A 115,343-nucleotide genomic window follows, 5' to 3' on the forward strand; every position below is an offset into this window, starting at 1 on the left:
AACTAGAAATCGGAGAGCAGATAAAAATAGCAGGTGTAATCACACCAGATAATGCAACAGATAAGACATTGAAGTGGGAAACATCAGATCCAGAAGTGCTTAAAGTAGATGAAAATGGAACAGTAACTGCAATAAAAGAAGGAAAAGCATCTATTAAGGCAATTTCTCCTGATAATGTTGAGGCAGAACTAATATTCACAGTGAAAGAAAAGATAACAGAAGAAGAACCAAAAGAAGAAGAAGAAAAAAAGCCTGATGTTGAAACAAAGCCAGAAGATAACAACGGAAAAGGAAACTTACCCAATACAGGTGCAGCAGTCACTCCAGTAGCAACAGTAGCTTTAGCTATGGCCATGACAGCTCTCGGATTTGCTTTAAATAAAAAGAAAAATAAGAAATAAATTGTTTTAAATTGCGAATATAACTGCAAAGATAAATAAAATATGATTCATAAGACAAATGGCTACAAAAAGAAGCTATAGGCTCGTAAAAACTGTTAGATCAAGAGGAATAGTACCTAGTTTTGTGTAAAAACAAAACTAGGTACTGTTTTTTGTATGAACAGTTGTAAGTTTTAGAATAATACACTATACAAATTTAGGAGGAATTATTATTCCAAAGAAAATTGATACAAACTTTGATTACAATGAACAAATTAGGAAGTGTAAAACCATTGATTATGTTATGTGAAAAAATATGATTATTAGAGTCTTGTTAAAGATGTTCTTGAAAATATTTTAGAAGGAGAAATGGAACAGAAAAAGAATAACAGTTTATTATAATTTATGATATATAAGGTAATATTTTATAAAAGTTATTGATAAATAAAAATAATTGATGCTGGTAAGAGATTGGAGGAAAAAAATTACATATGAATATTTGACAAGTATATCATTAATTGATATATTATATTTAATGATATATCAATTAATGATATAAAACTGTGAAGAGGTAATTTATGGCGAGAAAAGATTCTATTGATATTGGCGAATTAACAGATACTGCTTTTTATATTTTAGCTAGTGTTATTGAGGAAAAGCACGGATATCTAATTATGAAAACTATTGAAAAGCTTACAGATGATAAAGTTATAATTGGACCAGCATCACTTTATACAACACTGAAAAAGCTTCTAGTAGCAGAGTTAGTGGAGTTAAATACTGACATAGCTGAAAATAAAAAAGTATATAAAATAACAAATAAAGGACGAGAGATGTTAATAAAAGAGATCGAACGTAAAAAGCAGATGATTAGATTTGCTCAAAATTTTTTAGGTTAGAAAAGGGGGATATTGATGAGAAGTAAATATGTAATGATTAGTGGACTTGCATTTAGTGAAGAAGATGATATGGAAAAACTAAAAAATTATGCAAGTCAAGGTTGGATATTAGAAGACATAGTAGGGGGATTTTTCTATAAACTAAGAAAAGATAAGCCTCAAAACATAGTATATAATCTAGATTATCAAACAGAGACAAATGAAGAATATTTCAATATATTTAAAGAAGCAGGATGGGAGCTTGTTGTTTCTATAGAAAATTATATGCACATTTTTTCAGCACAAGTTGGAACTAAACCAATTTATAGTGATTGTGAATCAGAAATAGATAAATATACAAGTATAAGAAATACAACAAGAAAAGGAACTCTATATTCTCTAATAATAGCTATAGCATTAATTGGTTTGCTAGTTGTTTCCTCAATTGTTATTAAACCTATATTCCCGATTATTATTGGATTATTAATAATTGATATATTTATATTTGTCTTTAATTTTATGCCTTATTTAGCATATAATTCAAGAATCAAGCAAATAAAAAAGTATGGTAAGTATAACAATAAAGTAATAGATAATAAAATTTCATGGAAATTATATGCAATTACAAGCGTTCTATGGTTAGCTATAGGGATATGGCATTTAATTGGTAAACTATATTTTTCTGCAGTATTTTATATAATTTTTGGTACTTTTTATATTTTTTCAAGTTCAAAGTATTATAAGAAATATAAAAAGTCTATACAAATAAAATAAATAGAAAAAACTCACTTATAGGTGTTACCTATATTGCCTAAAAATTTTATGTTTGGCAAGATGAACTTAAGTGACACTTCAAAACTTATTTTTTAATAATGGAACTTACATAGAGTGTAGCCTACTACTAAATATAAGTAGTGGGTTTCTATGAATATGATTTATAGCCTTAGGCATTAATATAACTTGCCTAGGGCTATTTTTTATACTATTTTATTTAACTTAAACAAAATAGTATAAGTAAAAAATTAATTGACAAAAAGATAAATGATAGTATAATAAGCCCATAAAGAAATATATGTAAATATAGTTAAAAAAAGTAAAAAAATAAAGACGAATGAATTGGGGAAAATTATCATCTTAAACTATATTTCTTAGTTAAAATTGAGTAATGATAGAAGTAGATGAGTACATATTAATATAAAATTATATGAAAAGTATTTAAAAGATATGTTAACTAAAGCAATAAGCAAAATAAATAGGGGGTAAATTTTAATGAAAAGAAATAAGTTAAAGGGAATAATAGGTATAGCATTAGCTGTAAGTTTGGGGTCTAATTCTTTAAGCTATGCAACAGTTAATACAACTGATGATTCAGAATATGCACAATTATTAAGTAGCATAAAGAAGGGAAATTTAATTGGAGAAGCAAGTAGTAATTCAAAAATTTCTACAGATATAGATTTAGAATCTGATGAAGTTATTTCAGTTATTATAGAGTTTGTAAGTGAACCATTAGCAGTAAATAATGAAACATCATTATTTAAGTTATCTGAATCAAAGGTAGAAAGAGATCATAGAGTATTTGAAACTTTTTTAGGTAATATGCCGCAAACTTATAGTGATACGCCAATGGAAATAAAAGAAGAGTATTACACTGTTTTTAATGGTGTAGCAATGAATATAAAATCTAGTGAATTGGAATCTTTAATAAAGTGTGAAGTCGTTAAGAAGATTCATAAAGATTATGAAGTTAGGTTAGAAACTGTAGATGATGAAGGTGTAGAAGATGAATCTATTTCTACTTCCAATGAATCTGAAGAGATTGAAGCTACTGAACCTGTAATAGAAGAAAGTGAATTAACAAATGAAATAGAAGTAGGGGAAAATGAAGTTGAGGAGGCAACTGAGTCGGAAGAAGAGAAGGCTGAGGAGGTAGAGGAAGTACTATCAAATGAAATATCACCTCTTATGATGGATTCAGTGCCATTTTTAGATATTGATGATTTACATGAAGATGGCATAAAAGGTGATGGCGTTAAGGTTGGCGTATTAGATACTGGTATAGATTATAATCATCCGGATTTAACGGGTGTATATAGTGGATTTACAGCAAATGATGGGGATGCTAATAATCAAGATATAGATTCTGTTAAAGGTTGGGACTTTATAGATAATGATGCAGATCCTATGGAAACAACTTATAGTGAGTGGAAGGATAGTGGGCAACAAGAGTTTGATTATTATGGAAATGCATATTATACATCTCATGGAACTCATGTTTCAGGAATTATAGCGGGTCAAGCAGCAAATACTGAGACTGATAATGCAGTGCTTGGAGTTGCTCCAAATGTTGAGCTTTATGGATACAGGGTTTTAGGTCCAAGAGGTTCAGGTGCCACTTCAGGAATAATAGCAGGTATTGAAAAAGCTGTTAATGATGGAATGGATGTAATAAATATGTCACTTGGTGATGCAGGGACTACAGATCCATTTAGTCCTATGGTAACAGCTGTTAATAATGCAACTTTAGCAGGTGTTGTAACAGTAATTGCAAATGGTAATTCAGGACCAAGTGCAGCAACATCTTCAGCTCCAGGAACAGCTCAATTACCAATTACTGTAGGAGCAACATCAGTAGATTATAAATGTGATACTTATGAAATAGCTTTAAATGGCTTAGAAATAAATTCACAAGTTATGGTTAAAAATTTAGAAATTCCATTTTCAACTTTTGAAAATACGGAGTATGAAGTGGTTTATTGTGGTTTAGGAAGTGAAGAAGAATTTAATGAAGTAGATGTAACAGGTAAGGTTGCTTTAATTGATAGAGGAACATCAACATTTGTTGAAAAATTACAAAATGCAGAAGCTGCAGGTGCTGCTTTTGTAATTATAGCAAATAATGTTACAGACTCGACTATGCCATACATTGGAGAAAGTACAAACTTAAATGCTCTAGCTTTATCACTAGAGGATGGAAAAGTTTTAAAAGAAAATTTAGATAAAAAGATTACAATAACAGCATCAGGTAGTTTTATTGTTGAAGGTGATAAATTAACTGATTTTAGTTCCGCAGGTCCAGTTAAGAGAACTTATGAAATAAGACCAGATGTTGTAGCACCAGGCTCACAAGTGTTCTCCACAGTTCCAGAATATATAAATGATAAAAATGAAGATGAGGATAATTATAATGTAGCTTATGAAAGAATGAGTGGAACATCAATGGCAACACCTCATGTAGCTGGTATAGCAGCTTTAATTCTTCAAGCTAATCCAGACTATACTCCAGAGGATGTAAAAGCGGCATTAATGAATACTTCCGAAAAGATTACTAAAGAAGATGGTAGTGACTATAGTGTTCATCAAATAGGTGCAGGAAGAGTTAATCCATATGAAGCAGTTTATGAAGAGGTTTCATTTAAAGCAGAATATGAGGTTATAGCGGGAGAAAAAAGTGAAAAGTATGATAATGTAACAGGTATGCTTTCTTATGGAAAAGTGTATAAGAGTGAAGATAATTCTAAGGATACAAAGAAGGTAATTCCAGTTACAGTTAGCAATAATTCAAGTGAAAGAAAAACGTATAATGTATCAGTTCATTACTCTAATAGTGATAGAGCGTTATCAGCAGAAGAAAATAATGTTAAATTAAATGTTTTAGATAAAATAACAGTTGATCCAGGAGAGAGTAAGAGTTTTGATGCAGAAATAATTTTACCTGGTATTGCAAGTAATGGAACTTACGAAGGATATATTTTATTTGAAGATATTTCTAGTAATGAAGATTATCAAATGCCATTTAGTGCAACATTATCAATAGAAGGATTTAGCGTATTAGATTATCCATCTATGTATGAAGGTATATCAAAGGGATTATCAGCATTTAATACATCATCTTTATTTAATAAGAGCGAGTATACTTATTTTGCCGGGAGTGATATTACAGTTACTATGGCTGTAAGTGAACCAGTATCAGTAATTCATACTTTTATTAAAGATAAGACTACAGGGGAATATGTTGGACATGCTGGCAGTCAAGATGGTAGCTGGATTCCAGAAGATGTTGAAGTATTAATTCCCAATATTATGCCAGGTGGATTAGTATCTAAAATAGTTAATGGAAATGTTACAGAAGAAAAGAGTGCAGTTCAAAATGGAATATATGATTTAGAAGTTGTAGTTGAAACTTATGAAGGAAAGATTTTTACAAAAACTATACCTATGGCAGTAATAAATGATACAAACTCTGATGAGCTTACTTTTAATTTTAATGAAGGAATAATAGAAGTAACTGATGATTTATATTCTTCAGAGGTTTGGTATGATGGGGAAGAGCATGAAGGTATTTGGATAAAAGCTAATGTATTTAATGAATATGTAGATAAAATGAAGAATGAATATGGTCTAGATTATTTAAAGCAAGAAGAATTAAATGGTTTATATGCAACTGGATACTATCCAAATGGTAAGAACATAGGAATGAGTGTTATGGCTAAGGAAAATGGAGATGTATTAATAGCTGGGGTAGAAAAAAGTGACTTGGAAGATGGTTTCTTTAAAGTTAAGTTAGAATATGCTAATGCTGCAACAGTAACAGATATGCCACATAATTTTATATTTGTGAATAAGGATACTCAATATTTATCATTAGATACAAATCTTGAAAGAGTTACTGAAAATGATAGCTTAGTTGCAAGTATTTCTTTAAATAATGCAAAGGATGTTACTGAAGGCACTTTCGTTATTGAAAATTATGGTAATGCAGATTTAGGTATAGAATCAGTAACTGCTACTAAGGAATTAGAAGCTATATTAAATGAAAATAAAGAGTCTATGGATATAAATTTTGAGGAAATTTCAACTGACAATGGAGGACAATCATTTGAAATATCATTTAAATTAGAGGGCGAAAATATTATTGGCTTAAATGATGGTATTAAATTATTTGATGTTAATTATAAGGTTAACAGTCTTGAGGGAATAGAAGAAGACTTAATAGATGATGAACAATTTAGATATATAAATTTAAGAGGTATTAGCGGAGAATTCAAAAATTCTAATAAAGATTTGGTTAATGTTCAAGTTGGTACTATGGATAAAAATTTATTAATTGAATCTACTGAAAGAACTTTAATTTATGGTACAACAGGAACTTATACTAGAGGTATGAAGGATGCTAAAGTTTATGCCGTTGATCCAGATGGAAATAAATATGAGCCAACTTACTTTAAGTTTGACGAAATGATTGAAAGAGGTCATTTATTTGCATTTAATGATCTTCCTATAATTGAAGGTAATTATCAAATAATACTAGAGACTCCAGGGGGATTTGATAGTATTGTCGATGTACCGGGAAGTAAATTGAATGAGGAAAGTGAGAGAATAGGAAATATATTTGCAATAACAAGCTATTCATTTACATCTTCAACTCCATTACAATCTAAATTAGGCGATGTTAATGAAGATGGAGCCATAGATATTATTGATGCTATTGAAGTTGCTAAGTTATATGTACCTACAGTTTTTGATAGTGATATGATTTCTAGTGAAGCTAGTGAAATTTCTGAAGAAAGAGTTGCTGCTGACTTAACTCAAGATGGAGTAGTTAACTATATGGATATGGGTGCAGTTATAGAAAACTATCTAATGAAGGATTATTTAAATGAAGATGCTAAGGAACCACAGGAAGTTTATAATGGAAATGATATTTATGATGTCCTTGAAGAATGTGGATATTTTGATGAACAGCCAGATCTTAATGTTACTTTAGAAGCTGATAAATATGAATTAAAGGCAGGAGAAGCATTAAGTCTTACAGCTACTCCACCAACAGAAGAAGTAGAGTTTGAATATGAATTTTCAGTAAGAGAGGAAAATGATGCTGAGTGGACAGTTATTCAAGAGAGAAGTGATAATAGAAGCACTTCTTGGACACCAGAAGAAGCTGGAAGCTACGCTGTTAAGGTTAGAATTTTCTATGATGAAATAAGCTATATATGGCAAGATAATAAGATAATTACTGTAAATCAAAATGATGTTGTTGATCCTGAAGAGCCAGGAAATCCAGGTGATGGAGATGATAACGGTAATAACAATAATGGTAATAACCCACAAAATCCAGATGATAATGATGGAAATAGTGGAAATGGTGATGGAAATAATCATGGAAGTGGAAGCGATGATGGAATAGATAAACCATCTATTGATATAAAACCAGATGATACAAATAAGCCAATAATAGGCAATGGAAAATTGCCTCAAACAGGAGGGGCTAATTCATTTATGACATTAGCATTTGGATTAGTTTCGACTATAGGTGGAGCCATGGTATTTAAAAAGAAAAAATAATTTAAATACTCAGAAGAGCTGATTTTTTGACTAGTTTAGGAGAATTAAAAAAATGAGTGATTTAGAATATGAATTTCTACCAGAAGTAAATATAGAAAAAATTTTGGAAAACGAAAATAGTAATTCTAGTGAAATAATAGGCGATTCACCATGTCCTTGCTGTGGATGTATTACAATACCAAATAAAGGAGATGCTATTGCTTATATATGTTCAGTATGTATGTGGGAGATTGATTTGTTTATTCACGATGATAATGAGTCAAGTGACTTAAATCATGGATTATCCCTAAAAGAGGCAAGAGAAAATTATCAGAAATTTGGTGCATCGGAAAAAAATCTAAAATAATATTGTAGAGAAGCAAAAGAAAATGAACAATCTTAATTATATAGAGGTGTAAACAAGAAAAGCTTAGTGTTGACGCACTAAGCTTTATTTTCTTCCTTTAGCAATGTAGCCACTACTTTATGCTAATACCATATAAATATTTTCCTTTATGATACGGAAAAATATACTATTTAAATTAATAGGAATTATTTGTATTATATAGACAAGAGGTGAGATAAAAGCAATCAGAAATATAGAATAAAGAATGAGGATTTTGAATTAATATCAAATTGTTAGTCAAACTTCGTGAAAACGTTATATAAGCGATTAGTATAAAAGGAGGAGATTGTAGTGACAAAGTTATCAGATAATTTTCTTTGGGGAGGGGCAGTAGCTGCTCATCAACTGGAAGGTGCTTATAGAGAAGGTGGCAAAGGAATAAGTGTAGCGGATGTAATGACAGCAGGAGCAAATGGGGTAGATCGTAAAATTACAGAAGGAATTTTAGAAGGAGAATATTATCCTAACCATGAAGCTATTGATTTCTATCATAAGTATAAAGAAGATATTGCACTTTTGGCAGAAATGGGATTTAAGTGCTTTAGAACATCAATCGCATGGACAAGGATTTTCCCAAATGGTGATGAGGAGAAGCCAAATGAAGAAGGATTAAAATTCTATGATGATCTATTTGATGAATGTTTAAAATATGGTATTGAACCAGTCATTACCTTATCACATTTTGAACTTCCTTATCATCTAGTAACAGAATATGGCGGTTTCCGTAATCGTAAGTTGATTGAATTCTTTGAAAGATTTGCTAGGACATGTTTTGAAAGATATAAAAATAAAGTTAAGTATTGGATGACTTTCAATGAAATAAATAATCAGGCAAATTATAAAACAGATTTTGCACCATTTACAAATTCAGGTATTTATTATAAAGAAGGAGAAGATCGTGAAGCAATTATGTATCAGGCTGCACATTATGAACTTGTGGCTAGTGCACGTGCAGTAAAAATTGGACATGAAATAAATCCAAATTTTAAAATAGGATGTATGATTGCAATGTGTCCTATTTATCCAGCAACATGTGCACCAAAAGATATTTTAATGGCTCAGAAAGCAATGCAAAAGCGCTATTATTTTACAGATGTTCATGTACATGGTGAATATCCAGAGCATATTAAAAAATACCTTTCTCGTAAAGGAATACATTTAGATTTTACTGAAGAGGATGCTAAGGAACTTAAAGAAGGGTGTGTTGATTATATAGGCTTCAGCTATTATATGTCATTTGCAGCAAAATATCATGAAGGAAATGAGTCATTTGAGTATGATGAAACAAGGGATTTAGTAAAAAATGAATATGTAAAGGCATCTGAATGGGGATGGCAGATTGATCCGGAAGGGCTTAGATATTCACTAAACTGGTTTACTGATATGTATCATTTACCATTATTTATTGTTGAAAATGGATTTGGTGCCATTGATGAACTAAGTGAAGATGGAGTAGTACATGATACTTATCGTATTGACTACTTAAAAGCTCATATAAAGGAAATGATAAAAGCTGTAGATGAAGATGGAGTTGAGCTTATGGGATATACTCCTTGGGGATGTATAGATTTAGTATCAGCAGGAACTGGTGAAATGAAAAAACGTTATGGATTTATCTATGTGGATAAAGATAATGAAGGAAATGGTACACTAAAAAGATTAAAAAAAGAATCATTTAACTGGTATAAAAAAGTTATTGAAACAAATGGTGAAATATTAGATTAAATTTTAGATTAAACACTAGAACATTAAAAATGTAAAAAAAGTGAATTAAACACTATTATATGATATAATTTTGAAAAATTGGAGTGATTAAAATGAAAAAAGTATTAATAATTTGTGCAGCAGGAATGTCATCATCATTAATGGCTAAAAAGGCAACAGAATTTTTAAAAGGTAAGGGACACGATATTATGGTTGATGCTGTGTCTGCAACAGAAGGAAATAAAATGATAGAATCAAGTGACTTCGATTTATTTTTAGTAAGCCCACAAACAAAGATGTATTATGCTAAATTTGCTGAGATTGGTAAAAAAGTTAACAAGCCAGTTGTAAGCATTCCACCACAAGCATATATTCCAATTCCAGTGGGAATAGAAAAGATGAGTAAGCTTATACTTGAAAATTTAAAATAAATTAATTATTTAAGGAGAGATGTTTAAGTGTTGAGCAATAAAGAAAAAGTAATTTTAGAATTTCTTATTAGTAATAGAGGTAGGATGACAACTAGTAGTGAAGTTGCTGATAAATTAAATTTATCAGATCGTACTATACGAAATTATATAAAAAGATTGCAAGATATATTACTAGAAAATGGTGCTGAAATTATTGCAAAACAAGGACAAGGTTATACACTTCAAGTGAATCATGAAGTTAACTTTGAAACATTTCTTCAAAAAAATAATACTGATTTAATAAAAAAAAATGATTTACATTTAGATGACTCAAAAGATAGACAATATTATATTTTAAATAAATTATTATTTGAAGATGCTTATGTGTTATTTGATGATTTATGTGACGAACTATTTGTAAGTCGTTCTACTTTATCAAATGATTTTTCAGAAATTAGAAATTCTCTAAAATCATATAATCTTTCTGTCATAAGTAAAGTGAAAAAAGGTGTATATGTTGAAGGAGACGAGCGTGACAAGCGTCATTTTATAATGGATTATTTCTTTGGAAACAGTTTTAGTATTTCTATAAACAAATATGTTGGAAATACATTATTTTTAAACGATATAAGCTTTGAAGAAATAACAATAATTGTATTAGATGAGTGTAGAGGAGCTGGACTAAGGCTATCAGATTACATAATACAGAATCTTGTTTTGCATATTGCCTTAGCAGTAAGGCGTATAAAGGATGGATTCCAATTATCCATGGGTGAAGCTGATAAATCTATAGAAGGCAGAAAAGAATTTTTAGTTGCAAAGCAAATTTTAAAGCGCATAACATGTTCTAATAATATACAATTTCCTAAGGAAGAGGCATATTATATAGCATTACATCTAAGAGTAAAATCTATTTCTAATGGTGAAGATGAAATTGCTGAGTTTGATAGCAAAAAGAATATATGTGATGAATTGGTTGATATTTTAGAATGCATTGAAAATGATACAGGATATTGTATAAGAAATGATCAGCAACTTATTAATGGGCTTATGGCACATTTTTATCCATTACTGATGAGGCTTGAACATGATGTTAAATTAGAGAATCCTTTACTTTATGAAATAAGAGAGAAGTATGGAGATATTCTTAAGCTTACAAAACACTATCTATCAACGATGTCTATTTTAAATGACTATAAAGTATCAGATAGTGAATGGGCATATATATGTCTGCATTTTATGGCTGCCATTGAAAGGTGCAAAGACAATAAAAAATTAAATGTATTGGTTATATGTGCTACAGGATATGGAAGCGGACAAATGCTTAAGATGAGGCTTAAAAAAGAATTTGGACAACATATAAATATTATAGATGTAATTGGGTATTATGAAATCACTGATGAAATACTTAAGGGAATTGATCTTATTATTTCTTCAATTGATTTGTATACTGTAGTTTTCAATGTTCCTGTTATTCATGTAAGCGTTTTTTTAAATGATAATGAAATTAGTAATATAAAAGACTTTATTGAAAAAAGAATATCTGTGGATAATAAGAATGATAAAAATAATAGTTCATTGATGATATCTGAGAAAAGGTTGTTGGTTGATAAGTTTTTTAAAGATGATTGCTTCCATATTGTAAAGGGATCAATTACAAAAGAAAAGGCTATAGAAGAATTAGTAGATTCTCTTCAAAAATATGAAGAGCCTGATTATTCTAAAATTATGATTAGACAGATAGCTCAGCGTGAATATATGAGTTCAGTTGTATTTAGCGATAAAATTGCTGTGCCACACCCAGCTAAATCAGTTGGAGAAAATGCACGTATTGCTGTAGCACTTATTCATGAAGGAGTATATTGGAATGATGAATTTCAAGATATAAAATTTATATTTTTATTATCACCATCAAAATTTGAGAATACAAATTTGAAGAATATTACACGAGCAATTGTTTCATTAACTGAAGATAATGATATACAAAAGCAGCTATTAAAAAGTAATAATTTTGATGAGTTTAAAGAGATATTTGCAGAATTAATCTAAAGTATGAAGGGAGTAATATTTATGAAAAAAGAAGATTTACAAGTAGTTGCATTTGAAATTATTTTACACAGTGGAGATGCAAGAAGCTTGGTGCATGAAGGATTTAAATTAATGCGTGAAGGTAAGTTTACTGAAGCAGAAAAAAAGATGGAAGATGCTAATACTAAGCTCCTTGAAGCTCATAAATGTCAAACAAGTTTATTACAGAGTTATGCTTCTGGAGAAGAAATAGTAATGGAAGTAATTATGGTTCATGCACAAGATCACTTAATGACTACAATGACATTGAGAGAAATGGCACTTGAATTTTTAGAAATGTATAAGCAAGTTAATCATTCCTTAAAATTTGGAGAAATCTGCAATGGATAGGTTAGAAAAAGAGAAGCTTGAAAAAAGAAGGCAGGAAATGAGTTTAAAGACAATGTATTTTAATAGGTTTTTATTAATTCGTTATATTACAGCAGGCTTCTTCTTTGTAAACTTATATTGGTTTTTTTCTCTTATTATGAGCAATACAATATGGGTTTTAGTACCAGGAGTAAATCTAGTGTTTATAACAATAGCTGCCTTTGAGCAATGTGCTATGGTTAGTTCACCTATTGATAATGCAAAGAAAACGATTCTTACATATAAGGAAATATTAATTGTAAATATATTACTTATAGCAGCTTTATTTACACCACTATTTAATGATTTATTTCCATTTTTAACAAAAAGTATAAAATCATATTGTTTAATTCTGGGGATTGTTATTATAGGAATAATTTTTTGTTCAATTTCCTTAAAGAGATTAGAAAAGATTAAAAATCGTACTGATAAACAATTTAATTATGTAAAAAAATATGAACAAGCGATTAAATAGGAAAAGGGGAGAATATGAATGGAAACAAATAAAGGTTTTGAGATTTTAGAAAAGTACTTAATGGGACCTATGGGTAAATTATCACAATTACGTCTTGTACGTGCAGTTATGGCTGCAGGTATGGCATGTATTCCATTTACAATTGTAGGATCAATGTTCTTAGTATTAAATATACTACCTCAAACATTAACTTTTTTAGAAGATATTTTTAATAATACATTCTTTCGTATAAGTGATTTATATATGCTTGCTAATAAAGCTACAATGGGAATTTTAGCACTTTATTTCTGTCTTATTATTGGATATGAATATACAAAGATTTTTAGAGAGGAAGAGGAGCTTAATCTTAATCCATTAAATGGCGCACTTCTTTCTATGTTTGCATTCTTTATGACTCTTCCAGAATTAATACTTAAAGATGGAAAGATAAGTTTAGTTAATGAAATTACTGACAGTACAAATATAATTAATGGATGGAATATTGGAAGTGATGGTGTGTCACGTTTAGGTACTACTGGTATATTTACTGCAATTATTATGTCTATTATAGCTGTTCAGATATATCGTTTATGTGTTAAACATAATTTAATTATAAAAATGCCAGATGCAGTTCCAGAAGGGGTATCTCGTTCATTCACTGCTTTAATACCAGCATTTCTTGTAGCACTTGCTGTAATTTTAATTAATGGTATATTCATTGTATTTGGTACTGATATTTTCAGAGTTATTGCAATACCATTCTCATTTGTAAGTAATTTAACTAACAGCTGGTTAGGAGTTGTAGTAATCTATTTCTTAATGTCAGCTTTATGGGTAGTAGGTATTCATGGAGCAAATATTATAGGAGCTTTCTTAACACCAATTGTTTTATCAAATATGCAACTTAATATACAAGGAGCTAATATTCCTTTTGCAGGTGAATTCCAAAATTCATTTGTTATCATGGGAGGTTCTGGTGCTACACTTGGACTTACAATATTCATAGCATTCTTAGCTAAATCAGAACAACTTAAAGTGTTAGGACGTGCAGGTGTTGTACCATCAATATTCAATATTAATGAACCAATGATATTTGGGCTTCCAATAATCTATAATCCATACCTTGCAATTCCATTTTTCTTAGCTCCAATGGTTTGTGCATCGACAGCTTATTGGGCTATTAAACTACAAATGGTAAGCCCAATGATAGCACAAGTTCCATGGCCATCACCAATTGGAATTGGAGCATTTATAGGTACTGCTGGAGATTATAGAGCACTATTATTATCATTAATAAATGGAGTTATTGCATTCTTGATTTATTTACCATTCATAAAAATGTATGATAATAAATTAGTTAAAGAAGAACAAGAAAATAAAGAATTAGTATTAGAATAAAAAATATTGAAACTATATGTTGATTTAAAATTTAGATAATAAATATGATGTAAAACGGACTGTATGATTAAAAGGTATTACTTTCATACAGTTTGTTTTCTGATTAAAGCTATCAGAATAATGTTTATTGATTTATTTTGAAAAAATTTTTTTAAGATAATGAGTAAAAAAGGATTCATATTAACAATATATTGGATTTTAAGTTAAATAATACTGAAATAAATTTGGAAAATAAAATGATGAGAATTGGAGATAAGTATATGATAGGAAGTATTGCTGCGTGTTTTACGACATTAGCATTTGTACCACAAGCAATAAAAGTGATTAAAACAAAGGATACTGCTGGAATTTCATTAGAAATGTATATTATGTCAGTTACAGGAGTATTATTGTGGGCCATTCATGGTCTTAGAATTCAAGATATGGCATTAATTGTAGCAAACAGTATTACCTTTGTTTTATCTTTGATTATTTTAGTATGTAAAATTAGATATAAATAATTTTTTATAAATTAAATAAAATGCAATTTATTACACAATACAGATGATTACTATCTGGAAATATATGATTACAAGAGTCGATAACAAGAGTTAAAGTGATATAAATAACACAAAATTAATGGAATTTTATAGAATTATATATAAAGTAGTTCATAAGTTATTTTACTCTTTAGGAAATTATAAAAATGTTACCCTGTGAACAACCTTTTATAATTTCCTTTCTTTAGTTCTGAAGTGCTTCTACTAATTTTGCAACGGAATAAGCAAAATTAGTAGAAGTACTTTTTTATTATAGATTTTTAAATTTTTATATTAATTCTATTTTTCTATTATTAAAGTAGACTCCCTTTAAACCTAATTCATCTATGAATTTTAAAGCAATATCGAAGTTCTTGTATATATTTAAGTGACTATGTGCATCTGATCCTAAAGTAACATATTTTCCACCTAAATCTTTATAAAGTTTGTATATATCTTTTAATGCTAGTTGAGCTTCAGGGATATGAAGTCTTGAGGTATTTAGTTCTAATACTTTGCCTTTATTCAATAATGTAGAAAATATTGCAGAAATAATATCTTTGTACTCTGAAACTAATATTTCTTTATTATCAAAAGAGCAGTATCTGCAAGGATAATCTATATGGGATAATGCATCATAATTATTATAAATCTCCACACATTTTAGCATATCTTCGAAATAATAATTGAAGTAATCTTTTTTATTGTAGCCTTGATGTGTATATTCTGCGTATATATCCAGGCCTCTTACTGCATGGATAGAACCTAACACGAAGTCAAAATCATAATTTGCTGCTATATTTTCATTTTCTATAAGTGTATTTTCTGTTAATCCTATTTCAATTCCTAGTTTAACTTTATTAGATCTATATTTTTCATATTCATTAAAATAACTTGGAATATTAAATTTAAACTCCTCTTTAACTGGGTAGTCTAAATCCATATGGTCAGTAATTATTATTCCTATATTTTTTTCTTTTCCAATAGTAATTGCATCTAATATATTCATTTTGCTATCACTAGAAAATTTTGAGTGCATATGGCTATCAAAAATCATCTTAATCCCTCCTTATAATTTTAAATTATAACATATATATGTTAAATTCTTACTATATAAAATATCTTGATTAATATCATTATTGAATATAAAATAAAGGTATTTAAAAAGTTGATAAGGCAGATAAAGCCTTGATTAATATTATTATTGAATATAGAATTAAATAAAAATATAGGGAAAAGGTGTGTTTATATGAAAAAATTATTTCAAGTACAAAATTTAGTATTCTATAAAGAAGATTTTTTAGATAATATAGATCAATATGAAGATGTTATTTCTATTATCCAAGAGCTTAGTCCTAAGTTAAAGTATGAAGAAATAGAAGTAGTTGAAGAAAATGATTGTTGTGAAGCTACTAATAAAAACTATATAATTGAAATTCAAGGATTCTTAAATGAAAATGATGATTTCTTTACAAGGGAAGAGGTTGAATTATTAAGTAAAGTAGGATCACAATCAAGCAAATTAGGATCACTAGGAATGCTAGATTTATTTGTTATCAGAGTATACAAATGTTTAAATTGTAATAAATGGATAATAGATATTTTAGAATAAAGGATGGAAAGGTATTGGAGAAATTAAAGAAGTTAGTAAGAGGTTTTAAGAAAAATTTTAAATTGTTAATAAAGGATATTAGTAATTTAACCTTTGAAAATTTAAAAGATTTTATAAAGAGAAGAAAATTATTAATTTTAGTAACTCTTGTATTAATATTTGCTATTATTGTCTTTGGTGTAGGCAAATATAAGTCTTCAAAAAATATAGTATTAAAGAATTTAGAAATTGCTTTAAAAGAAAATAAACCAGAGAAAATTTATAAAGAAATTAAATTAGATGGTAACAAAATAAGTAAAAATGAGTTTGAACCCTTAGCTGAATATTATTCAGAAAATACATCAAAAGTAGATAATATTATTAAAAATTTAAAATCTAATGGTGAAAGTGGATATTTTAGTTTAATTAATGATAAAATACTATTTTTTGACAATTATCATATTGAAATAAAACCAGTCGCTGTAGAAATAAATACTAATTTTGATGAAACTAAAGTTTATATAAATGGAATTAAATTTGAAGAAACTAATTTGAAAAGAAACTTAATTCCTGGGAAATACTTAATAAAGGGTGAATTAGATACTTTATATGGAGTAATTGAAGAAGAAAAAGAAGTATATATAATGGAAGATTTTGCTTATAACTTAAATATGCCTGCTATAAACATAAATTTGACTTCTAATTTTGAAGATGCAAAAGTTTTTATTAATGATGAAGATATTAATAAAAGCGTGAAGGATATACAAAAATATGGCCCTATACCCTTAAATAAGGAAATAAATATTCAGTTAGAAAGAGAATTTCCTTGGGGAACATTAAAAAGTGATAAGGTTACTATTGGTACTTTACCGAATATAAATATAGATATAAATATGGTTAATGACAATTTAATAGATGGGGTTAATAAATCTTGCAACAGTTTTTATACTAGTGTTTTCAATGCGTTAAATGATTCAGATTACTCTTTAATAGAGAATTCTAGAGATGATGCAAAAAGTAAAATTTATGACAGTATAAAAAGGGAAAGCTTATTTTTAAAGAATAATTATGAACTTAATGATTTAAATACTGAAATTAAAAGTAGCGAGTTTTATTATGAAGATGGTATTTATAAGGGAAATATAGTAATTAAATTAAACTACAATATAAGTAAAAAAATACTTCCATTTATAGATAATAATGTGGAGGAAATGTTCTTAACTCAAATTGAATTTGAAAATAATCAATGGATTATAGTTGATGTACAAAAGTTTACTTTAGAATAACTTTCGGGGGGATGGCTATGAATAGAATTTTAAAGGTAATAACACTAACTATTACGGTAGTTTTTTCAGCAAATATTATAGCCTTTGCAGAATCAAGTTCATCTTTACAAGATAAGATTAATCAAAATAAAAATGAAATTGATAATTTGGAAGATGAAAAAGACAAGGTTAATAGTGAAATAGATAATCAAAATAGCGAACTTCAAGGAATATTAGATAAAATTGATGAAAAAAGTAAGGAGCTAGAAGCAGCTAAGGAAGAAGTGAATTATTATCAGTCAAAGATTGATGAAGTTCAAGAAGAGATTGATATAATAAATAATAAAATAGTTAAATCTGAAAATGAGATTGCTAGTAAAGAAGAGTTAATTGCTGAAAAAGAAAAGGAGCAAATTAAACTAAAAGAAAACATAGATAGAAGGCTTGTGAGTTACTATAAAATGGATGTAGCAACTCAGTACATATATTTAATATTAAAAAGTGAAGATATTTTATCTTTATTTAATAATATACAAAGCGTTTTTAGAATAATTAATTTAGATAGAACATTAGCTCAGCAAGCAAAAGATTTACAAGCACAATTAGAAAGTGAAAAAAGTGAAATTGCTAAAGAGTTAGAAAATATAGAAAACAATAAAAAGGAAGTTGTATCAAGACAGGATGAATTAAAAGAAGCTCAAAAGGAATATTTAGCAAAGGAAGAATATCATCAAAGTCAAATGAATGAACTTCGTGAATTAGAATCCACAAAATCAGGATTAATTGCGTCGTTAACAGATAAACAACAGGAGTTAGCAGATCAAATTGGAGATTTAGTTTCATATAATCAAGATCTTCAGCAAGAGTTAGATAATATTTTTGCAAACATAAATAATAATAGTAATAATAATTCTGGAAGTAATGGAAACAATTCAGATTCTAGTGGTAATAATAATTCAGGTGATAATGGAAATAGTGGTGTTCCTGGGGATCCAAGTACTGAAACCTTTTTAAGACCGGGCTCAGGAGTTGTTACAGATAATTATGGACCAAGAATTAATCCTGTAACTGGAGAGGCAGGTTTCCATACAGGTATTGATTTAGGTGATCCATATGGTGCTCCAGTTGCAGCATCTAAAAGTGGAGTAGTAGTATATTCAGGATGGATTAGTGGATATGGTAATACAATAATTCTAGATCATGGTGGTGGAGTTCAAACTCTTTATGGTCATAATAGTGAATTAATTGTAGATGTTGGAGAAACAGTTTATAGAGGACAAACTATTGCTAAGGTTGGGTCAACTGGAATGAGTACAGGCCCTCATATTCATTGGGAAATAAGAATTAATGGACAACATATAGATCCATCACCATATGTATAAAATGAAAAATATAATACTAAGAATGTATATTTTTTGATAAAAAGGCCTAAGGGCCTTTTTGCTTATATAATTTTATGTGAGAATTAGATATTAAAATGGTCTAAATATAGATCAATAAAATAAAAAAATTATAATTATATGATAAAAAAATACTTCTTTATAAATTCCTCATATAAAAAAACCTGCACAAAATTTTTGCACAGGTTAAAGGGTTTTATGTTCATTTAAGAAAGGGAATAAATGAACATATGTGGGGTTTTATTAAAACTGTTAAAAATATTAACAGTAGTATGGGCTATTTACTTTAAATTTTATTATGTAAAATATATAATAAATGTAAATATATTATATTATAATTATATTATATTTGGTCAAAAAAACAAATAGTTTTTATAAAAAAAATCGAAGCTTATAATATTTTAATAGAATATATCAATTTATAGTATATAATAAAATTAAAAAAATTAAAAATAAATAAAATATATGGAGATTTACTCAAAATACAGTATATAATATAAATTGAGGTGATTTAAATGTTAAATATTAAGACTGAAGATTTATTGAAGGCTACGCCAGAATATGAATCATACGATAAAAATGAAGCAAAGCTAACAGTAGAAGAGCTAAGGGAGAATGGTCTTATAAAATGTGGGGGATGTTGTAGCACAAAGGGCGGTTCATGTGGCTGTGGAAGCAGAAAATAATAATTCAATGAACTTGTTTCAAGAAATATATTAGTTAATGCTTTTAATATATAATTATTAATATTTAGGAGGTAATTAGGTGTGAAAAAACCTAGCATATTCAGTAGAGACTATGAGAGACAGATGAAAAAAAGAAGAAGAAGAATAGCTCTAATATCAATTTTAGGGATTTTCTTTATTGGATTTTTATTTATGAAGATATCAATGAGTAGTATAAATATGGATACATTAAAAAATAAAGTGCAAAATTGGATTGATGAAGATAAAGTAATGCCTGAAGAAAATGCTACTGATATTGAAGAAGAAAATAACTCAGAAGAAGAAACACCTAAAGAACCAGAGGAACCAGAAAGTAAGACTATGGATTTATTAGTTAGAGATGGAGTTGTATTAAAGGCAGAATACGAAGAAGTTAATGGGGTAGTTAAGTTTAAGGGGATAGAAGATGCTCCAAGTAATATTTATTACACTTTAAATCCAGATAAAAACTTAGTATTAACTATTGATGAAAATCAAGATATGAAAATATTTAATGTTGATGCAAAAGAAGTGAATATAACAAAAGATAGCTATACAGCTCCAAATGGAGAGGCTTTTAATAAAACATCAGTTTTACAAACATATAATGGATACCTATGGAATGTAGAGGCTAAGTTTATTGATAATACTACTGTTGCATATATCAGTAATGTACCTTACTTTGGATATGATTTAAATAAGTACATTTGGGTAGTAAACTTAAATAATAATAGCCATACAACTTTATGGAATTCTAAGGGAAAAGAAATAAAAATTGGTGATATCAAAGAAAAAGGTTTAGAAGTTACTATAGATGGCAATGTTAAATATATAAACTCAGGTGGAGAGTTAATAAATTAAAGAAAAATAAATGAACAAATATTTGAAAGTAATTGATATTATATGGTATAATATCGTAGTTATATCAATTATGATAGTATCTTACTATTTTAGGAGGAAAGAATACGATGGAAGCTAAAATGGAAAAAATAGAGAAAAACCTTGTTAAGTTCGAAATAACAGTTGAAGCTGCTAAGTTTCAAGATGCTATAAAGAGAGCTTATGATAAAAATGTTAAAAACTTTAATGTGCCAGGATTTAGAAAAGGAAAAGTTCCTATGGCTATAGTTAAAAAGTATTATGGAGTAGGAGTATTAATGGAAGATGCAATTAACTTTGCAATAGAAGGTTCATATTCAAAGGCATTAGAAGAAAATAACATAACTCCAGTTGACTATCCACAAATAGACATAGTAACTGCAGAAGAAGGAAAAGATTTCGTTTATACTGCAGAAGTAACTGTTTATCCAGAAGTTGAATTAGGAGAATACAAGGGCTTAAAAGTTGAAAAGCCATCTTATGAAGTAACTGAAGAAGATGTAGAAGCAAAATTAAAAGAAATGCAAGAAAAGAATGCAAGAATTGAAACTAAGGAAGACGGAGAAGTAGCTACTGGTGATACAGCAGTTATTGACTTTAAAGGCTTTATTGATGATGTAGCTTTTGAAGGTGGAGAAGGTAAAGACTATTCACTTGAAATAGGTTCAGGTACTTTCATAGATAACTTTGAAGATCAATTAGTTGGCTCAAAAGCAGGAGATAAGGTAGAAGTTAATGTAACTTTCCCTGAAAACTATGGAAGAGAAGAATTAAACAATAAAAAAGCTAAATTCGAAGTTTTAGTTAAAGAAATTAAGGTTAAAGAATTACCAGAAATAGATGATGAATTTGCTAAAGAAACTTCTGAGTTTGATACATTAGCTGATTTAAAAGCTGATATAATTAAGAAGATGGAAGAAGCAAATGCAGATAGAGCTGAAAAAGAATATGAAGATGCTATAATAAAAGCTGTAGTTGAAAATGCTAAGGTAGAAGTACCAGCAGTTATGATTGAAAAAGAAATAGATACTATGGTTAAAAACTTAGAGCAAAGACTTCAATATCAAGGATTAAACTTAGAACAATACTTCCAATTCACTGGAACAGATGAAGCTAAGATGAGAGAATACATGAAGGAAAATGCTGAAGTAAAAGTTAAAACAGACTTAGTATTAGAAGCTGTTGAAAAAGCAGAAAACATAGATGTAACTGAAGAAGAGCTAAAAGAAAAAGCAACAGAAGTTGCAAAGATGTATTCAGCTGGTGAAGATGAAAAAATGGTAGATTTATTATTAAATAGCCAAAAGGCTGCTTTAACTGTTGATGTTAAAGTTTCAAAAACAATAAAATTATTAGTAGAAAATAATAAATAAGAGAAAAATGTAATTGCCAGAATTTAATTCTGGCAATTATTTCAAATAACCATTAACAAAATAAACAAAATTATATATAATTTAATATAATTAGTTTTTTAATAATATGGATATATTATAAAAGAAGGTAAATTATAGAGAAGGAGGGAATAGAAATGAGTTTAGTTCCTATGGTAGTAGAACAAACTAGTAGGGGAGAAAGATCTTACGATATTTTTTCAAGATTATTAAAAGATAGAATAATAATGCTAAGTGGAGAAATTAATGATACTGTATCTAACTTAGTAGTTGCACAGCTATTATTTTTAGAAAGTGAAGATCCAGATAAAGATATTTATTTATACATAAATAGTCCAGGAGGATCAATAACTTCAGGTATGGCTATTTATGATACAATGCAATATATTAAACCAGATGTTTCAACTATATGTATAGGTATGGCAGCATCAATGGGGTCATTCTTACTTTCATCTGGAGCAAAAGGAAAGAGATTTGCATTACCAAATAGTGAAATTATGATTCATCAGCCATTAGGTGGTTTCCAAGGCCAAGCAACTGATTTTGATATTCACGCTAAAAGAATATTAAAGATTAAAGAATCTTTAAATAAGATTTTAAGTGAAAATACTAATCAACCATTAGAAAAAATTAAGGCAGACGTTGAAAGAGATTACTTTATGTCAGCAGATGAAGCTATGAATTATGGGTTAGTAGATAAAGTAATTACTAAAAATGAAAAAGGTAGTGACGAAAAATAGTTCTATCTAAACCTAAGTGAGGTGAATTTATGGCTAAATATGATGAAAAGAAACAATTAAAATGCTCTTTTTGTGGCAAAAATCAAGAGCAAGTTAAAAGATTAATAGCTGGTCCAGGAGTATATATTTGTGATGAATGTATAGATCTTTGTTCAGAAATAATCGCAGATGAATTTGAAGATAGTATTGAATTAGACACAACAAGTGTACCTAAACCAAATGAAATAAAGAATTATTTAGATCAATATGTAATAGGTCAAGAAAAGGCTAAAAAGTCTTTATCTGTTGCAGTTTATAATCACTATAAAAGAATAAATTCAAATTTAGTAGATGATGAAATTGAGCTTCAAAAAAGTAATATCTTATTATTAGGTCCAACAGGATCAGGAAAAACTTTACTAGCTCAAACATTGGCTAAATTTTTGAATGTTCCTTTTGCCATTGCCGATGCTACAACATTAACTGAAGCTGGATATGTAGGTGAAGACGTAGAAAATATATTATTAAAGCTAATACAAAATGCTGATTATGATATAGAAAGAGCAGAAAAAGGAATTATTTATATAGATGAAATAGATAAGATTGCAAGAAAATCAGAGAATCCATCTATTACAAGAGATGTATCAGGAGAAGGAGTTCAACAAGCATTATTAAAGATACTTGAAGGAACTACTGCTTCAGTTCCACCACAAGGTGGAAGAAAGCATCCTCATCAAGAGTTCTTACAAATAAATACTTCAAATATATTATTTATTTGCGGTGGAGCCTTTGATGGAATAGATAAAATAATTGAAAAGAGAACTGAAAAGAGTTCTATTGGATTTGGAGCTAATATATCTTCTAAGCATACTAAAGACGTTGGTAAATTACTTCAAGATATAATGCCTGGAGATTTATTAAAATTTGGGCTTATACCTGAATTTGTAGGTAGATTACCAGTTGTTGTAACTTTAGAATCTTTAGATAGTGATGCATTAATAAATATACTAACTCAACCTAAAAATGCATTAGTGAAACAATATAGAAAATTATTTGAAATGGATAATGTTGAATTAAGTTTCACATCTGACTCTTTAAAGGCTATAGCAGATGAAGCTATAAAAAGAAAAACTGGCGCAAGAGGATTGAGATCTATAGTTGAGGAATTGATGACAGAAGTTATGTTTGATATTCCATCAGATGAAGCTATATCTAAAGTTATTATTAACGAAGATTGTATATCTGAAAAGAAGAATCCAGAAGTAGTTAGGCTGCCAGAAGGTGAAGTAAGACCACAATTAAAAGCTAAAAAAGTGAAAAAAAGAAAAGGCATTGAAACTGCTTAATATAGAAACATCTTATTGTTATTTTTAACTTTAAGATGTTTTTATTTTTTTTTATTTTAAAGATAAATCATGGAAATTTACCCTTTTTTTATAGAATATTTAATTTGCATTAAGTTAATAATATTTATATGACTAAAAAGAAGGGAGGACGCATTTACTTTAAAAAGTTAATGCAAAGGATATGACTGAAATATTAGTGATATTACAAATAATAACTATGTTACTCTTTATTTACTATATGGTTAATAACAATAAGGGGCATAACGCTAATAAGGTTGTGATTGAAAGAGAAAATATAAAGGAAATGGATAAGTTAAGAAAGATGAGAAGTGTTCAATTAACTCAACCATTAACTGAGAAAAGTAGACCAACTAGTTTTGATGAGATTATAGGTCAAGAGGAAGGAATTAAAGCTCTTAAGGCTGCTTTATGTGGTCCTAATCCACAACATGTTATAATATATGGACCTCCAGGGGTAGGGAAAACTGCAGCAGCAAGATTAGTTTTAGAAGAAGCTAAGAAGTCTAATAAATCACCTTTTAAACAAGATGCAAAATTTATAGAAATAGATGCAACTACTATTAGATTTGATGAAAGAGGGATTGCAGATCCTTTAATTGGTTCAGTTCATGATCCAATATATCAAGGGGCTGGATCCTTAGGAGTAGCGGGTATTCCTCAGCCAAAACCAGGAGCTGTAACAAAGGCTCATGGTGGGATTTTATTTATGGATGAAATAGGTGAATTACACCATATAGAATTAAATAAATTATTAAAGGTATTAGAAGATAGAAAAGTATTTTTAGATAGTGCATATTATAGCAGTGAAAATCCTAATATGCCTGATTATATAAGAGAAATTTTTGATAATGGATTACCAGCGGATTTTAGATTAATCGGAGCAACTACTAGAAGCCCGGAAGAAATAGTTCCGGCCATAAGATCCAGATGTGTTGAAATATTCTTTAGAGCTCTTCATACAGATGAAATTAAAATTATTGCTAAAAATGCTGCCTCTAAAGTTGGATTAAGTATAGATGAGGAATCTTTAAATTTGTTATCCCAATATTGTACTAATGGTAGAGATGTAGTTAATTTAGTTCAACTTTCATCTGGGGTTGCTATAAATGAAGATAGAACTGATATTGATATAGATGATATTCAATGGGTAATAGAAAATGGTAACTATACACAAATACCGGATAAAAAGATTAAAGAAAAGCCGGAAGTTGGATTAGTTAATGGATTGGCTGTCCATGGTGCTAATATAGGAATATTAATGGAAATAGAAGCAACAGCAAAACAAGTTAGTCATAGATCAGGTAACTTGAAAGTTACAGGAATTGTTGAAGAAGAAGAAATAAGTAGTAGTAATAGAAAAATTAAAAGAAAGAGTACAGCTTATTCATCAATTCAAAATGTATTTACAGTGTTGAACAATATATTTGATTTAGAGTGTGAAAATTATGATATACATATAAATATTCCTGGAGGAATGCCAGTAGATGGACCATCAGCAGGGGTAACTATTGCTACTGCTATATATAGTGCTATAAATAAATTGAAAATTAGTAATAAGGTAGCAATGACAGGTGAGATAAGCTTATTAGGAGAAGTAAAGGCAATTGGGGGAGTTAATGCTAAGATATCTGCAGCAAAAAAAGCAGGAGCTAATAAAGTTATAATACCTATTGAAAATTGGAAAGAAAGTTTTGCTAATTTAGAAGGTATTAAAGTTGTAGCAGTTAAAAATTTAAAAGAAGTAATAGATGAATCAATTTATAAAGAAAGTTTGGGAGAGAATATAGTAATAAATAATAATCTGGATATATTATCAGCAAAATCTGAGGAGTAACATTGAGAATCTGTTGTTATACAACAGATTTTTTCTATTTTCTTCAATAAATAAAAATTTTATTTGATTTTCATTGCTAAATTTTATCTATGTATTATAATATTAGTAAAAACTATGTATAATTAGTATATAATAATTATTATCTATTAATGAAATAAGCTTAAATATATGAGTCTAAAATAGATTGAAAAATAATAATTTTATGTGTATACTAATAAAGTTATACAATTAAAATAAGGAGGATGGGAATAATGAGTGAAAGTTTTATGACTCTGCCTTTAATTCCTTTAAGAGGAATTAGTATCTTTCCTAATATGATAATACACTTTGATGTAGGAAGAGAAAAATCTAGAGAGGCTATAGAGATAGCAATGGAAAATCAAACTGAGATTTTCTTATCAACTCAAAAGGATTATGAAATTGAAGAGCCTAAATTTGAAGATATATATGAAATTGGAACTATATGTACAATAAAGCAAATAATAAAGTTACCGAATGATGTTATAAGAGTATTAGTAGAAGGAATAGATAGAGGTAGATTAACAGGCTTAAATATTAAGGATGAATACTTAGAAGCAGAAGTAGAGAAAATAGAAGAAGCTTCTAATGATAAGTATGAAGATATAGAGGCATATGTAAAATTATTAAGGGAGAACTTTAGTAAATATATTAAGGCTTCTGGAAACATGAGAAATAATGTTGTTTCTATATTTGATACTATAGAGAATTATAGTGAGCTTACAGATGTAGTAGCTTCTTATGTAATTGTAGATGAAGAAAAGAAACAAGAAATTCTTCAAGAAATAGATTGTATTAAGAGAATCGAAAAACTGTTAGTAATTATGGAAAAGGAAATAGACATATTAAATGTTGAAAGAAAAATAGGAAAGAAGCTTAAGGAAAGTGTTGATAAATCACAAAGAGAATATTATATAAGAGAGCAAATCAGAGTCCTTCAAGAAGAAATCGGAGAAGACGATGAAGATAAGAGGGAAATTGCTAAATATGAGGAAAGAATAAAGAAAGCTAAGTTACCTAAATATGTTAGAGAAAAAGCTGATAGTGAGCTAAATAGATTAAGAGCTGCAGCAGGTCAAGGTTCAGAAAGTAATGTAATAAGAACTTACTTAGATTGGATATTAGATATTCCTTGGAGTAAATCAACAAAGGATAACTTTGATATAAAAGAAGCTGAAGAAATTCTAGATAAAGAACATTATGGATTAGAAGAAGTAAAAGAAAGAATTATTGAATACTTAGCAGTTAAACAATATACAAATAGCTTAAAGGGACCTATATTATGTTTAGTTGGTCCTCCTGGAGTAGGTAAAACTTCTATAGCTAAATCAATAGCACATGCAACAAATAGAAAATATACAAGAATGTCACTTGGTGGTGTTAGAGATGAAGCTGAAATAAGAGGACATAGAAAAACTTATGTTGGTGCTATTCCAGGAAGATTAGCATATGCATTAAAAGAAGCTAAGGTTAATAACCCACTTGTATTATTAGATGAAATAGATAAGCTTGGATATGATAATAGAGGAAATGTTGCTGATGCCCTTTTAGAAGTTTTAGATAGTGAACAAAATAATACATTTAGAGATCACTATTTAGAATTAGATATGGATTTATCTAAGGTTTTATTTATAACTACTGCAAATTCTTTAGATACAATACCTGCACCACTTCTAGATAGAATGGAAATAATAGAAGTATCAGGATACACTTATGAAGAAAAATATCATATTGCAAAGGGATATTTAATACCGAAATTATTAAAGGATCATAAGTTAGAAGAAGGTCAGTTTAAGATATCCGAAGCTGCTATTAAGGAAGTTATAAACTCTTACACAAGAGAAGCAGGAGTAAGAAGTTTAGAAAGAGTACTAGGGAAAATTATAAGAAAATCTATAACAGAAATGATTAAAAATAATAAAAAGTCTATTTCTATAAATGCGAATAGATTAGAAAAGTATTTAGGAAATAAAATTTTTACATTTGATGTTAAAGATAAAGAAGATAGAGTTGGTGTAGTTAAAGGAATGGCATGGACAGCTGCTGGTGGAGATACATTACCAGTTGAATCAGTAACTATGAAAGGTACTGGAAAGTTAACATTAACTGGTCAGCTTGGAGATGTGATGCAAGAATCTGCTAAGATAGCTTTCGGATTTGTAAGAGCAAATGCAAGTAAATATGGAATAAAAGAAGATTTTTATAAAAATACTGATATTCATATACACTTTCCTGAAGGAGCTATTAAAAAGGATGGACCTTCAGCTGGTGTTACAATAATAACTTCAATAGTCTCTGCATTAACTAATAAGAAAGTTAGAAGCAATGTTGCTATGACTGGAGAAGTTACATTAACTGGAAGGGTTTTAGCTATAGGAGGATTGAAAGAAAAGTCTATAGCAGCCTATAGAGCAGGAATTGATACTATTATAATTCCTAAGGAAAATGAAAAAGATATAAATAAGATACCTGATGTGGTTAAAAATAAGCTTAATATTATTGCAGTTGATCATGTTAATGAGGTATTAAATAAAGCTATAATTGGAGTTGATACTATTGTATAAAATTAAAAATTCGGATTTTGTTACATCTGCGGTTAAAAAAGATCAATATCCTACAACTGGGCTTTCAGAAATTGCTTTTGTAGGTCGTTCAAATGTTGGAAAAAGTTCTATTATTAATGCTTTAACTAATAGAAGAAAGTTAGCTAAAGTAAGTCAGACCCCTGGAAAAACTAGACTTATTAATTTTTTTGTAATTAATAATGATGAATTTTATTTAGTTGATTTACCTGGGTATGGATATGCAAAGGTATCTAAAACTGAAAAAGCTAGTTGGGGTAATACAATTGAAACTTATTTAAGTGGACGTAGTGAATTAAAAAGGGTAGTATTATTAGTAGATTCAAGACATAAACCAACTGCAGATGATATACAAATGCATGAATGGATTAAATTTTATGGATATGATGAGGTAATTATAGCTACAAAAAGTGATAAATTATCTAATAATGAATTAAGAAAAAGCGAGAAGATAATTAGAGATACTTTAAAATTAACTAAAGAAGATACATTATATTTCTTTTCTTCAGTGAATAAAAAAGGAAAAGATGAATTAATTGATAAGCTTTTTGCACCATTAGTTGAAAATGAATAGTATAAGGAGCTGTGTACTAAATAATTAGTACACAGCTCCTTTTTGATTAAAAATTTTATAATATTACAATAAAAAACAGTGGCAATTATTATTCGAGGGAATATCATATAGTATAAAACAAAAAAAACTAAAAATCCCAAGGAGGAGTAAGTTATGGAAATGAATGAAATTCTAAATGGTTTAAATTCATGTGGATGTAATGATGATATTGCACCTAACTGTCCACCTCAAACAATTGCACCATGTAATAACGGTGGATTTGGCTTTGGTGGAAGTTGGATTTGGATCTTATTAATCCTATTCTACAGCGGCGGATTCGGCGGCGGATTTGGTGGTAATAGAGGAAGAAAAATGTGTTGCTGTAAGAAGGAGCGTAAACGCGATTGCTGTTGTAAAGAAGTTGACTGTTGCGATGGATATGACGGAGGATATGGTGGAGGATTAGGTAATTGTACACCTTATCTATTCTTATTAGTAATTCTATTCCTTTGTAATGGTTCGAATTTTGGAAACTGTGGAAACTTTGGATGTGGAAATTTACTTGGCGGATTCTGCTAATATAAATTAGAAAGGAGAGAAGATCATGTCAAAGAAAAAACATTGCCGTGAAAAAAAATATGATAATTGCTGCTGCGAGCCAATGTGCTGCGAGCCGATGTGCTGTGAACCAGTAGGAAATTCTTGCTGTGGAACTGGAAATATATTTGGTGGATTAAATAGTTGCATTACACCAATTATATTCTTATTAATAGCATGTGGTTCTGGTTTATTGAATAGTAACTGCTCAGTTCTAATAATATTATTATTCTTACTATGTGGAGGTTGTTTCGGAAATATATTCGGCGGAGACGGCTACTAATAATAGTATAGAGGATGGAGGGCTATGCCCTCCAAAAAAATGCTCTAAATTATAAGCAAAAATAATTTTTTTACATATAATAAAGCAACAGAAATATAATGGGAGGAGCCTTAATGTCTAAAAGAAAGAGAAGGCGTAGGGATGAAAGAAGAAGTAGTGATACTTCTAATAACCTAGGGAATAACGTACCTTTTGGTATAAATCCAGCACAGCTTATGAGTCTATTAGGAGGCAATGTAGACTTTAATCAAATTGGAAATATGCTGTCATCTATGAAGATAGATGGCTTAGATTTAAATAATTTTAACTTAAATCAAGGAAATAACAATCAGCCTAATAGAAATGAGTTTAATTTTGGACCATTACAAGGAATGATGAATAATCTAGGATTAGGAAATATAAATATGCAAGATAGTAATAATGGAGTGTTTAATTCTGGAGATAATAATGCACATATTGAAAAAGAAAGTTTTGATGAAGAAGTTAATAGTGAAAATAAAGAGGATTTTATTGAAGAAGATTTTCTTGAAGATGATGAGAACATACAAATGTTAATAGCTATAAAAAGTATAGTTGATTATAAAAAAGCAACTTTTATAGATAAAGTTATTGAGGCATATAATAAAGGATATTTTAAATGAAAAATAAGTGTATAAAAAAAGATAGCAGAGTTAATACTATAACTGTACCGGAGAAGTATTCTCCTATAGCAAACGTAGAGTAATCTTCGTTTAAGCTAAAACCCCCCCATCCCCCTTTTAGGCCGCTAAAATAGCGGCCTTTCAAATTATAAAGAAAATAAGCTAGAAATTAATTAAACTCCTAGCTTGTTTATTATTTGCAGTTTTTGCATAATCCATAAAAGAAAATTCTATTTGATAAAACTCTGTAATCTGAGCACTCCTCAGCAGTATGATTAAGAGTAGAAAATGAAATATTTTCCAAATCAGAAACCTTACTACAGTTTATACACTGGATATGAGCATGTTCGTTCTGATTAGCATCATATCTGAAATTTCCTTCTCCAACATTAATCTCTTGAACTAATCCAACCTCTACTAAAGTTTTTAGAGCCTTATATACTGTAGCTAAACTCATAGTAGGATACTCAGGTTGAAGTGATTTATATATAATCTCTGCAGAAGGATGTTCTTCTGTACTCATTAAATACTTATAAACTGCTAATCTTTGAGGAGTAAGTTTTAATTTCTTTTCTCTGAAGATAGAAGTTATATTTTCCATAATGCACCATCCTTTTCTATTGTTATCACAATTATATAATAAATAGTGTTAAGTGTCAATATATATTTTATAGTAATTAATAGTAATAAATAATAAATATTAATTAGGAATGATTTTACTATACAATATATGTTTTACTTAAAATACTTGTAATATGATTTATCATATGATATTATACTTATATAAAAGTTGTTAATAAATTAACAAGTGGGAAAATTAAAATTAACTAAAATTATAATATCATAGATTTATGTAATAATATATAATAAAGATAGAATTTATTTTATTAAGGAGGAATTTATATGGGAAAATATAAAGTTGGAGATGAATTAATTGTAATTAGCGATCCTTCTGAAGAAAAGGTAAAGCTAAGAGAATTAACTAAATTAACAACAGATGGTGAATATGCTCAAATTTCTTGGGGATTAAAAATAGTTAATGTAGAATATGATAAGCCATATGTAACATTAACATATAGAAATGTAGATGGGGAATTAAACAAAGTATTTGCTGAATGTAGAGATATAGAAAACTTTGATCATGAAATGGTTTTAGAAAAAGCTTTACTTAAAGCATTTACTAATGAAATAATAAATATTTCAGTAGTTAAAAATAGCAGTCGTTGTAAAAGATAAAAGAGGACATAGTCCTCTTTTATCTTTTTTTACTAATATTCAAAATTTTGTTTGAAATAAATATTTAAAATTATTGTAAAAAATATGTCTAATGATTGAGAAAAGATACTAAATATACAAGAAATAAATATTTATTAAATACAAAAATAAATTAAGTCGATATTTGTCATACAAAAAGAAGTGGTTAATACTTTAAATTAACAATAATATGTAATATAATATAAGAAAATTTTGATTTCGTTTTCAACTATTGGGGTATGGAGGTAAGAGTATGGGTAAGTGTCCATTTTGGTCAACTAATAAAGAAAAGGTTAATTGTTATAGCGATTGTCCAATGCATACGATAAGCAATGAAAGTGGAATTTGTCCTTTTAAGGATTTTTCAATATCAGGAAATAATATATCTTTTAAAGAGAGTTTAAATGATGATTTGTTTTATTCTCAAGATAGATATTTAAATAGTGATGAGGATGATAGGGTTATAAATTATTAAAACATAAGAAAAAGGCTTTTAGGAATTAGTATTTAGGTTAATTCCTAAAAGCCTTTTTTACTCTTTAGAAAATTATAAAGATGTTAGCCTGTTAATAACTTTTTATAATTTCCATCCTTCAGTTTTGAAGTATTAAAATATCATAGCAAGGTGACTTGGAGCGAAGCGACGGAACCTAGATATGATATTTTAATACTTTTTTAGTACAAAACAATATATTGCTATTAATTTGGATTTTACCATGTTTTCAGCAATACAGTATTTCTTATTTTTATCTTATTACCTTATGAAGTAAGTTTTGCTTCAAGTTCCATAATTCTTGAGATAGATCTACATAGTAAGTATGTGGATTTTCAAATCTTAAAATTTCTGGCCACATTTTTAAGCTTTCATTATGAGAAAATTCTTTTATATCTAAAACTGAAGGACTTTCATAAACTTGCTTTCCTTTATCAAAGATCTTAACCATTAATTCTTTAACGTAATAATTTGTAACAGTCTTTCTCTTCCATGTTTCAATTGGATGGAAGATTTCAAGAGGTTTTGATTCATCTATAACCTCATGATTTAAGGCAATTAGATCTGCTACAGCATTATGTGTTTCATTATCATAAACTCTATAGATTTTCTTAAAACCTGGATTAGTTATTTTTTCAGTATTTTCACTGATTTTAATTTTAGGAACTATTTTATCGTTATTTTCAACTGCTACAAGTTTATATACTCCACCAAAAACTGGTTCAGATTTAGCTGTTATTAATCTTTCTCCAACTCCAAAGGAATCTATACAAGCACCTTGATTTAAAACATCTCTAATAATATGTTCATCTAACGAGTTAGAAATTATTATCTTACAGTCTGAATAGCCAGCTGCATCAAGAATTTTTCTACATTTTTTAGTTAAGTAAGTTATGTCTCCAGAATCTATTCTAACACCAGTAGGTCTTTTGCCAAGAGGTTTCAATATTTCATCAAATACCTTTATTGCATTTGGTAAGCCAGATTTTAGAACATTATAAGTATCTATAAGTAATGAACAGTTATCTGGATATACTTCTGCCCAAGCTTTAAAAGCTTCATATTCAGTATCAAATAATTGAACCCAGCTATGAGCCATGGTACCAACCGCAGGAACACTAAAATATTTATCAGCTATAGTACAAGCTGTGGAATCACATCCTCCTATTATAGATGCTCTTGCTCCATATATTGCACCGTCATAACCTTGAGCTCTACGAGAACCAAACTCCATTACAGTTCTTCCAGCAGCAGCTCTACATATTCTATTTGCTTTAGTTGCAATTAATGTTTGGTGATTTATTGTAAGTAAAATCATAGTTTCAATAAATTGAGCTTGAACAACAGGGCCTCTAACTATCACTAATGGTTGATTTGGAAATACGAAATTACCTTCTGGTATAGCCCAAACATCACATTCAAATTTAAAGTTTTTTAGATAATCTAAGAATTCTTCTGAAAAAATATTTTTATTTTTTAAATAATCTATATCTGAATTTGTAAAGTTTAAGTTGTTTAAATACTGAATTAATTGCTCAACACCTGCCATAATACAGTATCCACCACCATCAGGAACTCTTCTAAAATACATATCAAAGTATGCTATTTTATTTTGAATTTCCTTATTGAAATAACCATTTGCCATAGTTAATTCATAAAAGTCAACTAACATAGTAAGGTTACGTTCGTTAGTGACATCGAATCTAATTAAGTTTTCCATGTTTTTCTCCTCTTAAATAAATATCCTTATAAAAATCATAAAGGAATTGATTTATAAAATATATTTCTATTGTACCTCTATAAATAAATTATTACAATATAGTTATTTATAGTACAAAAAGTCAATAATACAAGATAAAGAGGAGAGACTATGAAAGTTAGTTTAGATAATTATCAAAAGGAAGCAGTATATATAAATGATAAAAATGTATTAGTGGTAGCAGCACCTGGATCTGGAAAAACTACTGTTATTATAAATAGAGTTAATTATTTAGTAACAGAACTAAATATTAAAATTGGCAATATAATTGTAATTACCTTTACTAGAGCTGCAGCAGATAATATGAGGAGTAGGTATAAAAATGTATTCAATAGAGAGAATGCTCCGTTTTTTGGAACATTCCATGGGTTGTTTTATAAAATTCTATTAAGAGAAGGATATAATATATCTATAATAGAAGGTGGAATAGCTCATAGAATTATTAAGGCAGTTTTAGCAAAGTATTCTGATGAAGTTAGTGAAGATAAAATAAAAGAAGTATTAAACAATATATCATTTTATAAAACATCATTGAAAGCTATAGAGGAGTTTAAGCCAACTTTATCTAAGGATATATTTATAGAGGCATATGAGAAGTATGAGGAATATAAGAGTAAAAATGGACTTTGGGATTTTGATGACTTATCAATTAAGGTAATCACTTTATTTAAAGAAAATAAATCAATTTTAAATAAGTATTTAAATTTATTTAAGTATGTGCTTGTAGATGAGTTTCAAGATTGTGATGAATTGCAAATTTCATTTTTGAAAATGATGAATGAAAATAATTCTTTATTTGCAGTTGGAGATGAAGATCAGTGTATTTATAGTTTTAGAGGATCTAAGCCTGAATATATGGTTACATTCCATAATATTTTTAGTGGAGGTAAGAAAATTTATTTATCTATAAATTATAGAAGTAATGAAAATATAGTAGAAGCTTCAAAGGAAGTTATTAAAAATAATTTAAATAGAAATTCTAAATTAATTAAAGCAAATAAAATTACTACTGGATTAATAAAGTTTTCATCTCCTCATGATGAAAGAATTCAAGGAGAAGAGATATCAAGTATAATTGAAAAATCTAAATATAACTTTACTGAAAATGCAGTTTTATATAGAACCAATATGGAAGCAAGAAGTATGATAGATACATTTACAAGAAGAAAAATCCCCTTTGTACTTTTAGATAAAGGCTATAATTTTTTTGAGCATTTTATTTGTAAGGATATGTTAGCCTATTTAAGGTTAGCTATAAATATAAAAGATAGGGAGAGTTTCTTACATATAATTAATAGGCCATTTAGGTATGTTAGTAAGAGTAATTTAGAGTATGTAAGAACTTATAGAGAGGATAAATGTCCTTTTGACATTTTAATTGATAAAAAAGACACTCCTCCATATCAAGCAAAAAAGATAGATGAACTAAGAAAGGATATTATTCATTTAAACAAGTTATCATTATCTTCTGCAATACAATATGTTATATCTGAATTAGGATATATAGACTATTTAAGAGAATATGCTGAAAGATATAATCAAAGTTTAGATGATCTTGAAGATATAGTTGAAGAGTTTAAAAGTGCAGCAGATGGACTAAGGACTATTATAGAATTACTTTCACATGTTGAAGAAGTTAAAGAAAAAATTAACGAGAGTAAAGATAAAAAAGAAGGAGTAATATTAAGTACTATTCATGGGGTTAAGGGTATGGAATTTAAAAATGTATTTTTAATAAATACCTGTGAAGAAACAATTCCACATAAATCATCTATAGATGAAAATATTGAAGAGGAAAGAAGATTGTTTTATGTTGGAATTACAAGGGCTATAGATAATTTATATATTTTTTCACCTAAAACTCAAAGAGGTAAATTTAAAGACACATCGAGATTTGTTTTAGAAGGTGGATTTAAAGAAATAGAAGTTAGTGAAGATTATGGAATTAAGGACGGTGATATTATAATTCATAAGGCATATGGTAGGGGAAAGGTTATTGAGATAAATAAAGATGTAATAAAATTAGATTTTGGAGATGGAATAAATAAAAGTTTTTCTTTAAGGGTTTTAATGGAAAATAATATTATTTCAATAGATAAGTAATTGTTCACTAATTTATTAATAGGCTGTATAATCTTATTATGGCAATAAAAGGAGAAATTTTGACAATATAATATATTACAGAATAGTTTCATATATATTTAGTATGAATCTGTTAAGTCAATATGAAAAAATTGAATAAAAAATCTTAGAAATTCTTAAGGGGGCAAAAATATGAATTTTAAGAATGAAGCAATAAGCATAAAAGATGAATTAATAAAAATAAGAAGAATCTTACATGAACATCCAGAGTTAGGTATGGAAGAATATGAAACTTCTAAATTTATAAAGAACTTTTTGAAAAATGAAGGTATTGAATTCAGAAAAGTGGCCAGCACGGGTGTATGTGGAATTATAAAAGGAACTAAAGAAAGTAAGGATATAGTTAATAAGACTATAGCTTTAAGAGGAGATATTGATGGACTACCCATCTTAGATAAAAAAGTTTGTGCTTATACTTCAAAAGTTGAAGGAAGAATGCATGCATGTGGACATGACGCTCATACTACAATTTTATTAGGGGCAGCTAAAATATTAAATAAAAATAAACATTTATTTAATGGAAATGTAAAACTACTATTTGAGCCAGCTGAAGAGACTATCGGTGGAGCTAGATTTATGATTGAAGATGGAGTTTTAGAAAATCCTAGAGTAGATTGTGTTTGTGGGCTTCATGTAGAGGAAACTTTAGAATGTGGAACTATTATGATAAAGGATGGAGTAGTAAATGCAGCATCAAATCCATTTACTATAAAAATCAAAGGATCAGGTGGACATGGAGCCTATCCCCATACTACTGTAGATCCTGTAGTTATAGCAAGTCATGTTGTGTTGGCTTTACAAACTATAGTAAGTAGAGAAATAAATACTTCTAATCCAGCTGTAGTAACAGTTGGAACTATTAATGGGGGAACAGCTCAAAATATAATACCAGAAGAGGTAATAATAAGTGGAATAATTAGAACTATGAGCAAAGAGGATAGAACTTTTGCAAAGGAAAGATTAACTGAAATAGTTGATGGAATATGCAAATCTTTTAGGGCAACTGCTGAAATAGAGATAGAGGAGTCTTATCCAAATCTTTATAATGATGATGATATGGTAGAATTATTTAAAACTGGAGCAGAAAAGATTCTAGAAAGTGATAATGTATTACTTCAGAAGAACCCTAAAATGGGAGTAGAAAGTTTTGCTTATTTTGCAAATGAAAGACCATCAGTATTTTATTTTTTAGGTTCAGGTAATAAGGAAAAAAATATTATTTACCCAGCTCATAGCAATTTGTTTGATATAGATGAGAATTGTTTACCGCTTGGAGTAGCAATGCAGTGTCAAATGGTATTTGAATATTTGACAAGAAGCTAAAATAATATTACTCTAGTAGAATGGGGAAAATAGTTTAGAATATAGAAACTAGGAGTGATTACTTTGAGAATAGAAATAGGAACAAATGAAGCGGGTCAAAGATTAGACAAATTTTTAAGAAAACTATTAAAGGATGTTCCTTTAAGTAAAATATTTAAAGCCTTAAGAAAAGGTGATGTAAGAGTTAATGGTAAAAAGCAAAAAGAAAATTATACACTTCAAGTAGATGATGTTGTTGAAATTAAATATATACAAAGTACTAAAGAAAAACCAGAGGAAAAATTCATTAAGGTAAATGCTAGAGGAATGAAGATAACTTATGAAGATGCTAATATATTAATAGTTGAAAAATGGCCTAATATTCTAGTGCATCCAGATGAAAAAGGAAAAGAACCAAGCTTAACTGATTATGTATTATCATATTTAAATGAGAAAGGTGATTATTTACCTGAAAATGAAGTAACTTTTACTCCAGCACCGTGTAATAGATTGGATAGAAATACTTCAGGAATAGTTATATTTGGTAAGAATTTTGAATCGTTAAGATGCGTAAATGAATTAATAAGAGAAGGCAATGTTGAGAAGTACTATAATACCTTAGTTAAGGGTAAAATTAAAGATGGGCTATATAAAGGATATATCCTTAAAAATGAAGAAGCTAATATTTCTAAAATATATGATGAAAAGATTCCAAATTCTAAGGAAATAGCAATGAAAGTTAAAACTTTAAAAACTAATGGAGCATATTCATTTTTAGAAATAGATTTAATTACAGGAAGAAGCCATCAAATAAGAGCTCATCTATCTCATTTAGGTACGCCTATAATTGGTGATAACAAATATGGAGATAAAAAACTAAATTCATTTTTTGCTAATAAGTTCGGATTAGATTGTCAATTCTTATATGCATATAAATTAATTTTTAGAGATACACAAGATAAATTAAGCTATTTAAATAATAAGACAATAACAGAAAGCTTACCACCAGTATTTAAAAAGATAAAAAATGATGTATTTAAGTTTAAAATATAATAAAAGGTGATTATTATGGAGCAAAAATCAGCCGGACGTGGTTTTTTAATATTATCAATAGCGGGTATTGCTGGTAAATTATTATCAGCAATATATGTTCCTTTATTAAAAGGTGTTTTAGGGCAAACAGGCTATGGAATATATGTAGCAGGTTATGATATATTTGTATTTTTAATTGCTGTAACAAGTTTAGGAGCACAACCTGCAGTAACTAAGGTTGTAACTGAGCTTAGAGCAATGGGGAATCACAAAGATGCCTTAAGAGCAATGAAACTAGCAATAAGATATTTAGCAGTTATAAGTATAGCAGTTTCAGGTATATTTATGGCTTTAGCATTTCCTTTTTCAAAGATAATTAATGCAGAGCAATCTGCATTAACTTTTATGTTCTTAGGCCCTGCGATAATCTTTGCAGCTATTTTGGCAGCTTATAGAGGATATATGCAAGGGGTTGAAGAAATGGAGTCCTTGGCTATTTCTCAAATAATTGAGCAATTAATAAATGTAGTTCTAAGCCTTGTTTTTGCAGCTTTATTAATTTGGGTTACGGGGAGTTTAGAATGGGGAAGTGCTGGAGGAACTGTAGGAACTTCTCTTGGAGCTATTATTGCAATTATATATATTATATATATATATAATAAGAAAGATTATGCAGAAGAGGCTGAAAGGAATCATGATCCAAGCAGAAAAAGAGTTTCTGATAAGAGGATAGTTAAAAAGATATTTATGTACGCTATTCCTATAACTTTAGTGGCAGCAGTTCAAAATTTTGCAGGTGTTATAGATAGCATAACTTTAGGAACAAGTCTAGCAACAGCAGGTTTTTCAAAAGTTGAGATAAATGATTTAAGGGCAGTTTTATCTTATTATAAAACTCTTGTATATGTACCTCTTGCTATTGTAACAGCTCTTGGAACATCAATATTTCCGAAGATTATACAGGCATTTGTTTATAAAAATAAAAAGGAATTAAAGCAACAAACTAGTTATTCCTTTAGAATGATGTATATAATAGTAATGCCAGCTACGTTTGGTTTAGCAATATTAAGTAAAGAAATATATAGATTTTTACTTGGTTCTTCTTCGGGATATAATTTACTTATGTATGGTTCTGCATTATTAATATTTATGTCAATAACGACTATACAAAATGTTATTTTACAAGGAATTAATAAGTTATATTTAATTATTGTATCAGCAAGTCTTGGACTGCTAGCGAAAATAATTATAAATCTTTTATTAGTTTCTATTCCAAGTATTAACATAATTGGGGCGGTAATTGCAACATTTGTATCATATATTATTCCAACAATAATAAATCATAGAAAAATAAAAGAATTCTTTAAAGTTAATATTCCAATAGTTAAGCAAGCAATTGTACCAACTATTTGTTCTTTATTAATGACTATAGTAATACTAGTTGCTAAATTTCCAATAATTAAGGTAGCAGAAGCTTTAGGTGGAGGAAGGGCTATAATTGCAATAGCAACTATATTATTAATTGCTATAGGAGGAGTTATTTATCTATATTCTATGATATACTTTGGAGGAATTAGAAGAAAAGACTTAGACTTAATATCACCTAAGGTATATAAGTTTTTACCAAGAAGTCTTAGAAAAGAATTGCTTTAGAAAAAAAGATATTACATAAATAATAAATAGTATTTTATATTGAAAATAGAGTCAATAAAGAAAAGAAATCTGACTATTAGTTAGATTTCTTTTCTTTTAGAAGGAAATAAATATTATATTATTAAATTAAGCTTTAGCTTAATTTATACCTTTAGTATAGGATTAAATACATACTATCTTACGGTGACTTGGAGCTTGCGACGGAACAAGTAAGATAATATGTATTTAATTAATCTTCTTCTATTCCAAAGAAGCTTAAGATTATAAATATAGAGAAGGTTATTAGTATTAAAGCGATATTTCTAATAGTTATAAAATTATTAAGGATATTGGTTGTAAGTCCCCTTAAAATCATAAATATTAATATTGAGAGCAATGTAAAAATAATTATATTGCTTTTTGATAAATTTAAATATATATGTTTTTGAACTTCTCTAAGATTTATAAATAAACTTATGCTAGAGCTTATGAATAAAGTTATTCCATATCCCATTATATTAACTCCTGGAATCCCAATGAATATATATAGACATACAATTTCTATTGCTGAGACTATTAAGGAGTTTCTAAGTATTATACTTTGTTTATTTAAACCGTTTAATATTCCAAACATAGTACTCGAGGTAAAGAAGATAGGAGCACTTAAGGATGCTATTTTAATATAGGCACCTAAATCATCTCTACTATAGAACATTTGTCCTAAAGATGTAGGAATCAAGTTACAAACTACTGTAGTAGCAAGCCCTAAGAGAAATGCTATTTTCATAACTTTTTTTATTCTTAGGGAGGCATTATAATAATCCCTTCTACTAATAGTTTCAGATAAATCTGGAACTATTAGAGAGTTTATAGACATAATAACTATCATAGGAAAAGTAACTATAGTTAATGCCATACCAGTAAACTTTCCAATCATACCTAAAGCAGTAGAAGCATCAAATCCAGCAGATGCTAATCTTCTTGGAACTAAAAGAGTTGAAGCTGTCCCAAATAAATTTCCTAAAAAACCATTTATACATAATGGTAAAGCTATAATTAAAACGTTAAATAGTAATTGTGAAGCTCTTTCGGGTTTATCTGCCGAAGAAGGAGTCTTCTTAGAAAGATTTTTGTAGTATATAAATAACAATATTAAACTTTGTAGTTCTCCAATAGCTAATGATAAGTATGCTAATGTTACAAGAGCTGTAATAGAATTAGCTTTAAAAAAGATAATTAATAATGTTATTGTAATTATACGCATAGCTTTTTCTAAAATATCTATAAAGGATGGGACAACTATTTTTGAAACTCCGAAAAAGTATCCTTTTAAAATATTTGATAAAGCTATAAATACCATTGCTGGGCAAGTTATTCTAATAGCATTAACAGTTCTCATATCATGGATACCATATTTACTTATGTAAGGAGCTAAAAAAAATACCATTATTCCTATGGCAATAGACCATATTACATTAAAGCTAGCAACTGATTTTATTGTCTTACTTATATTATTATATTGTCTTTTGACTTTATATATAGCTGAAACTTTAGAAATAGCAGCTATTATTCCAGCAGTCATCAAACATATAAAAAGATTATAAATAGGCATTACTAAGCCATATAGACCAATTCCAACAGGCCCTATAAGTTTTGATAAGTAAATTGAGAAAATAAATCCTAATATTCCAGTGGTTATATTAGATGCTGTTAGCAGGACAGAATTTTTCAGAAAGCTATCTTCTTTCAAATTTTTCACCCCCAATCAATACACTTATATCTATTCTAAAATGTAAATAAATATGATTAATAAGAAATTTAAATATAAATATAAAAAGTATTAATAAATTTATAGTTAAGTAAATATAAATGTAATATAACTTATGTAATATGGAGGTAAGGTGAGATGGGAAAAACTATAGTATTAAATTTATCAGATGTGAAATTAAAAGGGAATATACTAGATGTTGGTGAAAGCTTTGGTGTTATTTATAATATATCAAAAGAAATAATGGACGAAATATCAGTTGACTATGTAAATGGAGATAATAATGATATTTTGAAAGAGGGAGAATATGATACTTGTACAATGTTTTTCTGCCTAAGCAGAATGTGGAACTCCTCAAGCAGATTAAAATTAATTGAAGAGGTAAGTAAATATATTAAAACTGGGGGAGAATTATTTATATGGGATATAAATAAAGAAGTAAGAGATATGATAAATAATAAAATAGTGGCAGTGTTGCCATCAGGAAATTTAAAAGAGTTTGAATTTAAGAATTTAAACCCAATAATAAAATCAAATATGGAAGAAAATGAAAAACTCCTTGAAAAATATTATAAAATAGAAGAAACTAAGTTATGGGAGGATATTCACTTCATTAGGGGAAGAAAAATATAAGTTTAAGTTTGAAGGGAGAAAATACTTATGAAAATTTTACTTACAGCTATAAACTCTAAATTTGTACATAGCAATTTAGCTGTTAGATATTTAAAAGCATTTACAAAGGATATGAATTATGAATGCAAAATTAGAGAGTTTTCCATAAATGATAGAGAGGAAAAGATATTAGAGGAGATAATTATGGAAAGGCCTAATGTGGTAGCCTTTTCTACTTATATTTGGAATATTGAAATGATTAAAAGGCTTTCGAATTTAATTAAGCTAGTAGATGAAGACATAGAAATCCTTTATGGAGGACCTGAGGTTTCTTATGATAGCCAAAATATACTTAAGGAGCTTAATGGAGAATATATCATAGAGGGTGAAGGAGAAAAGACTTATAGAGAGTTCGTAGAATATAAATTAGGCGAAAGAAATATTAATTCTATTAGGGGATTATATTATAAATCTAATGAAGATATAGCTTTTAATGGGAAAAGACCATTAATGAATATGAATGAAATAGTATTTCCTTATGAGAAAGATGAAAATTTAGATAATAAAATTGTATATTATGAAGCTTCAAGAGGATGTCCATTCAATTGTAAGTATTGTCTATCATCAACTATTCATGGAGTTAGGTTTCTTGAGGTTGAAAGGGTAAAGAGAGAATTAAAGTATTTCATAGATAAAGAAGTTAGACTTGTTAAATTTGTAGATAGAACTTTCAATTGTAATCATAAGTTTACAATGGCTATATGGGAGTTTTTAATTAATCAGGATACTAATACTCAATTTCATTTTGAAATATCTGCAGATATATTAAAGTCAGCAGAACTGGAATTATTAAGGAAAGCACCAAAGGATAGATTTCAATTTGAAGTTGGAGTTCAAACTACAAATGATGATGTTTTAAATAGAATAAATAGATTTGTAAATTTTAGTGATATAAAAGAAAAAGTAGATGAACTTCTTCAAATAAGAAATATAAAACAACATTTAGACCTTATAGCAGGACTTCCGGGAGAAGACTATAATTCTTTTAAAAAATCATTTAATGATGTGTATAGCATAGAGCCTGAAGAAATACAGTTAGGATTTTTAAAGTTACTAAGAGGATCATCAATGAGAGAAGAAGCTGAGGATTATGGAATGAAGTATTCTCCATATCCACCATACGAAATTTTAAAAACTAATGATATAAGTTATGACGAACTTTTAAAGTTAAAAAAAGTTGAAGAAATGGTTGATAAGTATTATAACTCTCAAAAGTTTAGTAACATAATAAAATATTTAGTAAATAAGTTTGAAACACCATTTGATTTTTATTATGAATTAGGAGCTTACTTTGAGAAAAAGGGATACTTTAATAGGAATATAGGAAATAATGAGTACTATAAAGTATTTTTAGATTTTAATATGGAAATATTAAAAGAAGATAATTTTATTTTAAAAGAAATTTTAAAATTTGATTATTTAAGATTCAATAAGAAAAGAGGAATGCCTGATTTTATTAATAGAAATATAGATAAAGAGGAGGAAGAAAAAATAAAAGAAAGGTTAAGAGATAAGTATTCATTTAGAGAGTATTATTTAGAGTCTTTTAATATAAATATTAATGAATTTACTAAGAATTCATTAATAATTAAGGAAAAGGATTATTATTTATTTGGATACGGTGGTGATATAAAGCATATTAATATTGAGCTGGAACAATATTAACAAAGTGTAAATTAAATAAAAAAAGTGTTAAGAAAACAATTATAAGCGATAAAAGTTAATAGTTGTTTAATTAAAGGAATGATAAATCTATTGAAAAAAACAGTAGATTGTGTATAATAGAATATAATATGAAGTAATTAATACTATATAAAGTATTAATTACTATAATTTTAATTAATATAATAAAGGTGGTGAGATTTTGGCATTAGAAGCAATAAAGGACATTAAAAAAGCTGAAGATGAAGCTGAAAACTTAATTCAAGAAGCTACAATTAAATCAAAGGAAATAATTAAGAATGCAAACATTGAAGCTGAAAAAGAATATAATGAAATTTTAAAATCAGCTGATTTAAGAAAAGAGGAAATACTTAAAAAGGCAGTAGAAGAAGGGAATTTTGAAGCAGCACCGATATTAGAAAAAGGTGAAAAGGAAGTACAAGAAATAAAAAATGTTTCTGATGATAAAAAAAATAATGCTATTAATTTAATCGTTGAGAGGATAGTGAAGATTCATGGCAATAGTTAAGATGAAGAAGTTCACTCTGCTTACCTTTGAATCTAAGAAGCAAAAAATCTTAAAGAGAATTCAAGGATTATCTAGCGTTGAGTTTATTAACTTACAAGATGATGATTTTCTTAAAAAATATGAAGATTTAAAGCAATTATATAAGGATGATGCTAATTTAGAAAGTTCTAAATATGAAGAAGACTTATCAAAAGCTAAATTTGGAGTAGAATTTTTAAATAAATATGTTCCAACAAAGTCTGGATTAAAAGCATTACGAGAAGAAAAATTAGCTTTAACTTTAGATGAATTAGAGGAAAAAGTTAAGTCTTTTAACTGGACAGCTAGTTATGATAAGGCAAAGGAAAAAGAAGAGCAATTAGCTAAGTTAGATTCACAAGTAACAAAGTTGCAAGCTGAAATAGATATTTTAACACCTTGGCAAAATTTAGATGTACCTTTTAGTGAACTTAAGACATTAAAGAATACATCTTATTATTTAGGAACTATAGCTAAGTCATATGAAGATATGTTAATTCAGGAATTATCAAATGCGTATATTGAAATCATATCAAGAGGAACCAATGATATTAATATACTAATTTTAGCTAATAAGGAATATGATGAAAGTATTTCTGAAACTCTTAGAAGCATAGGATTTAGCGCTTTTAAAACTGAACATAAAGATGTCGCATTAAAATTAATTCTAGACTTTAAACACCAAATAGAAGAAACTAAATCTAAAAAGTTTTTTGTTAAAGAAGAAATTTCAAATTTTGAAGAGGACTTAAGAAAATTAGAATTAGCTTATGATTACTTTGCGAGTAAAGTTGAAAGAAATAAGGCATCTAAAAATTTTTTAAAGACTAAGAATGTTTGTGCTATTCAAGGGTGGATAGCGGATGCTGATAGTGATGAACTTAAAACAATTTGTGATAATCTTCTTAATGATGATTATTATATGGAGTTTGAAGATGTAAAGGAAGAGGAGATTGATGATGTACCTATAAAATTAAAAAATGGAGAGTTAGTTTCTGCATTTGAAAGTGTTACAGGTATGTATAGTTATCCAAAATATAATGAAATAGATCCAACACCACTTCTTACACCATTTTATCTAATATTCTTTGGTATGATGGTTGCAGATGCAGGATATGGTTTATTAGTATTAATAGGCTCATTTTTAGCTCTAAAATTCTTAAAGTTAAGTGACAGTATGAAGGATTTCACTAAATTTTTCTTCTATTTAAGTTTTCCAACAATATTCTTTGGGTTGATTTACGGATCATTCTTTGGTGATTTAGTAATATTACCAACTCAATTAATAGATACTAATAAAGATGTTATGACAATAGTTGCTTTATCATTAGCTCTAGGAGTTATTCAAATATTCTTTGGATTATTTATAAAGGTATATAGCTTAGCGAAAATAGGCAAAGGGAAAGATGCTTTATTAGATGCAGGTTCTTGGATAATAACTTTATTATCAATTGGTGGAATTGTCGCAGTTAACTTCTTAAACCTACCAAATTTCTTAGGTAAAATATTTATGGTAACTATGATAATTGGAATGATACTTGTAGTTATTGGAGGAGGAAGAGCTGAAAAGTCATTTGGAGCTAAGGCAGGTCAAGGGTTATATTCTTTATATGGTATAACTGGATATGTAGGAGACTTAGTTTCTTATACAAGACTTATGGCTTTAGGATTAGCTGGTGGTTCTATTGCTGGTGCATTAAATCTATTAATAAATACTCTACCAGGAGTGGCAGCAATAATAGTAGGACCAGTATTATTTATACTATTCCACATATTCAATTTAGGATTATCTTTACTTGGAGCATATGTTCATACAGCAAGACTTCAATATGTAGAATATTTTGGTAAATTTTATGATGGTGGTGGAAAACCATTTAAAGCATTTAAGGGTTCAGAAAAGTATGTAAAGATCAAAAGAAATTAGGAGGAATTAAAAAATGGAAATGACATGGATTCAATTTTTTGTAGAAAACAATGGAGGATTAATATTTGCAGCACTAGGAGCAGCATTAGCAGTTGGTTTATCAGGTATAGGTTCAGCTAAAGGTGTTGGTATAGTTGGTGAAGCAGCAACAGGCTTAGTTACAGAAGAACCAGAGAAGTTTGGTAAAGCATTAGTTCTTCAATTATTACCAGGTACACAAGGTTTATACGGTTTCGTTATAGGTTTCTTAATATTTAGTAAAATGACTTCAGGTATGTCATTTGAGCAAGGCTTATACTTATTAGCAGCAGGTCTTCCAATAGCTTTTGCGGGACTTTGGTCAGGTATAGCTCAAGGTAAGGTTGCAGCAGCAGGTATTCAAATATTAGCAAAAAATGAAGAACATAATACTAAAGGTATAATATTAGCAGCTATGGTTGAAACATATGCATTATTAGGTTTCGTTATTTCATTTATGTTAGTAAACAAAGGATTCTAGGATTGGAGAGAATAGGCTATGGCAAATGTAAATAATCTAACTTCTAAAATCCTTAGGGATGCCGAAGATAGAAAGGATAATATTCTAGCTTCTGCAGAAGAAGAAAAGAATAAGATTCTTTCAAAAAAAATAGCTAAAGCCAAGGAACTAGAAAAAGAAATTATAAAAAAGGCTGAGGTTGAGGCTAAGAACAGAAAAGAGAGAATACTATCTTCTGCTTCTCTAAAGGTTAGAAATAATAAGTTATCTGCAAAACAAGAAGTTATTAAAGAAGTATTTGAAAATAGTATAGATGTATTGGCATCTATTTCTGGAGATGATTTTTTAAGGTTTATTAAAAATTCGATACTTTCTTTAGGTAATATAGGAGAACAAAATCTTATTTTAAATAAAGAAGGAATGGAATTAGTTGATCTTACTTTTATATATGATTTAAATCAATCATTAGGAGATAAGGGGAATATAAAATTAAGTCCTAAGATAGGGAATTTTAAAGGCGGATTTATTCTTGAAAGTAATGGTATAGAAATAAATAACACATATGAAGCTTTAGTAAGTTCATTAAAGGATGAATTGGAGTTTGAAGTAGCAAGTGCGTTATTCAATTAAGGAGGGTAAGAGATGGATGTAATGAAATTTACCCAAGCAGTATCAAGAATATGGGTTTTAGAAACTAGACTTCTTGATAAACCAAAAGTTGAAAGAATGATTGAAGCTCCATCTGCTAGTGAAGTACTTAGAATTTTAAATGAAACAGAGTATTCAAATGTTTCATCTAATATAAAAAGACCAGAAGATTATGAAGAAATATTAACAGCAGAGTTAAAAAGAGTTTATGATTTAGTTTATGAAATAAGTCCTGTTAAAGAAGTTGTTAAAATAATGAGTTTAAAATATGACTATCATAATGCGAAGGTTCTTTTAAAAGGAAAGGTACTAGGCAAGGATTTAGCATCTATGCTTATAAAACTAGGAAATTTAGATTTACAAGAAATTAAGCGTAAGATAGATGGAGATAATTTGAAAAGCTTAAATGGAATCCTAGGAAAAGGAGTTCAAGAAGCTATGAAGGTCTTTGAAGAAACTAAGGACCCTCAAAAGATAGATATTATTATAGATAAATATATGTATAAAGAATTAGTAGAAATTAAAAACTCTTTAGATTATAAGTTTATAGATAACTTAGTTAAAGCAATGATTGATTCTACTAATATAAGAACTTTACTTAGAATTAAGAAACAAAATAAAGGAAAAGATTTTGCTAGTGAAGTAATAGTAGATGGTGGAGCAATAGATAGTAGCAAATTAATAGCTTTATTAAATGAATCACCAGAAAACATAATGGCTAAGCTTCAAAGTACAATTTATTCAGATTTAGTTAAAGAAGGCTTTGAAGGATATATTGCTACTGAGTCAGCAAGCCTTTTAGAAAAATTAAGTGATAACTATATCATGGAATTAATGAAAGATTCTAAGTTAGTTACTTTCGGACCAGAAAAGATATTATCGTATATTTATGCTAAAGAAACTGAAATAAAAGTAATAAGAATTATAATGGTTGGCAAGCTTAATAATATTGCTGAGGAAGTAATAAGAGAAAGGTTGCGTGATATATATGCATAAGAAAATAGGCGTTGTTGGGGATAAGGATTCAGTACTAGCTTTTAAAGCTTTAGGAATAGATGTATTTCCAGTAATTGAAGCTGATGAAGCAAGAAGAGCAGTAGATAATTGTGCAAGAAATAATTATGCAGTAATTTTCGTAACTGAACAAGTAGCACAAAATATAGAAGAAACTATAGCACGTTATAATGAACAAGTACTTCCAGCGGTAATATTAATTCCAAGTAATCAAGGCTCATTAAATATAGGACTTAAGAGAATTAGTGATAGTGTGGAAAAAGCTGTTGGTGTTAATATTTTATAGGAAGGTAGGTTAGTAATTTGAAGACCGGAAAGATAATTAAGGTTGCAGGTCCCTTAGTCGTAGCTGAAGGGATGGAAGAAGCAAATATATTCGATATGGTTAAGGTTGGACAAAAGGGTCTTATTGGTGAAATAATCGAAATGAGAAACGATAAGGCATCTATCCAAGTTTACGAAGAAACTACAGGAATTGGACCAGGGGATCCAGTAATAACTACTGGAGAGCCATTAAGTATAGAATTAGGACCAGGTCTTATTGAATCTATGTTTGATGGAATTCAAAGACCACTTGATGCCTTTGCTAAGGCAGCAAATTCACCATTTTTAACAAAGGGTGTAGCAGTTAAATCTTTAAATAGAGAAAAACTTTGGAATTTTGTACCTACAGCAAAAGTGGGAGATATAGTAGAAACTGGAGATATTATTGGAACAGTTCAAGAAACTACAGTTGTACTTCATAAAATAATGGTTCCTTATGGAGTTAAAGGTAAAATTAAAGAAATAAAAGAAGGCGAATTTACTATAGTTGATACTGTATGTATAGTAGAAACTGAAAAAGGTGACAAGGAATTAACTTTAATGCAAAAATGGCCAGCAAGAAAAGGAAGACCATATGCAAGAAAATTAAAACCAGAAGCACCTATGACTACAGGGCAAAGAGTTATAGATACATTTTTCCCAGTAGCTAAAGGTGGTGCAGCTGCAGTTCCAGGACCATTCGGTGCGGGAAAGACGGTTGTTCAACACCAAGTAGCTAAATGGGGAGATACTGAAATAGTTGTTTATGTTGGATGTGGAGAACGTGGAAACGAAATGACAGACGTTCTTAACGAGTTCCCAGAACTTAAAGATCCAAAAACTGGTGAAAGCTTAATGAAGAGAACAGTACTTATTGCTAACACTTCCAATATGCCAGTTGCAGCTAGAGAAGCTTGCATTTATACAGGAATAACTATTGCTGAGTACTTTAGAGATATGGGATATTCAGTTTCAATAATGGCTGACTCAACATCAAGATGGGCAGAAGCTTTAAGAGAAATGTCAGGAAGACTTGAAGAAATGCCAGGGGATGAAGGTTATCCAGCATATCTTGGATCAAGACTTGCTGATTATTATGAAAGAGCTGGTAAGGTAATATGCTTGGGTAAAGATGGAAGAGAAGGAGCTGTAACAGCAATTGGAGCAGTATCACCTCCAGGAGGAGACCTTTCAGAACCTGTTACTCAAGCAACTCTTAGAATAGTTAAAGTTTTCTGGGGATTAGATGCTCAATTGGCATATAAGAGACATTTCCCATCAATTAACTGGTTAAATTCATATTCATTATATGCAGATACAATTGATGAATGGATGAATGGAGAGGTTGCATCAGATTGGTCAACTTTAAGACAAGAAGCTATGACATTACTACAAGAGGAATCAGGACTTCAAGAAATAGTAAGCCTTGTTGGTATAGATGCATTATCTGAAAGTGATAGATTAAAGTTAGAGGTTTCTAAGTCAATAAGAGAAGATTATCTTCAACAAAATGCCTTCCATGAAGTTGATACATATGCATCATTAGATAAACAATATAAGATGCTAAAGTTAATACTTCTATTTAGAAAAGAAGCAGAAAGAGCATTAAAGGCAGGAGTTTACTTAAATAAAATTTTAGGCTTAAGTGAAATTAGAGATAAGATTGCAAGAAGTAAATATATTCATGAAGATAGCATAAGTAAAATAGATGAGATTGCAATTGAATTAAAATCTGCTATAGATGCACTAATAACTGAAGAGGGAGGTGTTCTAGATGCTTAGAGAATATAAGACTGTGACAGAAGTTGTAGGACCTTTAATGGTAGTTGAAGGCGTTGAAGGTGTTAAGTATGATGAACTAGTTGAGGTTGAACTTCAAACTGGTGAAATGAGAAGAGGGAAAGTTCTTGAAATTAATGGAACTAGGGCTATGGTTCAACTTTTTGAAGGATCATCAGGTATTAATTTAAAAGAAACTAAGGCTAGATTTTTAGGAAGACCCCTTGAACTTGGGGTTTCAGAAGATATGCTTGGAAGAATCTTTGATGGTATGGGACACCCAATAGATAATGGTCCGAATATAATAGCTGAAAAGAGATTAGATATAAATGGAGAAGCTATAAATCCAGTATCTAGAGATTATCCATCAGAATTTATTCAAACTGGTATTTCCGCTATAGATGGACTTAATACTCTAGTTAGAGGACAAAAATTACCTGTATTCTCAGGATCAGGACTTCCTCATGCACAATTAGCTGCACAAATAGCAAGACAAGCGAGAGTTTTAAATTCTGATGCTAATTTTGCAGTTGTATTTGCTGCTATTGGTATTACATTTGAAGAATCTCAATTCTTCGTTGATGAATTTAATAAAACTGGTGCTATAGATAACTCAGTATTATTTATGAATCTTGCATCAGACCCAGCTATCGAAAGAATAGCAACTCCTAGAATGGCTCTTACTACAGCTGAATTCTTGGCTTATGAAAAAGGAATGCATGTACTTGTTATTATGACAGATATAACAAATTATGCAGAAGCGTTAAGAGAAGTATCAGCGGCTAGAAAAGAAGTACCAGGTAGAAGAGGATATCCAGGATATTTATATACTGACCTTTCAACATTATATGAGAGAGCAGGTAGACTTAGAGGTAAAGAAGGATCAATAACACAAATTCCTATATTAACTATGCCAGAAGATGATAAGACACATCCAATTCCAGATTTAACTGGATATATTACAGAAGGTCAAATTATCCTTTCAAGAGAATTATACAAGAAGGGAATTATGCCTCCAATAGATGTTCTTCCATCATTATCAAGACTTAAAGATAAGGGGATAGGAAAGAATAAGACTAGAGAAGATCATGCTGATACTATGAACCAATTATTCTCAGCTTATGCACAAGGTAAGCAAGCAAAAGAATTATCAGCTATTTTAGGTGAATCAGCATTATCAGATATAGATAAGCAATATGCGAAGTTTGCAGAAGCTTTTGAGGAACAATATGTATCTCAAGGATTTACAGCAAATAGAAGTATAGAAGAGACATTAGAATTAGGATGGAGGCTTTTGAAGATACTTCCAAGAACTGAACTTAAGAGAATTAGAGATGAGTATCTTGAAAAGTATATGCCAAAGGGAGATGAAGAATAGCAATGGCAAGATTAAATGTCAATCCTACTAGAATGGAGATGTCTAAGCTTAAGAAAAGATTAGTTACAGCAACAAGAGGGCATAAACTTTTAAAGGATAAGCAAGATGAGCTTATGAGACAATTCGTTAATCTTGTCAAATATAATAATGAATTAAGAAAATCTGTAGAAGAGGAGCTTCAAGGAGCACTTAAGGATTTCGTTATGGCTAGAGCTGTTATGAGCTCAGAATTTCTAGAAGAAGCAGTAGCTTATCCAAAAGAGAGTATATCTGTCGAAGTAGGAACTAAAAATATAATGAGTGTTAATGTTCCAAAGATGGACTTTCATAGGCAGCTTGAAGGTGATGAAGGTAGTATATTTCCATATGGTTTTGCAAGTACATCATCAGAATTAGATGATTCTATTTCTAAGCTTTATAGTATATTACCAAAGCTTTTAGAACTTGCTGAAGTTGAAAAATCAACTCAGTTAATGGCTGATGAAATAGAGAAGACTAGGAGAAGAGTTAATGCTCTTGAGTATATGACTATTCCTTCATTACAAGAAACTATTAAGTATATTAGAATGAAGCTTGATGAAAATGAAAGAGGAGCTTTAACTAGGCTTATGAAAGTTAAAGATATGATACAAGCAAAGAATTAACAAGATCCCCTATTTTTAGGGGATTTTCTTTTTTATTCTTTAGGAAATTATAAAAAGTTTATCCTGTTAATAACTTTTTATAATTTCCTTCCTTCAGCTTTGAAGTGTAACTATTAATTTTGCGATGACTTGGAGCGTAGCGACGGAATAAGCAAAATTATATAGTTGCACTTTTTTACTATAAATCGTAATTCTTTTGTAATTGATAATAATTGATGATAATAGTATAATAAGATAATGGTTAATTAACATAATAAATAGCATTAAATTTTAAGGAGCATAGTATGCGATATATATTATCTTTTATATTAGCATTTTTATTAGTATATTTTATAACACCAAGTTTGATAAAATTATCTTATAAATTGAGTTTTACAGATAAGCCAACTAAAAGGAAAAAACATGGAAAAGAGACACCACTTTGTGGAGGGTTAGCCATGTTTATTGGATTTTTTATAGTATATTTTTTAGTTAATAATTATAGTATAACAAGTGAAAAAATTTGGATATTTATTGGATCATTACTTATTTTAGCAATAGGATTAGTTGATGATTATTATAAAACTAGGGGGAAGGAGTTCCCAATATACCCAAGACTAATTATCCAATTAATAGCAGCTTTTATTATTTATAATGCAGGAGTAGTGTTTAGAGGGTTTACAAATCCTTTTACGGGAGAGTATTTATTGTTATCTAAAGCAATACAATTTATTCTGACTATTACTTGGATATTTGGAGTAACAACTGTAATTAATTGGTCTGATGGAATGGATGGACTTGCTGGTGGACTTTCACTTATTTCATCAATAACTTTTGCCGGTGCAGCAATAATATTGAAGCAAAGTGAATCTATTAGCATGTCATTAATAGTTTCAGGAGTTACCCTTGGATTTCTAATGTATAATAAATATCCAGCAAAGATATTTATGGGTGATTCTGGAGCAAATTTCTTAGGTTTTATGCTAAGTATAATTGCTTTAGATGGTGCTTTTAAGCAAGCTACATTTATGAGTTTATTTATACCTATATTAGCTTTAGCAATACCTATATTTGATAATATATTTGTTATAATTAAAAGATTTAAAGATGGAAAGCCAGTTTATCAAGCTGATAGAAGTCAAATTCATTATAGGCTAGAGGCAAAAGGATTTACACCAAAGCAAGTAGTAACATACATAAATATGGTTAGTTTAGCCTTTAGTTTAATTTCAATAATATTATTACTTATAAAAAAATAATGCAATATAAAATGAGAGCTCTATTATAAATAGGGTTCTTTTTTAGTTTAAATAGAATCATAAAAATTATATTATTATAAATTGACTTGCTTATATTTGAATGATATGATTTATAGAAATATAAAAAGGGGGCATATCTTATGTATAATGGTAGATTAGTTAGATTAAGAGCGTACAAAGAAGAAGATATAGAAAGAGCAGTAGAATTTATAAATGATGAAGAAGTTAAAAAGCTTCTAGACTCAAATATACCATTTCCAATGACTAAATGGCAGGAAGCAGAATGGGTAAGAACTAGAAAGGCAAATGAAGATTTTACTTACGATTTTGCCATAGAGGACTTAGAAACTGGAAGTTATATAGGTGGATGTAGTATCAATAAATGTGATATGAAAAATAGAACCTGTGTAATAGGAATAATGATTGGGGATAAGAATTACTGGAATAAAGGATATGGAAGTGATGCTTTAAAAGTATTGATAAAATTTATATTTGAAGAAGTAAATATGAATAAGATAAAACTTTTCGTATTTTCTTTTAATAGTAGAGCAATAGCATGCTATAAGAGAGTTGGATTTAAAGAAGAAGGTTTATTAAAAAATGAAATATATAGAAATGGAAAATATTACGATGCAATTCCTATGGCTTTATTCAAAGCAGATTGGATAGAGTAAAGAAAGTATATTTATTTTAAATATTTACAAAATTAAGGAAAAGATTTATAATATATAAAAGAATATTAAGATACTTATCAAGAGTGGTGGAGGGACTGGCCCTATGAAACCCGGCAACCGACAAGGTTAATTTATTTCATACCTGAATTAACTTTATTGTGTGGTGCTAATTCCTGTTAGATAAGGGTAATATATAGGCGAATAATGTACCTAAGGTTTATCCTTTAGGTACTTTTTTATTTTTTAGGAATTTATAAAAGATTAGTATGTGAATAAGTTTTTATAAATTCTATAATTCAGCTTTGAAGTGTATCTATTAATTTCTTTATTAATGTAGTAAATTAATTATATAAATATTTGGAGGAGGAATAGAAATGGAAAAAGTAGAAAGTTTTGAATTAGATCACAGAATTGTTAAAGCACCTTATATCAGAAAGTGTTGTTTACTTGAAGGAGAAAAAGGAGATAAGGTAACTAAATTTGATATTAGATTTTTACAACCTAATAAAGAAGCTTTTGGTACAGCAGCAATGCATGGGTTAGAACATTTATTAGCACATGAGCTTAGAAGTAAAGTAGATGGAATTATAGATTTATCTCCTATGGGCTGTAGAACAGGATTTTATTTAAGTATTTGGGGAGATAGAAGTCCAGAAGAAATAAAAGAAGCATTAGAAACTGCATTAGAAGGGGTTTTAGATGCAAAAGAAATACCTGCGGCTAATGAAATCCAATGTGGAAATTATAGAGATTTATCATTATTTGGTGCTAAAGAATATGCAAAAGAGGCTCTAGAAAGAGGATTTTCATTAAATATTTATGGAGAAAATTAATAAATATTATAAAGTAACTGTAGAAAAATGCAAAATAAAAATTTAAAATTATACATTTTACATTAAGGGACTGTTTTTAACGGTCCCTTTTGAGTAAAAATTTATAGGATTATTTATGTAAATTCATTGATATCAGTTGCAAATTGTATTCGAAAATATATTCCTGTTTTTTACTTTTATCTACTTGATTATAAAAAATCATTCAATAAATAAATAAAAATAATGAAAAACTATGGAAAAGAATAACAGTTAATAGTATAATTATTATAGTTATTAATTAGGATAAATAAACAAATCAGAAGGGAAAAATAATGATTGAAACTATCATAATTTCATTTATAATTTGCAAAATTAAAGGATTTAAATTAAGACCTTTATTTAAAAGTTGGACAATCTATCCAGTAATATTTATGGAGTTAGTATATTTATTTGTTCAAATTAATATTTTTATGGAGAACTATGAAGTTATAAATTATGCAGGATTGTTAAAAACTTTTTATTTATGTTCATATCTTCCATTAATATTTAAATATAAGCAATATATTTCAGCTATAATAGGTTCTATATTTGTAGTAATTGGAGGTATATTAAATGATATAGCTATTACTGCCAATAATGGATATATGCCTGTTTTCCCAACTATTTCATATTTCACAGGATATGCGAATTACGATTCCTTTAATAAGGTAAATGATATACATATATTAGGAGATGCTAATACTAAATTAAAAGTTCTAACAGACATATTTGATACAGGCTATAGTGTACTTAGTTTAGGTGATATATTTATAAGAGTATTTGTATTTATAATATTATATAGTATAGTGAAGCATTTAAATTTAACAAATGAGAAAGATTATTAATTAACTTAATAATGAATTAAAAAGGAGACTAAAAATGTTAAAATTACAACCAATAGAATTTGTTCTAAGAGCAATTCCAGAAAGTTTTTTAGTTATATTTGCAATTTATGTTTTTTCTAAAACAGAGATAAATAGGAAAAAGTACTTAGTAACTAGTATAGCATTTTCAATAATTATTTATATTACTAGGATGTTACCAATAAATTATGGCGTACATATGATTTTATCAGTATTATTTTTATTATTTATAATAGTTTCATATAATAAAATAGATGTTATTAATGGGATTAAGAGTATTATATTTACATATTTGGTTCAACTAATTTCAGAAGCAATAAATGTTTCTATTCTTAATTTTATGAATCTTGATTTGGAAACTTTATTTAAAGATCCAGTTAGTAAAACTATTTTAGGAATACCTTCATTAGTTATTACAGGAATTATAATATCAACATTTTATATGATAGATAAAAAAAAGAAAGAAGTATAAAGAAGTATGAGTTTAGAAGTGTTAAGTAAAAATATATCTAATAATTTAAAAAGAGAATTAAACTTAGACGAAGATAAAAGAAGTATTATTGAATATGGGTTATTTGCTTTTTTTCATATGGGAATATCTATTTTATTAGTAGCAATAGTTGGAGCCATTTTTAATGTAATGATTGAAGCGTTAATAATTTCTTTTTCTTCAGCTATTTTAAGAAAATTTTCAGGAGGCGCACATGCTAGTACTGCTGCTAATTGTGCAATAGTTGGTGTTTTAATAGCTGTTATTCCAGTTTATATAATTAAAAATATGAGTTTAAATAGTAATTATATAATTTTTATAGGAATTTTATTATATATTATTTCATTTATTATCATTTACAAATTAGCACCAGTAGATAGTCCTAATAAGCCTATTAAAAAGGTTGATAAAATTAAAAGGTTAAAAAGAGGATCTATTATTATATTGTCTATTTATATGATTATTGTAATATTTAACATAATCACAAGTTATGTAAGTAAAAAGAATGTATTTTTATTATATTCTTCATGTATATATATTGGTGTATTATGGCAAGTATTTACATTAACAAAATTTGGTCATTTTATAGTTAATATAATAGATTCTTTATTTATAAAAATACTTAATTCTAGAGGGGGAAACAATAATGAAAAGATTAAACAATAAAGTATTAATGGCAGTTGCAGCTTTTGCTACAGTAATTGCATCTGTAGTATCTACTTCAGCTTGTTGGTGGGCTATGTATCAACCAGAAGAGCCAAAAGCTTTAAAAGATGAATAATTAAATGAAGATCGGATTTTCCGATCTTCATTTAATACAGAAAGAGATTATTGCTATGATGAAGATGAAAAATGATAGATTAAAAGAAATAAATGATATGGTTTCAATAGTAAAATTGGCATCATTAATGTTTACTGGAATTATATTTTTTCAATATTTTTTTGATACTGATGAATTATCTCAAAATATGATTTACAGGCAATCAGCTTATATGGGGATATTTATAGCAGGATTAATATTATTATTTATATATTTTTTATGGTCATTTCCATCAGCCAAAAGAATGGATAAGAAAAATTATAGATATATAATGTTTATAGAAAACTTGTTTTTTATCGCAATATTTTTTATGTCAGTACTTTTATCAGGAGGTTATAAAAGTGAATATAAATATATATTTCTTTTTATAATAACCAGTTCTACAATACAATTAGGCTTAAAAAATGGAATAGTAGTTGCTTTTATTTCTTCAGTTTTAATATTAGGAATGGATATTTTATGCCTTCCGAATATGTCTGTTAATAAATATTTTCAAAATGATTTAATTCTTTCAGGAATTTTTATTTTAACGGCATGGCCTTTAGGATTTTATGTTAAGATTGAAGGTGAACATATTAGTAAGTTAGAAGAACTAGTAAATAAAGATGGCTTAACTCAAGTGTTCAATCATAGATATTTTCATGATACGTTAAAAGAGCAAGTAGCAATATCAGAGAAATATAAAGAACCTGTTTCTATGATATTTGTTGATATAGATTATTTTAAGAATTATAACGATTTGTATGGGCATCAAAAGGGAGATGAAGTATTAAGGACTATAGGAAGAATACTAAGAGATAATGTTAGACAAGATGATATACCTGCAAGATATGGTGGAGAAGAATTTGCAGTTATATTACCTAATACAACAGAGCAAGAAGCACTTTCTATAGCAGATAAAATTAGAAAAACAATTGAGTCTACAAAATTCTATGGAGAGGAAAATCAGCCAAATGGTTTATTAACTGCTTCAATGGGAATTTCCACATATCCTGATAAGGCTAAGGATGATGTAGAACTTATAAAAAGTGCAGATGATGCTTTATATAGAGCAAAATTTTTTAATAAAAATAGAGTTGAGACATATATATCAATACTAGATGAATTGAAAGCTGAGATAGATGAAAAAGATATAGAATTAGTTACATCTATTAAGACTTTAATTAGTGTAATAAATGCTAAAGATAGATATACATATGGACATTCAGAAAGAGTAGTGTTTTATAGTAGATTATTAGCAGATAAATTAGAATTAAGTAATGAAGATAAGAATTTATTAATATATGGTTCTTATATGCACGATATAGGAAAAATTAATATTTCTCAGGATATATTAATTAAGAAAATGCCTCTAACTAATGAAGAATGGGAACAATTAAAACGTCATCCAGAAGATGGAATAGAAATAATTAAGCCGGTAAAATCCTTAAAAGATATTATACCTATAATATTACATCATCATGAAAAATATGATGGAACTGGCTATCCGTATAAATTAAAGGGAGAAGAAATACCTTATTTAGCTAGGGTTCTTACTGTAGTTGATAGTTTTGATGCTATGACTTCAAATAGGCCGTATAATGTTAGAAAAACTTATGATGAAGCTATAATAGAGTTGAAAAAATATAGTGGGACACAGTTTGATCCTGAAATAGCCAATAAATTTATAGAGGTAATTCAAGAATACAAAGATAAGTTGGATACCTTACTTTAATTTTAGAGGTAAAAAACATTTATAATAGTTATAATTGGCTATATAAAAGGAAGTGAGAAATATCACTTCCTTTTATAATTTTATTTTCTTATTAGATAATCTTTTATTAGTATATTCTCTAATTAGTTGATAAGCTACACTAAAGAGTGGAATACCAATTAACATTCCTACTAATCCAAGGGTACTTCCGCCAACTATCATAGCAAGCATAACCCATATTGCAGAAAGTCCAACTGAATTTCCAACAACTCTTGGATAAATAATATTTCCTTCAAATTGTTGTAGACATAAAATAAATATAATAAACCAAAGAGCTTGAATTGGATTTATTATAAGTATTAAAAAAACAGCTGGAATTGTACCGATAAAGGCACCAAAAACAGGAATTAATGCGGTAACACCTATAAGTACACTTATTAATAATGGGTATGGCATGGAGAATATATTCATACCAATAAAACATAAAGCCCCAAGTATACAGGCTTCAACACACTGTCCGGTAATAAATTTAGAAAATGTATTATTAGCAAGTCTACCGACCTCTATAGTTTTATCTGCAATTTCTTTTTTTGCAAAAGCATATAAGAATTTTTTTAGTTGATATATTAAAGTTTCTTTACTTGCTAACATATATATAGTTAGTACTAAAGAAAGTATAAAATTAAAAATTCCACTAGTTATAGTCATTGTAGTATTTAGAATACTACTTAAAGATGTAGTTAAAAAATTAGCAGAAAACTGGAGTAATTCTTTCCAAGTGCTCATAAGTGTATTATATATATTTTGCAATATTTCTGTAGAAGTAACATACTGATTAATTAGACCTTCGAAAGATTTTATATAATCGGGAACTGTTTCTAAAAGTGTAGCTACACTAGATAATAATTGTGGAATAACAAACAGTCCTAAGGCTATAATTAACCCTATAAGAGTAATAAATGTAGCTAGAATTGATAATGGTCTTTTTAAGCCCCTAATAAAATTTGATTTTTCTTTATCTAAAAAATTAAAAACTTTATTTTCAAAAAATTTCATTGGTAAGTTTAAAACAAAAGCCATAGAAAAGGCTATTATAAAAGGATTGATTATATTAAATATATTTCCTAAGGTAGATCCTACTAATTTAAGGTTTGATAGAATGAAATATAAAATAATTAAATAGGTTCCCAATAAAATATTTTCTTTAAATTTTTTGTTAATTTCCTTCAATTAAGACATCCTCCATCATGTAAAAATAGTATATTATAATTTTAAAGCAATAATTGTAATAAATCTAGTGATAAAGTTGAATCATTTGTAAAATAAAAGTAAAATATATAGTAAGAAAATAGAAATTATGGAGATGAAAAAATGACTAAGGTTAAAAATATTAAGACATTAGCAGCTACTAAGTACTTATCTTTATATAGTGCTGATTATGTTAATAAAAAAGGTAATTTAAGAAACTGGACAATAGCATCAAGAAAAAGTTTAGAAACAGTTAAAAATAAGTTTTTTTATAGTGGAGAAGATAATATAGATGCTGTTATTATTTTTGCAGAGCATATTGATGAAAATAAATTAGTACTTATTAGGCAGTTTAGAGTACCTATAAATAATTATGTTCTAGAATTGCCAGCAGGTTTACTAGATGGAAATGAAAAGTTTGAAGAAGCGGTAAGAAGAGAATTAAAAGAAGAAACAGGCTTAGATCTAATAAAGATAGATAGGCAAGGAACTAAAGAGAAAGTATATATTTCAGCTGGTATGACAGATGAATCAGTTGCATTTGTAAAATGTACTTGCAATGGCACAGTTTCAAAAGAAAACTTAGAAGATGATGAAGACATAGAAGTTATTATGGTTACAAAAGAAGAAGCTAAGGAATTACTTAAATCAAATGAAATTATGGATATAAAAACATTACTAGCAATACAAAACTTTATATTAAGCTAAATTTAAATCATCAGTTTTTAGAAGTAAATATGTTATATTGGGACGACTTGGAGAGAAGCGACGGAGTAACCAATATAATATATTTACTTCTTTATTTTTTTTAATAAAATTTGCTAAATTGAGGTAAAATACTAAGGATTAATTATTATGAGGTAGTACTAATGAGTAATAAAAAGTATTTTATGAATTTTGGTATGGATGAGGACATAGTAGAGGATGTTAGAAAAAAGCTTACATATATCAAGACTTGTGGTAATTTTACAGGGGAAAAAGGAAATAAAATATATTTTGAAAAGTATAAAGTGAAAAATGAAAGAGGGCGAATAGTAATTTCTCATGGTTTTACAGAATGTATAGAAAAGTATATGGAAATAATATATTATTTTACTAGGGAAGGTTATTCTGTATTTATTATGGAGCATAGAGGCCATGGAAGGTCTGGTAACTTAGGAGCCAATGATAAAAGCCAAATTAATGTAGAAAAGTTCGATTATTATATAAAGGATTTAAAATATTTTATAGATAATGAAGTTAAGATAAGAAAAAATAAAAGCTTATTTTTATTTGCTCATTCTATGGGTGGTACTATAGGAACTATGTTTATTGAAAAATATCCACAATATTTCAGTAAGGTAATTTTATCTTCTCCTATGCTTCAAATAGCAATTGGAAAAGTGCCTGGGGTTATAGCTAGGTTTGTAGCTAAATTGGCGTTAATATTTGGAAAGGGTGATGATTTTATACTTGGTAATGTGCCTTATGACGGTACATATGATTTCTTTTTAGCATCTACATCAAATGAAAGTAGATACAATTATTATTATAGAGAAATAGTTGGAAATAATAAAATACAACGAGGAGGAGGCTCCTTTAGGTGGCTCTATGAATCATTGAATGCAATTAAATATGCCTTAAAAAAGGGGAATATAGGAAGGATAAAGTCTAAGGTATTATTATTTCAGGCAGGAAATGATGGCTTAGTTGGAGATGGAGGCATTAAAAAGTTTGCAAAAAGGTGTAAGACTTGTAAATTAATAAAGTTTAAAAATGCTAAGCATGAGCTTTATCTAGAAAATAACGATATTTTAGAAGAATATCTAGATTCAATATTTAAGTTTTTAGAAAATAGCATATAAAACAACGTAACAATATTAAGATAGAAAAATATGATAATATAGATATGAAAGGGAGGGGTAAGCTTGGAAGAAACACTAAAGCTTAAAAATAAATCAGGAGTAATAGTTAATGCAAGATATAAAATTTTGGACTTAAGTAATATAGAGGATATAATAAAGCTACAAGACACTATAATGGAAGATTTAGAAGATAAGCAGCTATATGCGCCAACAGAAAAAGAAGAGTTTATAAGTTATTTAAGAAATGGTGGTAAAATTATAGGCTACTTAGATGAAAAAAATGAATTAATAGCAATGGCAGTTTATATAAAAAAAGGATATGAAAAGGGCAACTATGGCTATGATTTAGATTTAGAAGGAGAAAAGTTACTAGAAGTTGCTCAAGTAGAATCTACAGTAGTTAGAAGTGATTATAGGGGAAATGGACTTCAAAGAGTTTTATGTGAAAAAATAGAAAATATAGCTAAAGAGGAAAAAGTTAAAATATTAACTTCAACTGCATCACCATATAATAAATATAGTGTAAATACATTTGAAAAATTAGGATATGAGATTAAAAAAGATAAATTAAAGTATGGAGGATTAAGAAGATACGTATTGGCTAAGGAAATATAGAGGGCTGTAGCTAGAGAGCACTATTAAAAATTAACAATTAAGAATTATTGATATAATTTGTTGAAAATTACTGAAGATTTTAAGTTTTAAAAACTCCTTAGGGAGTTTTTTATTTTTTAAATTATATAGTTTTATTGTAATTAAATTTATTTGATACCATTTTTCTACATAAAATAAAATATTAATTAGAAATGTAAAGATAATAAAAGTTATTAATATGTAATTAGCTATTATAGTTGATTATTAGTAAAATAACAGTTGATTAATTCTTAGTAGTTTAGTATGATATAATTAATTCAGAGTGAAATGATAAGATTTAATTTAAATATATAATATTTACAACAAGGAGATGTAAAAAAATGAGCGATGTTTTATTAAATATAAATGGACTAAAAACAGCTGTAGAAGGAAAGGAAATCTTAAAGGGGTTAGATTTAAAGATTAATAAAGGTGAGATACATGTAATTATGGGTCCAAATGGTGCAGGTAAATCAACTTTAGCAAATACTTTAATGGCTCATCCAAAGTATGAAAGAGTAGAAGGTGATATTACTTTCGAAGGCGAGGATATAACAGAACTTAAGACAGATGAGAGAGCTAAAAAAGGATTATTTTTATCTTTCCAAAGTCCAGAAGAAGTTCCAGGAATAACAGTTGAAAACTTTATTAGAAGTGCAAAAATAGCAAGAGATGGTCAATTAATTAAATTTCTAAAATTTGATAAGGACTTAAAGAATAATATGAAAGAATTGAAGATGGATCAAGAATATGCAAAGAGATATTTAAATGTAGGATTTTCAGGTGGAGAAAAGAAAAAAAATGAAATACTGCAAATGCTTATGCTAAACCCTAAATTAGCAATATTAGATGAAACAGATTCAGGACTAGATGTAGATGCTGTTAGAATAGTATCTGAAGGTATTAAGATGTTCGCTAATGATGAAAATGGAGTTTTAATAATAACACATAATAATAAAATTCTTGAAAGCTTAAACGCGGATTATGTTCATGTTTTAGTTAATGGAAAGATTGTTAAAACTGGAGATGCTAGTTTAGCAGATGAAATTCAAGAAAATGGATATGAAGCTTTTAAAGTAGAAGCCATGTAATAAGGAGGTGACTAGCTTTGGAAATTAAAAACAAGACCTACGTGGAAGACGTAGAAAGAGGAATTTACGACGTAAAAAATGAAGATAAATTCGAATTTAAAACTGATAAGGGATTGACTAGAGAAATAGTTGAAACAATATCAAAAGAAAAAGAAGAGCCAGAATGGATGAAAGAGTTTAGATTAAAATCTCTTGAAATATATAATAAGATAAAATTACCAACTTGGGGTCCATCTTTAGATGAGCTAGATATGGATAACATAGTTACATATGTTAGACCAAAGTCTAAGTTAAATGAAAGTTGGGAAGAGGTACCAGAAGATATTAAAAAAACATTTGATCTTTTAGGTATTCCAGAAGCAGAGAAGAAATCCTTAGCAGGTGTTGGTGCTCAATACGATTCAGAAGTAGTTTATCATAGTATTAGAGAAGATCTAGTAAAACAAGGTGTAATATACACTGATATGGAAACTGCAATTAGAGATCATGAAGAAATAGTTAAGGAGTATTTTATGAAGTGCGTTACTCCAAGTGATCATAAATTTGCTGCACTTCATGGAGCAGTTTGGTCAGGAGGATCATTTGTATATGTACCAAAGGGCATACATGTAGATATTCCATTACAATCATACTTTAGATTAAATTCACCAGGAGCAGGACAGTTTGAACATACACTAATTATAGTAGAAGAAGGAGCTAGCCTACACTTTATAGAAGGATGTTCAGCACCAAAGTATAACGTTACTAACTTACACGCAGGTTGTGTTGAATTATTCGTAAAAGAAGGAGCTAAGTTAAGATACAGTACTATAGAAAACTGGTCAAAGAACATGCTTAACTTAAATACTAAGAGAGCAATAGTAGAAAAAAATGGAACAATAGAATGGATATCAGGTTCTTTTGGATCTAGAATATCTATGTTATATCCAATGAGTATTTTAAAGGGTGAAGGAGCAAAGGCAGAATTCACTGGAGTATCATTTGCAGGTAAAGGACAAAACTTAGATACTGGAGCAAAGATAATTCATGCTGCACCAAATACATCATCAACAATTAATTCTAAATCTATTTCTAAAAATGGAGGAGTTGCAACTTATAGAGGTGTAGTTAAAGTAAATGCAAATGCTCATAATTCTAAATCAGTAGTATCTTGTGAATCTTTAATGTTAGATAATATTTCTAAGTCAGATACTATTCCTGTTATAGATTTAATGAATGATGATGTTGAAATAGGACACGAAGCTAAAATCGGAAAAATTAGTGATGATGCTATATTCTACTTAATGAGCAGAGGTATTTCTGAAGAAGAAGCTAAGTCGATGATAGTAAGGGGATTTGTTGAACCTATATCAAAGGAATTGCCATTAGAATATGCAGTAGAAATGAATAACTTAATTAAGCTTGAATTAGAAGGGAGCATAGGATAATGAGTAATAATATAAGTTTTAATAATATTAACAAGACTCCTGTGAGAACTAAGAGCTGGTTAAAAGTTAATGATGTAACATTAAAGAATTATAACTCTCCAGAAATTGGAGAATTCAATAATTATAAAATAACTGGTAATGAACTTGAAGGAGTAACTGTAGAAGAATTTAAAAAAGGAAAGATATTTCCATTAAATAAAAAATTTGTTTATGGGGCATCAGAAGAGTTAGTTAATCAAGGTGAATTTGATTTTAACAGAGGGTTTCTTATCAATATAGAAAAAAGAGCAAGAATTCAAGACCCGATAATCTTAGAATTTAATATGGATGAGGAAAATAGTACTTTAGTAGATAATATATTAGTAGTTGCAGAAGAGGGTTCTGAAGCAAAGATAATTATTAAATACAATTCAAAGGACGAAGTTGAAGGCTATCATAATGGAGTATGCAAAATATTCAGTAAAAATGATAGTAATATACAAGTAGTTAAAGTAAATTTATTAAATGGAAATACTGTAAATATAGATTCAAATTTATCAGATATAAATAGTTATGGAAAGGTAGAATTTGTTTCAATAGATTTAGGTGGAAAAGTAAGTGTTACAAATTATCATGGAGATTTGATAGAAGATAGTTCAGAATCTAAATTAAGTTCAATTTATCTTGGTGGAGATAAAAAAGTAATAGATATGAACTATGTAGTTACTCATAGAGGAATAAGAAGTAATTCCCAAATTACTACAAGAGGTGCATTAAAGGGAGAAGCAAGTAAGATATTTAGAGGAACTATCGATTTTAAAAGAGGAGCTTCTAAAAGTAAAGGTGCTGAAGATGAATATTGTATGATTTTATCACCAAAGGTAAAAGCAAAAGCTCTTCCATTATTATTATGTGATGAAGATGATGTATCTGGTGAGCATGCAGCAGCATCAGGAAAGATAGATGAAAATAAGCTATTTTATTTAATGAGTAGAGGATTAAGTTATAATGATGCTAGAAGAGTAATAATTGAAGGTGCTTTTAATCCAATAATAGATAAAGTAGTAGACGAATCAACAAAAAATGAAATTTTAGCTGTAATAAAGGGATGTTTGGATAATGAATAAAAAAGATTTTTTAAAGGATTTTCCTACCTTAAATAAAGAGAAAAATGGAAAGAGAATAGCTTATTTAGATAGTGCTGCTACAACACAAAAACCTACAGTAGTAATAGATGCAATTAAAAATTATTATGAAAAGACTAATGCAAATCCTCATAGAGGGGCTTATGAATTAAGCGTCCTTGCTACTGAGGCTTATGATGAAGCTAGGGAAAAAGTAAGAAGCTTTATTAATGCAGAACATTCAGAGGAAATAATATTTACTAAAAACGCAACAGAAGCCTTCAATTTACTTGCAATGTCATATGGAATGAATTTTATTAATGAAGGCGATGAAATAGTAATTTCTATAGCAGAACATCATTCGAATTTAATCCCATGGCAAAATGTAGCTAAAGCTAAAGGTGCAATTTTAAAATATATGTACACAGATGAAAATGGAGAATTGACTGAAGAAGAAGTTCATACTAAAATTACTGACAAAACTAAGATTGTAAGTATAACTCATGTATCCAACGCTTTAGGAACTATAAATCCTGTAAAGCAAATAGCAGAATATGCACATTCTAAGGGAGCTGTAGTTATAGTAGATGGGGCTCAAAGTGTACCTCATATGAAAGTAGATGTAAGAGATTTAAATGCAGATTTCTTAGTTATTGCGGGACATAAACTTTTAGCTCCAATGGGTATAGGTGTATTATATGGTAAGAAGGAATTATTAGAAAAGATGCCTCCTGTATTATTTGGAGGAGATATGGTAGAATATGTATATGAGCAAGAGACTACCTTTAATGTTTTACCATATAAGTTTGAGGCAGGTACTCAAAACGTAGAAGCGGCAGTAGGATTATCAAAAGCAATAGATTACTTAAATGAAATAGGAATGGATAATGTTGAAAAAATTGAAAAAGAACTAATGTCTTATGCTATGGAAGAATTAAGTAAATTAGATTATGTAAAAATATATGGACCTAGAGATATTGAAAAAAGAGGTGGAGTATTATCCTTTGAAATAAAGGGAGTTCATCCACATGATATGGCCTCAATTTTTGATACATTTGGAGTTTGTATTAGAGCTGGAAATCATTGCGCACAACCTCTAATGAGATATTTAGGAGTAAATGCAACAGCTAGAGCAAGTATTTACTTTTATAATACTAAGGAAGATATTGATAGGTTAGTAGAAGCAATTAAAAAAACATATGATATGTTTTCTAAATGGAGGTAGGGTTTAATGGATTTAAATGAAATTTATACAACTCTTATAATGGAGCATAGTGCATCTAAGCATAATAGAAGAAAGTTGGATCATGCAGATCTATGCGAAAGAGGTCACAATCCAAGTTGTGGAGATGAAATAACATTAGAAGTAAAGTTAAATGGAGATATAATAGAAGATTTAGCTTTTACAGGTCAGGGATGTGCAATATCTCAAGCATCAACTTCAATGATGATAGATTTAGTTAAGGGTAAGAGTAAAGAAGAAGCCTTGAAATTAGTAGAAACTTTTATCAGTATGATTAAAAGAGAAATTGATGACGAGGATGAGTTAGAAGCATTAGAAGATGCAATAGTTCTTAAGAATATATCAAACATGCCTGCAAGAGTAAAATGTGCAGTATTAGCATGGCATACTTTGAAGGAAGCTATGGAAAAAGATAATAAGTAAGGAGCTATAAAAAAATCATTTTATAAAAATAAAATGATTTTTTTATTATTTAGAAATTATATAAACTATAAATTTAAGAATATCTATTTTAAAATTTTATTTATAAATATGAGTAAAACTTTATTATTAAGAGTTTTAGCCTATAATTATGAATTATGATGGTATAATTTAAAAAATTAAGACAATTTAACCTGTAGAGTTATAAATATAAATTTGATATAGTATTATAAATTATGATAAAATGATTTCATTATATAAAAATAAGGAGAATGAGTAAATGGAAGGAAGTCCCGGGAGTAGTTTAATTTTAATTTTAATTTTAGTTGTTATTAATGCATTTTTTGCATCTGCTGAAATGGCAATAGTGTCATTGAACAAAACTAAAATCAATATTCTAGCTGAGGAAGGAAATAAAAAAGCAAAATTATTAAAGAATGTTTTAAAGGATCCAAATAAATTCTTATCAACAATTCAAGTTGGAATAACATTTGCAGGATTCTTTGCTTCGGCATCAGCAGCAACATCACTTTCATATAGTTTTGCAAATTTTTTAAAGGGTTTTAATATTCCTTATAGTGAAAGTATTGCATTAGTTTTAACAACAGTTGCTATATCATATTTTACATTAGTTTTAGGAGAATTAGTACCTAAAAGAATAGCACTTCAAAATTCAGAAAAATTAGCAATGTCATCTATAAAGGTTATAATCTTTGTTTCTAAAGTGACCAAGCCTTTTGTATGGTTTTTATCATTTTCAACCAACATTATTTTAAAGTTACTTAGAGTTAATACAGAAGGAATAGAAGAGCAAATTTCAAGAGAAGAGATTAGAAGCTTAATAGAAATAGGAGAAGAAAATGGTGCTATAAATCAATCAGAAAGAGAAATGATTGATGGAATTATAGAATTTGATGATACAAGTGCTAAAAAGGTAATGACACCTAGAACAGAAACATTTTTATTAGATGTTAATGATAATATAAGAGATTGCATTAAGGACATCTTAGATGAGAACTTTTCAAGAATACCTGCATATGAAAATGAAATAGATAATATTATAGGTATATTGCATATGAAGGATTTATTTGCAAGTATAGTTGAAAAGGGAATAGATAATGTTGAAATAAGGGATTTATTGAAGGAACCATGTTTCTTTATTGAAACTAAAAATATAGACGACTTATTTAAAGAATTAAAAGAAAAGAAAGCATATATAGCTATACTAATAGATGAATATGGTGGATTTTCAGGTATAGTTACTATGGAAGATATTATAGAAGAAGTTATGGGAGAAATCCATGATGAATATGATGATAATTTAGACATAGAAAAAATAGATGATGATAATTATATAGTTAGTGGATTAATGACACTAGAAGATATAAGTGATTATTTAGGTATAGAATTAGAATCAGAAGTAGCAGATACTATAGCTGGATTATTTATAGAAAAGCTTGGACAAATACCATCTTCTACTAAAAATTGTGAAGTGAAATTAGATAACTTAACTTTAAAGTTATTAAAATTAGATGAAAAAAGAATAGATAGAATTCATATAGCTATAGATCATAAATTACAACAAGAAGTAGTTTGTGATAAAGATGAATAAAATTTATAAATAAGAATGAATAATACTCCTCTATATTATGAAAAATAATAAAGAGGAGTGTTTTTATTATGAAAGAAAAAACTGTAAAAGAATTAAACTCACAATTAGAAGGAGTTATAATGGGAGAAAATGAAATTAAAAAACTTCTAGAAAAAGCAAAAGATTATAAGGTAATTGAGCTTCTTGATAATACTTTAGCTATAGCAGAAAAAAATAAGCTACTAATTATTGAGGAAATAGAAGAATTAGGTGGAAAGCCTACTAATAATGAAGGAGCCTTTGGAAAAATAATAGAAATCTTTAATAGTATAAAAGAAATGAAAATAGATACAGATAAAGAAATACTGGAAAAAGCAATAAAGGGAACTGAAATGGGATTTAAAGCTATTTTAGATTTTCTTATAAAAAATGAATATTTACATGATCATTTTAAGAAAGAGATAATTGAAATATCTGATGAATATAGTAAGAATATAAAAATGATGCAAGAGTATTTAGTAGAATTATAGTGATTATTAAAAATAGTTTATATGCATAAATTTATTGAATTAAAGCAAAATAAAAATAACATAATAAAGGAGTGTGTATTCATGAATTCGAGAATAATGACTTTTAATGATGAGAATGGAAATAAGGTGGAATATGCTATTCTAGAACAAAAACTTATTTGTGGAAATGAATATGTAGCAATGGCACCAGTAAATGATAAATCTCATATAGAGATATATAAGATAAAATTTGATAAGGATTGGAATGAAAGCTTAAGTGAAGTAGAGTCAGATAAAGAGATTAAAATGTATAAAGATGTTTCTTCATTAAACTTCTAAATATAAACTTAAGGAAGGAAAGTATAAATAGTTATAATTTTAATAACTATTTATACTTCCTTTTTTTCTTTCAGTTTTGAAGTGTTAAAATATCACAGAAAGGTGACTTGGGTAATAGAAGCAGAAGTAAGATTCATAATTCCGAGGAATGAGGAATTATAACCTTTAGTTTGTATAAGCAAATATGTTATGTTAGGGCGACTTGGAGCTTGCGACGGAGCAACTAATATAACATATTTACTTATTTTTTTTCTTATTCACAAATAAATTTATATATGAATAATATAAAGTAAAATAATTTTAGGAGTAGTAATTAATGAATAATTATAATTTAATAATGAGATTACAAGCCAAAATGCAAGACCCTAGATTTTCTGAAAGGTTTAATAGAATAGTTTCAGAATTTAATAGTATTCCTGGCGTTCAACAAGAAGTTATGAGAATAGTGCAAATAGAGGATGAAAGAAAAAGAGAAAAGGCTATATCTAGATTACCGGATAGAGTTAAGAAACTAGTTAGGGAAGTAAACTCATTACTAAATGAATAAAAGAAAATCTATTAATTATTAACAATTGAAAAATACCTGCATATATTATGTATTATAACAATTTACAAGGAGATAAAAAGTATGGGAACTAATTATGAATATAATGCTGAAAATTTTGAAGAAATTTTAAGCAGACTTCAAACAGATGAAGGAAATTCAGTTTCAGATTTTAATGATACTGATTTCGAAAGAGAATTTTTAAATAATAATTTTTCTGACATAGAAAGTTTAGGCCTAAACGAATTTAATAATACAACTACTACTAATAATAGTGGATGCTGTGGAAATAGTGATGATGATACTTTTTTAAGTGATCTTGAGAATGATGTGAATCTAACAGAATTAGGTGGATTAGGTGATGAATTCAATTTTCAATCATTAAGTTCTAGTTCTAATATTAATAATTGTAGTTCTAATAGCAATAATTGTAGTGGAGTCGTAAATTCTCGTGAATGTTATGAACGAGGACTAAGAGAAGGATTAGAGCAAGGCTTTATAAGAGGATTTAAAAGAGGATGTCAACAAGGTAGAAATGAAGGATTACGTGAAGGATTCAATAGAGGCTTAGAAAGAGGTCTAAGTAGAGCAGAAGAATTAGCAAGAGCTAGTTATGAAAAAGGATTTAGATGTGGATTTGAAAAAGGATTTAGAGCTGGATATCAAAAAGGTTTTAGAGATGGATGTAGAGCTGGATTTGAAAGAGGAGTTAGAGCTGGTTTTAGAAGAGGTTATGAAAGAGCAGTTAGAGATATAATAAGATCTATAAATGAGAACTTTGGAAGTGGAAGTAATAGCTCTTGTCCAAGGAACTCTAACAACTTGGTAACTAATGGTAACTGGAGATGCTGTTAGTACTATTGGCATGAATTAATTAATCCTTTATTATTACAGTACTTTATGTTAGTGGGATTACTGATTATTTCGGTAATCCTTTATCATATATAATAATTTTAAATGAGAGGGAAATAATTATAAAATTAGTGTATAATTATTTTAAAAAGCAGTTAGGAGAAAAATGAATGAGTGATGTAACAATTGCATTTTTAATAACGCTGTTTGCAGGACTTGCTACAGGAATTGGAAGTTTAATAGCTTTTTTAGCTAAAAGTACTAATAAAAAGTTTTTATCTGTTAGTTTAGGTTTTTCGGCAGGAGTTATGATATATGTTTCTATGGTAGAAATATTTGTTAAAGCGAAGGATTCGTTGGTTTTAGCAAAAGGAGTCAAGGCGGGAAGTTGGATAACTGTTATTTCCTTTTTTGGAGGGATGCTATTAATAGCAATAATAGATAAGTTTGTTCCAAGCGGTGAGAATCCTCATGAAGTTAGGTCAATACCTTCTGAAGAAAGTGAAGAGGAGAAAAATAAAAGAGGATTGCTAAGAACTGGAGTATTTACAGCTTTGGCTATAGCAATTCATAATTTTCCAGAAGGTTTAGCAACTTTCGTATCAGCATTAAGTGACATGAAGATAGCTATTCCTATAGCTGTTGCAATAGCTATACATAATATTCCAGAGGGGATATCAGTATCAGTACCTATTTATTATGCAACAGGAGATAAAAAGAAAGCTTTTATGTATTCATTTTTATCAGGAATGGCAGAGCCAGTTGGAGCTATAGTTGGATATGGACTATTAAGAAATTTCTTTAATGATCTATCATTCGGGATAATATTTGCAATGGTAGCAGGTATAATGGTATTTATATCATTGGATGAATTACTTCCAGCGGCAAAAGAGTATGGAGAACATCATTTATCAATCTATGGATTAATTTTAGGTATGATAGTAATGGCAGTAAGCCTATTGTTATTTCTTTAAATTTATAAAAATATCCTATGAATAACTTTTTATAGGTTTCATAATTTAGTCTTAAGTGTGTTATATAATGATGTGATGACTTGGTGCTAAAGCAATAGTCCAATAAACATTATGTAGCACGCTTTTTCATTTGTTAGATAATTCCTAAATGATGAATAATTAATTAAATTTAAGAAATAAATAAAAAAATTTAAAAAAGTACATTATAATTTAAGTGATATAATTTTAGAAAAGAGAGGTTTATAATGAAAATTAATTGGAATAATAAATATACAACTATAGCTATATATTCTTTTTTAGTTGCAGTTTCAGTTATCTTATTTTATTTGGCAATATCACAGGTATCTATATTTACAGATAAATTAGATTCTATAATTGTAATATTTCAACCATTTATAATAGGATTTTCAATAGCATATATTATTAACTTCCTATTAGTATTTTATGAAAATAAAGTTTTTGAAACAAAATATATAAAAAAATTAAAGTTAAAGTCTAAGAGAGGGTTGGGAATAGTTCTTTCATATATTACAGCATTTTTTATAATTGGCATGGTAGTTAAATTTTTATTACCTCAAGTTATAGATAGTATAGTTGGATTAGTAAATGATATACCTACATATATAAATAGCACTACAGAATTTGTAAATAAAGCAATAAAGGATTTAAATATTGAAGATCAATATTCTAAAACTTTAATAGATAACTTTAATAATTTAGTTAACTATATTATTAGATTTGTAACTAATTTAATTCCAGCAATAGGTAGCTTAGTAGCTAAAATTGCATCAAGTATATGGAATGTGATATTAGGAATAATAGTATCAGTATATTTATTAATAGATAAAGAAAAATTATGTGCTTTAAGTAAGAAGGTAACATATGGACTTTTAACAGAAGAATATGCAAAGGGCTTAATTAGATTATTTCATAAAAGTAACCATACTTTTGGTAGATTTTTAATTGGCAAAATAATTGATTCATTAATTATAGGAGTATTGACATTTATTATATTAACAATATTTAAAATGCCATATACAGTATTAGTATCTGTAATAGTTGGTATAACAAATATTATTCCATTCTTTGGACCGTTTATAGGTGCAATACCTTCTTTTATTATAATTTTATTTGTTTCACCAGTGCAATCATTATGGTTTTTATTAATAATTTTAGTTATACAACAATTAGATGGAAATGTAATTGGGCCTAAGATATTAGGAGATTCTATTGGAATTTCAGCATTTTGGATATTATTCTCTATATTAGTAGCTGGTAAAGTATTAGGATTAGTCGGAATGATTATAGGTGTTCCGTTATTTGCAATTTTCTATTCTATAGTTAAAGAATTTATAGAAGGAAGATTAAGAAAAAAGGGACTAAAAACAGATACAAAAGATTATATTTAATAAATAAAAATTTAGATTAATTTAAATCCCCCATATAATAATGGAAAATTATTATATGGGGGATTTTTTTACTCTTTAGCAAATTATATAGAAGTAGTTTTTTATTTAGAACCACAATTCTATTAAGAAAATATTACTTTTTGGTAAAAATAATAAAATTTAACAGTAAAATATTGACATTAAGTTAACTCAATAGGATATTATAAGATTAAGAAATAAATATTAGATTAATAATATTAGTAATAGATATTATAACTAATATTATAATAGGTTAATAAAAATAGGAGGCGATGAGTATTTATAGAGAAATTGCAGAAAAAATGTTAAGAGAATTGAATCAAGTTATTTTAGGAAAGGAATCATTTATATTTGAAGTTGTATCTGCTGTATTAGCTAATGGACATATTTTGTTGGAGGATATACCTGGTGTTGGTAAAACAACACTAGCATTATCAGTTTCAAAACTTATGGGGCTTAAATGGAATAGAGTTCAGTTTACTCCAGATGTTCTTCCATCAGATTTAACTGGATTTTCTATATATAGGAGAGAAACGGAGAAATTTGTATATCAGCCTGGAGCTGTATTTTGTAACCTTCTTTTAGCTGATGAAATCAACAGAACTTCACCAAAGACACAATCTGCCCTTTTGGAGGTTATGGAAGAAATGCAGGTTACAGTTGATGGGAATACTAGAGAGGTACCTTCACCTTTTTTAGTTATTGCAACTCAGAATCCATTAGGAACTTCTGGAACACAGCCTTTGCCGTCAGCACAAATGGATAGATTTTTAGTTTGTATAACAATGGGATATCCTGATTTTAAAAGTGAGGTTATAATGGCAAAAGAATTAGATGCAGGAAAAAGAACAGAAAAATTAGCACCAATTGCTAATGCAGAATTATTATTAAAAATGCAAAAGGAAGTAGAAAAAGTTTATGTACATGATTCTATATATGATTATATTGTAAGATTAATTACTGCAACTAGAGAGTGTGAGTATTTTAATGTAGGGGTAAGCCCAAGGGGAACTATTGCACTTGTAAAAATTTCAAGAGCTACTGCTTGGTTAAATGGAAATGACTTTGTATCTCCTTCAGATGTGTATAATCAATTTACTGCAATTGCAAGACATAGAGTTCAGATTAGTGCTAAGGCAAGAATAGATGGAATAGATAAAGAGGAAATTTTAGAGGGAATTTTAAGAAATACAGAGATGCCATCATTTAAGAGGAAGTGATACAATGCGGAAAATATGTTATTTATTATTCCTTATTCTAACTTTTTATTTAGCAGGAATGTATAGAGTAGAAGTATTAAATCTATTAGTATTATCAGAGATTTTATTATTTATAAGTTTATTTATTATTACTAAGTATTTTGTAAAGAAAATAGATGCACAGATACAAGTGAATAGTGTAGAAGTAAATAAAGAAAATATAATAAGAGGAAGAGTAATAGTAACAAATGAGACTTGGCTCCCAATTACACGATTTTGTATAAAAATAGAATACTTTAATATTAAAGTATCTAAGCCTGGAATTAAAAAGATAAAAGGATATGTACCTGCAAAAAGTAAGGTTGAAATGGAATTTAGGATGAAATCTAAATATTGTGGTATTTTACATTTGAGAATAAAAGAAATAAAGGTATATGACTATTTATCATTGTTCAATAGAAGAAAAAATGTAAAAGGAAAAGGGGACTTAGAGGTTTTAGTATTGCCTTCAGGACGTAAAATTAGAACAGAATTGGAAAAGGGGGATTATATATACTATCAACCTGATGTAGCAATGACTTCAGAAGAATTAATTAGTCAGCCACCAGAGATAGCATGGATTAATACCTATAAGCCAGGGGATTCTATGCGTGATATACATTGGAAATTAAGCGCTAGAAATGACAATATATTAATTAAAAAGTATTCATCAGATATAGAAAATAGAATTTCATTTTTTATAGATATGAGAAATGAAAGAAAAGTAGATATAGGACGAAAGGATGCTTTTTACGAATTATGTTCAGCAATCTCTCTTGGATTTATAGAAAATAAAATAGCACACTGTGTAAGATGGTATGATACAGATAAATTAAATATTGTAGATAGAATAGTAAGAACAGAAGAAGACTATATAAATATGATGGAAGAGTTAATGTTAAAAGAAGAAGTAATTGATGAAAATTTGTCTGATGAAGAATATTTAAAAAATAATTATTTATATGATAATAATTTTGAAACTATTATTTATTTGAATTTAGAATTAAAAGTATTCTTAAATAGGCAAGAGCTTATGCAGTTTTCAGAAGAAAATTATGTAAAAGAGATAGAAAGGAGATGTCTTACTGTTTAAGTTTAGAAGAAAAAAGAAAACAATAGAAAATGTGGGAATAGAATTAAAAACAAGTGTTTTTAAGATACAGAAAAATAATAAAAATATACTATCATGTATAGTATTGTTTTTAAGTTATCTTTGTGGAGTTATGGGGATATTGTATACTATATCTTTTAGTCCATACTTGACTTTCAAAAAGACAGAAGTATACCTTCTAACACTAGTTACATGTCTTATTATTTGGCTTTTATATGGGAGCAAAAAAATATTTATTGTAGGAATAATTCTTATATTAGTAGTTTTGTTTAATGGCAATCTTTTAGTGAGCCAGTGGATAAGTATATTAGAAGTGGTGTTATATAACATAAATATACTTTCGAGTTTTGATATTACTGAGACAGTATTAATATTTTTTATAATAGTATCTTTTATTATATATTGGCTTACTTTTATAAAAGGAAAAGGGTGGCTTCTGTATCCAGTTTCAATTGCAGTTATATTAATTGGGCCAATCATAGGAAATCCACCGAATATTATTCAAGTCTGTTTATTTGTATTTTTCCATATAGGAATTTCTGTTACGGGAAATCTGATATCTGGCAAGAGAAAGAAAAGAAAAATGATGCCTATTCAGATGAATACTGCGGGGATAGGTATACTTTTAGTTGTAGTATTTTTTAGCATTTCTTTAATATTTGTTTATAGAATAATAGATAATCATATGGCACAGCTTTTCTCTATACCAGTTAGATTAGAAAGTGAAGTTAGTAAAATTACAGCATCATGGAAATTTAACATTAGAAATCAGGGTAAAGTAAGTAGAGGAAATAATTATGCTGTAGGAAGTGATAAATTAGAAGTAACTGTTTCAGAAAAACCTAGTGAAGTAATTTATCTTAAAAATTTTATAGGTAGTGATTATATGGAAAATCAATGGGAAGAAGCTGATGAATCAGATTATTCAGGAGTTGGAAGTATATATACTATAGTATCAGATGACAAAAATAGTATTCAATATTATGAAGATAGACAATTCGATTTAGTTAATAATATCTATTTATCAGAGAGTATAGTAGAAAATTCAAACCTAAATGATAATCAAGGAAAGAATTTGAATTTGGATCAATGGTTAATAGTGAAAAATCTTACTTCGGACAGTGAAGAATATTATATTCCATATATTTCAGAATATAAGCGTAGGCAAGGTGATGAATATCTATTCTCAATTTATAGTCAGCAGGATTTTTTAGAGGTGCTACAAAAAAAAGAAAGTGATGCTGTTTTAGATTATAAAAATATGGAGGAAAACTATGAGAGCTATGCTAGAAGACGATATTTAAATGTATCAAAAGAAAGATTTCCACGTCTTGCAGAACTTTGCAATGAAAATCCATTATATAATCCAAGTGATGTTACAGAATTTATAAAAAATACTATGTGGTCAATGGCATCTTATACCTTAACTCCTGGAGTAATACCATTGGATCAGGAAATACCTGAATACTTTTTATTTGAAAGTGGAAAAGGTTATTGTATTCACTTCGCAACTACTGCAACTTTAATGTATAGGATGTATGGAATACCAGCAAGATATGTTACAGGATATATAGCAAAGCCGTCTCAATTTAAAGAACAAGATAGTGGAACTTATAAGGCAGTTCTTACAGATCGTCAGGCACATGCATGGGTAGAAATTTATTTAGAAGGTTTGGGATGGCAGAAGGTAGAAGTAACACCTTCCATAAATCAAATTAATAATAATGAAGGATACCAAGAAGGAGAGGAAGAAGAAAGTACTAGTACAGAAGAAGAAAATGTTTTATCTGAAAGTGTTAACGAAGAAAATCAAGAAAACATAACTAATCAAATAAATATGGATGAAGAAGAATATTTAAAAAAGGAAAATAAAAATTATTATAAATTTGTAAAGACAATAGAAATAAGCAGTATAGTTATGATAATTATAGGAAGTATTTGTTATGCTATCCTATTAAGAAGAAAGAAAATATTAAATAAATATAAGATATATCATGCAGATAAATTAGTTTCAAACATGGTAGAAGTTCTTAAGTTTGGTGGATATATAGAAGATTATACAGGTAATGAGCAAGAATTTGCTCATATAATTACAAAAACAGTTCCTAATATTAAATTTGAGGATGCTGAGCATATTATGAAGTATACTTATCAGGAGGCATTTGGAAATAGGCATGTATCCTTAGAAAAAACAAAAGAAGTACTAATGGCTTATGAAAAGTCATGTATTTTTGTTTATGACAGACTTCCTAGATGGAAAAAATTATATTTTAAATATATAAAGGTATATTGGTAAAAAAATTAATAAAAGTAGGATATGTATTATATTAATAGATTTTTTTAGTAATACATATCCTTAATATTTGTTACCATCTACCAGAAGATCCACCACCAGAGGAGGAACCTCCACCAAAACCGCCGAAGCCTCCACCACCAGAAGAACCGCCTCCAAATCCACCGAAACCACCTGGACCATTTCTGCCTCCTCTTCTTCCACCAGTAAAGAATAGTATTTTAAATAATAAAAGCGTTATACTTCCGCCATTAAAAAATAAATCAAGTAGAAATAATAACCCAATTATTCCAATTATGCTTAATGTAGATATATCTTTTGAATTATTATCTTTAGTTGGAACAGTTATATTTAATGATTTATCTAATGTAACTCCATATTCTTCTGCAATTAAGTCACTAAAGGCACTATAACTATTTACTATGCCTAGTCCATAATCTCCATTTTTAAAATTATTTTTTGCTAATGTGTCCATTACTCTATTGCTTAAAACATCAGGAATAGCACCTTCTAAGCCACGCCCAACTTCAACTCGCCAAGTTCTATCTTCTATTGCAATTAAAATTAATAATCCATTATCTTTATTTTTTTGCCCAATTCCCCAAGTACGAAAAAGATTTAAGGCATAGTCTGCAATTTCTATATTGTCTGTGCTATCAATTATAACCACTATAGATTGAGCAGTTGTTTTATCTTCAAGCTCTTTTCCAATTGAAATTATTTTTTCCTTTTCATCTTCACTTAATATATCTACATAATCATTTATATATTTATAATTTGTTGGAGAAGGATAGTTTACATCAGCTGAAGCTATTATTGAAGAACTTAATAAAAATAAAAGAGAAGATAATAAAATAAATTTTATTCTAGATAATATTTGCATAATTACCTAGTAAAATCCACTGAAGGCACTTCACTAGCATTATCAGTTGCTTTATAAAGTGGCTTTTCTTCGAATCCAAAAATTGAAGCAATAATGTTTGTAGGGAATCTTCTCCTTTTAGTATTGTAATTAGTTGTAGCAGTATTATAATCTTGTCTTGCAACAGCTATTCTATTTTCAGTTCCTTCTAATTGAACACTTAAATCTTTAAAATTTTCATTAGATTTTAAATCAGGATATCTTTCTACTATAACTAATAATCTAGATAATGCACTTGATAGTTCATTATCTGCATTAGCTTGATCAGTTATATTAGTAGCACCAGATAATTTACTTCTTGCATCAGCTATTTCAGTAAAAATATCTTTCTCTTGAGTAGCATACCCTTTAACTGTATTTACTAAATTAGGTATTAAATCAGACCTTCTTTGAAGTTGGGTATCTATATCAGAAGCTGACTTATTAACTTGTTGCTCTAAGTTCACTAAATTGTTATAGCCAGATATTATAGGAAATGCTATTATAGCAATTACTATAATCACACCTATTAATACTTTCACACCATTTTTCATAAAAAATACACTCCTTTCATTATATATTATTATATGTAGAATTATATTATGTTATTAAACTTTAATAATAGTTAAGAATTTTGATATATTTGTGAAGTTTTTTATATGGAAGTTAATAAGAAACATCTTTATAATAATAAATGTAAACGAAAACAATGTTAATAATAATGATTTATGGTAGATGGAGGGTTAATATGAAAAAAATTAAAAAATTACTTACAATGGCAATGGCTACTATTATGGTAACAGCTTCATTAGTTGGATGTGGCTCAAAAGCTACAGATGGAGGTAGTGGGAATGCTTCAACAGGAGATAAGATAAAGGTTGGAGTATGTTTATACAAATTTGATGATACTTATATTTCAACAGTTCGTCAAAGCTTAGAAAAGATTCAAAGTGAAAATCCAGATAAAGTTGAGTTTACTTTTTATGATGGAAAAGGTGACCAAGCTACACAAAACGATAGTATAGATACATTAATACAAAAGGATGTAGATTTATTATTAGTAAACTTAGTTGATACAGGAGCTGCACCAACTGTAATAGATAAGATTAAAGCAGCTGATAAACCAGTAGTTTTATTTAATAGAGAGCCAAAAACAGACTCAATAAAAGCATATGATAAAGCAATATTTGTTGGAACTAATGCTAAGGAAGCTGGAGTTATGCAAGGTAAGATTCTTACAGATTTCTGGAACAAGGATTCAAAAGCTGTAGATAAAAATGGAGATGGGATTTTACAATATGTTATGTTAAAGGGTGAGCCTGATAATCCAGAAGCAGTTGCAAGAACTGAGTATTCAGTTTCAACTTTAAATGATAATGGAATTAAAACTGAAGAATTAGCACTTCAAGTTTGTAACTGGCAAAATGATCTAGCTCAAAATGCTACAGAGGCATGGTTATCAAGATTCGGTGATGAAATAGAAGCTGTTATAGCTAATAATGATGGTATGGCTCAAGGTGCTATAGCTGCATTACAAGCTCAAGGATATAACAATGGTGATGCTTCAAAGACTATTCCTGTAGTTGGTGTTGATGCTACAGCAGCAGCTCAAGACTTAATTGGTAAGGGATTTATGTTAGGATCAGTTCTTCAAGATGCTGAAGGAATGGCTAAGGCTTTATATGAAACTGGAATGAATTTAGCAGCTGGTAAGGGTGCTATAGATGGAACTTCATATAAATTTGATGATACTGGAGTTGCAGTACGTATTCCATATCAAGAATACACTAAATAAGAAATAAAATAATAGTCCTACAAACTGCATAGTGAACATCCACTATGCAGTTTAATAAATAATAGAAAAGTGGTGGATGAGTTATGGCAGATACAAAATATATTCTCGAAATGATAGATATTTGCAAAGAATTTCCAGGGGTTAAAGCATTAGATAAGGTTCAATTAAAAGTAAGGCCAGGAACTGTACATGCTTTGATGGGGGAAAATGGAGCAGGAAAATCTACTTTAATGAAATGCTTATTTGGTGTTTATATTGAAGATAGTGGAGAAATTTTTATAGATGGATTAAAAAGTAAATTTTCAAATCCAAAGCAAGCTATGGATAATGGAGTTGCTATGGTTCATCAAGAATTAAACCAAGTTCTACAAAGAAATGTTATGGATAATATTTGGCTTGGAAGATATCCAGGTAATGTCGGAGTAGTTAATGAAAAAATTATGTATGAAGAAACTAAGAGAATATTGGATGAATTAGAAATAGAAGTAGATCCTAAAGTGAAAATGGACAAGCTATCTGTTTCACAAAGACAAATGATTGAAATTGCAAAGGCCGTTTCATATAATGCAAAAATATTAGTTTTAGATGAGCCTACATCATCTTTAACAAATGAGGAAGTTAATCATTTATTTAGAATTATAAATAAATTAAGAGATAAGGGCTGTGGTATTATATATATTTCTCATAAAATGGAAGAAATTCTTCGAATTTCTGATGATGTAACAATAATGCGTGATGGAAAGTGGATAGATACTATTCCAGCTAAAGATCTTACAACAGAAAAGATAATAAAATTAATGGTTGGACGTGATTTAACTAACAGATTCCCGCCAAAGACAAATAAACCAGAAGATGTTATTTTAGAAGTTAAAAATTTAACTGGTACTTATCAGCCTTCAATTAGAGAAGTATCTTTTGAACTTAAAAAAGGAGAAATACTTGGGATTGCTGGCTTAGTTGGTTCTAAAAGAACTGAATTATTAGAAACAATATTCGGAATAGCAAAACATAGTGATGGAGAAATACTACTTCATGGTAAAAAAGTAGATAATACTGATTCTCGTAAAGCTATAAAAAATGGATTTGCTTTATTAACAGAAGAACGTAGAGCTAATGGGATATTTGGACAACTTGACATTAAGTTTAATACTATGATTGCTAATATAGATGGATATAGTAAATATGGAATATTAGACAATAAGAAAATGACTGAAGATACTAAATGGACAATAGATAGTATGAAAGTTAAGACTCCAAGTCAAAAGACATTAATTAGAAGTTTATCAGGAGGAAATCAACAAAAAGTAATTATAGGTAGATGGCTTTTAACTAATCCTGAAATACTGTTATTAGATGAACCAACAAGAGGTATAGATGTTGGAGCTAAATATGAAATTTATCAACTTATTATAGATTTAGCAAATAAGGGCAAAGGGGTTATAGTTGTATCCTCAGAAATGCCAGAATTATTAGGAATTTGCGACAGAATACTTGTAATGTCAAACGGAAAAGTGGCTGGAATAGGTGATGCAGATAAGTTATCACAAGAACATATTATGACTATGGCTGCTAAATATATTTAGAGTAGAGGTGGAACCTATGAATAAAGTTAAATTTAATAAAGAGTCTTTACAAAATTTCTTACTTAATTATGCACTATATATAGTTCTATTCATAATGATAGCGTTCTTTGTAGTAAAGGAGCCAGGATTCCTTTCTTTAAAGAATTTTACTAATATTTTGAGTCAAGCATCAACACGTGGTATCCTTGCACTTGGAGTTGCAGGATTAATAGTACTTCAAGGTACTGACCTTTCTGCTGGACGTATATTAGGATTTACTGCTATAGTATCAGCATCATTATTACAATCAACAACATATGCTGCTAGAATGTACCCTGATTTACCAGCACTACCATTAATATTACCAATGTTTATTGCTATAGTAATAGGGGGAATATTTGGAGCTATTAATGGATTTGGAGTTGCAAAATTAAAAGTGCATGCATTTATTATTACCCTTGGTACGCAACTTATAGCCTATGGTGCTTCTTGTTTATATATTGATAGACCACCACTAGGAGCTCAACCAGTTGCTAACTTAGATGAAAGATATACTTCTTTTGTTAATGGTTATTTAAAATTAGGTAGTGTAGAAATACCTTACTTAGTATTTTATCTTGCTATTGTTGCAGCAATAATGTGGTTTGTATGGAATAAAACAAAGCTTGGTAAAAATATGTTTGCTATTGGTGGTAACCCAGAAGCAGCTGCAGTTTCAGGTGTTAACTTAGTAAAGAACATAATGTTTATATTTATAATTTCAGGTGTGCTTTATGGACTTGCAGGTTTCTTAGAAGCTGCAAGAGCAGGATCAACTACAACTAGTACTGGATTTAACTATGAACTAGATGCAATCTCTGCATGCGTAGTTGGTGGGGTATCATTTACAGGTGGAATTGGAACAATTCCTGGAGTATTAATTGGTACAGTATTACTTCAAGTTATAAACTATGGTTTAAACTTTATAGGAGTAAATGCATATTGGCAATATATAATTAGAGGTTTAATTATTATAGTTGCAGTTTCATTAGACGTAAGAAAATATATAGCCAAAAAATAATAAAGGAAATGATGAGAATGGAAAATGAAACTATTAAAGAAAAAGTAGAAGAAGTTCCAAAGAAATCTATGAGAGATACACTTTATGGAAACTTAAATGTATCAGTAAAAACAATGGATAGAGTATTAATAGTATTATTTATTCTACTATCTTTATCATTAATAATAGGAATATTAGTATAAAAGAAATATTTTACTAATATAATAGGGTGGGGTTAATTGGATCCCACCTTATTTCTGTTGTATTTAAAAATTTGTAAAAATGTATAAAAAAGTATGATATAATTAATTTTGAAGATTTAGAAAATTTTGAATGAGAATATTTATAGATTTTATTATACGAGGAAATTATCCATAGGAGGTTATTATGGGGTTATATAAAATAATGATTGTAGATGATGAAGAGGAAATAAGGCTTGGAGTAATTAAGAAAATAAATTGGGAAGAGCATGGTTTTGTAGTAGTTGGGGATGCTGAAAATGGACAAGAAGCTTTAGAAATGGCAGAAAAGATTCATCCAGATGTTATAATGACTGATATTAAAATGCCTTTTATGGATGGATTGGAACTTGGAAAAAAAATTGTTGATTTAATGCCATCAACTAAAATTATTATTTTTTCAGGTTCAGATGATTTAGAGTATGCACATCAGGCTATTAAAATAAATGTTATTGAGTATGTACTAAAACCAATTAACTCTATTGAACTTGTAGAGGTGTTAAAAAGACTTAGAGAAAAATTGGACAAGGAGTATGATGATAAGAGAAACATGGAAATACTCCAAAAGCACTTTTTAGAAAGTATACCAGTAATACGAGAGCAGTTTTTAATAGGAGCATTAGAAGGAAGAATAACTAAGGAGCAATGGGAAGAGGATGAGAGAAGGTTGGGCTTAGATTTTATCAGTAATTACATATGCGTAGCTGTTATAAATATTGATGGACTTTCAATAGAGCAAGATAGTGGCTTAGTTTCAATCTCTATTAAAAATATGGTTGATGAAACTATGGGAAACTATTGTGATTTTATAAGCTTTCCGTATATAGATAAAATCGTAGTACTTTTATCCTTTGATGAAAAGGATAACATTATTAAAGTTATAAAGGGATTAGATGAAATATGTAAAGTTTTTGAATGTGTTTTTGGAAGTACAATTTCTATAGGTCTTGGAAGAATTTCTAATGATATTTCTGCTATAAGGTTATCTTATAATACAGCACAAAGTGCTTTAAGTTATAGGCCTATTTTAGGAAATGGAAAAACTCTATATATAGATGATGTAGAGCCAGATAATTCTATTCAACTTCAATTTGATGAGCTGGATGAAATTAAATTTTTAAATTCTATTAAGCTTTTTACTGAAGAAGATATAAAGGAAGCAGTAGAAGATATATTTATAAAAATTGAAGATTCTCTTGTGGCATTAGAAAAATATAGAATTTATTTAATGGAAGTACTAACAGCTATGCTTAAGCTAACGCAAAGTCACAATATAGAGATAAGAAGTATATTTGGAGAAAACTTCAACTTCTTTACTTACTTAGAACAATTTAACTCAATAGGAGAAATTAAAGACTGGTTTATAGAGAAATCTTTATTCTTAAATGAAATTATTAAGAAGGAAAGAGTAAATTCATCTAAGATATTAGTAGAAAAAGCTAAGGAGTATATTAAGAATAATTATAAAGATTTTGAAATATCAGTTGAAAAGCTATGTTCCAATCTGCATGTTAGCCCAACTTATTTTTCAACTATATTTAAAAAAGAAACAGATATGAGTTTTGTAAATTATTTGACTAATGTAAGGTTAGAAGAAGCTTTAAAGTTATTAAATACTACCGATGACAAGACATATATTATAGCAACTAAAGTGGGATACCAAGAAGCTAATTATTTTAGTTATGTATTTAAAAAAAAGTTTGGAATATCACCATCTAGATATAGAAAGAATTGAGAGAAATAGTATGCTAAATTTTATTAAAAATAAAATAACAAACTATTATAAGAAGGCTAGTATTCAATATATAATATCAATTTCTTTTACTATAGTAGCAGTTGTTGGAATGATAGTTGTTGGAGGAGCGCTTTACCTAAGATTTTTTAATTCAACGGAGGAAATGGTTTCTAAAAATAATGAAACTATAATTGAACAAGTTAATATAAATTTAGATAGCTATTTAAGAAATATGATGAAAATTTCAGATACTATTTATTATAGGGCTATTAAGAAAGCAGATATGGCTATTGAAAATATTGATATGGAAATGGATTTAATCTATGAAGCAAATAAAGATAATTTAATAAGTATTACTTTATTTTCGGAATATGGAGAAATAATAGCTTCATATCCATTAGAACAATTAAAGAGTAATATAGATCCAAGAGAAAATGAATGGTTCCAAAATGCAAAAAATAGAAAAGAAAACTTACATTTTTCTACACCTCATGTACAAAACTTATTTTATGATCCAAATTATAGATACACTTGGGTAGTATCACTTAGTAGAGCTGTAGAAATAAATAAAAATGGAAAGATGAGTAGTGGAGTACTATTAGTAGATATGAATTTTAGCGGTGTAGAGCAAATATGTAAAAATGTTGAGATGAGTAAAAATGGATATGTTTATCTTATAGATAGAGATGGGGAAATAATATATCATCCAAGACAACAACTTATTTACTCTAATTTAATTAAAGAAAATAATTATGAAGCAGCCAAATATGAAGATGGAAATCACATGGAAAATTTTCAGGGTAACAAAAGATTAGTTACAGTAAAAACTGTAGGATATACAGGTTGGAAGTTAGTAGCTATATCTCCAATGTCTGATATTACTGATGATTATTATGAGTTTAGGGTTTTTGCAATATTTATTATGTTCTTTGCAATATTTGTTTTAATATCAATTAATATGTTTGTTTCATCAAAAATTGCAAATCCAATAAAGGCTTTAGAAAATGCAGTTAATGATTTTGAAGATGGTGTAGTTAATTTAAATATACCTGAAAATGGTTCTTATGAAGTACAGCATTTAGCAAAGGCCATTAAATCTATGGTAAATCAGATGAATTTACTTATGGAAAATGTTATGAGGGAGCAGGAGGCAAAGAGAAAAAGTGAATTAAATGCACTTCAAGCTCAAATTAATCCCCATTTCTTATATAACACATTAGACTCTATAATATGGATGATAGAAAATGAAAATTATGATGGAGCTATTATAATGGTAACATCGCTAGCAAGATTTTTTAGAATTAGTTTAAGCAAAGGTAAAAATGTTATTACTGTAAGAGATGAATTAGAACATGCTAGGAATTACTTAACTATACAAAATATAAGGTATAAGAATAAGTTCACTTATAATATAGAGGCAGAAGAAGACACATTAAGTTTAACTAGTATAAAATTAATTATTCAACCTCTTATAGAAAATGCTATCTATCATGGGATGGAATACATGAGTGGGGATGGAGATATATTAGTAAAAGCCTATAGAAATGAAGGAGATTTATATATAGATATAATTGATAACGGTTTAGGTATGCCAGAAGAAGTTTTAGATAAGCTTTTAACATCAAAAATAACTAATCAAAATAGAAAGGGATCAGGTATAGGTTTAAGGAATGTGCATGAAAGAATTAAGTTATATTTTGGTGAAAAATATGGATTAGAAATTTATAGTGAGCCTGATGAAGGAACAACTATTAGAATTCATATGCCATGTATAGAGTTTAATAGTATTAAGGAGGAGAAATAATGAAGATAAGAAAAAAATATATATTTTTAATTTTATTTATTATGGTTTTAGCATCCTCCTTATTATTAATAAAAGATGGGAGTAAGAAAAAGGTAACTATATATGACGTAGCTGTAATAATAAGAGGGAAAAATAGTGAAGAATGGAGCATAATGAAAGCTGGAATGGAGCAAGCTTCATCTGAAATGAATGTAAATCTTAGATTTATTACATTACTTGAAGAAAATAGTGTTGAAGAACAGATAGAAATTCTAGAAAGAGAAGTGAGCTCTGGGACTGATGCTATATTAATTTCACCAGCAGACTATAAAGAAATGTCGAAGCTTATAGAAAATATTAATAAAAAGACACCAATAGTATTATTTGAATCCAATATAGATACTAAACAAGATATATCATATATTTCTTGTGATAATTATAAGTTAGGGCAACAATTAGCAGAAGAAGTAGCTCAAAATGGTAATACAAGAAACAATATTGTTATAGTAGAAAGCGACTTAACTTATAGTAGTGTAAAAGAAAGATATGCAGGATTTATAGATGAAATAAGTAAAAGTAAAAACACTTATGAAACAGTTGAATTTCCTATTGATGAATCAAATTTATATAATAACATTAGAGGTTTAATGGAAGATAATAAGGTAGATGTAATAGTAGCCTTTGAAGCTAATACTTTAGAAGCTATAGGAAAGGCAAAGAAGTATGTAATAAATAACTTGAATGTACCATCAAATATTGAGGTATATGGTACTGGAAGAACTAGTACTATAATTTCTTTAATTGAAGAAAAAATGATAAATGCTATAGCTATACAAAATGAATTTAATGTTGGATATTTAAGTGTAAAAACTGCTATCAATAAATTAGAAAATAAAAAAAATGATAGTAAAATTAATATCACATCAACATTAATAAATAGTAGAAACATGTATTCTGAGGAGAATCAAAAGATGTTGTTTCCAATAGTTAGATAAATAATATTTGCTTTATGGGAGGGTATTGTGAAAATAAATAAGAAGTTTTTCAATATACTTAGTTTAATGCTAGTATCTACTCTTATGGTGGGGTGTAATAATGAGGGGGATTTCAAATCTAAGGATGAAATAAAAATTGGTATAACTTTATATAGGCAAGATGATGTTTTTATATCGAATATTTCAAGTAATTTAGAGGATATAGTTAAAGAAAATGAAAGTAAATATGATTCTAAAATATTACTTCAGTTCGTAGATGCCAAGGGAAGTACTTTAAATCAAGGGAATCAAGTAGATAAATTTATTAATCAGGATTATGATATTATATGTGTTAATTTAGTTGATAGAACAGCAGCAGCTACAATAATTGATAAAGCTAAATCAGCTAATATTCCTGTAATATTCTTTAATAGAGAACCTGTAGAAGAAGATATGAATAGGTGGGACAAGATATATTATGTAGGTGCTCAAGCAGAACAATCAGCAAGGCTTCAAGCAGACATAGTAGCAGAAAAGTGGTTATCGAATACAGAGCTTTATGATAAAAATAAAGATGGAAAAATTCAATATGTTATGTTAGAGGGGGAACAAGGACATCAAGACTCTTTAATTAGAACAGAATATTGTATTAAGGCACTAAATGATAGAGGTATTGAGCTAGAGAAGCTAGCAGATGATAGTGCTAATTGGCAAAGTGATCAAGCTATTACTAAAATGTCTCAATGGATAAAAGAATTTGGTGATAATATAGAGGTGGTATTTAGTAATAATGATTCTATGGCTTTGGGAGCAATTCATGCTATTAATTCTAATAGTGATTTAATAAGAAAGCCTATAATAGTAGGAGTAGATGGAATTAAAGAAGCATTGGAAGCTATAAAAAATGGACAGATGGATGGTACTGTTATAAGCGATGCATATGGTCAAGCAAAAGCTTTGTTTGAAATTTCAATGGCAGTATCTAATGGGGAGTCTGTAGAAAATATTAATGGAATAGAAAAAGGAAAATATAAAAAATTACCCCATACTAAGATAACAATAGATAATGTAGATGAATATTTAAAGGAGTAAAATACTTATACAAAATATAAAATTAATATATTGACAAGGTATTAAATAATGATATAATTAAATCATAGTATTCCGATATGATTAAAAACAAAGAAGAGGTAGAGTAATTAGTAATAATTATTTCAGAGAGGGCTAGGTTGCTGTAATAGTCTATAATTATATTAATGAAGTGCACCTTAGAGTTTAATTCTTGAACTAAGTAGGGAATTATGGGTTCTCCCATTATAGAGACTAAGTATTATAAGTACTTAAGAAAGATGGATATTTTATATCTAATCAGAGTGGAACCGTGGAAGTTAACCTTCTGCCTCTGTAATTACAGAGGCAGAAGGTTTTTTTAATCTTTAGGAAATTATATCATATGATAAGTTGTTAATAACTTAAAGAACAAAATATATAAAGTAATTATCTTAAGAAATTATTTATAAAAAATCAATATAAAAATAGGAGGAAAGAATATGAATATCAATATTAGTTTTAATTTAATTTTAGCAGTAATATTATCATTAGTAGCATTTTATGTAATTTATTTAGTAAAGTCAAAGACTAATAAATTTTCTTATGCAACTTTAACAGCTTTAGTAATAGGCCTAGCTTTAGGAGCAATATTTAAAGAAAATCTTGCATATCTAGAAGTTGTAGGTAAGGGGTATATATCATTAATTAAGATGATAGTAGTACCATTAGTTATGGTTTCAATTATAACAAGTATAATAAGACTTAAAAATTTAGATACATTAAAATCAATAGGACTTAAGACTTTAGGAATACTACTTGGAACAACAGGGGTTGCAGCAATAATAGGTATTATAATAGGAAAATTATTTAATTTAGGAAATGGCCTAAATTATGTTGGAGTGGAAGGCTTTACAGCAAGAGAAATACCAGCATTTTCGGAAGTAATATTAAGTTTTTTACCATCTAATCCAGTAGCTTCAATAGTAAATAATCAAATTATACCAATAGTTATATTTTCGCTATTTGTTGCAATAGCTTTAGTTATTGAAGATAATAAAAATCCAGAAAAAGTTAAGCCTTTCAAGGACGTAATATTATCAACTTATGAGTTAGTATTAAGTATAACTAGAATAATATTAAAGTTTATACCTTATGGAGTATTTGCATTAATTGCAACTGCAGCAGCAAAAAATGGACTAGACACTATAAAATCATTAATAGCTGTTATTTTAGCAGTATATATAGCATGTGTATTACAAATATTATTAGTTCATACACCATTAGTAGGACTTATAGCAAGAAAGAATCCACTTAAGTTCTTTAAAGATATTTTTCCAGCACAAGTTGTTGCATTTACAAGCCAAAGTAGTTATGGAACATTACCTGTAACTATTAAAAGTTTAGTTGAAAATGCTAAGGTGTCTGAAGATGTAGCAAGCTTTGTTGCTCCACTTGGTTCAACTATAGGAATGAATGCTTGTGGTGGTTTATATCCGGCTATAGTAGCTATATTTGTAGCAAATGTATTTAATGTAGATTTGACTATGTATCATTACTTCTTAATAGTAATAACTACTATAATATCTTCAATAGGTATAGCAGGAGTTCCGGGAGCAGCTACTATGTCAACAACTGTAGTATTATCAACTGTTGGATTACCTGTAGAAGGAATGGCTATGGTAATGGCGGTAGATGCTATAATAGATATGATGAGAACAATGACTAATGTAACTGGATCAGCTGTAGCAGCAGTAGTTGTTGATGAAACAGAAAAGAGAAAAAAAGAAAAATCAGTACCTAGAGCAGTAAAAGCATAGATAAAAAAAACTATATGATAGACAAGTCATATAGTTTTTTTTTATTTACTTTTTTATTTTAATAGATTAACTATTTCTTCAAGCTTCTTACCACCGAAGTAAACTTTTTCGTCATTTACTATTATTGCTGGTACGCTCATTATTTTATGTTTATCTTTTAAATCAGGGAAGTTTGATAAATCTAACATCTCTGTTTCTATATTAGGGTTTTCTATAGCAATTCTTTGTGCTGCTACAACTACATCAGGACATACATGACAAGATAGAGATACTCCAACTTTAATATTTAATTTCTTATCAATAGATTTAATGTCTTTTAAAACATCTTTGTTTATTTCTTGACCTGGACCAGCTATATTATACATTGCTAATATAAATGAATTTAATTCGTGGCCACCAGGAACTCCATGGAATTTAACACCACTATACTCACCATCTTTATTTAAAATAGCAACTATTGGGAATCTATTTGCATGAACTTTGTCTTCTATTTCAGGATTTTCACCTTTTTTATAGATAAGTGCATTAACTTTATCACTTAAATCAGCTATATCTAAAACTAAATCTCTTAGTTCTATTGATTTCTTATTAGTTTCATCTACTATTGAAACTAATGATATATTACTTTCAAATCTAGCTAAAACTCCTTGTAATTGTGATCGTAAAGCATCATTTAATAAAGCACTTTTGCCAGATTTACCACTAGAAGCAATAGGAGATTCTTTTTTAGTTTCTACTTTTTCTTCTTCCACATGTTCATCAACAATTCCAAGTCTTTCTTTTTCAGATGCTACATATCTTTCTGCATCTGTTGCAGCAATAGCACCATCAGCAACTGCTGTTACCACTTGTCTTAACATCTTAGGTCTTAAGTCACCAGCTGCATAAACACCTTGTATATTAGTTTTCATATTTTCATCAGTTAATATATATCCCCATCTGTCCATATCTACTTTATTTTTAAATACCTCAGTTTGTGGTTGATATCCAACAAATACAAAGATACCAAATGTTCCATCTTCTTTTGGAGGATAGTATTCAGAAGTTTCATTAGTTACATTGTTGATTAGTTTTACTGATCTTAATACATCATCACCGACAGCTTCAACAACTTCAGTATTAAATCTAATTTCGATATTCTTATTAGCCTTAACTTTATCGCCTATGGACTTAGCACAAGTAAATTCAGGTTCTCTTGCAATTATAATTACTTTCTTAGCAAATCTAGTTAAGTAGATAGCTTCTTCAGCAGCAGCAAAACCAGCACCAATTACTAGAACTTCTAATCCTTTAAAGAATTCGCCGTCACAAGTAGAGCAGTATGCAACACCTCTACCACCATATTCAATTTCTCCTGGGAATCCTAATTTTCTTGGGGAAGCACCTGTAGCTATAATAACAGATCTTCCTTGGATATCGCCAACATTTGTCTTAATAGTCTTAACTTCTCCATTGAAATCAACATCTATAACATCAGCAGTTTGGAATTTAACACCAAAATTTTCAGATTGAATTCTCATTTGAGAAGTTAATTCTGAACCGCTTGTCTTTACTATACCAGGATAGTTTACTACCTCAGCAGTAGTAGTAATTTGACCACCTGTATGTTCTTTTTCAATAATTAAAGTTCTAAGTTTTGCTCTTCCAGCATATAAACCAGCAGATAAACCAGCAGGACCACCACCGATTATAATTAAATCATAAATATTTTTGTTCATATAAGCCTCCTCTATAAAATAGAATATATACTTATTATTCTATTATTAGTTAATAATTATTATTGATTGCTTTGTTAAAAAAATAGCGAGTTTCCTCGCTAATTTTTTATAGTGGAGGAGAGTATCTCCTCTATGTTATATATTATAGTTTTCCAACTAAGTCTAAGCTTGGTGTTAAAGTTTCAGCTCCTGGAGTCCAGTTAGCTGGGCAAACTTCATCTCCATGTTCAGCTACGAATTGAGCTGCTTGAACTTTTCTTAATAATTCTTCAGCATTTCTACCAATTCCGTTTTGGTGAACTTCGTAAGCTTGAATTGTTCCTTCTGGATCAACTATAAATGTTCCTCTTAATGCAAGACCTTCTTCTTCAATAAGAACTTCAAACATTCTTGCTAATTTACCAGTAGGGTCTCCTAACATTGGATATTGAATCTTTCCAATTGTTTCAGTAGCATCAGCCCATGCTTTATGAACAAAGTGTGTATCTTCTGATACTGAGTAAATTTCAGCTCCTATTTCCTTAAAGCTAGCATAATGATCAGCTAAATCTCCTAATTCTGTTGGGCAAACAAATGTGAAGTCTGCTGGATAGAAGAAGAATATTCCCCACTTTCCTAAAACATCTTCCTTAGATACTTCTACAAACTTTCCGTTGTGGTAAGCTTGAACCTTAAAATCTTCTATTTTCTTTCCTATTAATGACATAAATTTTTCCTCCTCAAATCTTTTTAATATTCTTTATGTATTAATAATAATTCTTATTTAATAATTTGTCAATGTTTTTTGAAAAGAAAATGAAAATTTTTATCAATTATTTTAATACTCAATATATTTGAAAGAAATAATGTGGAAAATATATACATATAATGTTTAAATAAAAATTAAGAAATTTAATACAGGTTGTATATACGATATATTTGGTATAAAATATATTTAAAAGTAGATTTTTTAGGGAGGATTATATTCTTGAATAAGGGTGGAATTAGATTATATTATAAGAATCAAGAGGAACTTAGCTACGCTTTAAGAAACTACATAGATGATTATTTTGAAGGGAACATAGAAGACGAGGCATTAGAAGAAAAAATCTATATGGTGATACAAGCTAATAAAAACAAATTTTATAAAGACAATGAAATTGCTAAGAAACCTAAACAAATACTAGGTAAGACAAGACTTAATGTTTTAGAACAAATATTAGAAAAGAAACAAGGTGAGTAAATCCACGGTATTTAATTTAACAAAAATGATAATTGATAGACAATACTTGCATAGATCCACTAGATTGAAGGCAGAATTTTAATAAAGAAATAAGGAAGAGGACATACCTCTTCCTTATTTCTTTATCCATTAAGTCCTAATGTTATTATTGAAAATCCAAAAAATTCTGGAAGTAGTTTTTTAGATTTTTCATAAGTTAATCTAAAATAATAAGAATAGTCATTTGTTTCCAGGCTTAAATAAGTTTTAAAATACTCTTTGGATGTATCAGTATCTCCGATTTTTTCATAACATTCACTTAAAGATAAATATACTTCTCTAATAATGTTATATTTAATAGAAAAACCTTCTCCTAGAAGAATAGCTTCATTATATTTTTTCATATCATAATAGGACTTAATTAATAAAAAAGTAATGTAGCTATTAATGTATAGATTATCATTTGAGTTAAGAGCTTTAAGATAGTTATTAGTTGCTAAAGCATATTTATCTAATAGATAATATTCATTTCCTATATAATAATAATATAAGTAGTTTTTTTCATCTTCATTATAAGATAAGTAAATATCTATATTTCTATTACATCTTTCTGTTAAGCTTTTTTTAGTAAAATCAAATCCAAAGTTATAAATTAAGAATTCTAAATTCATTATTTCATTTAAATAAGAATCTTTATAAGTTGAATTAAGAAGTTTTTCATTAATTTTTCCTGAATAATAAAAACCAGAGTTGTTTTTAATTATTCTAAGCATATGTTTTCCTTCATAGGCTTTATTATCAATAATATTTATAAGTTTCAATCTAAAACCCAGAGTGGATGAATTATCTAAGAAGTTTTTCATTTCATATATTTGAGAGTTATCTAAAGCTTCATCACAATCTATAAACAATATCCAATCTTTAGATGCCATTTCTAATGCTTTATTCCTTGCAAAGCTAAAATTATTTTGCCAAGGAAATTTTATTACTTTAGCATCATACTTTTCAGCAATACTTATAGTATTATCAACAGATCCTGTATCTACTAATATTACTTCATCAGCTATACCTTTTATGCTTTCAAGGCATCTTTGTAAGTTTCTCTCTTCATTTTTAGCTATAATGCAAACACTTAAGGTATTCAAATTAAAATTTCCTCCAATAAAACTTTTACATTATAGAGTATGAATATATATATATTTATGCTAATAATAGAAAAATATATATTCTTCAGAAATTCTACTTAAAATTGCTTATTACTTTGTAAATTTATAAGTCATAAGCAATTTTTTATATAAATTAGAATTTTCTATGAAAAATTGCTGTTTTCTTTTCGTCTTCAAAATCTTTTAAAGAAGTTATTCCTATTTTATTTAATACATCATCCATAGTAGAGCTATGAGTAGCAACTTTTATTGGAGAATTAAAGGCAAGGTTATCTACATAAACTTTTCCTTGCTCTTTTGGAATAAGTGATTTAGGACCACCAACACATCCGCCAATACAACCCATTCCTTCGATAAAATTCGCTTCTATCTCTCCATTTAAGGCTTTATTTAAAATATCTTTACATTCTCTTACTCCTTCAGCTTTAATTGCTTTAAATAGTTTCGCTTTCTTAGGATATAATTCTTCAACTGCTTCACCAACAGCAATAGAAACTCCACCAGTACGAGCATATAATCTACCACCTCTTGAAGCATAATCTCTAGTAGGTATACCTTTTAATTCACTTGGATTAATCTCTAAAGCTTTAAAAATTGAATCTAGTTCTTGGAAAGTTAATACAAAGTCAATATCACCAGCAATATCAGGGTCCTTTGCTTCAGCTTTTTTTGCAATACAAGGGCCTATAAAAACGACTTTTGCATCAGAATTTAATTTTTTTATTACTCTTCCAGCACCAATCATTGGGGAAATAGAAGGGGATAAATCAGGAACTAATTCTTTATAAACTTTCTTTAACATACCAACCCACATAGGACAGCAACAAGATGTAATCATTAAATCATCGGGTCCATTTACATGATTATTAAACTCTACAGCCTCTTTAATTGTTATCATATCAGCAGTAAAAGCAACTTCAATCATATCACTAAAGCCAACTTTTATTAAGGCTGCTCTTAGTTGATCAAGAGATACATTTTCACCAAACTGTCCCATAATTGCTGGGGCAACAGCAGCAATAACAACTTCGTTATTTTTTATTAAATCAGCAATTGGTATAAAATCAACTTTATCTAATATTTTTCCTTCTTTACAGGAATCTACACATAAGCCACAGCCTATGCATTGATCATAATTAATGAAAGTAGCTTTATTATCCTTATCATACATAATAGCATCGAATGGACAGCTTAATTGGCATTTATACTTTTCTTCTCCATCTTTTTTACAGTTAAGGCTACAACTATCAAGTTTTTCTATTAGTTTTTTGTTTACGGTATAATTAGTAATTGCTTTTTTTAAGTTATAAATATAGTTATTGTCAAATTCTAAAGAAACTCCACAAAGAGAAGTAATGATTTTAAAGGTTTCTTGAGGAGAAATCTCATGACAAACCATAATATTTGAAAGAGTTTCTTCAAAGTTTCCTTTGTAATAAGATTTTACTAAAGTATCAAAAAGATCATTATATTTGCTATGCATTTTTTACACCACCCATAAATTATTTGTTTTTAGCAATACCATATTCTATTAATTAATATTATACTCTTTTCATATTTTTAAACAAGAAAATAAATAACAAACAAATTTAACTAATGTTTATAAAACAGTAGATATTTTATGCATTTTGTCTTAGAATGAACTTAAGAGAATATTGGAGGTATAAAAATGGAAAATGAGTTTTTTTGGAATGCATCCATAGAAGAAATAGAAAAGGGCTTTATAGAAAGCAAAGATGAAATAAAGTGCCTAGTTTGTCAAGAAAGTTTTGAAAAAGGAAGAATATATGAGATAGATGGTAAGTTTTATGATTCTATGAAAGCAGCAGAATTTCATATTAAAGAAAGGCATAAATCTATGTTGACTTATTTACTAAATATGAATTCTAGTTATACTGGTATTTCATCCTCTCAAAAATCTGTAATTGAGCTTATAGCTTTAGGATATACAGATAAAGAAATCGCTCAAAAGCTCGGAATTGCTAATTCTACTATAAGAAATTATAGATATAAACTAAGAGAAAAAGAAAAACAATCAAAGTTATTTTTAGCTACTATGAATTTATTAACTAAAAATATAAATAAGAAAATTAATATGTTAGAGGAAGATATTATATGTGATGCTCATAAAGGAGCAACTACTTTAGATGATAGGTTTAATATTAGTAAAGATGAAAAAATAAAAGTTATAGAAACTTACATGGATGAGAATGGAGCCTTGAAAAGTTATCCTTCAAAGGAAAAAAAGAAGATTATATTGCTAGGAGAAATAATTAAAAACTTTAATGTAGGTAAAAAGTATCAAGAGAAAGAAGTTAATAGGATATTAAAACGAATATTTGAAGATTACGTTACAATTAGAAGGGCACTTATACAATATGGATTTTTAGATAGGTCAAGAGATTGTAGTGAATACTGGGTGAAAGAATAATGATAAAAAATTTTTTGGAATTGAATGCAGATGAAAAGAAAAAAGCTTTAGAATTTATAAGTAAAAATAATAAAACTTATAAATCATTATGGGAATTTGAGAGTGAAGTAAATAATAAAATATGTAATTATGGAGAAGGAATAATATTTTATTTTGAAAGTAATGAAGTAAAAGGTAAAATATCTGTAATATTAGAATTAGCAAAAAAATTAAAAACTATTTATATTAACAAAATGATATGCCCAAGTAAAGATTTAAAAATAATAGGAGAACTTATTGATAAAGCAAAAGGAATTGCTAGGAAATATGATGCTAATAAAATTTCATTAGGTATAAGGGATGAAGATTTATTAGCATCAATAGAAGAATTGAGGATGTTAAGAAGTTATTCATCTTATAATATGATATTGAAAAAAAGAAATATTAAATATAATGGGTTAGATAAGGTAAAATTGTCAACTTATAATATAAAAGAATATGTTGATATTTATAATAAATCATTTATGGATATGCCCCATGGTACTTTTATTGAGATAGAAGATGCAAAGGAATATTTAGATAATAAAGATATAAATGAAGAATATTTTATTATAGTTAATGACAATAAAAATATAGGATTTCTAAATACTACAATTAGAGAGAATAAAGGTTTTTTTGACATAGGTTTAATAAAAGAGTATAGGGGAAAAGGCTATGGGAAAAGACTTTTAGAAACTGCAATTATATTTTTAAATGATGTAAATGTTGAAAATATATGTTTAACTGTTATTGAAAGTAATAATATAGCCTTTGAAATGTATAAAAAAAGAGGCTTTGAGGTTTATGAAAAGCTAAGTGACTGGATAGAAGTTGATTTATAATTTCCTTCCTTTAGTCCTGAAGTGCTTCTATTAATTTTGTGATGACTTGGAACCTAGAAACAGAACAAAAATTCATAATTCCGAGGAATGAGGAATTATTACCTTGAGTCTGTAGAAGTAAATATGTTGCATTAGGGCGACTTGGAGCTTGCGAGGTCGCGACTAATATAACATATTTACTTATTTTTTATGCTAAACCTGAAAGATGTTCAATTAGTATTTTAATTCCAATAAATATTAATATAATACCTCCAAGTAATTCAGCATAACTTTGCATGTATTCTCCAAGTTTTTTTCCAAGAAAAACTGCAAAAAAACTTAGAATAAAAGTAGTTATTCCTATAGTTATTATAGAAGGAATAATACTTACACTTAAAAATGCAAAACTAACTCCAACTGCTAAGGCATCTATACTAGTAGCAATTGCTAAAATAATTAGTTTCTTGTAGCTAAATTCATCCCTTTCGCATTCTGTTTTGATATTAGTCTCTCCACCAGATCTAATATCCTTAATAGATTCTACTAGCATTTTTCCACCTATAAGTCCAAGTAATATAAAAGCTATCCAATGATCAAAAGATTTTATATAGCCTTCAAAGTATGTACCAACCCACCAGCCTAAAAGAGGCATTAATGCTTGAAATCCGCCAAATAGTATTGCTACTCTAAAAGAATATTTAAATTCATCCTCTTTTAAGCAAAAACCTTTAGCGAGAGAAACAGCAAAGGCATCCATAGATAAGCCTAATCCTGTCATAAAAATAGATAAGAATCCCATAATAAGTACTCCTTTATTAAGAATTTATTTAAAGAAACTGTCGCCTTCATTTTTCATTGTGCGATAGTATCTTTCTTGCTTTGCAGGAATTTATAAAAAGATTAGCTTTTGAATAGCTTTTTATAAATTCTTTCATTCAGCTTTTTAGTGAATCTATTAATTTTGTCATGACTTTGAGCATAGCGACAGAATGAGTAAAATTAATAGATGTACTTATGTTAAACAAATAAAACGAGACTTATACGTAGCAAAGCTACGCATAAGTCTCGTTATTTAATACTAAGCCAGAACTACGTTCAATATGTTGACTTAGTAACTCTTACTTAAATTAGAGCTAACTACTCCCTTATACAATGAATATTTATACTTTAATATAATATCAAACAATTAAAATTATATCAATAAAATTATGGATAATTATTATTAGATGTATTTACATAATTGTAAATCTTGGATAAAATAGTGAAGTATTTATTTGAAAAAATATTAGCCAATATTAAGAAGGAGGTAATCTATGAAAAAAAGTAGTAAATTTGCAGTAGCTGTTGGAACTATAATGGCTTTAGCATTATCATCAAGTGTTTATTTCTTTACTATATCTCAAAAAAGTAATGACATAAAAGATAAAGAAAATTCAATTGTTCAAAATGATATTGATGATACTAAACTAAGTGTTGGGGAAGAAAGCAATAGTAATGATACTATTAATAAAGATGGAACACCACAAAAAGATGAATCAAATGTTAATAATTCAGTAAACTTAAATACAAATAATAATACAAACACAAATAGCCATTCTAGTGGTGCTGGACAAGAAAGTATAACAGGTCAAGATGCTAATAAAAAACCAGAAATACAAGGAGAGTCAGAAAAGCCAGGAAACATAGAAAATCAAGGAGATTCAGAGAAACCAAATGAACCAGGAAACTCAGAGAAGCCAGGAAAACCAAGTGATCCAGAGAATCCAGGGAATGATGAAGATCCAGATGAACCAGGAGATTCAGAAAAGCCAAATAATCCGGGAGATATTGAAAAGCCAGAAATAGTAATTAATGATATTACTATAACTAATAATGATTTAGTAAATGGTGTAGCAACAATATCAAATAAGGAATATAAAAATATTTATATTGATTCATCAGTATCTAACGGAAAAATTGTATTAGATAATGTTAAAATTAATGAAAAGTTAATATTGAAAGATGGGGTACAATACCAAGTAGAAGTAAAAAATTCAACAGTACCATATGTAAAAGTAGAAAATAATGAAGAAAAAATGTATCGTGATTCATTATCAATTATTAATAAAAATATAAGTGGACCAACTTTATATTTAGAAAATGTAAAAGAAATAGATAATGTGGATGTTGATGGTAATATATCTATCTTAGGTAATGGAAAGATTTCGAATTTAAATATACAAAATGGAATTTTAGTTATTGCTATACCTACTGAATTTATGAATATTGATAAAAATTCAAATAATGTTGATATAACAATAAATGGAACAGTAAGTGAAATTAATGATAATGGAAATGGTACAAGCATTGGAGTTAATTCTAAAGTAAATAAAATAAACTCAAATGGTGAAAAAAGTAATATCTATATTAAAGAAGGCGCGATAATAGAACAAGCTACTATTAATGGTGATTCTACTAAGATAATGGGAAATGGTACATTAAATTCAGTAGAGATTAATGGAAGTAATACAGGGGTTTATACTAAAACACCTGAAGATAATATTCAAATAAATCAAAGTGCTAGTAATACATTTGTTGGAAGAGAAGAAAAATATGAAATAAGTAATATAAATCTAAAACAGCAAGGAGTAATTGAGTTTACTTTAAATGAAGCTACAAGTAGACCAATAACATTAGAAGAAATTTCTGTTATTTGTCATGGTGGAAATACTATGAGCGTATTTAATGTATCAACTACAGATAACAAAACATATACGTTAAACACATCATATTATAAAGATAATACATATGAAATATATATAACATTACCAAATAAAAATATAATAAGTAAGGAATTTGATTATAGCTATAATCATCCTACAGCATCAAAGGTAAGTGTCGATAGAACAAGTGCAACAGAAGCTACTATTGATATTTATGGAGTTGATGAAGGTGGATATTTATACTATAAGCTTGTAGAGAAGAACATATTACGTTATCAAAATAATGTAAGTGTAGATGAAATAAAAGAAAATGGTACTAAAGTAGCTATAAAGACAGAATATAATGAGATATTAATATCAAATTTAGAAGAAAATAAAGAATATGATTTATACTATGTTATGGAAGCATATGATGGAAGAACATCTCCAGTTTATGGACCTGTTGAAATAGGCATTTATGAGGATAAACAAGAAGATAATGAATATAAATTGGATTATGCAGCAGAAGAGGAAGTTAATAAATTTGTATTTACATTTAACAAACCAGTAAATGGCGAATTAAAATTAGAAGACTTTAGTATTATATGTCCAACTGAATCTGCTCTTACAACTAAAGGGGCAAAATTTAGTGTAAGCTCAGATAAAAAAACTTATACAATTATTGTACCAGACAATTATGGACATAAGGATAATAAATATACTGTTTCAGTAAATATGCCTGATGGAAGTGTTGTTAATGGATCATTTAGATCACATTTTAATCCACCTTCAATAACAGGAGATTCTATAGATCATTATTCACAAAATAAAATAAAGTTTGAGTTTAATTCAGATGAACATGGTACATTATATTATGGTGTATACGAATCGAATAATTCAGTAGTTGTTGGAGATTCAACTACACCAATGGCTGAGGATGTACTTAGTGGTAAGGTAAATAGTACAAAAGCAGTTCTAAATTCAGGATATAATGAGCTGGATATAGATTTATCAGGATATAATTTAACAAACAAATCTAGATTATGGGTGCTATTTGTTGATTATGATGGTAATTACCGTAAGGGATTTGTAGACCACTTTAAGATACCAGAATTTATTGCTGAACCTGATGGAGGAGAAGAAGATAAGTCTTCATTAGATATTACTAATATAGAAATAGATGAAGGTTGGATGGGTACACTTTTAGAGTTAACCTTTAATGAAGATTTAACTAATACATTTGGGCAAAATGATATAAAATTACAATCTTTAAGTGGTGTAAATTTACCAGGTAAAATTGGTATGTCTGTGTCATTCCCTTCTGACAAGCAAAATTATGCAAGTATAGAATTTATGGGCTTGAAGTTATCAGCAGGAGAGTATCGTATAACTATTAAAACATATGACTCAAAGGATAGACCTGTTGAAATAATTAAAGAATTTACGGTAAAATGATAATTTTATAGATGTACTTATGTTAAATAAAACGAGATTTATAGCTAGCAAAGCTAAGTATAAGTCTCGTTTTTTAATATTAAGATAGAACTACGTCAAATATGTTGATTTAATGACTCTTACTAGATTAGAGATAATTATTCCCTTATACAATGAATATTTATACTTTAATATAATATCAAACAATAAAAATTATATACTTATAGTAAATTAAGAGTATATTATTATATAAATAGTTTATTTAGGAGAGGAAAATGTTAGTATTTAATAAAATTATCTCGTTATTTTTAATAATATTAATTGGGGTATATGGAACAAGAAAAAACATAATTAATGAAGAGGTAAATAGAGGACTAAGAAGGATACTTTTAGAAATAACATTACCGTTGTTAGTAATCAATTCATTTACATTTGATTTTAGTGAAGGAATGTCAAGAAATGTTTTATCATCATTTATATATAGTATAGTTTTTATGGCTATTGGTGGAATTATTTCTTATATTTTATTAATACCTATGAAAAGTGAAAAGAGAAAGATTTTACATTTTGCTAATGTATTTTCAAACTGTGGTTTTATAGGGTTTCCTATAATTAACAGTTTGTATGGAGCAGAGGGGGTAGTTTACACATCAATATTCAATATGGTATTTACAATTGTACTATGGACTTATGGAATAATGATTTTTTCAGATAAAATATCAAGAGAAAATATAAAAAAGGTTCTAGTAAATCCAGCAATAATTGCAGTGTATGTTGGAATTCCTATGATGATAGTTAATATAAAATTACCATCAGCTATATTAGATACCACAAAAATAGTAGGAGATATGACAGCACCAATTTCTATGATAATAGTAGGAAGCATATTATCAAAAGTAAATATAAAAGATGCTTTTAAAGAAATATCTGTGTACTATGGATCTTTAATTAAATTAGTTTTAATACCATTGATATTAATTGGAATTAAAGTTGTTTTAAAGGATAATTCTAATATAATAAATACAATTATAATTATACAAGCTATGCCTGCAGCTGCTATGACGTCAATATTAGCGGCAGACTTTAATAAAGAAAAAGAGTATTCAGCAATAGTAGTATTTATAACTACTTTGTTATCTATAGTTACAATACCAATAATTGCGAGAATTATTAGTTAGAATCACTAATTTTTAATTAAAAACTTTTATTTGTGCAAAAAATATACTATAATTAATATAAGTTATAATAAAATATTTATTTTATAAATAGCAAAATAGAGACAACTTAGAGTTTGAGGTGAAGAATATGGATTTAGTTTGTTTATGTAAAGGCGTAGAAAAAGATGTAATAGTTAAAGCTATAAAAGAAGGCGCAGATACATTTGAAAAGGTTCAAGAAGCTACTGGAGCAGGTACAGGTTTCTGCAAAGCTGGTAGATGTAGAGGAAAAATTGAAGCTTTAATTGAAGAAAATAAATAATTTTTATATAGGAGCATTAGATAGTTCTAAGGCTCCTAATAAAGAAACTGAATTTAAACGTTATCATAAATTATTAAGATTTGATTAAATATGTTAAATTGGAATAAAGTGTAACGAATTTGTCAATTATTCATTTTATAATAGAATAAAGAATTAATTATAAGGGGGAGAGAAAATGATGTTAAAAGTAGATGCTAGTAAGCACTGTAGTTTTAATAAAGCAGTGAGAAAGCTATTTTATATGAAGCAAAGTATTAATAATTCGAGAACATATACTGAAGAAGAAAAAAAGCAACTAACAAGAAAGATTGAAAAGGATATCTATAATATTTGGAATAGGACTAAGTATGATTTAAACAATAAGAAGGGATAATCTATCATTATTTTTATACTTAACTTCAAAATAATTAAAGAGGAGTATATCTTAATGATAAATAAATTTAGTAAAAAAGATATAGTTAACTTAGTTAATATAAAAGTATATGATAGAAGCAAAAATCAGATAAAAGTATATAGTAAGTCATAAATAAGAAGTTAGGAATAAATATAGTCTAACTTCTTATTTATTTTATTCTTAGAAAATTATTTGGATTTTTAAGTTATAGGATTTTGGCAAATCTTTTTTAATGATAAAATAAATAACAGAATAATATTTAACAAAGGAGGATTATATGTTTTTTATAGGGATTTTCGGTATAGAAAGCAAAGAAAAAGAAATAAAAGCTATTGATAAATTATCTTGTAAATCTTGTAATAGAATTACTAGAGGAAAATTAATAAAATCTTATAGCTTTTTTCATTTTTTCTTTTTACCAATATTTAAATGGAATGAAGAATATTTTGTAATATGTGAAGAATGCAATACTTTATTTTCAATTTCTAAAGATAAAGGAAAGGCTTTAGAAAGAGGAGAAGATAGAGAAATTACATACTGGGACTTGAAGGAAGTAAATAAGTATCATGAGTATAATATTGGTTGCAGTAACTGTGGAAAAATAGTTAGTAGTAATTATAAATATTGCCCATATTGTGGAAATAAAATGAAATAGTATTATGTGCATAGATATTAAAAAAATGGATAAATTAACAGATAAGAACGTTAATTTGAAGGGAGAAATATTTATGTATAACAAGATTGAATTACCATATGCATTTAATGCATTGGAACCATATATTGATGAGGAAACAGTAAGAACACATTATGAAAAGCATCTTCAAACGTACGAAACTAATTTAAATAAGGCTTTAGAGGGTTATGAAGAATATACAAAAGGAAAAACGTTGGATAAATTAATAAAGGATTTAGAAGATTTACCAGAAGAAATAAGACCAGCAGTTGTTAATAATGGAGGTGGAGTATCTAACCATAACTTATACTTCTCAATACTTTCGCCAACGCCAAAGAAAAATCCAGAAGGTAAGCTATTAGAAGAAATAAATAAAACCTTTGGAAGCGTAGAAAACTTAAAAGAAGAATTAACTAATGCAGCTATAAGTCAATTTGGATCTGGTTATGGCTTTTTAGTTAAAGATAAGGAAGGAAAATTATCAATAGTTAAAAGAGTAAATCAAAACTCACCAGTTATGGATAATCTAATTCCTATTTTAACTATTGATGTTTGGGAACATGCATACTATTTAAAATATAAGAATTTAAGAGCAGATTATGTTAAAAACATATGGAATGTAATAGATTGGGAAAAGGTTGAAGGACTTTACGAAGACTGTCATAACATTTAATAAATTCCTTCTTTCAGTTTTGAAGTGCACCTATTAATTTTGCGATGACTTGGAGTAGAGCTACGGAATAAAAATTCATAATTCCGAGGAATTGGGAAGTATTACCTTTAGTTTGTAGAAGTAAATATGTTGTGTTAGGGCGACTTGGAGCTTGCGAGGTCGCGACTAATATAACATATTTACTTATTTTTTGTAAACTTATAACGATATTTATTTTAGTACTAATTTAACTTAATTATTATAGTATAATTGTATTATTAGATTTTTTATAAGGAGACGAGAATTATGATTAATTTTGCCCATAGAGGAGCAAGCTCTGATTATCCAGAAAATACAATACTTTCTTTAAAGGAAGGGATAAAATCAGGGGCGAAGGGATTAGAAATTGATGTTCATAAAAGTAAAGATAATAAACTAGTAGTAATACATGATGAAGATATAGAGCGTACTTTTATGGGAAGGGGCTTAGTTAAGGATTTTACTTTAGCAGAATTAAAATCTTTTAAGAATAGGAAAAAACTTTTTAGAGATAATGAGGAGTGTCGTATTCCAACGTTAAAAGAGGTTTTAGACTTAATTAAAGATAAAGATATATTATTAAATATAGAATTAAAAACAGATATTATTCCATATCCCAATATTGAAGAAGATGTGATTAATTTAATAAATGAATATAAATTAGAGGATAAAATTATATTATCGAGCTTTAATCATGAGTCTATTAAAAAAGTAAAAGCTATAAGTAAAATAAAGACTGGTATTTTATATAAAAAACCTATAAAGGATGTAGTTCAATATGCAAAATCATTAGGAGTTGATGCAATTCATCCTGATTTAATACTTGTATCTGAGAAATTAATTAAAGAAGCTCATGAAAATAATTTAATGGTAAATATATATACTGTAAATATTCCATTTTTTATGAGATTACTTATTGCAAACAATGTAGATGGAGCTTTTACAGATTATCCAGAATTATTAAATGAAATATTACAAGAAAATAATATTTAAGTATTAAATATTATATGTGAAATATAATATTGATATAAAGTTTTATAGTAGACTATAACAATCAATACTATATTTCACATCATATTAACTTTTTATAAATTTTACTATATTTTTATTGAGCTTAGTTAATCTTTACTAGAAGAAAATAATTTAGTGAATAGTCTTTTTATATCAAAAGCACTGGATTTCTGTAAGGTGATTTTTTTTAGTTCGCTCTTTAATAATTTTAGTTCTGTTTCTTTTTCATAATATATTTTTCTTAACTCACCATATTTTTTTTCTTTATCCTCTAAATTATCTTGAAGAGTTGATACACCTTCATATAGCTGAAGGCTATTTTCATTAAAGATGGTTACAAGTTCATTTATAGAATTAAATTTATTTTCATAGGATAATAATTTGTTTTTTTGCTTTTCAATAGTATCTTTTTGCTCTTTAATTAATAAATCCTTTTCTGTGGAATCTATTTTAGTGATTATATTATTTGATTTACTAGGAATATCCTTATTCACTTTAGATGTTGATATAAAATAGTGAAGATAAAACGAGTAGCTAGTATTTTTTGTTCTTTCATCAATTAATCCAAAAATAGTATCTATTAATAAAAGATTAGGAGAACTTATATTTTCTATAAATACTTCTCCCATATGCTTAGTGTGATTATTTTCTAAAAAATTTGATATATATGCTACTTTATAAAGGGTTGAGGAGTGTATTATATCACTTTGATAAGGCTTACTAAAGGATGCACCTTCATTAAGAGAAACAGTACTAATAAGCTCATTATTTTTAAGCCAAAAACACCAAATATAATCGCCTATTACAAATAAAGAAGAAGTGATTATATTTTTATTTCTTGTAATTGTAGTATAGTTATGAGAAGATGAATTTCCTTTGCAATAATTAAGAAAATTACTTTTGTTATCATCTGTCTTTGTATAAATAGAATGAAAATTATCTTTAAAATATAATAAACTATATTCCTCAAATTGGAAGAGTGATGAATCAATTTTATAAAATTCGGACCAACTTCTAGAATTTATATTAAATATTTTATATCCAAGAATATATTTATTCTCTTTTAATTGATACATAATATATATGTTATTATCATTAGTTGTACATAGAGAAAAAAGTATATTATGTTCTAAATTAATCTGATCAATTAATGATTGAGAATTCGAATTACCTTTTTCGTCAATTAAATTAGAGTATATACTTACTATATTTTTATCTTTGTTATAAATACTATAAAATAAGAATAAATTATTATTATTAACTATAGTTTTAAAGTAAATATCTATTTTTTCATTATCGGAAGTGGTAACGAGATAATGACTTTTCCATTTTGAATTATTAAATAATTTCATAATTAATTGTCCAGTAAGGCTTTCATATATAATACATATTTTATCATTTTGTAATAATTCTGCTGAATATTTTCCAGTAGTTTCTCTAGTCAATACACTATAGTTTGACCATTTGTCTTCTTGATAAATTTTATAAATAATTCCTAATCTTTCATCATATGCAAAGTTCAATATAGTACCATCAGACTGTTTTAAAAAATACATGTCTTTTTTTATAGATATCATTTAATTTACCTCTCTAATTAATTATACTGGTATAGAATATGCAATTAATATTTAATTTAATTTCTTTCTTTTAGCTTTGAAGTGATAAAATATCTTAGCAGGGTGATTTGGAGCGTATCGACGGAATAAAAATTCATAATTCCGAAGCATGAGAAATTATTACCTTTAGTTTGTAGAAGTAAATATGTTATGTTAGGGCGACTTGGAGTTTGCGACGGAGCAACTAATATAACGTATTTACTTCTTTTTTACTATTGGGCTATTAATTATATTTCCAATTAAAAACTACTGCTAGCTTTTAAATTGTTGCTATGGACAATCTGGAAGTATAAAGGCCCCTGTTACTTTTACAAAGTATTCTCCCTTATTAAATGTTTGAGAAATTGGGGAAACAGAAAGGGTACTTGAATTAAAAATAATTTTAGAACGAGAAATTATAGCATCTTCATAAATACATTTACTACCAATAACTCTATCTACACTAGCACTATTAGAATAACAGGCAGATATATTTGAATCACTAGGATAAGCACAAGCTCCAGAATTATCAATACTTATATTTATAATAAATGGAATGGATCCGATAATTCTTATGTCCCATCTTGGAATTCCATTACAAGAGCATGGATCAACTATAGCTTTTAAGCAGCTTGGATCTATAAGAATTTTAGGCGATACAGAAGTATTAGGAATAAAATTTCCTGGTATAGCTATTGAAAAACAAAATGGTATTTCACGGCTATTAGAGTCTATAGTAGCACATGTAGTTGAATGATTAGCAGAACATGAAGGATGCCTTTGAACTTTTACTTCTAAATTTCCAGTTACTTTTTCGGCAGTTTCTAATTCTTCGTCTGCTTCTAATTCATTGTTTATTGTTTCTGTAATTTGCTGACCGATATTATTCATATCTTTCATAATATCTTTAATATTTTTCATATAGATTCTCCTTTAAACTTTTTCATTTGAAGACATATTTTTATGTTATATATTATGCAAAGTAGGATGTATTTGTTCGATTGTTAAAATAACTTAAAAATTTTGACTTATGAAAAAATATATAGGTAAGGTTTCATATTATTTTTGATTAAATTAAGTATTATTGCGAATATAAAGTTAAATTTTAAAATATATTTAGTATAGAAATTTTTTTGGAGGAAGCTATGCTAAACCGTAAAAGATATGTATTTTTGTCTTTAGAGCTACACTTATTTTTTGCTCGAATAATGAAGGAGCACTCTCTTTTTTTAGAAGCAGGATTTACACCTAAGAACACTAAACTTTCTAAGGAAGCTGATGATTATAAAGTACAATTTGAAAAAGTGTTATTAGAGGCAGTTAAATTAAGCAATGGAAATATAAGAAGATCTGTCCTAGATTCTGGAGAGATTATAACCGATCATACTTTAAGTACTGAAAGAAAAACAGAATATTATACAGGAATAGAAATAAACTCTAAAATAACTGCTATGGAGTTAAAATTAAAAAGTGAAAAAGACATAGAATTTGATCATAAAACAACAAGTGCAGTAAAAAAACTTAATAACAAAGTTTTGAAATTACTAGATGGACTTATAGATTTAAAGACTAGAGTTTTAAATGAAATGTTATCGTGCAAACTATTTACGGCAAATTATCCATTGTTAATTGAACATATATTACGTGAGGCTAATTTATATCGTTCTTATGTATATGATATTGAAAATGATGAAGATATTGAGAAAAAGGACATTAAAGGAACAGAGCTATTTTGGGATCAAATTATGATGGAACATGCTTTATTTATTAGAGGATTATTAGATCCTAGTGAAGATGAATTAATAAATACTTCAGATAAATTTGCAAAAGAGTATTATGATTTAATTGAAAAAGCGAAAAATATGACTAGTGCAACAATTTCAAGTGTTAGTGATGAAACGTTAATGGAGACAATTAAATTAAGAGATTTTAAAAAAGCTGGAACAGAAGGAATAGAAGAGTGCAAAATAAAATCTATAATACTACCACTTTTAGCAGACCATGTGTTAAGAGAGGCTAATCATTATATACGTTTATTAAATAGTTATAAAGAAAAGTATAATAAGTAATTTTAGCGGTATATAAATTTCTATTAATGAATTTTATATACTGCATTTTTTATTGAATTAAGCTCTTAAGTGAGCAGGTATAATCTTATATTGGTTTGAAGTGAAGGAATAAGTTAACTGATATATACCTTATTTTTGAAATATTATTATAAAAATATAAAATTTTAACATATTATAGTAAAAATAAGGAAATAATAGTAAAATTAATATGATAGTGATTATATTATGTATATTTAATTCATTTGATTAAAATAAGGAAATTTTAAGAATTTGTTAAGATAAAATTTTATTATTTAGTCTAGAATTAAAGCATGCAAAATTGTAACTTAGGGGGAAAAATAATGAAAGCATTTTTAAAAAAGAGCTTATTAGTAATGTTTTTGGCTTTATTAGCTACTACTTTATATTTTAGCAATCTAACTGTAAAGGCTGCTACTAATGAAAATGAAGCTTATGAAGTCAAAATTAGCTCGGGATTAGAAGGGAAGTACAGAGCTTTAAAGTATATTCCTGTTACTGTTGAATTTACAAGTAGTGAAAAGGATTTTAATGGGGAGGTAGAAATTAGAACAAGTGGCTCATATACTTCTACTTATGATGCCTATAGCAAGGAAATTTCAGTTGTACAAGGAGAAACAGGAAAAGTAACTATTCCAATAAAACTATTAGAAGGTTCTAGTAAGATAACAGTTAATCTTGTTGAAGATGGAAAAGTTTTATTTGAAAAGAAAAGTTTAATATCAAATGGAAGAGTAAGTGAATCTAATTTATTTATGGGGATTCTAACAGATGATCAAACATCTTTAAGCTATACAGGAAGTATAACATTTGATAATCCAAATAGTACTGAATATAAAGGAACAATTGAAAAAGTTCAATTAGATGAAAAGATAATTGGTGAAAATAGTTTAAACATAGATGGGTTAGATATTATTCTTATTAACAATTATAATATGTCTAATTTAAAGGATGAACAATATACAGCTTTAAACTCTTGGGTTAATAAAGGTGGTACTTTAATAATCAGTTCTGGAGCTAATGAAGGAAAAACTATTAGAAATATAGATAGTGATTTTTTAAGCATAAAATCAAATGGAACTAATGAAAAAAATACAAAATTAGTAGATGATAACTTAAATCTAATAATATCTGATTTAGAAATTAAGGATTCTAAAATAAAGTATGGAACTGATGAGGAGCCATTAGCTTATTCTATAAAAAGGGGTAAGGGAGAGATAATAGTTTCAACCTTTGATTTAGGTTTAGAGCCTTTAATATCCTCAGAAGATGCAGGTAAATTCTTTAATAATATTATATTAGATACTATAAGTAAATTTTTTGAAAATAGTATGTATGGAGGATATACACCTGGTTATTATAAAATAAGTGAATTAACTAAAACTATTCCTATAAATGAAATAGTAGGTGTTAAATCTTTAATAGTTGTTTTGGGATTATATGCAGCAATAATAGGAATTATTTCTTATATAGTTTTAAAGAAAATTAATAAAAGAGATTTAACTTGGATTGTAATTCCTATTTTTTCTATAGTTTTTACATTAATAATTTATTTTATGGGTTCATCTTCAAGAGTTAATGATATTGTACTGAATCAAAATAATATAATATCTGTAGATAAAGATGGAAAAGGAACTACAAAGGGATATTTGGGTGTAGGTGCAAAATATAAGTCTGATGTAATTATTGAAAAGCCAGAAGATTTAACTATGAATTACTCTACTAATGATAATTATTATTATGGAAATCAAGAAGAAGAAGTAAGTGATATATTAAGAGTTAAGACTACCTATAGTGGTAACAATTCTTATTTTACATTCAATAATAGTGATGCTTTAGATATGAAGTCTTTTGAAGTTGTTGGCAAGGAGCAAGTTATTCCTATAATTGAGACATCTTTTAATTTATCAGAGGGTAACTTAAATGGAAAAGTAAAAAATACTTTAGGATATGACATAAAAAGATTATTACTTGTGGCAGGAAAAAGTGTTTGGGATATGGGAGCCATTAGCAAAGATGAAGAAAAGGAAATAACAAATTTAAAAGTTGCAGGTTCAGGCGGATTACAAGCATATTCAGACACATTAAGTCAAAAGTATTATGATGCTAGATGGAATAATAAAGAGAAATTAAAATCAGAGGAATTTAAAAATATACTAAGAATTTCAAATTTAATTGCGGCAGCTTCAGATGAAATTCTTATTAATAAAGATATTAAGTTAGTTGCAATAACTGATTTACCTATAGAATATGGAGTTGAATTTGGAAATAAATCAATATCTAAGTTTGATACTACAGCAATAATTCAAGATGCAGAATTAGACTTTAAGGATAAGAACGGCGATTATAATTTCCCAGATGGATATTTTGAGGGCGTTATAGAATCATCTTCAACTAATGTTCATATAGATGAATATAATGGCTATATATATGGTCAGGGTGAAGTGATATTTAGCTATAAAATAGATAATAATATAGAAGTTTTAGATTTAATTATTAAAAGAGGAACAGACAGATATGGATACTCTGGAGATGATAATGCTGAAAAATATATCTATAACTATAATACAGATAGTTATGACAAAATTTTAATGTCGCAAGGTTATGAGAAAATTAAAGATTTATCTAACTATATAAATAACAATACTACAAAAGTTAAATATGTGGTAGATGATACTAAGGGGCAATCTATGATACCAATAATTACTGTTAAGGGGAGGGAAAGATAATGCTAGTTATAAAGAATCTTGAAAAATCTTATGGTAATTTTAAAGCATTAAATGGTTTAAACTTAGAAATAGAAAAAGGCGAAATATTCGGATTTATAGGACCAAATGGAGCTGGGAAAAGTACTACTATGAAAATAGTATCAGGGCTTCTTTCCCCAGATAGTGGAGAAGTTTATGTAGATGGAATAGATGCAATAAAGAATAATAAAGAATTAAAAGATAAAATAGGTTATATGCCTGACTTTTTCGGAGTTTATGATAATTTACGAGCTATTGAATACTTAGAATTTTATGCCTCTATATATGGGATAGTCGGAGAAGAGGCAAGACAGTTAGCTATGGATTTATTAGAGCTTGTTAATCTTCAAGATAAATGGGATGCAAATGTAGATGGATTATCTAGAGGAATGAAGCAAAGATTATGTTTAGCTAGATGTTTGGTTCATAACCCAGAGATATTAATTTTAGATGAACCAGCATCAGGTATGGATCCAAGAGCTAGATTTGAAATGAAGGGAATACTAAAAAATCTAAAAGATATGGGAAAAACTATAATAGTATCTTCTCATATACTATCTGAACTTGGAGAAATATGCACTAAAATTGGAATTATCAAAAATGGAACTATAGTATGTGAAGG

105 protein-coding genes, 1 pseudogene, 1 riboswitch and 1 other annotated feature (2 of these 108 cut by a window edge) are annotated in these 115,343 nt (G+C 28.0%); of the genes and pseudogenes, 92 read left to right on the plus strand and 14 right to left on the minus strand.

Going from position 1 to position 115,343, the window contains the following annotated elements:
* The 13 genes and pseudogenes from ACQPUY_RS03935 to ACQPUY_RS03995 form a co-directional block, all read left to right on the plus strand.
* A protein-coding gene (locus ACQPUY_RS03935) for an Ig-like domain-containing protein (protein ID WP_430839623.1) crosses the window boundary here: on the plus strand, positions 1-401 show its final stretch. Its footprint begins 4,489 nt before the window's first position; 401 of the gene's 4,890 nt are visible here — the last part of the coding sequence; the start codon falls outside the window, past its left edge; it ends in the stop codon at positions 399-401.
* A 211-nt stretch (positions 402-612) separates the two neighbouring features.
* Positions 613-758: pseudogene (locus ACQPUY_RS03940) on the plus strand (IS256 family transposase); the annotation flags it as partial.
* A 200-nt stretch (positions 759-958) separates the two neighbouring features.
* Positions 959-1,279 (plus strand): PadR family transcriptional regulator, encoded by a 321-nt coding sequence (locus ACQPUY_RS03945; RefSeq protein WP_430839624.1) that lies wholly within the window; start codon positions 959-961, stop codon positions 1,277-1,279.
* Positions 1,280-1,294: 15 nt separating this feature from the next.
* Entirely contained in the window at positions 1,295-2,032 is a 738-nt protein-coding gene (locus ACQPUY_RS03950) for a DUF2812 domain-containing protein (protein WP_430839625.1), read from the plus strand.
* 495 nt (positions 2,033-2,527) lie between these two features.
* Positions 2,528-7,603 (plus strand): S8 family serine peptidase, encoded by a 5,076-nt coding sequence (locus ACQPUY_RS03955; RefSeq protein WP_430839626.1) that lies wholly within the window; start codon positions 2,528-2,530, stop codon positions 7,601-7,603.
* 52 nt (positions 7,604-7,655) lie between these two features.
* The gene (locus ACQPUY_RS03960; RefSeq protein ID WP_430839627.1) at positions 7,656-7,949 is read left to right on the plus strand and encodes a CPCC family cysteine-rich protein; all 294 of its coding nucleotides are present in this window, start codon (positions 7,656-7,658) and stop codon (positions 7,947-7,949) included.
* 330 nt (positions 7,950-8,279) lie between these two features.
* On the plus strand, positions 8,280-9,713 hold the full coding sequence (locus ACQPUY_RS03965) for a 6-phospho-beta-glucosidase (RefSeq protein WP_430839628.1): 1,434 nt from the start codon (positions 8,280-8,282) through the stop codon (positions 9,711-9,713).
* A 92-nt stretch (positions 9,714-9,805) separates the two neighbouring features.
* Positions 9,806-10,123, plus strand: coding sequence for a PTS cellobiose transporter subunit IIB (locus ACQPUY_RS03970; protein WP_430839629.1), 318 nt, complete (start codon positions 9,806-9,808; stop codon positions 10,121-10,123).
* Positions 10,124-10,150: 27 nt separating this feature from the next.
* Positions 10,151-12,151: a BglG family transcription antiterminator gene (locus tag ACQPUY_RS03975; RefSeq protein WP_430839630.1), complete on the plus strand. Its 2,001-nt coding sequence runs from the start codon at positions 10,151-10,153 to the stop codon at positions 12,149-12,151.
* Positions 12,152-12,172: 21 nt separating this feature from the next.
* Entirely contained in the window at positions 12,173-12,520 is a 348-nt protein-coding gene (locus ACQPUY_RS03980; RefSeq protein ID WP_430839631.1) for a PTS cellobiose transporter subunit IIA, read from the plus strand.
* Positions 12,513-13,013: a hypothetical protein gene (locus tag ACQPUY_RS03985; RefSeq protein WP_430839632.1), complete on the plus strand. Its 501-nt coding sequence runs from the start codon at positions 12,513-12,515 to the stop codon at positions 13,011-13,013. Before ACQPUY_RS03980 ends, ACQPUY_RS03985 begins: the two co-directional genes overlap by 8 nt.
* An 18-nt stretch (positions 13,014-13,031) precedes the next feature.
* Positions 13,032-14,390, plus strand: a complete 1,359-nt coding sequence (gene celB / locus ACQPUY_RS03990; RefSeq protein ID WP_430839633.1) for a PTS cellobiose transporter subunit IIC — start codon at positions 13,032-13,034, stop codon at positions 14,388-14,390.
* Positions 14,391-14,581: 191 nt separating this feature from the next.
* Complete coding sequence (locus ACQPUY_RS03995) at positions 14,582-14,890, plus strand: SemiSWEET transporter (protein WP_430839634.1); 309 nt, start codon at positions 14,582-14,584, stop codon at positions 14,888-14,890.
* Positions 14,891-15,197: 307 nt separating this feature from the next.
* Here the strand turns inward: ACQPUY_RS03995 and ACQPUY_RS04000 are convergent, their stop codons facing one another.
* Positions 15,198-15,965 carry a histidinol-phosphatase HisJ family protein gene (locus ACQPUY_RS04000; RefSeq protein WP_430839635.1) on the minus strand — a complete coding sequence of 256 codons (768 nt, stop codon included), beginning with the start codon at positions 15,963-15,965 and terminating at the stop codon, positions 15,198-15,200.
* Between the two features lie 192 nt (positions 15,966-16,157).
* Here ACQPUY_RS04000 and ACQPUY_RS04005 point away from each other — a divergent pair, with 192 nt between their 5' ends.
* The 14 genes from ACQPUY_RS04005 (at position 16,158) to ACQPUY_RS04070 (ending at position 30,732) form a co-directional block, all read left to right on the plus strand.
* The gene (locus ACQPUY_RS04005) at positions 16,158-16,520 is read left to right on the plus strand and encodes a hypothetical protein (protein WP_430839636.1); all 363 of its coding nucleotides are present in this window, start codon (positions 16,158-16,160) and stop codon (positions 16,518-16,520) included.
* 14 nt (positions 16,521-16,534) lie between these two features.
* Entirely contained in the window at positions 16,535-17,785 is a 1,251-nt protein-coding gene (locus tag ACQPUY_RS04010) for a TcaA 3rd/4th domain-containing protein (RefSeq protein ID WP_430839637.1), read from the plus strand.
* 17 nt (positions 17,786-17,802) lie between these two features.
* Entirely contained in the window at positions 17,803-19,146 is a 1,344-nt protein-coding gene (locus ACQPUY_RS04015; protein WP_430839638.1) for a murein hydrolase activator EnvC family protein, read from the plus strand.
* A 533-nt stretch (positions 19,147-19,679) separates the two neighbouring features.
* On the plus strand, positions 19,680-19,850 hold the full coding sequence (locus ACQPUY_RS04020) for a hypothetical protein (protein ID WP_430839639.1): 171 nt from the start codon (positions 19,680-19,682) through the stop codon (positions 19,848-19,850).
* 81 nt (positions 19,851-19,931) lie between these two features.
* Positions 19,932-20,729: a hypothetical protein gene (locus tag ACQPUY_RS04025; protein ID WP_430839640.1), complete on the plus strand. Its 798-nt coding sequence runs from the start codon at positions 19,932-19,934 to the stop codon at positions 20,727-20,729.
* A gap of 107 nt (positions 20,730-20,836) precedes the next feature.
* On the plus strand, positions 20,837-22,120 hold the full coding sequence (gene tig / locus ACQPUY_RS04030) for a trigger factor (RefSeq protein ID WP_430839641.1): 1,284 nt from the start codon (positions 20,837-20,839) through the stop codon (positions 22,118-22,120).
* Positions 22,121-22,275: 155 nt separating this feature from the next.
* Entirely contained in the window at positions 22,276-22,878 is a 603-nt protein-coding gene (clpP, locus tag ACQPUY_RS04035; RefSeq protein WP_430839642.1) for an ATP-dependent Clp endopeptidase proteolytic subunit ClpP, read from the plus strand.
* A gap of 29 nt (positions 22,879-22,907) precedes the next feature.
* Complete coding sequence (gene clpX, locus ACQPUY_RS04040) at positions 22,908-24,203, plus strand: ATP-dependent Clp protease ATP-binding subunit ClpX (protein WP_430839643.1); 1,296 nt, start codon at positions 22,908-22,910, stop codon at positions 24,201-24,203.
* 181 nt (positions 24,204-24,384) lie between these two features.
* Positions 24,385-26,058 carry an ATP-dependent protease LonB gene (gene lonB, locus ACQPUY_RS04045; RefSeq protein WP_430839644.1) on the plus strand — a complete coding sequence of 558 codons (1,674 nt, stop codon included), beginning with the start codon at positions 24,385-24,387 and terminating at the stop codon, positions 26,056-26,058.
* Positions 26,059-26,309: 251 nt separating this feature from the next.
* Positions 26,310-28,640 (plus strand): endopeptidase La, encoded by a 2,331-nt coding sequence (gene lon, locus ACQPUY_RS04050; protein WP_430839645.1) that lies wholly within the window; start codon positions 26,310-26,312, stop codon positions 28,638-28,640.
* On the plus strand, positions 28,633-29,232 hold the full coding sequence (gene yihA, locus ACQPUY_RS04055) for a ribosome biogenesis GTP-binding protein YihA/YsxC (protein ID WP_430839646.1): 600 nt from the start codon (positions 28,633-28,635) through the stop codon (positions 29,230-29,232). The genes lon and yihA overlap by 8 nt, the downstream gene beginning before the upstream one ends.
* 153 nt (positions 29,233-29,385) lie before the next feature.
* On the plus strand, positions 29,386-29,790 hold the full coding sequence (locus tag ACQPUY_RS04060; protein WP_430839647.1) for a hypothetical protein: 405 nt from the start codon (positions 29,386-29,388) through the stop codon (positions 29,788-29,790).
* A 25-nt stretch (positions 29,791-29,815) separates the two neighbouring features.
* Positions 29,816-30,091 (plus strand): hypothetical protein, encoded by a 276-nt coding sequence (locus ACQPUY_RS04065; protein WP_430839648.1) that lies wholly within the window; start codon positions 29,816-29,818, stop codon positions 30,089-30,091.
* A gap of 113 nt (positions 30,092-30,204) precedes the next feature.
* Entirely contained in the window at positions 30,205-30,732 is a 528-nt protein-coding gene (locus ACQPUY_RS04070; protein ID WP_430839649.1) for a hypothetical protein, read from the plus strand.
* Positions 30,733-30,925: 193 nt separating this feature from the next.
* On the opposite strand, the gene ACQPUY_RS04075 is transcribed toward ACQPUY_RS04070, so the two are convergent.
* A complete protein-coding gene (locus ACQPUY_RS04075; RefSeq protein ID WP_430839650.1) occupies positions 30,926-31,333 on the minus strand; it encodes a Fur family transcriptional regulator in 408 nt (135 codons plus the stop codon).
* Positions 31,334-31,635: 302 nt separating this feature from the next.
* Between ACQPUY_RS04075 and ACQPUY_RS04080 the strand changes: the two genes are divergently transcribed.
* On the plus strand, positions 31,636-31,968 hold the full coding sequence (locus ACQPUY_RS04080) for a hypothetical protein (protein ID WP_430839651.1): 333 nt from the start codon (positions 31,636-31,638) through the stop codon (positions 31,966-31,968).
* Positions 31,969-32,239: 271 nt separating this feature from the next.
* On the plus strand, positions 32,240-32,461 hold the full coding sequence (locus ACQPUY_RS04085) for a hypothetical protein (RefSeq protein ID WP_430839652.1): 222 nt from the start codon (positions 32,240-32,242) through the stop codon (positions 32,459-32,461).
* 271 nt (positions 32,462-32,732) lie between these two features.
* Here ACQPUY_RS04085 and ACQPUY_RS04090 read toward each other — a convergent pair whose 3' ends face one another.
* Positions 32,733-34,199 carry a nicotinate phosphoribosyltransferase gene (locus tag ACQPUY_RS04090; protein ID WP_430839653.1) on the minus strand — a complete coding sequence of 489 codons (1,467 nt, stop codon included), beginning with the start codon at positions 34,197-34,199 and terminating at the stop codon, positions 32,733-32,735.
* Between the two features lie 150 nt (positions 34,200-34,349).
* Between ACQPUY_RS04090 and ACQPUY_RS04095 the strand changes: the two genes are divergently transcribed.
* The 4 genes from ACQPUY_RS04095 (at position 34,350) to ACQPUY_RS04110 (ending at position 40,367) form a co-directional block, all read left to right on the plus strand.
* Positions 34,350-36,341: an ATP-dependent helicase gene (locus ACQPUY_RS04095; RefSeq protein WP_430839654.1), complete on the plus strand. Its 1,992-nt coding sequence runs from the start codon at positions 34,350-34,352 to the stop codon at positions 36,339-36,341.
* 171 nt (positions 36,342-36,512) lie between these two features.
* A complete protein-coding gene (locus tag ACQPUY_RS04100; protein WP_430839655.1) occupies positions 36,513-37,703 on the plus strand; it encodes a M20 metallopeptidase family protein in 1,191 nt (396 codons plus the stop codon).
* A gap of 63 nt (positions 37,704-37,766) precedes the next feature.
* Positions 37,767-38,735, plus strand: a complete 969-nt coding sequence (locus tag ACQPUY_RS04105) for an RluA family pseudouridine synthase (RefSeq protein WP_430839656.1) — start codon at positions 37,767-37,769, stop codon at positions 38,733-38,735.
* A 15-nt stretch (positions 38,736-38,750) separates the two neighbouring features.
* Positions 38,751-40,367: a putative polysaccharide biosynthesis protein gene (locus ACQPUY_RS04110; protein WP_430839657.1), complete on the plus strand. Its 1,617-nt coding sequence runs from the start codon at positions 38,751-38,753 to the stop codon at positions 40,365-40,367.
* Between the two features lie 229 nt (positions 40,368-40,596).
* On the opposite strand, the gene spoVB is transcribed toward ACQPUY_RS04110, so the two are convergent.
* The gene (gene spoVB / locus ACQPUY_RS04115; RefSeq protein WP_430839658.1) at positions 40,597-42,096 is read right to left on the minus strand and encodes a stage V sporulation protein B; all 1,500 of its coding nucleotides are present in this window, start codon (positions 42,094-42,096) and stop codon (positions 40,597-40,599) included.
* Between the two features lie 156 nt (positions 42,097-42,252).
* On the opposite strand from spoVB, the gene ACQPUY_RS04120 reads away from it, so the two are divergent.
* The 19 genes from ACQPUY_RS04120 to ACQPUY_RS04210 all read left to right on the plus strand — a co-directional run bounded on the left by ACQPUY_RS04120 (position 42,253) and on the right by ACQPUY_RS04210 (position 59,813).
* The gene (locus tag ACQPUY_RS04120; protein WP_430839659.1) at positions 42,253-42,747 is read left to right on the plus strand and encodes a hypothetical protein; all 495 of its coding nucleotides are present in this window, start codon (positions 42,253-42,255) and stop codon (positions 42,745-42,747) included.
* 27 nt (positions 42,748-42,774) lie between these two features.
* Positions 42,775-44,451 carry a B12-binding domain-containing radical SAM protein gene (locus ACQPUY_RS04125; RefSeq protein WP_430839660.1) on the plus strand — a complete coding sequence of 559 codons (1,677 nt, stop codon included), beginning with the start codon at positions 42,775-42,777 and terminating at the stop codon, positions 44,449-44,451.
* A gap of 199 nt (positions 44,452-44,650) precedes the next feature.
* Positions 44,651-44,977, plus strand: a complete 327-nt coding sequence (locus ACQPUY_RS04130; RefSeq protein ID WP_430839661.1) for an ATPase — start codon at positions 44,651-44,653, stop codon at positions 44,975-44,977.
* Positions 44,964-46,919 (plus strand): V-type ATP synthase subunit I, encoded by a 1,956-nt coding sequence (locus ACQPUY_RS04135; RefSeq protein ID WP_430839662.1) that lies wholly within the window; start codon positions 44,964-44,966, stop codon positions 46,917-46,919. Before ACQPUY_RS04130 ends, ACQPUY_RS04135 begins: the two co-directional genes overlap by 14 nt.
* 13 nt (positions 46,920-46,932) lie before the next feature.
* A complete protein-coding gene (locus ACQPUY_RS04140; RefSeq protein WP_430839663.1) occupies positions 46,933-47,418 on the plus strand; it encodes a V-type ATP synthase subunit K in 486 nt (161 codons plus the stop codon).
* A gap of 18 nt (positions 47,419-47,436) precedes the next feature.
* A complete protein-coding gene (locus ACQPUY_RS04145; protein ID WP_430839664.1) occupies positions 47,437-48,027 on the plus strand; it encodes a V-type ATP synthase subunit E in 591 nt (196 codons plus the stop codon).
* Positions 48,028-48,039: 12 nt separating this feature from the next.
* On the plus strand, positions 48,040-49,041 hold the full coding sequence (locus ACQPUY_RS04150; protein ID WP_430839665.1) for a V-type ATP synthase subunit C: 1,002 nt from the start codon (positions 48,040-48,042) through the stop codon (positions 49,039-49,041).
* Positions 49,034-49,345, plus strand: coding sequence for a V-type ATP synthase subunit F (locus ACQPUY_RS04155; RefSeq protein ID WP_430839666.1), 312 nt, complete (start codon positions 49,034-49,036; stop codon positions 49,343-49,345). The genes ACQPUY_RS04150 and ACQPUY_RS04155 overlap by 8 nt, the downstream gene beginning before the upstream one ends.
* 17 nt (positions 49,346-49,362) lie before the next feature.
* Positions 49,363-51,144 (plus strand): V-type ATP synthase subunit A, encoded by a 1,782-nt coding sequence (locus ACQPUY_RS04160; RefSeq protein ID WP_430839667.1) that lies wholly within the window; start codon positions 49,363-49,365, stop codon positions 51,142-51,144.
* A complete protein-coding gene (locus ACQPUY_RS04165) occupies positions 51,137-52,519 on the plus strand; it encodes a V-type ATP synthase subunit B (RefSeq protein WP_430839668.1) in 1,383 nt (460 codons plus the stop codon). The genes ACQPUY_RS04160 and ACQPUY_RS04165 overlap by 8 nt, the downstream gene beginning before the upstream one ends.
* A 2-nt stretch (positions 52,520-52,521) precedes the next feature.
* Positions 52,522-53,163: a V-type ATP synthase subunit D gene (locus ACQPUY_RS04170; protein WP_430839669.1), complete on the plus strand. Its 642-nt coding sequence runs from the start codon at positions 52,522-52,524 to the stop codon at positions 53,161-53,163.
* A 284-nt stretch (positions 53,164-53,447) separates the two neighbouring features.
* Positions 53,448-54,401: an MraY family glycosyltransferase gene (locus ACQPUY_RS04175; RefSeq protein ID WP_430839670.1), complete on the plus strand. Its 954-nt coding sequence runs from the start codon at positions 53,448-53,450 to the stop codon at positions 54,399-54,401.
* Positions 54,402-54,541: 140 nt separating this feature from the next.
* A complete protein-coding gene (locus ACQPUY_RS04180; protein ID WP_430839671.1) occupies positions 54,542-55,075 on the plus strand; it encodes a GNAT family N-acetyltransferase in 534 nt (177 codons plus the stop codon).
* Between the two features lie 71 nt (positions 55,076-55,146).
* A riboswitch (SAM riboswitch) is annotated at positions 55,147-55,262 on the plus strand.
* A 187-nt stretch (positions 55,263-55,449) separates the two neighbouring features.
* Positions 55,450-55,908, plus strand: a complete 459-nt coding sequence (locus tag ACQPUY_RS04185; protein WP_430839672.1) for an S-ribosylhomocysteine lyase — start codon at positions 55,450-55,452, stop codon at positions 55,906-55,908.
* A gap of 311 nt (positions 55,909-56,219) precedes the next feature.
* Positions 56,220-56,771 carry a DUF5317 family protein gene (locus ACQPUY_RS04190; protein WP_430839673.1) on the plus strand — a complete coding sequence of 184 codons (552 nt, stop codon included), beginning with the start codon at positions 56,220-56,222 and terminating at the stop codon, positions 56,769-56,771.
* A gap of 34 nt (positions 56,772-56,805) precedes the next feature.
* The gene (locus ACQPUY_RS04195) at positions 56,806-57,261 is read left to right on the plus strand and encodes a hypothetical protein (RefSeq protein ID WP_430839674.1); all 456 of its coding nucleotides are present in this window, start codon (positions 56,806-56,808) and stop codon (positions 57,259-57,261) included.
* A 6-nt stretch (positions 57,262-57,267) separates the two neighbouring features.
* Entirely contained in the window at positions 57,268-57,945 is a 678-nt protein-coding gene (locus tag ACQPUY_RS04200) for an accessory gene regulator ArgB-like protein (protein WP_430839675.1), read from the plus strand.
* Positions 57,926-58,060, plus strand: a complete 135-nt coding sequence (locus tag ACQPUY_RS04205; RefSeq protein WP_430839676.1) for a cyclic lactone autoinducer peptide — start codon at positions 57,926-57,928, stop codon at positions 58,058-58,060. Before ACQPUY_RS04200 ends, ACQPUY_RS04205 begins: the two co-directional genes overlap by 20 nt.
* Positions 58,061-58,115: 55 nt before the next feature.
* Entirely contained in the window at positions 58,116-59,813 is a 1,698-nt protein-coding gene (locus tag ACQPUY_RS04210; RefSeq protein WP_430840250.1) for a diguanylate cyclase, read from the plus strand.
* Positions 59,814-59,885: 72 nt separating this feature from the next.
* On the opposite strand, the gene ACQPUY_RS04215 is transcribed toward ACQPUY_RS04210, so the two are convergent.
* Positions 59,886-61,022, minus strand: a complete 1,137-nt coding sequence (locus ACQPUY_RS04215; RefSeq protein ID WP_430839677.1) for an AI-2E family transporter — start codon at positions 61,020-61,022, stop codon at positions 59,886-59,888.
* A gap of 141 nt (positions 61,023-61,163) precedes the next feature.
* On the opposite strand from ACQPUY_RS04215, the gene ACQPUY_RS04220 reads away from it, so the two are divergent.
* The 18 genes from ACQPUY_RS04220 to ACQPUY_RS04305 all read left to right on the plus strand — a co-directional run bounded on the left by ACQPUY_RS04220 (position 61,164) and on the right by ACQPUY_RS04305 (position 79,682).
* Positions 61,164-61,748, plus strand: a complete 585-nt coding sequence (locus ACQPUY_RS04220) for an NUDIX hydrolase (protein WP_430839678.1) — start codon at positions 61,164-61,166, stop codon at positions 61,746-61,748.
* 161 nt (positions 61,749-61,909) lie between these two features.
* Complete coding sequence (locus tag ACQPUY_RS04225) at positions 61,910-62,884, plus strand: alpha/beta fold hydrolase (RefSeq protein WP_430839679.1); 975 nt, start codon at positions 61,910-61,912, stop codon at positions 62,882-62,884.
* A 63-nt stretch (positions 62,885-62,947) separates the two neighbouring features.
* Positions 62,948-63,499, plus strand: a complete 552-nt coding sequence (locus ACQPUY_RS04230) for a GNAT family N-acetyltransferase (RefSeq protein ID WP_430839680.1) — start codon at positions 62,948-62,950, stop codon at positions 63,497-63,499.
* A 359-nt stretch (positions 63,500-63,858) separates the two neighbouring features.
* Entirely contained in the window at positions 63,859-64,608 is a 750-nt protein-coding gene (gene sufC, locus ACQPUY_RS04235; RefSeq protein WP_430839681.1) for a Fe-S cluster assembly ATPase SufC, read from the plus strand.
* Between the two features lie 17 nt (positions 64,609-64,625).
* The gene (gene sufB, locus ACQPUY_RS04240) at positions 64,626-66,035 is read left to right on the plus strand and encodes a Fe-S cluster assembly protein SufB (RefSeq protein WP_430839682.1); all 1,410 of its coding nucleotides are present in this window, start codon (positions 64,626-64,628) and stop codon (positions 66,033-66,035) included.
* The gene (gene sufD / locus ACQPUY_RS04245) at positions 66,035-67,141 is read left to right on the plus strand and encodes a Fe-S cluster assembly protein SufD (protein WP_430839683.1); all 1,107 of its coding nucleotides are present in this window, start codon (positions 66,035-66,037) and stop codon (positions 67,139-67,141) included. Before sufB ends, sufD begins: the two co-directional genes overlap by 1 nt.
* The gene (locus ACQPUY_RS04250) at positions 67,134-68,363 is read left to right on the plus strand and encodes a cysteine desulfurase (RefSeq protein ID WP_430839684.1); all 1,230 of its coding nucleotides are present in this window, start codon (positions 67,134-67,136) and stop codon (positions 68,361-68,363) included. The genes sufD and ACQPUY_RS04250 overlap by 8 nt, the downstream gene beginning before the upstream one ends.
* Before the next feature lie 6 nt (positions 68,364-68,369).
* Positions 68,370-68,804, plus strand: coding sequence for a Fe-S cluster assembly sulfur transfer protein SufU (gene sufU / locus ACQPUY_RS04255; protein WP_430839685.1), 435 nt, complete (start codon positions 68,370-68,372; stop codon positions 68,802-68,804).
* A gap of 277 nt (positions 68,805-69,081) precedes the next feature.
* Entirely contained in the window at positions 69,082-70,413 is a 1,332-nt protein-coding gene (locus ACQPUY_RS04260; RefSeq protein ID WP_430839686.1) for a hemolysin family protein, read from the plus strand.
* 68 nt (positions 70,414-70,481) lie between these two features.
* Entirely contained in the window at positions 70,482-70,922 is a 441-nt protein-coding gene (locus tag ACQPUY_RS04265) for a DUF2383 domain-containing protein (RefSeq protein WP_430839687.1), read from the plus strand.
* 81 nt (positions 70,923-71,003) lie between these two features.
* Positions 71,004-71,240 carry a DUF1292 domain-containing protein gene (locus ACQPUY_RS04270; protein ID WP_430839688.1) on the plus strand — a complete coding sequence of 79 codons (237 nt, stop codon included), beginning with the start codon at positions 71,004-71,006 and terminating at the stop codon, positions 71,238-71,240.
* Positions 71,241-71,556: 316 nt separating this feature from the next.
* Positions 71,557-71,787 (plus strand): hypothetical protein, encoded by a 231-nt coding sequence (locus ACQPUY_RS04275; protein ID WP_430839689.1) that lies wholly within the window; start codon positions 71,557-71,559, stop codon positions 71,785-71,787.
* Between the two features lie 81 nt (positions 71,788-71,868).
* Positions 71,869-72,639, plus strand: coding sequence for a hypothetical protein (locus ACQPUY_RS04280; RefSeq protein ID WP_430839690.1), 771 nt, complete (start codon positions 71,869-71,871; stop codon positions 72,637-72,639).
* A gap of 167 nt (positions 72,640-72,806) precedes the next feature.
* Positions 72,807-73,610, plus strand: a complete 804-nt coding sequence (gene zupT / locus ACQPUY_RS04285) for a zinc transporter ZupT (RefSeq protein WP_430839691.1) — start codon at positions 72,807-72,809, stop codon at positions 73,608-73,610.
* A gap of 245 nt (positions 73,611-73,855) precedes the next feature.
* Positions 73,856-75,019 carry an AI-2E family transporter gene (locus ACQPUY_RS04290; protein WP_430839692.1) on the plus strand — a complete coding sequence of 388 codons (1,164 nt, stop codon included), beginning with the start codon at positions 73,856-73,858 and terminating at the stop codon, positions 75,017-75,019.
* 290 nt (positions 75,020-75,309) lie between these two features.
* Complete coding sequence (locus tag ACQPUY_RS04295) at positions 75,310-76,257, plus strand: AAA family ATPase (protein WP_430839693.1); 948 nt, start codon at positions 75,310-75,312, stop codon at positions 76,255-76,257.
* A 4-nt stretch (positions 76,258-76,261) separates the two neighbouring features.
* A complete protein-coding gene (locus ACQPUY_RS04300) occupies positions 76,262-77,368 on the plus strand; it encodes a DUF58 domain-containing protein (RefSeq protein WP_430839694.1) in 1,107 nt (368 codons plus the stop codon).
* Positions 77,369-77,399: 31 nt separating this feature from the next.
* A complete protein-coding gene (locus tag ACQPUY_RS04305) occupies positions 77,400-79,682 on the plus strand; it encodes a transglutaminase-like domain-containing protein (protein WP_430839695.1) in 2,283 nt (760 codons plus the stop codon).
* Positions 79,683-79,752: 70 nt separating this feature from the next.
* On the opposite strand, the gene ACQPUY_RS04310 is transcribed toward ACQPUY_RS04305, so the two are convergent.
* Together ACQPUY_RS04310 and ACQPUY_RS04315 are read right to left on the minus strand one after the other, a co-directional pair.
* The gene (locus ACQPUY_RS04310; protein WP_430839696.1) at positions 79,753-80,562 is read right to left on the minus strand and encodes a TPM domain-containing protein; all 810 of its coding nucleotides are present in this window, start codon (positions 80,560-80,562) and stop codon (positions 79,753-79,755) included.
* A gap of 2 nt (positions 80,563-80,564) precedes the next feature.
* Positions 80,565-81,134, minus strand: coding sequence for a LemA family protein (locus ACQPUY_RS04315; RefSeq protein WP_430839697.1), 570 nt, complete (start codon positions 81,132-81,134; stop codon positions 80,565-80,567).
* Between the two features lie 194 nt (positions 81,135-81,328).
* On the opposite strand from ACQPUY_RS04315, the gene ACQPUY_RS04320 reads away from it, so the two are divergent.
* The 9 genes from ACQPUY_RS04320 (at position 81,329) to ACQPUY_RS04360 (ending at position 92,574) form a co-directional block, all read left to right on the plus strand.
* On the plus strand, positions 81,329-82,375 hold the full coding sequence (locus ACQPUY_RS04320; protein ID WP_430839698.1) for a substrate-binding domain-containing protein: 1,047 nt from the start codon (positions 81,329-81,331) through the stop codon (positions 82,373-82,375).
* Positions 82,376-82,458: 83 nt separating this feature from the next.
* Positions 82,459-83,958, plus strand: coding sequence for a galactose/methyl galactoside ABC transporter ATP-binding protein MglA (gene mglA / locus ACQPUY_RS04325; protein ID WP_430839699.1), 1,500 nt, complete (start codon positions 82,459-82,461; stop codon positions 83,956-83,958).
* Positions 83,959-83,974: 16 nt separating this feature from the next.
* Positions 83,975-84,997, plus strand: coding sequence for a galactose/methyl galactoside ABC transporter permease MglC (gene mglC, locus ACQPUY_RS04330; protein WP_430839700.1), 1,023 nt, complete (start codon positions 83,975-83,977; stop codon positions 84,995-84,997).
* Positions 84,998-85,014: 17 nt separating this feature from the next.
* A complete protein-coding gene (locus ACQPUY_RS04335; RefSeq protein WP_430839701.1) occupies positions 85,015-85,179 on the plus strand; it encodes a hypothetical protein in 165 nt (54 codons plus the stop codon).
* Between the two features lie 184 nt (positions 85,180-85,363).
* Positions 85,364-86,950 (plus strand): response regulator, encoded by a 1,587-nt coding sequence (locus ACQPUY_RS04340; RefSeq protein WP_430839702.1) that lies wholly within the window; start codon positions 85,364-85,366, stop codon positions 86,948-86,950.
* 10 nt (positions 86,951-86,960) lie between these two features.
* Positions 86,961-88,754, plus strand: coding sequence for a sensor histidine kinase (locus ACQPUY_RS04345; RefSeq protein ID WP_430840251.1), 1,794 nt, complete (start codon positions 86,961-86,963; stop codon positions 88,752-88,754).
* Entirely contained in the window at positions 88,754-89,728 is a 975-nt protein-coding gene (locus ACQPUY_RS04350; protein WP_430839703.1) for a geranylgeranylglyceryl/heptaprenylglyceryl phosphate synthase, read from the plus strand. The genes ACQPUY_RS04345 and ACQPUY_RS04350 overlap by 1 nt, the downstream gene beginning before the upstream one ends.
* A gap of 27 nt (positions 89,729-89,755) precedes the next feature.
* The gene (locus ACQPUY_RS04355; RefSeq protein ID WP_430839704.1) at positions 89,756-90,799 is read left to right on the plus strand and encodes a galactose ABC transporter substrate-binding protein; all 1,044 of its coding nucleotides are present in this window, start codon (positions 89,756-89,758) and stop codon (positions 90,797-90,799) included.
* Positions 90,800-90,880: 81 nt separating this feature from the next.
* Positions 90,881-91,114: a binding site (T-box leader), on the plus strand.
* A gap of 143 nt (positions 91,115-91,257) precedes the next feature.
* Positions 91,258-92,574: a dicarboxylate/amino acid:cation symporter gene (locus tag ACQPUY_RS04360; RefSeq protein ID WP_430839705.1), complete on the plus strand. Its 1,317-nt coding sequence runs from the start codon at positions 91,258-91,260 to the stop codon at positions 92,572-92,574.
* A 53-nt stretch (positions 92,575-92,627) separates the two neighbouring features.
* Here ACQPUY_RS04360 and ACQPUY_RS04365 read toward each other — a convergent pair whose 3' ends face one another.
* Together ACQPUY_RS04365 and ahpC are read right to left on the minus strand one after the other, a co-directional pair.
* Positions 92,628-94,292 (minus strand): FAD-dependent oxidoreductase, encoded by a 1,665-nt coding sequence (locus ACQPUY_RS04365; RefSeq protein ID WP_430839706.1) that lies wholly within the window; start codon positions 94,290-94,292, stop codon positions 92,628-92,630.
* A gap of 142 nt (positions 94,293-94,434) precedes the next feature.
* A complete protein-coding gene (gene ahpC, locus ACQPUY_RS04370) occupies positions 94,435-94,998 on the minus strand; it encodes an alkyl hydroperoxide reductase subunit C (protein WP_430839707.1) in 564 nt (187 codons plus the stop codon).
* A 261-nt stretch (positions 94,999-95,259) separates the two neighbouring features.
* Here ahpC and ACQPUY_RS04375 point away from each other — a divergent pair, with 261 nt between their 5' ends.
* On the plus strand, positions 95,260-95,514 hold the full coding sequence (locus ACQPUY_RS04375; protein WP_430839708.1) for a TIGR04540 family protein: 255 nt from the start codon (positions 95,260-95,262) through the stop codon (positions 95,512-95,514).
* A gap of 122 nt (positions 95,515-95,636) precedes the next feature.
* Here ACQPUY_RS04375 and ACQPUY_RS04380 read toward each other — a convergent pair whose 3' ends face one another.
* A complete protein-coding gene (locus ACQPUY_RS04380; RefSeq protein ID WP_430839709.1) occupies positions 95,637-96,638 on the minus strand; it encodes a glycosyltransferase in 1,002 nt (333 codons plus the stop codon).
* A 154-nt stretch (positions 96,639-96,792) separates the two neighbouring features.
* Positions 96,793-98,142 carry a [Fe-Fe] hydrogenase large subunit C-terminal domain-containing protein gene (locus ACQPUY_RS04385; protein ID WP_430839710.1) on the minus strand — a complete coding sequence of 450 codons (1,350 nt, stop codon included), beginning with the start codon at positions 98,140-98,142 and terminating at the stop codon, positions 96,793-96,795.
* A 186-nt stretch (positions 98,143-98,328) separates the two neighbouring features.
* Between ACQPUY_RS04385 and ACQPUY_RS04390 the strand changes: the two genes are divergently transcribed.
* Both ACQPUY_RS04390 and ACQPUY_RS04395 read left to right on the plus strand, forming a co-directional pair.
* Complete coding sequence (locus tag ACQPUY_RS04390; RefSeq protein ID WP_430839711.1) at positions 98,329-99,090, plus strand: DUF2087 domain-containing protein; 762 nt, start codon at positions 98,329-98,331, stop codon at positions 99,088-99,090.
* Positions 99,090-99,950 (plus strand): GNAT family N-acetyltransferase, encoded by an 861-nt coding sequence (locus tag ACQPUY_RS04395; RefSeq protein ID WP_430839712.1) that lies wholly within the window; start codon positions 99,090-99,092, stop codon positions 99,948-99,950. Before ACQPUY_RS04390 ends, ACQPUY_RS04395 begins: the two co-directional genes overlap by 1 nt.
* Positions 99,951-100,137: 187 nt before the next feature.
* Here the strand turns inward: ACQPUY_RS04395 and ACQPUY_RS04400 are convergent, their stop codons facing one another.
* A complete protein-coding gene (locus ACQPUY_RS04400) occupies positions 100,138-100,728 on the minus strand; it encodes a manganese efflux pump MntP family protein (protein ID WP_430839713.1) in 591 nt (196 codons plus the stop codon).
* Positions 100,729-101,242: 514 nt separating this feature from the next.
* Here ACQPUY_RS04400 and ACQPUY_RS04405 point away from each other — a divergent pair.
* The 7 genes from ACQPUY_RS04405 (at position 101,243) to ACQPUY_RS04435 (ending at position 108,274) form a co-directional block, all read left to right on the plus strand.
* A complete protein-coding gene (locus tag ACQPUY_RS04405; RefSeq protein ID WP_430839714.1) occupies positions 101,243-104,065 on the plus strand; it encodes a hypothetical protein in 2,823 nt (940 codons plus the stop codon).
* A 254-nt stretch (positions 104,066-104,319) separates the two neighbouring features.
* A complete protein-coding gene (locus ACQPUY_RS04410; protein WP_430839715.1) occupies positions 104,320-105,222 on the plus strand; it encodes an AEC family transporter in 903 nt (300 codons plus the stop codon).
* Between the two features lie 127 nt (positions 105,223-105,349).
* Positions 105,350-105,523 carry a (2Fe-2S)-binding protein gene (locus tag ACQPUY_RS04415; protein ID WP_430839716.1) on the plus strand — a complete coding sequence of 58 codons (174 nt, stop codon included), beginning with the start codon at positions 105,350-105,352 and terminating at the stop codon, positions 105,521-105,523.
* 175 nt (positions 105,524-105,698) lie between these two features.
* Positions 105,699-105,896 carry a hypothetical protein gene (locus ACQPUY_RS04420; RefSeq protein WP_430839717.1) on the plus strand — a complete coding sequence of 66 codons (198 nt, stop codon included), beginning with the start codon at positions 105,699-105,701 and terminating at the stop codon, positions 105,894-105,896.
* A gap of 298 nt (positions 105,897-106,194) precedes the next feature.
* Positions 106,195-106,572, plus strand: a complete 378-nt coding sequence (locus ACQPUY_RS04425; RefSeq protein ID WP_430839718.1) for a zinc ribbon domain-containing protein — start codon at positions 106,195-106,197, stop codon at positions 106,570-106,572.
* A gap of 73 nt (positions 106,573-106,645) precedes the next feature.
* A complete protein-coding gene (locus ACQPUY_RS04430) occupies positions 106,646-107,263 on the plus strand; it encodes a superoxide dismutase (RefSeq protein ID WP_430839719.1) in 618 nt (205 codons plus the stop codon).
* Between the two features lie 285 nt (positions 107,264-107,548).
* The gene (locus tag ACQPUY_RS04435; protein ID WP_430839720.1) at positions 107,549-108,274 is read left to right on the plus strand and encodes a glycerophosphodiester phosphodiesterase; all 726 of its coding nucleotides are present in this window, start codon (positions 107,549-107,551) and stop codon (positions 108,272-108,274) included.
* Positions 108,275-108,399: 125 nt separating this feature from the next.
* Here the strand turns inward: ACQPUY_RS04435 and ACQPUY_RS04440 are convergent, their stop codons facing one another.
* Complete coding sequence (locus ACQPUY_RS04440) at positions 108,400-109,869, minus strand: hypothetical protein (RefSeq protein WP_430839721.1); 1,470 nt, start codon at positions 109,867-109,869, stop codon at positions 108,400-108,402.
* A 309-nt stretch (positions 109,870-110,178) separates the two neighbouring features.
* Entirely contained in the window at positions 110,179-110,808 is a 630-nt protein-coding gene (locus ACQPUY_RS04445; protein ID WP_430839722.1) for a hypothetical protein, read from the minus strand.
* Positions 110,809-111,032: 224 nt separating this feature from the next.
* Here ACQPUY_RS04445 and ACQPUY_RS04450 point away from each other — a divergent pair, with 224 nt between their 5' ends.
* The 3 genes from ACQPUY_RS04450 to ACQPUY_RS04460 form a co-directional block, all read left to right on the plus strand.
* Positions 111,033-111,956: a DUF2935 domain-containing protein gene (locus ACQPUY_RS04450; protein ID WP_430839723.1), complete on the plus strand. Its 924-nt coding sequence runs from the start codon at positions 111,033-111,035 to the stop codon at positions 111,954-111,956.
* Positions 111,957-112,297: 341 nt separating this feature from the next.
* A complete protein-coding gene (locus ACQPUY_RS04455; RefSeq protein WP_430839724.1) occupies positions 112,298-114,703 on the plus strand; it encodes a hypothetical protein in 2,406 nt (801 codons plus the stop codon).
* Positions 114,703-115,343, plus strand: the 5' portion of a protein-coding gene (locus ACQPUY_RS04460) for an ABC transporter ATP-binding protein (protein WP_430839725.1). The gene runs 283 nt beyond the window's last position; 641 of the gene's 924 nt are visible here — the first part of the coding sequence; the start codon lies at positions 114,703-114,705; the stop codon falls past the right edge of the window. Before ACQPUY_RS04455 ends, ACQPUY_RS04460 begins: the two co-directional genes overlap by 1 nt.

This window comes from Clostridium nigeriense (assembly GCF_050585245.1).
Taxonomy (GTDB): domain Bacteria; phylum Bacillota; class Clostridia; order Clostridiales; family Clostridiaceae; genus Clostridium; species Clostridium nigeriense_A.

Coding starts and splice junctions, on each gene's coding strand:
- ACQPUY_RS03945 (WP_430839624.1), top strand. CDS start 959: ATGGCGAGAAAAGATTCTATTGATATTGGCGAATTAACAGATACTGCT.
- ACQPUY_RS03950 (WP_430839625.1), top strand. CDS start 1,295: ATGAGAAGTAAATATGTAATGATTAGTGGACTTGCATTTAGTGAAGAA.
- ACQPUY_RS03955 (WP_430839626.1), top strand. CDS start 2,528: ATGAAAAGAAATAAGTTAAAGGGAATAATAGGTATAGCATTAGCTGTA.
- ACQPUY_RS03960 (WP_430839627.1), top strand. CDS start 7,656: ATGAGTGATTTAGAATATGAATTTCTACCAGAAGTAAATATAGAAAAA.
- ACQPUY_RS03970 (WP_430839629.1), top strand. CDS start 9,806: ATGAAAAAAGTATTAATAATTTGTGCAGCAGGAATGTCATCATCATTA.
- ACQPUY_RS03980 (WP_430839631.1), top strand. CDS start 12,173: ATGAAAAAAGAAGATTTACAAGTAGTTGCATTTGAAATTATTTTACAC.
- ACQPUY_RS03985 (WP_430839632.1), top strand. CDS start 12,513: ATGGATAGGTTAGAAAAAGAGAAGCTTGAAAAAAGAAGGCAGGAAATG.
- celB (WP_430839633.1), top strand. CDS start 13,032: ATGGAAACAAATAAAGGTTTTGAGATTTTAGAAAAGTACTTAATGGGA.
- ACQPUY_RS04000 (WP_430839635.1), bottom strand. CDS start 15,965: ATGATTTTTGATAGCCATATGCACTCAAAATTTTCTAGTGATAGCAAA.
- ACQPUY_RS04005 (WP_430839636.1), top strand. CDS start 16,158: ATGAAAAAATTATTTCAAGTACAAAATTTAGTATTCTATAAAGAAGAT.
- ACQPUY_RS04015 (WP_430839638.1), top strand. CDS start 17,803: ATGAATAGAATTTTAAAGGTAATAACACTAACTATTACGGTAGTTTTT.
- ACQPUY_RS04020 (WP_430839639.1), top strand. CDS start 19,680: ATGTTAAATATTAAGACTGAAGATTTATTGAAGGCTACGCCAGAATAT.
- tig (WP_430839641.1), top strand. CDS start 20,837: ATGGAAGCTAAAATGGAAAAAATAGAGAAAAACCTTGTTAAGTTCGAA.
- clpP (WP_430839642.1), top strand. CDS start 22,276: ATGAGTTTAGTTCCTATGGTAGTAGAACAAACTAGTAGGGGAGAAAGA.
- clpX (WP_430839643.1), top strand. CDS start 22,908: ATGGCTAAATATGATGAAAAGAAACAATTAAAATGCTCTTTTTGTGGC.
- lonB (WP_430839644.1), top strand. CDS start 24,385: ATGACTGAAATATTAGTGATATTACAAATAATAACTATGTTACTCTTT.
- lon (WP_430839645.1), top strand. CDS start 26,310: ATGAGTGAAAGTTTTATGACTCTGCCTTTAATTCCTTTAAGAGGAATT.
- ACQPUY_RS04060 (WP_430839647.1), top strand. CDS start 29,386: ATGGAAATGAATGAAATTCTAAATGGTTTAAATTCATGTGGATGTAAT.
- ACQPUY_RS04065 (WP_430839648.1), top strand. CDS start 29,816: ATGTCAAAGAAAAAACATTGCCGTGAAAAAAAATATGATAATTGCTGC.
- ACQPUY_RS04070 (WP_430839649.1), top strand. CDS start 30,205: ATGTCTAAAAGAAAGAGAAGGCGTAGGGATGAAAGAAGAAGTAGTGAT.
- ACQPUY_RS04075 (WP_430839650.1), bottom strand. CDS start 31,333: ATGGAAAATATAACTTCTATCTTCAGAGAAAAGAAATTAAAACTTACT.
- ACQPUY_RS04080 (WP_430839651.1), top strand. CDS start 31,636: ATGGGAAAATATAAAGTTGGAGATGAATTAATTGTAATTAGCGATCCT.
- ACQPUY_RS04085 (WP_430839652.1), top strand. CDS start 32,240: ATGGGTAAGTGTCCATTTTGGTCAACTAATAAAGAAAAGGTTAATTGT.
- ACQPUY_RS04090 (WP_430839653.1), bottom strand. CDS start 34,199: ATGGAAAACTTAATTAGATTCGATGTCACTAACGAACGTAACCTTACT.
- ACQPUY_RS04095 (WP_430839654.1), top strand. CDS start 34,350: ATGAAAGTTAGTTTAGATAATTATCAAAAGGAAGCAGTATATATAAAT.
- ACQPUY_RS04100 (WP_430839655.1), top strand. CDS start 36,513: ATGAATTTTAAGAATGAAGCAATAAGCATAAAAGATGAATTAATAAAA.
- ACQPUY_RS04110 (WP_430839657.1), top strand. CDS start 38,751: ATGGAGCAAAAATCAGCCGGACGTGGTTTTTTAATATTATCAATAGCG.
- ACQPUY_RS04120 (WP_430839659.1), top strand. CDS start 42,253: ATGGGAAAAACTATAGTATTAAATTTATCAGATGTGAAATTAAAAGGG.
- ACQPUY_RS04125 (WP_430839660.1), top strand. CDS start 42,775: ATGAAAATTTTACTTACAGCTATAAACTCTAAATTTGTACATAGCAAT.
- ACQPUY_RS04135 (WP_430839662.1), top strand. CDS start 44,964: ATGGCAATAGTTAAGATGAAGAAGTTCACTCTGCTTACCTTTGAATCT.
- ACQPUY_RS04140 (WP_430839663.1), top strand. CDS start 46,933: ATGGAAATGACATGGATTCAATTTTTTGTAGAAAACAATGGAGGATTA.
- ACQPUY_RS04145 (WP_430839664.1), top strand. CDS start 47,437: ATGGCAAATGTAAATAATCTAACTTCTAAAATCCTTAGGGATGCCGAA.
- ACQPUY_RS04150 (WP_430839665.1), top strand. CDS start 48,040: ATGGATGTAATGAAATTTACCCAAGCAGTATCAAGAATATGGGTTTTA.
- ACQPUY_RS04155 (WP_430839666.1), top strand. CDS start 49,034: ATGCATAAGAAAATAGGCGTTGTTGGGGATAAGGATTCAGTACTAGCT.
- ACQPUY_RS04165 (WP_430839668.1), top strand. CDS start 51,137: ATGCTTAGAGAATATAAGACTGTGACAGAAGTTGTAGGACCTTTAATG.
- ACQPUY_RS04170 (WP_430839669.1), top strand. CDS start 52,522: ATGGCAAGATTAAATGTCAATCCTACTAGAATGGAGATGTCTAAGCTT.
- ACQPUY_RS04175 (WP_430839670.1), top strand. CDS start 53,448: ATGCGATATATATTATCTTTTATATTAGCATTTTTATTAGTATATTTT.
- ACQPUY_RS04180 (WP_430839671.1), top strand. CDS start 54,542: ATGTATAATGGTAGATTAGTTAGATTAAGAGCGTACAAAGAAGAAGAT.
- ACQPUY_RS04185 (WP_430839672.1), top strand. CDS start 55,450: ATGGAAAAAGTAGAAAGTTTTGAATTAGATCACAGAATTGTTAAAGCA.
- ACQPUY_RS04190 (WP_430839673.1), top strand. CDS start 56,220: ATGATTGAAACTATCATAATTTCATTTATAATTTGCAAAATTAAAGGA.
- ACQPUY_RS04195 (WP_430839674.1), top strand. CDS start 56,806: ATGTTAAAATTACAACCAATAGAATTTGTTCTAAGAGCAATTCCAGAA.
- ACQPUY_RS04200 (WP_430839675.1), top strand. CDS start 57,268: ATGAGTTTAGAAGTGTTAAGTAAAAATATATCTAATAATTTAAAAAGA.
- ACQPUY_RS04205 (WP_430839676.1), top strand. CDS start 57,926: ATGAAAAGATTAAACAATAAAGTATTAATGGCAGTTGCAGCTTTTGCT.
- ACQPUY_RS04210 (WP_430840250.1), top strand. CDS start 58,116: ATGATGAAGATGAAAAATGATAGATTAAAAGAAATAAATGATATGGTT.
- ACQPUY_RS04220 (WP_430839678.1), top strand. CDS start 61,164: ATGACTAAGGTTAAAAATATTAAGACATTAGCAGCTACTAAGTACTTA.
- ACQPUY_RS04225 (WP_430839679.1), top strand. CDS start 61,910: ATGAGTAATAAAAAGTATTTTATGAATTTTGGTATGGATGAGGACATA.
- sufC (WP_430839681.1), top strand. CDS start 63,859: ATGAGCGATGTTTTATTAAATATAAATGGACTAAAAACAGCTGTAGAA.
- sufD (WP_430839683.1), top strand. CDS start 66,035: ATGAGTAATAATATAAGTTTTAATAATATTAACAAGACTCCTGTGAGA.
- ACQPUY_RS04250 (WP_430839684.1), top strand. CDS start 67,134: ATGAATAAAAAAGATTTTTTAAAGGATTTTCCTACCTTAAATAAAGAG.
- sufU (WP_430839685.1), top strand. CDS start 68,370: ATGGATTTAAATGAAATTTATACAACTCTTATAATGGAGCATAGTGCA.
- ACQPUY_RS04260 (WP_430839686.1), top strand. CDS start 69,082: ATGGAAGGAAGTCCCGGGAGTAGTTTAATTTTAATTTTAATTTTAGTT.
- ACQPUY_RS04265 (WP_430839687.1), top strand. CDS start 70,482: ATGAAAGAAAAAACTGTAAAAGAATTAAACTCACAATTAGAAGGAGTT.
- ACQPUY_RS04270 (WP_430839688.1), top strand. CDS start 71,004: ATGAATTCGAGAATAATGACTTTTAATGATGAGAATGGAAATAAGGTG.
- ACQPUY_RS04275 (WP_430839689.1), top strand. CDS start 71,557: ATGAATAATTATAATTTAATAATGAGATTACAAGCCAAAATGCAAGAC.
- ACQPUY_RS04280 (WP_430839690.1), top strand. CDS start 71,869: ATGGGAACTAATTATGAATATAATGCTGAAAATTTTGAAGAAATTTTA.
- zupT (WP_430839691.1), top strand. CDS start 72,807: ATGAGTGATGTAACAATTGCATTTTTAATAACGCTGTTTGCAGGACTT.
- ACQPUY_RS04290 (WP_430839692.1), top strand. CDS start 73,856: ATGAAAATTAATTGGAATAATAAATATACAACTATAGCTATATATTCT.
- ACQPUY_RS04295 (WP_430839693.1), top strand. CDS start 75,310: ATGAGTATTTATAGAGAAATTGCAGAAAAAATGTTAAGAGAATTGAAT.
- ACQPUY_RS04300 (WP_430839694.1), top strand. CDS start 76,262: ATGCGGAAAATATGTTATTTATTATTCCTTATTCTAACTTTTTATTTA.
- ACQPUY_RS04310 (WP_430839696.1), bottom strand. CDS start 80,562: ATGCAAATATTATCTAGAATAAAATTTATTTTATTATCTTCTCTTTTA.
- ACQPUY_RS04315 (WP_430839697.1), bottom strand. CDS start 81,134: ATGAAAAATGGTGTGAAAGTATTAATAGGTGTGATTATAGTAATTGCT.
- ACQPUY_RS04320 (WP_430839698.1), top strand. CDS start 81,329: ATGAAAAAAATTAAAAAATTACTTACAATGGCAATGGCTACTATTATG.
- mglA (WP_430839699.1), top strand. CDS start 82,459: ATGGCAGATACAAAATATATTCTCGAAATGATAGATATTTGCAAAGAA.
- mglC (WP_430839700.1), top strand. CDS start 83,975: ATGAATAAAGTTAAATTTAATAAAGAGTCTTTACAAAATTTCTTACTT.
- ACQPUY_RS04335 (WP_430839701.1), top strand. CDS start 85,015: ATGGAAAATGAAACTATTAAAGAAAAAGTAGAAGAAGTTCCAAAGAAA.
- ACQPUY_RS04340 (WP_430839702.1), top strand. CDS start 85,364: ATGGGGTTATATAAAATAATGATTGTAGATGATGAAGAGGAAATAAGG.
- ACQPUY_RS04345 (WP_430840251.1), top strand. CDS start 86,961: ATGCTAAATTTTATTAAAAATAAAATAACAAACTATTATAAGAAGGCT.
- ACQPUY_RS04350 (WP_430839703.1), top strand. CDS start 88,754: ATGAAGATAAGAAAAAAATATATATTTTTAATTTTATTTATTATGGTT.
- ACQPUY_RS04360 (WP_430839705.1), top strand. CDS start 91,258: ATGAATATCAATATTAGTTTTAATTTAATTTTAGCAGTAATATTATCA.
- ACQPUY_RS04365 (WP_430839706.1), bottom strand. CDS start 94,292: ATGAACAAAAATATTTATGATTTAATTATAATCGGTGGTGGTCCTGCT.
- ahpC (WP_430839707.1), bottom strand. CDS start 94,998: ATGTCATTAATAGGAAAGAAAATAGAAGATTTTAAGGTTCAAGCTTAC.
- ACQPUY_RS04385 (WP_430839710.1), bottom strand. CDS start 98,142: ATGCATAGCAAATATAATGATCTTTTTGATACTTTAGTAAAATCTTAT.
- ACQPUY_RS04390 (WP_430839711.1), top strand. CDS start 98,329: ATGGAAAATGAGTTTTTTTGGAATGCATCCATAGAAGAAATAGAAAAG.
- ACQPUY_RS04395 (WP_430839712.1), top strand. CDS start 99,090: ATGATAAAAAATTTTTTGGAATTGAATGCAGATGAAAAGAAAAAAGCT.
- ACQPUY_RS04400 (WP_430839713.1), bottom strand. CDS start 100,728: ATGGGATTCTTATCTATTTTTATGACAGGATTAGGCTTATCTATGGAT.
- ACQPUY_RS04405 (WP_430839714.1), top strand. CDS start 101,243: ATGAAAAAAAGTAGTAAATTTGCAGTAGCTGTTGGAACTATAATGGCT.
- ACQPUY_RS04410 (WP_430839715.1), top strand. CDS start 104,320: ATGTTAGTATTTAATAAAATTATCTCGTTATTTTTAATAATATTAATT.
- ACQPUY_RS04415 (WP_430839716.1), top strand. CDS start 105,350: ATGGATTTAGTTTGTTTATGTAAAGGCGTAGAAAAAGATGTAATAGTT.
- ACQPUY_RS04420 (WP_430839717.1), top strand. CDS start 105,699: ATGATGTTAAAAGTAGATGCTAGTAAGCACTGTAGTTTTAATAAAGCA.
- ACQPUY_RS04425 (WP_430839718.1), top strand. CDS start 106,195: ATGTTTTTTATAGGGATTTTCGGTATAGAAAGCAAAGAAAAAGAAATA.
- ACQPUY_RS04430 (WP_430839719.1), top strand. CDS start 106,646: ATGTATAACAAGATTGAATTACCATATGCATTTAATGCATTGGAACCA.
- ACQPUY_RS04435 (WP_430839720.1), top strand. CDS start 107,549: ATGATTAATTTTGCCCATAGAGGAGCAAGCTCTGATTATCCAGAAAAT.
- ACQPUY_RS04440 (WP_430839721.1), bottom strand. CDS start 109,869: ATGATATCTATAAAAAAAGACATGTATTTTTTAAAACAGTCTGATGGT.
- ACQPUY_RS04445 (WP_430839722.1), bottom strand. CDS start 110,808: ATGAAAAATATTAAAGATATTATGAAAGATATGAATAATATCGGTCAG.
- ACQPUY_RS04450 (WP_430839723.1), top strand. CDS start 111,033: ATGCTAAACCGTAAAAGATATGTATTTTTGTCTTTAGAGCTACACTTA.
- ACQPUY_RS04455 (WP_430839724.1), top strand. CDS start 112,298: ATGAAAGCATTTTTAAAAAAGAGCTTATTAGTAATGTTTTTGGCTTTA.